102 protein-coding genes and 4 tRNA genes (2 of these 106 running past the window's edge) are annotated in these 115,106 nt (G+C 61.0%); 61 read left to right on the plus strand and 45 right to left on the minus strand.

The window, feature by feature from the left end; genetic code table 11:
* On the plus strand, positions 1–1,109 hold the 3' portion of the coding sequence (locus BFW87_RS30490) for a substrate-binding domain-containing protein (RefSeq protein WP_078743421.1). It extends 223 nt beyond the left edge of the window; only the last 1,109 of its 1,332 coding nucleotides appear in the window; its start codon lies off the left edge, out of view; the stop codon is at positions 1,107–1,109.
* 112 nt (positions 1,110–1,221) lie between these two features.
* Here BFW87_RS30490 and BFW87_RS30495 read toward each other — a convergent pair whose 3' ends face one another.
* Positions 1,222–2,451: an acyl-CoA dehydrogenase gene (locus tag BFW87_RS30495; protein ID WP_078049237.1), complete on the minus strand. Its 1,230-nt coding sequence runs from the start codon at positions 2,449–2,451 to the stop codon at positions 1,222–1,224.
* Positions 2,452–2,602: 151 nt separating this feature from the next.
* On the opposite strand from BFW87_RS30495, the gene BFW87_RS30500 reads away from it, so the two are divergent.
* From BFW87_RS30500 to BFW87_RS30510, 3 genes are all read left to right on the plus strand, one after another.
* Entirely contained in the window at positions 2,603–3,538 is a 936-nt protein-coding gene (locus BFW87_RS30500; RefSeq protein ID WP_078743422.1) for a LysR family transcriptional regulator, read from the plus strand.
* 274 nt (positions 3,539–3,812) lie between these two features.
* Positions 3,813–4,205: a MerR family transcriptional regulator gene (locus tag BFW87_RS30505; RefSeq protein ID WP_078743423.1), complete on the plus strand. Its 393-nt coding sequence runs from the start codon at positions 3,813–3,815 to the stop codon at positions 4,203–4,205.
* A gap of 17 nt (positions 4,206–4,222) precedes the next feature.
* Positions 4,223–5,137: a hydroxymethylglutaryl-CoA lyase gene (locus BFW87_RS30510; RefSeq protein WP_078743424.1), complete on the plus strand. Its 915-nt coding sequence runs from the start codon at positions 4,223–4,225 to the stop codon at positions 5,135–5,137.
* Between the two features lie 676 nt (positions 5,138–5,813).
* Here BFW87_RS30510 and BFW87_RS30515 read toward each other — a convergent pair.
* Entirely contained in the window at positions 5,814–7,451 is a 1,638-nt protein-coding gene (locus BFW87_RS30515) for an AMP-binding protein (protein ID WP_078743425.1), read from the minus strand.
* Between the two features lie 163 nt (positions 7,452–7,614).
* Between BFW87_RS30515 and BFW87_RS30520 the strand changes: the two genes are divergently transcribed.
* Genes BFW87_RS30520 through BFW87_RS30535 form a run of 4 tightly spaced genes read left to right on the plus strand, consistent with a single transcriptional unit; the run spans position 7,615 to position 13,143 of the window.
* Positions 7,615–8,778, plus strand: coding sequence for an isovaleryl-CoA dehydrogenase (locus tag BFW87_RS30520; protein ID WP_078743426.1), 1,164 nt, complete (start codon positions 7,615–7,617; stop codon positions 8,776–8,778).
* Positions 8,779–8,789: 11 nt separating this feature from the next.
* Positions 8,790–10,397, plus strand: coding sequence for a carboxyl transferase domain-containing protein (locus BFW87_RS30525; RefSeq protein ID WP_078743427.1), 1,608 nt, complete (start codon positions 8,790–8,792; stop codon positions 10,395–10,397).
* 14 nt (positions 10,398–10,411) lie between these two features.
* A complete protein-coding gene (locus BFW87_RS30530) occupies positions 10,412–11,218 on the plus strand; it encodes a gamma-carboxygeranoyl-CoA hydratase (RefSeq protein ID WP_078743428.1) in 807 nt (268 codons plus the stop codon).
* Positions 11,215–13,143: an acetyl/propionyl/methylcrotonyl-CoA carboxylase subunit alpha gene (locus BFW87_RS30535; RefSeq protein ID WP_078743429.1), complete on the plus strand. Its 1,929-nt coding sequence runs from the start codon at positions 11,215–11,217 to the stop codon at positions 13,141–13,143. Before BFW87_RS30530 ends, BFW87_RS30535 begins: the two co-directional genes overlap by 4 nt.
* Here the strand turns inward: BFW87_RS30535 and BFW87_RS30540 are convergent.
* On the minus strand, positions 13,140–13,775 hold the full coding sequence (locus BFW87_RS30540) for a LexA family protein (RefSeq protein WP_078743430.1): 636 nt from the start codon (positions 13,773–13,775) through the stop codon (positions 13,140–13,142). The genes BFW87_RS30535 and BFW87_RS30540 overlap by 4 nt on opposite strands.
* Before the next feature lie 131 nt (positions 13,776–13,906).
* On the opposite strand from BFW87_RS30540, the gene BFW87_RS30545 reads away from it, so the two are divergent.
* Positions 13,907–14,260, plus strand: a complete 354-nt coding sequence (locus BFW87_RS30545; RefSeq protein ID WP_078743431.1) for a DUF6124 family protein — start codon at positions 13,907–13,909, stop codon at positions 14,258–14,260.
* 464 nt (positions 14,261–14,724) lie between these two features.
* Complete coding sequence (locus tag BFW87_RS30550; RefSeq protein ID WP_078743432.1) at positions 14,725–15,876, plus strand: M14 family metallopeptidase; 1,152 nt, start codon at positions 14,725–14,727, stop codon at positions 15,874–15,876.
* A gap of 175 nt (positions 15,877–16,051) precedes the next feature.
* Here BFW87_RS30550 and BFW87_RS30555 read toward each other — a convergent pair whose 3' ends face one another.
* Together BFW87_RS30555 and BFW87_RS30560 are read right to left on the minus strand one after the other, a co-directional pair.
* Entirely contained in the window at positions 16,052–16,591 is a 540-nt protein-coding gene (locus BFW87_RS30555) for a cytochrome b (RefSeq protein WP_078743433.1), read from the minus strand.
* A complete protein-coding gene (locus tag BFW87_RS30560) occupies positions 16,588–17,670 on the minus strand; it encodes a catalase family peroxidase (RefSeq protein WP_078743434.1) in 1,083 nt (360 codons plus the stop codon). Before BFW87_RS30560 ends, BFW87_RS30555 begins: the two co-directional genes overlap by 4 nt.
* A gap of 169 nt (positions 17,671–17,839) precedes the next feature.
* On the opposite strand from BFW87_RS30560, the gene BFW87_RS30565 reads away from it, so the two are divergent.
* Together BFW87_RS30565 and BFW87_RS30570 are read left to right on the plus strand one after the other, a co-directional pair.
* Positions 17,840–18,346, plus strand: a complete 507-nt coding sequence (locus BFW87_RS30565; protein WP_078743518.1) for a sigma-70 family RNA polymerase sigma factor — start codon at positions 17,840–17,842, stop codon at positions 18,344–18,346.
* The gene (locus BFW87_RS30570; protein WP_078743435.1) at positions 18,343–19,080 is read left to right on the plus strand and encodes an anti-sigma factor family protein; all 738 of its coding nucleotides are present in this window, start codon (positions 18,343–18,345) and stop codon (positions 19,078–19,080) included. Before BFW87_RS30565 ends, BFW87_RS30570 begins: the two co-directional genes overlap by 4 nt.
* Here the strand turns inward: BFW87_RS30570 and BFW87_RS30575 are convergent.
* The 7 genes from BFW87_RS30575 to BFW87_RS30605 form a co-directional block, all read right to left on the minus strand.
* A complete protein-coding gene (locus tag BFW87_RS30575) occupies positions 19,077–20,000 on the minus strand; it encodes a Csu type fimbrial protein (RefSeq protein WP_078743519.1) in 924 nt (307 codons plus the stop codon). The two genes, BFW87_RS30570 and BFW87_RS30575, sit on opposite strands and share 4 nt — an antisense overlap.
* Before the next feature lie 77 nt (positions 20,001–20,077).
* On the minus strand, positions 20,078–22,354 hold the full coding sequence (locus BFW87_RS30580; RefSeq protein ID WP_254865979.1) for a fimbria/pilus outer membrane usher protein: 2,277 nt from the start codon (positions 22,352–22,354) through the stop codon (positions 20,078–20,080).
* Positions 22,355–22,511: 157 nt separating this feature from the next.
* On the minus strand, positions 22,512–23,300 hold the full coding sequence (locus BFW87_RS30585) for a fimbrial biogenesis chaperone (RefSeq protein WP_078743437.1): 789 nt from the start codon (positions 23,298–23,300) through the stop codon (positions 22,512–22,514).
* A gap of 26 nt (positions 23,301–23,326) precedes the next feature.
* Positions 23,327–23,824: a Csu type fimbrial protein gene (locus BFW87_RS30590; RefSeq protein WP_078743438.1), complete on the minus strand. Its 498-nt coding sequence runs from the start codon at positions 23,822–23,824 to the stop codon at positions 23,327–23,329.
* 4 nt (positions 23,825–23,828) lie between these two features.
* Complete coding sequence (locus BFW87_RS30595; RefSeq protein ID WP_078743439.1) at positions 23,829–24,371, minus strand: Csu type fimbrial protein; 543 nt, start codon at positions 24,369–24,371, stop codon at positions 23,829–23,831.
* An 18-nt stretch (positions 24,372–24,389) separates the two neighbouring features.
* Positions 24,390–24,932 (minus strand): Csu type fimbrial protein, encoded by a 543-nt coding sequence (locus tag BFW87_RS30600; RefSeq protein ID WP_078743440.1) that lies wholly within the window; start codon positions 24,930–24,932, stop codon positions 24,390–24,392.
* Positions 24,926–25,426: a Csu type fimbrial protein gene (locus BFW87_RS30605; RefSeq protein WP_439848408.1), complete on the minus strand. Its 501-nt coding sequence runs from the start codon at positions 25,424–25,426 to the stop codon at positions 24,926–24,928. The genes BFW87_RS30600 and BFW87_RS30605 overlap by 7 nt, the downstream gene beginning before the upstream one ends.
* A 215-nt stretch (positions 25,427–25,641) precedes the next feature.
* Between BFW87_RS30605 and zapE the strand changes: the two genes are divergently transcribed.
* Complete coding sequence (gene zapE / locus BFW87_RS30610) at positions 25,642–26,736, plus strand: cell division protein ZapE (RefSeq protein WP_078743442.1); 1,095 nt, start codon at positions 25,642–25,644, stop codon at positions 26,734–26,736.
* 39 nt (positions 26,737–26,775) lie between these two features.
* A complete protein-coding gene (locus BFW87_RS30615; RefSeq protein WP_078743520.1) occupies positions 26,776–28,077 on the plus strand; it encodes a protein kinase in 1,302 nt (433 codons plus the stop codon).
* A 121-nt stretch (positions 28,078–28,198) separates the two neighbouring features.
* Here BFW87_RS30615 and BFW87_RS30620 read toward each other — a convergent pair whose 3' ends face one another.
* Entirely contained in the window at positions 28,199–28,906 is a 708-nt protein-coding gene (locus tag BFW87_RS30620) for a YebC/PmpR family DNA-binding transcriptional regulator (RefSeq protein ID WP_078743443.1), read from the minus strand.
* A 100-nt stretch (positions 28,907–29,006) separates the two neighbouring features.
* A complete protein-coding gene (locus BFW87_RS30625) occupies positions 29,007–29,864 on the minus strand; it encodes a LysR substrate-binding domain-containing protein (protein WP_078743444.1) in 858 nt (285 codons plus the stop codon).
* Between the two features lie 110 nt (positions 29,865–29,974).
* On the opposite strand from BFW87_RS30625, the gene BFW87_RS30630 reads away from it, so the two are divergent.
* From BFW87_RS30630 to BFW87_RS30640, 3 genes are all read left to right on the plus strand, one after another.
* Positions 29,975–31,108, plus strand: a complete 1,134-nt coding sequence (locus BFW87_RS30630; RefSeq protein WP_078743445.1) for a 2-aminoethylphosphonate--pyruvate transaminase — start codon at positions 29,975–29,977, stop codon at positions 31,106–31,108.
* The gene (gene phnX / locus BFW87_RS30635) at positions 31,098–31,925 is read left to right on the plus strand and encodes a phosphonoacetaldehyde hydrolase (protein ID WP_078743446.1); all 828 of its coding nucleotides are present in this window, start codon (positions 31,098–31,100) and stop codon (positions 31,923–31,925) included. The genes BFW87_RS30630 and phnX overlap by 11 nt, the downstream gene beginning before the upstream one ends.
* Before the next feature lie 112 nt (positions 31,926–32,037).
* Positions 32,038–32,631, plus strand: a complete 594-nt coding sequence (locus BFW87_RS30640; protein ID WP_078743447.1) for a cytochrome b — start codon at positions 32,038–32,040, stop codon at positions 32,629–32,631.
* Positions 32,632–32,676: 45 nt separating this feature from the next.
* On the opposite strand, the gene BFW87_RS30645 is transcribed toward BFW87_RS30640, so the two are convergent.
* Positions 32,677–33,561, minus strand: coding sequence for a 1-aminocyclopropane-1-carboxylate deaminase/D-cysteine desulfhydrase (locus tag BFW87_RS30645; RefSeq protein ID WP_078743448.1), 885 nt, complete (start codon positions 33,559–33,561; stop codon positions 32,677–32,679).
* Between the two features lie 57 nt (positions 33,562–33,618).
* On the minus strand, positions 33,619–35,658 hold the full coding sequence (locus BFW87_RS30650; RefSeq protein WP_078743449.1) for an NADPH-dependent 2,4-dienoyl-CoA reductase: 2,040 nt from the start codon (positions 35,656–35,658) through the stop codon (positions 33,619–33,621).
* A 212-nt stretch (positions 35,659–35,870) separates the two neighbouring features.
* On the opposite strand from BFW87_RS30650, the gene BFW87_RS30655 reads away from it, so the two are divergent.
* Together BFW87_RS30655 and BFW87_RS30660 are read left to right on the plus strand one after the other, a co-directional pair.
* Positions 35,871–37,001 carry a carbon-nitrogen hydrolase family protein gene (locus tag BFW87_RS30655; protein ID WP_078743450.1) on the plus strand — a complete coding sequence of 377 codons (1,131 nt, stop codon included), beginning with the start codon at positions 35,871–35,873 and terminating at the stop codon, positions 36,999–37,001.
* Between the two features lie 4 nt (positions 37,002–37,005).
* Positions 37,006–38,040, plus strand: coding sequence for an AraC family transcriptional regulator (locus BFW87_RS30660; protein ID WP_078743451.1), 1,035 nt, complete (start codon positions 37,006–37,008; stop codon positions 38,038–38,040).
* A 253-nt stretch (positions 38,041–38,293) separates the two neighbouring features.
* On the opposite strand, the gene BFW87_RS30665 is transcribed toward BFW87_RS30660, so the two are convergent.
* Positions 38,294–39,115, minus strand: coding sequence for a DUF2242 domain-containing protein (locus BFW87_RS30665; RefSeq protein WP_078743452.1), 822 nt, complete (start codon positions 39,113–39,115; stop codon positions 38,294–38,296).
* 292 nt (positions 39,116–39,407) lie between these two features.
* On the opposite strand from BFW87_RS30665, the gene BFW87_RS30670 reads away from it, so the two are divergent.
* The gene (locus BFW87_RS30670; protein WP_078743453.1) at positions 39,408–40,448 is read left to right on the plus strand and encodes a methyltransferase; all 1,041 of its coding nucleotides are present in this window, start codon (positions 39,408–39,410) and stop codon (positions 40,446–40,448) included.
* Between the two features lie 50 nt (positions 40,449–40,498).
* Here BFW87_RS30670 and BFW87_RS30675 read toward each other — a convergent pair whose 3' ends face one another.
* The 4 genes from BFW87_RS30675 to lon form a co-directional block, all read right to left on the minus strand.
* Positions 40,499–41,011, minus strand: coding sequence for a GNAT family N-acetyltransferase (locus BFW87_RS30675; RefSeq protein ID WP_078743454.1), 513 nt, complete (start codon positions 41,009–41,011; stop codon positions 40,499–40,501).
* Positions 41,012–41,123: 112 nt separating this feature from the next.
* On the minus strand, positions 41,124–42,998 hold the full coding sequence (locus BFW87_RS30680; RefSeq protein ID WP_078743455.1) for a SurA N-terminal domain-containing protein: 1,875 nt from the start codon (positions 42,996–42,998) through the stop codon (positions 41,124–41,126).
* A gap of 231 nt (positions 42,999–43,229) precedes the next feature.
* Entirely contained in the window at positions 43,230–43,502 is a 273-nt protein-coding gene (locus BFW87_RS30685; protein ID WP_003174819.1) for an HU family DNA-binding protein, read from the minus strand.
* 148 nt (positions 43,503–43,650) lie between these two features.
* Positions 43,651–46,047: an endopeptidase La gene (gene lon / locus BFW87_RS30690; RefSeq protein WP_078743456.1), complete on the minus strand. Its 2,397-nt coding sequence runs from the start codon at positions 46,045–46,047 to the stop codon at positions 43,651–43,653.
* A gap of 536 nt (positions 46,048–46,583) precedes the next feature.
* Here lon and BFW87_RS30695 point away from each other — a divergent pair.
* Together BFW87_RS30695 and BFW87_RS30700 are read left to right on the plus strand one after the other, a co-directional pair.
* On the plus strand, positions 46,584–47,087 hold the full coding sequence (locus tag BFW87_RS30695) for an inclusion body family protein (RefSeq protein WP_078743457.1): 504 nt from the start codon (positions 46,584–46,586) through the stop codon (positions 47,085–47,087).
* A 119-nt stretch (positions 47,088–47,206) separates the two neighbouring features.
* The gene (locus tag BFW87_RS30700) at positions 47,207–47,710 is read left to right on the plus strand and encodes an AidA/PixA family protein (protein ID WP_078743458.1); all 504 of its coding nucleotides are present in this window, start codon (positions 47,207–47,209) and stop codon (positions 47,708–47,710) included.
* A 142-nt stretch (positions 47,711–47,852) separates the two neighbouring features.
* Here the strand turns inward: BFW87_RS30700 and clpX are convergent, their stop codons facing one another.
* The 3 genes from clpX to tig all read right to left on the minus strand — a co-directional run bounded on the left by clpX (position 47,853) and on the right by tig (position 51,294).
* Positions 47,853–49,145 (minus strand): ATP-dependent Clp protease ATP-binding subunit ClpX, encoded by a 1,293-nt coding sequence (clpX, locus tag BFW87_RS30705; protein ID WP_078743459.1) that lies wholly within the window; start codon positions 49,143–49,145, stop codon positions 47,853–47,855.
* Between the two features lie 111 nt (positions 49,146–49,256).
* Entirely contained in the window at positions 49,257–49,892 is a 636-nt protein-coding gene (clpP, locus tag BFW87_RS30710) for an ATP-dependent Clp endopeptidase proteolytic subunit ClpP (protein ID WP_005789297.1), read from the minus strand.
* Positions 49,893–49,983: 91 nt separating this feature from the next.
* Positions 49,984–51,294, minus strand: coding sequence for a trigger factor (gene tig / locus BFW87_RS30715; protein WP_078743460.1), 1,311 nt, complete (start codon positions 51,292–51,294; stop codon positions 49,984–49,986).
* A 231-nt stretch (positions 51,295–51,525) separates the two neighbouring features.
* On the opposite strand from tig, the gene BFW87_RS31905 reads away from it, so the two are divergent.
* A complete protein-coding gene (locus BFW87_RS31905) occupies positions 51,526–51,786 on the plus strand; it encodes a hypothetical protein (RefSeq protein WP_139372535.1) in 261 nt (86 codons plus the stop codon).
* Here BFW87_RS31905 and BFW87_RS30720 read toward each other — a convergent pair.
* The 5 genes from BFW87_RS30720 to BFW87_RS30740 all read right to left on the minus strand — a co-directional run bounded on the left by BFW87_RS30720 (position 51,780) and on the right by BFW87_RS30740 (position 53,020).
* On the minus strand, positions 51,780–52,406 hold the full coding sequence (locus tag BFW87_RS30720; protein WP_254865978.1) for an RNA polymerase sigma factor: 627 nt from the start codon (positions 52,404–52,406) through the stop codon (positions 51,780–51,782). The two genes, BFW87_RS31905 and BFW87_RS30720, sit on opposite strands and share 7 nt — an antisense overlap.
* 135 nt (positions 52,407–52,541) lie before the next feature.
* Positions 52,542–52,617, minus strand: a tRNA-His gene (locus tag BFW87_RS30725).
* 76 nt (positions 52,618–52,693) lie between these two features.
* Positions 52,694–52,778 (minus strand) — tRNA-Leu (locus BFW87_RS30730).
* Positions 52,779–52,835: 57 nt separating this feature from the next.
* Positions 52,836–52,911, minus strand: a tRNA-His gene (locus BFW87_RS30735).
* 32 nt (positions 52,912–52,943) lie between these two features.
* Positions 52,944–53,020, minus strand: a tRNA-Arg gene (locus BFW87_RS30740).
* Between the two features lie 276 nt (positions 53,021–53,296).
* Between BFW87_RS30740 and folD the strand changes: the two genes are divergently transcribed.
* Both folD and pbpG read left to right on the plus strand, forming a co-directional pair.
* Entirely contained in the window at positions 53,297–54,151 is an 855-nt protein-coding gene (gene folD / locus BFW87_RS30745; RefSeq protein WP_078743462.1) for a bifunctional methylenetetrahydrofolate dehydrogenase/methenyltetrahydrofolate cyclohydrolase FolD, read from the plus strand.
* Between the two features lie 210 nt (positions 54,152–54,361).
* Entirely contained in the window at positions 54,362–55,285 is a 924-nt protein-coding gene (gene pbpG / locus BFW87_RS30750; protein WP_078743463.1) for a D-alanyl-D-alanine endopeptidase, read from the plus strand.
* A gap of 154 nt (positions 55,286–55,439) precedes the next feature.
* Here pbpG and BFW87_RS30755 read toward each other — a convergent pair whose 3' ends face one another.
* Positions 55,440–56,102: a peptidase C39 family protein gene (locus BFW87_RS30755; protein ID WP_078743464.1), complete on the minus strand. Its 663-nt coding sequence runs from the start codon at positions 56,100–56,102 to the stop codon at positions 55,440–55,442.
* A gap of 211 nt (positions 56,103–56,313) precedes the next feature.
* On the opposite strand from BFW87_RS30755, the gene BFW87_RS32125 reads away from it, so the two are divergent.
* Positions 56,314–56,472 (plus strand): hypothetical protein, encoded by a 159-nt coding sequence (locus BFW87_RS32125; RefSeq protein WP_176159851.1) that lies wholly within the window; start codon positions 56,314–56,316, stop codon positions 56,470–56,472.
* Here the strand turns inward: BFW87_RS32125 and BFW87_RS30760 are convergent.
* Positions 56,469–56,879, minus strand: a complete 411-nt coding sequence (locus BFW87_RS30760) for a PA0061/PA0062 family lipoprotein (protein WP_078743521.1) — start codon at positions 56,877–56,879, stop codon at positions 56,469–56,471. The genes BFW87_RS32125 and BFW87_RS30760 overlap by 4 nt on opposite strands.
* A 240-nt stretch (positions 56,880–57,119) precedes the next feature.
* Between BFW87_RS30760 and BFW87_RS30765 the strand changes: the two genes are divergently transcribed.
* From BFW87_RS30765 to BFW87_RS30775, 3 genes are read left to right on the plus strand one after another with little or no spacing between them, the layout of a single operon-like run.
* Complete coding sequence (locus tag BFW87_RS30765) at positions 57,120–60,341, plus strand: efflux RND transporter permease subunit (protein ID WP_078743465.1); 3,222 nt, start codon at positions 57,120–57,122, stop codon at positions 60,339–60,341.
* Complete coding sequence (locus BFW87_RS30770; protein ID WP_078743466.1) at positions 60,331–61,497, plus strand: efflux RND transporter periplasmic adaptor subunit; 1,167 nt, start codon at positions 60,331–60,333, stop codon at positions 61,495–61,497. The genes BFW87_RS30765 and BFW87_RS30770 overlap by 11 nt, the downstream gene beginning before the upstream one ends.
* Entirely contained in the window at positions 61,481–62,899 is a 1,419-nt protein-coding gene (locus BFW87_RS30775; protein WP_078743467.1) for an efflux transporter outer membrane subunit, read from the plus strand. Before BFW87_RS30770 ends, BFW87_RS30775 begins: the two co-directional genes overlap by 17 nt.
* Positions 62,900–62,990: 91 nt before the next feature.
* Here BFW87_RS30775 and BFW87_RS30780 read toward each other — a convergent pair whose 3' ends face one another.
* Together BFW87_RS30780 and BFW87_RS30785 are read right to left on the minus strand one after the other, a co-directional pair.
* The gene (locus BFW87_RS30780; protein ID WP_078743468.1) at positions 62,991–64,274 is read right to left on the minus strand and encodes a Zn-dependent hydrolase; all 1,284 of its coding nucleotides are present in this window, start codon (positions 64,272–64,274) and stop codon (positions 62,991–62,993) included.
* Positions 64,275–64,432: 158 nt separating this feature from the next.
* Positions 64,433–65,914, minus strand: a complete 1,482-nt coding sequence (locus tag BFW87_RS30785; RefSeq protein WP_078743469.1) for an NCS1 family nucleobase:cation symporter-1 — start codon at positions 65,912–65,914, stop codon at positions 64,433–64,435.
* Between the two features lie 591 nt (positions 65,915–66,505).
* On the opposite strand from BFW87_RS30785, the gene hydA reads away from it, so the two are divergent.
* From hydA to preA, 3 genes are all read left to right on the plus strand, one after another.
* On the plus strand, positions 66,506–67,945 hold the full coding sequence (gene hydA, locus BFW87_RS30790) for a dihydropyrimidinase (RefSeq protein ID WP_078743470.1): 1,440 nt from the start codon (positions 66,506–66,508) through the stop codon (positions 67,943–67,945).
* A gap of 148 nt (positions 67,946–68,093) precedes the next feature.
* Positions 68,094–69,461 (plus strand): NAD(P)-dependent oxidoreductase, encoded by a 1,368-nt coding sequence (locus BFW87_RS30795; RefSeq protein ID WP_078743522.1) that lies wholly within the window; start codon positions 68,094–68,096, stop codon positions 69,459–69,461.
* Positions 69,461–70,735: an NAD-dependent dihydropyrimidine dehydrogenase subunit PreA gene (gene preA, locus BFW87_RS30800; protein ID WP_078743471.1), complete on the plus strand. Its 1,275-nt coding sequence runs from the start codon at positions 69,461–69,463 to the stop codon at positions 70,733–70,735. The genes BFW87_RS30795 and preA overlap by 1 nt, the downstream gene beginning before the upstream one ends.
* Before the next feature lie 109 nt (positions 70,736–70,844).
* On the opposite strand, the gene BFW87_RS30805 is transcribed toward preA, so the two are convergent.
* On the minus strand, positions 70,845–71,465 hold the full coding sequence (locus tag BFW87_RS30805; protein ID WP_078743472.1) for a TetR/AcrR family transcriptional regulator: 621 nt from the start codon (positions 71,463–71,465) through the stop codon (positions 70,845–70,847).
* Positions 71,466–71,648: 183 nt separating this feature from the next.
* On the opposite strand from BFW87_RS30805, the gene BFW87_RS30810 reads away from it, so the two are divergent.
* The 10 genes from BFW87_RS30810 (at position 71,649) to BFW87_RS30855 (ending at position 81,324) form a co-directional block, all read left to right on the plus strand.
* A complete protein-coding gene (locus BFW87_RS30810) occupies positions 71,649–72,512 on the plus strand; it encodes a sensor domain-containing diguanylate cyclase (protein ID WP_078743473.1) in 864 nt (287 codons plus the stop codon).
* A 128-nt stretch (positions 72,513–72,640) separates the two neighbouring features.
* Positions 72,641–73,006 carry a copper homeostasis periplasmic binding protein CopC gene (gene copC, locus BFW87_RS30815; RefSeq protein ID WP_078743474.1) on the plus strand — a complete coding sequence of 122 codons (366 nt, stop codon included), beginning with the start codon at positions 72,641–72,643 and terminating at the stop codon, positions 73,004–73,006.
* Positions 73,007–73,009: 3 nt separating this feature from the next.
* Positions 73,010–73,867: a copper homeostasis membrane protein CopD gene (copD, locus tag BFW87_RS30820; RefSeq protein ID WP_078743475.1), complete on the plus strand. Its 858-nt coding sequence runs from the start codon at positions 73,010–73,012 to the stop codon at positions 73,865–73,867.
* Positions 73,868–74,127: 260 nt separating this feature from the next.
* Complete coding sequence (locus tag BFW87_RS30825; protein ID WP_078743476.1) at positions 74,128–75,390, plus strand: OprD family porin; 1,263 nt, start codon at positions 74,128–74,130, stop codon at positions 75,388–75,390.
* A gap of 233 nt (positions 75,391–75,623) precedes the next feature.
* Positions 75,624–76,448: an NAD-dependent epimerase/dehydratase family protein gene (locus BFW87_RS30830; RefSeq protein WP_078743477.1), complete on the plus strand. Its 825-nt coding sequence runs from the start codon at positions 75,624–75,626 to the stop codon at positions 76,446–76,448.
* Between the two features lie 44 nt (positions 76,449–76,492).
* Positions 76,493–77,368, plus strand: a complete 876-nt coding sequence (locus tag BFW87_RS30835) for an SMP-30/gluconolactonase/LRE family protein (RefSeq protein ID WP_078743478.1) — start codon at positions 76,493–76,495, stop codon at positions 77,366–77,368.
* A gap of 53 nt (positions 77,369–77,421) precedes the next feature.
* Positions 77,422–78,384, plus strand: a complete 963-nt coding sequence (locus BFW87_RS30840; RefSeq protein WP_078743479.1) for a TRAP transporter substrate-binding protein — start codon at positions 77,422–77,424, stop codon at positions 78,382–78,384.
* A 64-nt stretch (positions 78,385–78,448) separates the two neighbouring features.
* Positions 78,449–78,976, plus strand: a complete 528-nt coding sequence (locus BFW87_RS30845; protein WP_078743480.1) for a TRAP transporter small permease — start codon at positions 78,449–78,451, stop codon at positions 78,974–78,976.
* A 1-nt stretch (position 78,977) separates the two neighbouring features.
* Entirely contained in the window at positions 78,978–80,258 is a 1,281-nt protein-coding gene (locus BFW87_RS30850) for a TRAP transporter large permease (RefSeq protein WP_078743481.1), read from the plus strand.
* A gap of 160 nt (positions 80,259–80,418) precedes the next feature.
* Positions 80,419–81,324, plus strand: a complete 906-nt coding sequence (locus BFW87_RS30855) for an aldose 1-epimerase (RefSeq protein WP_078743482.1) — start codon at positions 80,419–80,421, stop codon at positions 81,322–81,324.
* A gap of 64 nt (positions 81,325–81,388) precedes the next feature.
* On the opposite strand, the gene BFW87_RS30860 is transcribed toward BFW87_RS30855, so the two are convergent.
* The 5 genes from BFW87_RS30860 to BFW87_RS30880 all read right to left on the minus strand — a co-directional run bounded on the left by BFW87_RS30860 (position 81,389) and on the right by BFW87_RS30880 (position 86,816).
* Positions 81,389–82,531 (minus strand): HlyD family secretion protein, encoded by a 1,143-nt coding sequence (locus tag BFW87_RS30860; RefSeq protein ID WP_078743483.1) that lies wholly within the window; start codon positions 82,529–82,531, stop codon positions 81,389–81,391.
* Positions 82,528–84,174 (minus strand): MFS transporter, encoded by a 1,647-nt coding sequence (locus tag BFW87_RS30865; RefSeq protein ID WP_078743484.1) that lies wholly within the window; start codon positions 84,172–84,174, stop codon positions 82,528–82,530. The genes BFW87_RS30860 and BFW87_RS30865 overlap by 4 nt, the downstream gene beginning before the upstream one ends.
* Before the next feature lie 205 nt (positions 84,175–84,379).
* Complete coding sequence (locus tag BFW87_RS30870) at positions 84,380–85,186, minus strand: sulfite exporter TauE/SafE family protein (RefSeq protein WP_078743485.1); 807 nt, start codon at positions 85,184–85,186, stop codon at positions 84,380–84,382.
* Complete coding sequence (locus tag BFW87_RS30875) at positions 85,187–86,431, minus strand: FAD/NAD(P)-binding oxidoreductase (protein WP_078743486.1); 1,245 nt, start codon at positions 86,429–86,431, stop codon at positions 85,187–85,189. It abuts the gene before it with no gap.
* Between the two features lie 49 nt (positions 86,432–86,480).
* Positions 86,481–86,816: an ArsR/SmtB family transcription factor gene (locus BFW87_RS30880; protein ID WP_017136253.1), complete on the minus strand. Its 336-nt coding sequence runs from the start codon at positions 86,814–86,816 to the stop codon at positions 86,481–86,483.
* 94 nt (positions 86,817–86,910) lie between these two features.
* Between BFW87_RS30880 and BFW87_RS30885 the strand changes: the two genes are divergently transcribed.
* Positions 86,911–87,774: an MBL fold metallo-hydrolase gene (locus BFW87_RS30885; RefSeq protein WP_078743487.1), complete on the plus strand. Its 864-nt coding sequence runs from the start codon at positions 86,911–86,913 to the stop codon at positions 87,772–87,774.
* A gap of 147 nt (positions 87,775–87,921) precedes the next feature.
* On the opposite strand, the gene bkdR is transcribed toward BFW87_RS30885, so the two are convergent.
* Entirely contained in the window at positions 87,922–88,410 is a 489-nt protein-coding gene (bkdR, locus tag BFW87_RS30890; protein ID WP_078743488.1) for a Bkd operon transcriptional regulator BkdR, read from the minus strand.
* A 195-nt stretch (positions 88,411–88,605) separates the two neighbouring features.
* On the opposite strand from bkdR, the gene BFW87_RS30895 reads away from it, so the two are divergent.
* The 5 genes from BFW87_RS30895 to BFW87_RS30915 all read left to right on the plus strand — a co-directional run bounded on the left by BFW87_RS30895 (position 88,606) and on the right by BFW87_RS30915 (position 94,800).
* Positions 88,606–89,841 (plus strand): 3-methyl-2-oxobutanoate dehydrogenase (2-methylpropanoyl-transferring) subunit alpha, encoded by a 1,236-nt coding sequence (locus tag BFW87_RS30895; RefSeq protein WP_078743489.1) that lies wholly within the window; start codon positions 88,606–88,608, stop codon positions 89,839–89,841.
* Between the two features lies 1 nt (position 89,842).
* On the plus strand, positions 89,843–90,901 hold the full coding sequence (locus BFW87_RS30900) for an alpha-ketoacid dehydrogenase subunit beta (protein ID WP_078743490.1): 1,059 nt from the start codon (positions 89,843–89,845) through the stop codon (positions 90,899–90,901).
* A complete protein-coding gene (locus BFW87_RS30905; RefSeq protein WP_078743491.1) occupies positions 90,902–92,161 on the plus strand; it encodes a dihydrolipoamide acetyltransferase family protein in 1,260 nt (419 codons plus the stop codon).
* A gap of 3 nt (positions 92,162–92,164) precedes the next feature.
* Complete coding sequence (lpdA, locus tag BFW87_RS30910; RefSeq protein ID WP_078743492.1) at positions 92,165–93,541, plus strand: dihydrolipoyl dehydrogenase; 1,377 nt, start codon at positions 92,165–92,167, stop codon at positions 93,539–93,541.
* 239 nt (positions 93,542–93,780) lie between these two features.
* Positions 93,781–94,800: a branched-chain amino acid aminotransferase gene (locus BFW87_RS30915; protein WP_078743493.1), complete on the plus strand. Its 1,020-nt coding sequence runs from the start codon at positions 93,781–93,783 to the stop codon at positions 94,798–94,800.
* Positions 94,801–94,941: 141 nt separating this feature from the next.
* Here the strand turns inward: BFW87_RS30915 and BFW87_RS30920 are convergent, their stop codons facing one another.
* The 5 genes from BFW87_RS30920 to BFW87_RS30940 form a co-directional block, all read right to left on the minus strand.
* Positions 94,942–95,835, minus strand: a complete 894-nt coding sequence (locus BFW87_RS30920; protein ID WP_078743494.1) for a GNAT family acetyltransferase — start codon at positions 95,833–95,835, stop codon at positions 94,942–94,944.
* A gap of 89 nt (positions 95,836–95,924) precedes the next feature.
* Entirely contained in the window at positions 95,925–96,800 is an 876-nt protein-coding gene (locus tag BFW87_RS30925; protein ID WP_078743495.1) for a TIGR03915 family putative DNA repair protein, read from the minus strand.
* The gene (locus tag BFW87_RS30930; protein ID WP_078743496.1) at positions 96,797–98,017 is read right to left on the minus strand and encodes a putative DNA modification/repair radical SAM protein; all 1,221 of its coding nucleotides are present in this window, start codon (positions 98,015–98,017) and stop codon (positions 96,797–96,799) included. Before BFW87_RS30930 ends, BFW87_RS30925 begins: the two co-directional genes overlap by 4 nt.
* 253 nt (positions 98,018–98,270) lie before the next feature.
* Complete coding sequence (locus tag BFW87_RS30935; protein WP_078743497.1) at positions 98,271–99,608, minus strand: lysine N(6)-hydroxylase/L-ornithine N(5)-oxygenase family protein; 1,338 nt, start codon at positions 99,606–99,608, stop codon at positions 98,271–98,273.
* Positions 99,609–99,734: 126 nt separating this feature from the next.
* Complete coding sequence (locus BFW87_RS30940; protein ID WP_078743498.1) at positions 99,735–100,217, minus strand: sigma-70 family RNA polymerase sigma factor; 483 nt, start codon at positions 100,215–100,217, stop codon at positions 99,735–99,737.
* Positions 100,218–100,473: 256 nt separating this feature from the next.
* Here BFW87_RS30940 and BFW87_RS30945 point away from each other — a divergent pair, with 256 nt between their 5' ends.
* From BFW87_RS30945 to BFW87_RS31005, 13 genes are all read left to right on the plus strand, one after another.
* Positions 100,474–101,646 carry an efflux RND transporter periplasmic adaptor subunit gene (locus tag BFW87_RS30945; protein WP_078743499.1) on the plus strand — a complete coding sequence of 391 codons (1,173 nt, stop codon included), beginning with the start codon at positions 100,474–100,476 and terminating at the stop codon, positions 101,644–101,646.
* Positions 101,630–103,621 carry a MacB family efflux pump subunit gene (locus BFW87_RS30950; RefSeq protein ID WP_176159852.1) on the plus strand — a complete coding sequence of 664 codons (1,992 nt, stop codon included), beginning with the start codon at positions 101,630–101,632 and terminating at the stop codon, positions 103,619–103,621. The genes BFW87_RS30945 and BFW87_RS30950 overlap by 17 nt, the downstream gene beginning before the upstream one ends.
* Positions 103,614–105,011, plus strand: a complete 1,398-nt coding sequence (locus BFW87_RS30955) for an efflux transporter outer membrane subunit (protein WP_078743500.1) — start codon at positions 103,614–103,616, stop codon at positions 105,009–105,011. The genes BFW87_RS30950 and BFW87_RS30955 overlap by 8 nt, the downstream gene beginning before the upstream one ends.
* Positions 105,012–105,116: 105 nt before the next feature.
* Positions 105,117–105,878: an alpha/beta fold hydrolase gene (locus BFW87_RS30960; RefSeq protein WP_078743501.1), complete on the plus strand. Its 762-nt coding sequence runs from the start codon at positions 105,117–105,119 to the stop codon at positions 105,876–105,878.
* 109 nt (positions 105,879–105,987) lie between these two features.
* The gene (locus BFW87_RS30965; RefSeq protein ID WP_078743502.1) at positions 105,988–106,758 is read left to right on the plus strand and encodes a FadR/GntR family transcriptional regulator; all 771 of its coding nucleotides are present in this window, start codon (positions 105,988–105,990) and stop codon (positions 106,756–106,758) included.
* Positions 106,759–106,980: 222 nt separating this feature from the next.
* Positions 106,981–108,183, plus strand: coding sequence for an ABC transporter substrate-binding protein (locus tag BFW87_RS30970; protein ID WP_078743503.1), 1,203 nt, complete (start codon positions 106,981–106,983; stop codon positions 108,181–108,183).
* A 58-nt stretch (positions 108,184–108,241) separates the two neighbouring features.
* The gene (locus tag BFW87_RS30975) at positions 108,242–109,102 is read left to right on the plus strand and encodes a branched-chain amino acid ABC transporter permease (protein ID WP_078743504.1); all 861 of its coding nucleotides are present in this window, start codon (positions 108,242–108,244) and stop codon (positions 109,100–109,102) included.
* Position 109,103: 1 nt separating this feature from the next.
* Positions 109,104–110,114: a branched-chain amino acid ABC transporter permease gene (locus BFW87_RS30980; RefSeq protein WP_078743505.1), complete on the plus strand. Its 1,011-nt coding sequence runs from the start codon at positions 109,104–109,106 to the stop codon at positions 110,112–110,114.
* Positions 110,111–110,860 (plus strand): ABC transporter ATP-binding protein, encoded by a 750-nt coding sequence (locus tag BFW87_RS30985; RefSeq protein ID WP_078743506.1) that lies wholly within the window; start codon positions 110,111–110,113, stop codon positions 110,858–110,860. Before BFW87_RS30980 ends, BFW87_RS30985 begins: the two co-directional genes overlap by 4 nt.
* Positions 110,860–111,555 (plus strand): ABC transporter ATP-binding protein, encoded by a 696-nt coding sequence (locus BFW87_RS30990; RefSeq protein ID WP_078743507.1) that lies wholly within the window; start codon positions 110,860–110,862, stop codon positions 111,553–111,555. Before BFW87_RS30985 ends, BFW87_RS30990 begins: the two co-directional genes overlap by 1 nt.
* Positions 111,556–111,568: 13 nt before the next feature.
* Positions 111,569–112,837: a Zn-dependent hydrolase gene (locus BFW87_RS30995; protein ID WP_078743508.1), complete on the plus strand. Its 1,269-nt coding sequence runs from the start codon at positions 111,569–111,571 to the stop codon at positions 112,835–112,837.
* Positions 112,834–114,237 carry an amidase gene (locus BFW87_RS31000; protein WP_078743509.1) on the plus strand — a complete coding sequence of 468 codons (1,404 nt, stop codon included), beginning with the start codon at positions 112,834–112,836 and terminating at the stop codon, positions 114,235–114,237. The genes BFW87_RS30995 and BFW87_RS31000 overlap by 4 nt, the downstream gene beginning before the upstream one ends.
* Positions 114,238–114,434: 197 nt before the next feature.
* Positions 114,435–115,106, plus strand: partial view of a LysR family transcriptional regulator gene (locus BFW87_RS31005; RefSeq protein ID WP_078743510.1) — the 5' portion only. It continues 192 nt past the right edge of the window; the window shows 672 of its 864 coding nt (coding positions 1–672); it begins with the start codon at positions 114,435–114,437; its stop codon lies off the right edge, out of view.

Below are 115,106 nucleotides of genomic sequence, written 5' to 3' on the forward strand. Positions count from 1 at the left end.
AGACCCGACAGGGCAAGGTGGTGACTATAGAGGTCGCGGCCCACGGTTCCAGCACCGGGTTTGCCGCGCTGAAAAAAGCCAGTGCCGACCTTGCCGCGTCCTCGCGCCCGATCAAGGACAGCGAACTGGTTGACCTTGAACCTTTGGGCGACCTGAAAAGCCCTGGCGCCGAACAGGTAATCGCCATCGACGGCCTCGCGATTATCCTCAACCCGCGAAACCCGCTGAATACACTGACCACCGAACAGCTGGCGCAGATTTTCAACGGTGAGATCAGCACGTGGGAAGCACTGGGCGGCACCGGCGGCGCGATTCATCTGTATGCGCGCGATGATCAATCCGGCACCTACGACACCTTCAAGGAACTGGTGCTGCGCCTGCGCGGCAAGCCGCTGGCCGCGGGCGCCAAGCGTTTCGAGTCCAGCGAGGAATTGTCCGACGCGGTGAGCCACGATCCTCAGGGCATCGGCTTTATCGGGCTGCCCTATGTGCGCCAGGCCAAGGCGGTGGCGATCGTGGACGGCGAGTCGCAACCGATGTTGCCGTTGACCAGCCTGATTGCCACCGAGGACTACCCACTGTCACGCCGGCTGTTCTTTTACCTGCCGCCATCGGGGCGCAACCCGTGGGCCAAGGCGCTGGTGGATTTTGCCCAGAGCAGCAAGGGCCAGGCGATCGTGGCGGCCAACGGTTTTATCGCGCAGCAAGTGCAGGCGATCGCCGTGGAAGCGCGCGCCTCCATGCCCGAGGACTACCAGGCCATCGCGCGTGACGCCCAGCGCTTGACCGTGAATTTTCGTTTCGAGGAAGGCAGCGCCAGCCTGGACAACAAGGCGCGCCAGGACCTGCAGCGGGTGGTGGCCTACCTGAGAAGCCATAACAAGCTGGACAAACAGGTGACACTGGTGGGGTTCGGCGATGCCAAAAATGATCCGCAGAGAGCGGCGCTGCTGTCGAAACTGAGGGCGATGGCCGTGCGTCGTGAGCTGGTCAAAAGCGGCGTGGTGCTGCGCGATATTCGCGGGTTCGGCGCGCAGATGCCGGTGGCGGCGAATACGGCGGATGAGGGGCGGATCAAGAATCGGCGGGTGGAGGTTTGGGTGTACTGAACCTGGGCCTTGTGTTGTAAACACTGGCCTCATCGCGGGCAAGCCCGCTCCCACATTTGGAATGCATTCCCCTGTGGGAGTCGGGCTTGCCCGCGATGCATGCGACGCGGTCTTACTGCCCGCTGCGCATCAGTTCTTTAGGCACATATTTGCCGATCTCGAACTTGCCGATCGCCGCACGATGCACTTCGTCCGGGCCGTCGGCCAGGCGTAGGGTGCGTTGCATGGCGTACATGTAGGCCAACGGGAAATCGTTGGAAACACCCGCACCGCCATGGATCTGGATCGCGCGGTCGATGACCTTCAGTGCCACGTTCGGCGCCACCACCTTGATCTGGGCGATTTCGCTTTTGGCAACTTTGTTACCCACGGTGTCCATCATATACGCCGCTTTGAGGGTCAGCAGACGCGCCATGTCGATTTCCATGCGCGAGTCGGCGATCTTGTCGATATTGCCGCCCAAACGCGCCAATGGCTTGCCGAACGCGGTACGGCTGACGGAGCGTTTGCACATCAACTCCAATGCACGTTCCGCCATGCCGACGGAGCGCATGCAGTGGTGGATGCGGCCCGGGCCAAGGCGACCCTGAGCGATTTCAAAGCCACGGCCTTCACCCAACAGTACGTTTTCGTACGGCACGCGCACATTGTCGAACAGCACTTCGGCGTGGCCGTGGGGCGCGTCGTCGTAGCCGAATACCGGCAGCGGGCGCACGATTTTCACGCCGGGGGTGTCCACTGGCACCAGGATCATCGAGTGCTGCTGGTGGCGCGGCGCGTCCGGGTTGCTCAGGCCCATGAAGATCAGGATCTTGCAGCGCGGGTCGCAGGCGCCGGAGGTCCACCACTTCTTGCCATTGATCACCCACTCGTCACCCTGACGCTCGGCGCGGGCGGCCATGTTGGTGGCGTCCGAGGAGGCTACGTCGGGTTCAGTCATGGCGAACGCCGAGCGGATTTCGCCACGCAGCAGCGGTTCGAGCCAGCGCTGTTTCTGCTCTTCATTGGCGTAGCGCACCAGCACTTCCATGTTGCCGGTGTCGGGGGCGGAGCAGTTGAACGGCTCCGGACCCAGCAGCGAGCGGCCCATGATTTCGGCCAGCGGCGCGTATTCAAGGTTGGTCAAGCCCGCGCCCAGTTCGGACTCCGGAAGAAACAGGTTCCACAAGCCCTCGGCTTTAGCCTTGGCCTTCAACTCTTCCATGATGGCGGTGGGCTGCCAGCGATCGCCTTCGCTGACCTGGCGTTCAAACACCGGCTCGGCCGGGTAAACGTAAGCGTCCATGAACGCGGTGACGCGTTCACGCAGTTCCTGAACCTTGGGCGAATAGGCGAAATCCATGAGCAGCTCCCTTCTCTGAGAGGTTGTTTAGGTCATGCAATCGATGCTAGAACAGCGCTGATAATTTACCTAGCCTATTCTCGGCGTGTATTAACATTCATCACCGATATATGATCGACGTATGGCCACCTAACAATAAGAGCGCAACGAAATGAATCTGAGCAAGGTCGACCTCAACCTCTTTATCGTCTTTGACGCGATCTACACCGAAGCCAACCTGACCCGCGCCGGGCAGATTGTCGGCATCACCCAGCCGGCGGTGTCCAACGCCTTGGCGCGTCTGCGCGAGACCTTCAACGACCCGCTGTTCGTGCGTACCGCCCAAGGCATGGTGCCCACGCCGATGGCTCAGAACATTATCGGCCCGGTGCGCAACGCGTTGTCGTTGCTGCGGGTGTCGGTGCAGGAAAGCCGGATTTTCAACCCGCAGCAGGCCGCCAAGACCTACCGCATCAGCATGACCGACCTCACCGAGGCGGTGATTTTGCCGTTGCTGTTTCAGCGCCTGCGCCGCCTGGCGCCGACGGTGGTGATCGAGAGTTTCCTGTCCAAACGCCGCGAAACCACCAAGGAACTCGCCGCCGGGCGCCTGGATTTTGCCGTGGATGCGCCACTCAACACCGACCCGCAGGTGCGCCACGTCAAGCTGATGGAAGACCGCTACGTGTGCGCCATGCGCAAAGGCCACCCGATGGCGGGCAAGGACAAGTTCACCCTGGATGATTACCTGTCACTGACGCATATCCATATTTCCAGCCGCCGCAACGGCTTGGGCCATGTCGACCTGGCATTGGGCAAGATGGGCATTCAGCGCAAGATCGCCCTGCGTTCGCAGCATTACCTGATGGCCTCGCAGGTGTTGCAGCAGACCGACATGGTGATGACCGTGCCGGAACGTTTTGCCCGCCGTCATGAACTGCACTGGTTCAATTTGCCGATAAGCGACGTGCCGCCGGTGGAAACCCATTTGTACTGGCATGAAAGCACCGATCAGGACCCGGCAAACCGCTGGATGCGTGAGCAGATGATCGAGTTGTGCCAGCAGGTAACGGCCCATGAGAAGAAGCTGGATGGCAAGCAAGCCTGACCTGTGGCTGCCGCGAGCAGATTTCCTGTGGCGAGCAGGCTTGCCCTGCGTTGGGCTGCGAAGCAGCCCCAAAACCAGGCGCCGCGTTCCTGCCTGGAGAAATGCTTTGGCTTTATTGGGGCCGCTTCGCAGCCCAACGCAGGGCAAGCCTGCTCGCCACAACAAGCCTGCTCGCCACGGAACGTCAGTTGCCTACACGTCAAACCGGGGTACAAGCTTGACGTTTACGTCAACCTGCCATTAGTTTAGCGTCAAGACCTACTTGAGCGCCGCCATGAGCACCACCTACAGCATCTCCGACCTCGCCCGCGAGCTCGACATCACCACCCGCGCTATTCGCTTTTATGAAGAACAAGGCTTGCTGGCCCCGGAACGCCGGGGCCAGGAGCGCATTTATTCGGCGCGGGACAAGGTCAGCCTCAAGCTGATTCTGCGCGGCAAACGCATCGGTTTTTCGCTGGCCGAGTGCCGCGAGCTGATCGAACTCTACGACCCTACCAGCGGTAACCACATTCAGCTCAACAGCATGCTGGCAAAAATCACCGAGCGCCGTGAGCAGCTTGAGCAGCAGTTGCTGGATATCGAGCAGATGAAACTCGAGCTCGATACCGCCGAAGAGCGTTGCACCCAAGCCCTCGCGCACACCATGGGCCAGGCTGGCCATTGATCAGAAGGTAAATTGCGATGCTCCTCTCCCCACAGCCCCTTCCTACACACGTACGCCTGGTCGAAGTCGGCCCGCGCGACGGTTTGCAGAACGAAGCCCAGCCCATCAGCGTGGCCGACAAGGTCCAACTGGTGGACGCCTTGAGCGCTGCAGGCTTGAGCTATATCGAAGTCGGCAGTTTTGTCTCGCCCAAATGGGTGCCGCAAATGGCCGGTTCCGCCGAAGTGTTTGCACAGATCCAGCGCAAGCCTGGCGTGACCTATGGCGCTCTGGCGCCCAACCTGCGCGGTTTTGAGGATGCGCTGGCCGCCGGGGTGAAGGAAGTGGCGGTGTTTGCGGCGGCCTCCGAAGCGTTTTCGCAGCGCAATATCAATTGCTCGATCAGCGAAAGCCTGGAGCGCTTTGCCCCCATCATGGCGGCGGCCAAACAAAACGGCATCAGCGTGCGCGGCTATGTGTCGTGCGTGTTGGGCTGCCCTTACGAAGGCGAGATCGCACCGGCACAAGTGGCCGCCGTCGCGCGGGAATTGTATGCCATGGGCTGCTACGAGGTGTCGCTGGGCGACACCATCGGCACGGGCACCGCGGGCGCCACTCGGCATTTGTTTGAAGTGGTCGGTGCGCAGGTGCCGCGGGCCAAGCTGGCCGGGCACTTCCATGACACCTACGGGCAGGCCATCGCCAATATCTACGCCAGCCTGCTCGAAGGTATCAACGTGTTCGACAGCTCTATCGCGGGCCTCGGCGGCTGCCCATACGCCAAGGGCGCCAGCGGTAACGTCGCCACTGAAGACGTGCTGTACCTGCTCAATGGCCTGGGTATCGAAACGGGTATCGACCTGGACGCCTTGATTCGCGCGGGCCAGCAAATCAGCCAGGTGCTGAGGCGCGCGACCGGATCGCGCGTCGCCAAAGCGCATAACGCGGTTTGAGTAGAGCGGCTGTGACAATGTGTTACCGCGCGCTTACGTTTCGAGTAACACGGGAACATATTTTGTCGCATTTGCTGAAGGCCATGTCTTACACAAAAATCAAACCATTGATTTTAAAGGATTTTTAAAAGTTGGCACGGCTTCTGCTATCTCTATGGCATAACAAGAATAAAAAGCACCAAACCTAATAAAAATAAGACGAAACGACTCTGACATAACAAAAACAACACGGCAGAGACGCAGCTAACAGATTTTTTTGAAGAAGACAGGCTTCGCAGGGTACGGCATGCCGAAACCCGCAACCGGTAAGAGAAAAATAAAACTACCTCAGGTAGCTACCACTGGTTGGATCGATTACGAAGAAGCAGGTCAGCGTTCAAAAAAATACGTTTGCTCTTGACCCCGGATGGGGGTCGCCAAAAACAGCGGTAAAGGGTAACGGTTGCCAAAAACAACAATAGACCGCCCCTCAATAATAAAAAAAGAGCACGCAACGACAAATTAAAGGGGACCTTCGGGTCCCCTTTGTGCTTTCTGCCGTTTGATAGATTCAAAGCTGGCACCGATCAAAATGTGGGAGCGGGCTTGCTCGCGAACGCGTTAGATCAGTCAATACATCTAGAGACTGTTACACCGCATTCGCGAGCAAGCCCGCTCCCACATTGGATATGCAGGGTTAGTCACACCGGGTTCGCAACTCCTCAATCGAAATCTCGCGCATGCGGAATTTCTGGATCTTGCCCGTCACCGTCATCGGAAATTCCTCCACAAACTTGAAATGTCTGGGCGTCTTGAAGTGCGCAATGCGGCCCTTGCACCAGGTCTGCAATTCCAGCTCGTTGGCCACGTGACCCGGGTGGAACTTGACCCAGGCGACGATCTCTTCGCCATAACGCTCGTCCGGAATGCCGATGACCTGCACATCCGCCACCGCAGGGTGAGTGAAGAAAAACTCCTCCAGCTCGCGCGGGTACACGTTCTCGCCACCGCGAATGATCATGTCCTTGTTGCGCCCGGCAATGCACACGTAGCCGTGCGCGTCCATGGTCGCCAGGTCGCCGGTGTGCATCCAGCCGGCGTCGTCGATGGCTTCGCGAGTGCCTTGCGGGTTATTCCAGTAACCGAGCATCACGCTGTAGCCACGGGTGCACAACTCGCCGACTTCACCGCGCGCCACGGTGTTGCCATCGGTATCGATGATCTTGTTTTCCAGCTGCGGCTGGGTACGCCCGACGGTGGTCACGCGGCGTTCCAGGTCGTCATTTGCGCCGGTCTGCAGTGAGACAGGGCTGGTTTCGGTCATGCCATAGGCAATCTGCACTTCGCCCATGTGCAACTCGCTGATCACGCGACGCATCACTTCGATGGGGCACGTAGCACCCGCCATGATGCCCGTGCGCAAGGTGGCCAGGTCGAACTCGCCACGTCGCGGGTGATCGAGCAGCGCGATGAACATCGTGGGCACGCCGTAGAGGCCGGTGGCGCGCTCCTCGGCGACGGCGCTCAAGGTGAGCAGCGGATCAAAGCCGTCATTCGGGTAAATCATGGTGGTGCCGTGGGTGATGCAGCCCAGGTTGCCCATCACCATGCCAAAGCAGTGATACAGCGGTACCGGAATCACTAGCCGGTCCTGCGCGCTGAGGCCCAGGCTTTCGCCGACCATGTAGCCGTTGTTGAGAATGTTGTGATGGCTGAGGGTCGCGCCCTTGGGGAAGCCGGTGGTGCCGGAGGTGTACTGGATGTTGACGGCCTGATCGAAGTGCAGGCTGGCCTGGCGGGCGTGCAGTTGCTCGGGAGGAACGCCGGCGCCGAGGGCCGCCAACTGCGACCAGGGCATGAAACCCGGTGGCGGGCTGGGGTCGAGGCTGATGATCGCACTCAGGTCGGGCTTCAACTCCTGCAACATCGCGTGGTAATCCGAGGTTTTGAACGACCCGGCGCACACCAGCCATTGGCAACCGGACTGCTCGAGCACGTACTCCAGTTCGCTGCTGCGATAGGCCGGGTTGATGTTCACCAGAATCACCCCGAGCTTGGCGCTGGCAATCTGGCTGATGCACCACTCGGCGCAGTTCGGCGCCCAGATACCCAGGCGGTCGCCGGTTTGCATGCCCAGTGCCAGAAACGCGCGGGCGTGCAGGTCAACCGCTTCGGCCAGTTGCCGCCAGGTGTAGCGAAGGTGTTGATGGCGCACCACCAGGGCCTCGCCATCCGGCACTTGCGCGACGGTGTTATCGAAGGATTGGCCAATGGTCATGGCCAGCAAGGTCTTGTCCTGAGAGCCACGGCTGTAGCTCTGGTTCGGTTGATCCATAACGACCCCTTTTGTCTTTTTTGTAAGGTGGACGGCAGCTGCTTGACGTAAACGTAAACTACGATTGACAGCCTCGCAACGCAAGCTTACGTTAACGTAAAGGTGAGCGCCCTCCTCCGGCGCCGTCCACACAAAAACAATGCTTACATTAAGGTGCCTGTCCATGAGTTACCCGTCCCTGAACTTCGCCCTCGGTGAAACCATCGACATGCTGCGCGACCAGGTGCAGCACTTCGTGGCCAAGGAAATCGCTCCTCGCGCGGCACAAATCGATATCGACAACCTGTTCCCCGCCGACCTGTGGCGCAAATTCGGCGACATGGGCCTGCTCGGCATCACTGTGCCGGAGGAGTACGGCGGCGCGGGCCTGGGTTACCTGGCCCACGTGGTGGCAATGGAAGAAATCAGCCGCGGTTCAGCGTCGGTGGCGCTGTCCTACGGCGCTCATTCCAACCTGTGTGTGAACCAGATCAACCGCAACGGCAACCACGAGCAGAAACTCAAGTACCTGCCAAAACTGATCACCGGTGAACACGTCGGCGCCCTGGCCATGAGCGAGCCGAATGCCGGTTCCGACGTGGTGTCGATGAAATTGCGCGCCGACAAACGCGGCGACAGCTATGTACTCAACGGCAGCAAGACCTGGATCACCAACGGCCCCGACGCCAACACCTACGTGATCTACGCCAAGACCGACCTGGAAAAAGGCGCTCACGGCATCACCGCGTTTATCGTCGAGCGCGACTGGAAAGGCTTCAGCCGCAGCAACAAGTTCGACAAGCTGGGCATGCGCGGCTCCAACACCTGCGAGCTGTTCTTCGATGACGTTGAGGTGCCCGAAGAAAACATCCTCGGCCTGCTCAACGGTGGCGTCAAAGTGCTGATGAGCGGCCTCGATTACGAGCGCGTGGTGCTCTCCGGCGGTCCCACCGGGATCATGCAAGCCTGCATGGACCTGATCGTGCCCTATATCCACGACCGCAAGCAGTTCGGCCAGAGCATCGGCGAATTCCAGCTGATCCAGGGCAAGGTCGCCGACATGTACACCCAACTCAACGCCAGCCGCGCCTACCTCTACGCGGTAGCCCAAGCCTGCGAGCGCGGCGAAACCACGCGCAAGGACGCGGCCGGAGTCATCCTTTACAGCGCCGAGCGCGCCACACAAATGGCCCTCGATGCGATCCAGATTCTTGGCGGCAATGGTTACATCAATGAATTCCCCGCCGGGCGCCTGTTACGCGACGCCAAGCTGTACGAAATCGGTGCCGGTACCAGTGAGATTCGCCGGATGCTGATCGGTCGCGAACTCTTCAACGAAACCCGCTGAAGGAGCGCGTCATGGCCACTTTGCACACTCAGCTCAACCCGCGCTCAGCGGAGTTTGCCGCCAACAGCGCGGCAATGCGCCAACAGGTCGACGCGTTGCACACCTTGCTCGCCCAGGTGCAGCAAGGCGGCGGCGCAAAAGCTCAGGAGCGGCACACTTCACGCGGCAAACTGCTGCCTCGCGAGCGCATCAATCGCCTGCTCGACCCGGGCTCGCCGTTCCTTGAGCTCAGCCAGCTGGCCGCCCATCAGGTATACGGCGAAGACGTGCCCGCTGCCGGAATAATCGCCGGGATCGGCCGTGTGGAAGGCGTCGAATGCATGATCGTCGCCAACGATGCCACGGTGAAAGGCGGTTCCTATTACCCGCTCACAGTCAAAAAACACCTGCGCGCCCAGACCATCGCCGAGCAGAATCGCCTGCCGTGCATCTACCTGGTGGACTCCGGTGGCGCCAACCTGCCGCGTCAGGATGAAGTGTTTCCGGACCGCGAGCACTTCGGGCGGATCTTCTTTAACCAGGCCAACATGAGCGCTCGAGGCATCCCGCAAATTGCCGTGGTGATGGGCTCGTGCACCGCCGGTGGCGCCTATGTGCCGGCGATGGCGGACGAAGCGATCATGGTGCGCCAGCAAGCCACCATCTTTCTCGCCGGGCCGCCGCTGGTGAAAGCTGCGACCGGCGAAGTGGTCAGCGCCGAAGACCTCGGCGGTGCCGATGTGCACTGCAAGATCTCTGGCGTGGCTGACCACTACGCCGACAGCGATGAACACGCCCTGGCCCTGGCCCGGCGCAGTGTGGCCAACCTGAACTGGCGCAAACAAGGCGAATTGCTGCAACGCACGCCCGTGGCGCCGCTGTACAGCAGTGAAGAGCTTTACGGCGTGATTCCGGCCGACGCCAAGCAGCCATTTGACGTGCGTGAAGTGATCGCTCGGTTGGTCGACGGTTCGGTGTTCGATGAGTTCAAGGCGCTGTTTGGTACCACGCTGGTCTGCGGTTTTGCGCACCTGCATGGCTACCCGATTGCGATTCTGGGCAACAACGGCATTTTGTTCGCCGAGGCCGCACAAAAAGGCGCGCACTTTATCGAGCTGGCGTGCCAGCGCGGGATCCCCCTCGTGTTCCTGCAAAACATCACGGGCTTTATGGTCGGCCAGAAGTACGAAGCCGGGGGCATAGCCAAGCACGGCGCCAAGCTGGTGACTGCGGTGGCCTGCGCCAAGGTGCCGAAGTTCACGGTGATCATCGGCGGCAGCTTTGGCGCCGGAAACTACGGCATGTGCGGGCGTGCCTATGACCCGCGTTTTTTGTGGATGTGGCCCAACGCGCGCATCGGCGTGATGGGGGCCGAACAGGCGGCGGGCGTGCTGGTGCAGGTCAAGCGCGAGCAGGCTGAACGCGCGGGCGCCGGGTTCAGCGCCGAGGAAGAAACGGCGATCAAGCAACCGATCCTCGACCAGTATGAAACCCAGGGCCACCCCTACTACTCCAGCGCACGCTTGTGGGATGACGGCGTGATTGATCCGCTGCAGACCCGCGACGTGCTGGCCCTGGCCTTGTGCGCTTCGCTGAACGCCCCCATCGAGCCGAGCCGCTTCGGCGTGTTCCGCATGTAAACGGAGCTGTACTCATGAGCGATTTCAACACCCTTGAACTGGTCACCGACAGCCGTGGTTTTGCCACGCTATGGCTCAGCCGTGAAGCCAAGAACAACGCGTTCAATGCCGAGATGATCCGCGAACTGATCATCGCCCTTGACCATGTGCAGGGCGATGCCTCACTGCGTTTTCTGGTGCTGCGCGGGCGCGGCAAGCATTTCAGCGCCGGTGCCGACCTGGCCTGGATGCAACAGTCAGCTGAACTCGACTACCACACCAACCTGGACGACGCCCGCGAGCTGGCCGAGCTGATGTACAACCTGGCCAAGCTGAAAATCCCGACCCTGGCGGTGGTGCAAGGCGCGGCGTACGGTGGTGCATTGGGTTTGATCAGTTGCTGCGACATGGCCATCGGCGCCGATGACGCGCAATTCTGTCTGTCGGAAGTGCGCATCGGCTTGGCCCCGGCGGTGATCAGCCCGTTCGTGGTCAAGGCCATCGGCGAACGTGCGGCGCGACGCTACGCACTGACCGCCGAACGTTTTGGCGGCCAGCGTGCACGTGAAATCGGCTTGCTGGCAGAAAGTTACCCGGCCGCAGAGTTGGAGCAACAGGTCGAACAATGGGTCGCCAACCTGCTGCAAAACAGCCCGGCGGCGATGCGTTCCAGCAAAGACCTGTTGCGTGAGGTCGGCAATGGCGCCCTCACCCCGGCCTTGCGCCGCTATTGCGAAAATGCCATCGCGCGGATTCGCGTCAGCCCTGAAGGCCAGGAAGGCTTGCGCGCCTTTCTGCAGAAACGCCCGCCCAGCTGGCAAGCCCAGGAGCCACGTTTATGAACAAACCATTGACCACCGTGCTGGTGGCCAACCGGGGCGAGATTGCCTGCCGGGTAATGCGCACCGCCAAGGCCATGGGCCTGACCACGGTGGCCGTCCACAGCGCCATCGACCGCGATGCACGGCATAGCCGTGAGGCGGATATCCGGGTGGATTTGGGCGGCAGCAAGGCCACCGAGAGCTACCTGCAGATCGACAAAATCATTGCCGCCGCCCACGCCAGCGGTGCCCAGGCGATTCATCCGGGGTACGGCTTCCTCTCGGAAAACGCAGGCTTTGCCCGCGCGATTGAAGCCGCCGGGTTGATCTTTCTCGGCCCGCCCGCCTCGGCGATCGACGCCATGGGCAGCAAATCTGCGGCCAAGGCGCTCATGGAAACTGCCGGAGTGCCGTTGGTGCCGGGTTACCACGGTGAAGCCCAGGACCTGGAGACCTTCCGCGCCGCCTGCGAGCGCATCGGCTATCCGGTATTGCTCAAAGCCACGGCCGGTGGCGGCGGCAAGGGTATGAAGGTGGTTGAAGAGGTCAGCCAACTGGCTGAAGCCCTGGCGTCTGCACAGCGTGAGGCGCTGTCGTCTTTTGGCAACGGGCAGATGCTGGTGGAGAAGTACCTGCTCAAACCGCGCCATGTGGAGATTCAGGTATTTGCCGATAGCCATGGCCACTGCCTGTATCTGAATGAGCGCGACTGCTCGATTCAGCGTCGGCATCAAAAGGTTGTAGAAGAAGCGCCTGCGCCAGGCTTGAGTATTGAACAACGCAAAGCCATGGGCGAGGCCGCCGTGCGTGCGGCCCAGGCCATTGGCTATGTAGGCGCCGGCACGGTGGAGTTTTTGCTGGACGCCCGTGGCGAGTTTTTCTTCATGGAGATGAACACGCGGCTGCAGGTGGAGCATCCGGTCACCGAGGCGATTACCGGCCTCGACCTGGTGGCCTGGCAGATTCGCGTCGCTCAGGGTGAGGCGCTGCCGATCACCCAGGAGCAGGTGCCGCTGATCGGGCATGCCATTGAAGTTCGGCTGTACGCCGAAGACCCCGCCAATGATTTCCTGCCGGCCACCGGGCACCTGGCGCTTTACCGCGAATCGGCGGCCGGCCCGGGCCGTCGTGTGGACAGCGGTGTCGAGAGAGGTGACAGCGTTTCGCCGTTCTATGACCCGATGCTCGGCAAACTGATTGCGTGGGGCGAAAACCGGGAACAGGCGCGGTTGCGCTTGCTGAGCATGCTGGACGAGTTCGCTGTCGGCGGGCTCAAGACCAACCTGGGCTTTTTACGGCGGATCATCGGGCACCCGGCGTTTGCGGCGGCTGAGCTGGATACCGGGTTTATTCCGCGCTATCAGAATGAGCTGCTGCCGGTGCCTGGGGAGTTAAGCGATGAATTCTGGCAAGTGGCGGGCGCAGCCTTTATGCAGAGCTTGCCGGTGGGTGAAGGGCCTTGGGCGGATACGCGAGGGTTTCGTGCCGGGTTGCCGGCCGACGTCTCACTGCACCTGAGCAGCGGTGGGCAGGATCGTTTGGTGACGTTGGAGAGCAGCGCTGCGCACTGGCAGGACGAACAGCTGGTGATTGAAAAACTGGGCATCCGTCGCTCACATTTCGCTGTGCGCAGCGAAGGCACGGTGCACCTGCGCTGGGACGGCGAGATGCACGCCGTCAGGCTGTTTGATCCGATTGCGGCGGTCGAGGCCAGCGCATCCCATCAAGGCGGCCTCACAGCGCCAATGAACGGCAGCATCGTGCGGGTGCTGGTCGAGGTGGGCCAAACCGTCGAAGCCGGTGCGCAACTGGTGGTGCTGGAGGCGATGAAGATGGAGCACAGCATCCGCGCGCCACAGGCCGGGGTGGTCAAGGCGCTGTTTTGCCAGGAAGGCGAAATGGTCGCTGAAGGCAGCGCCCTGGTGGAGCTAGAAAGCGCGGATTAAAACTTCGCCGTGGCTTGCACTACCACACCCAACATTCGGCAATCGTCGGTGAACAGCAATTTGGGATAGGTGGGGTTGAGCGGCACCAGATAGAGCTGGCCGCTCTCTTCCATCAGCTGGCGGAACGTTGCCTGGGTGCTGTCGGCCCACTGGGCGACCACCAACTTGCCGGGCTCGGCATCAATGGCCGGGTCCACCAGAATCATCATCCCGGCGCCGATGCTAAGGCCGCTGGGGGCAGTCATGGCGTCTCCGGTCACGGGCAGCCAGAAGGCTTCGCCGCGGGCGTGGTAGTCCGTCAATTCGAAACGCGCCGCGCCGTAGTGAGGGCGTTCTTCGCGGATTTCGCAGACACCTTTCCAGTCACTCACCGGATAGCGGAAATACGGGTTGTAGTGTTTTTCCGGGGCGGGTTCTTCGTCGGCCCGTTCGCGGATTTGCAGCGTGACTTCCAGGTAACCCAGCCCCAATTCCGCAAGCACCCGATTCATATCCGCCAGGCTCGGCACACGGCGCTTGTTGAGCCAATGGCCAACGCCGCCCTGGGACATGCCCAAGCGCTCAGCGAGTTTATCCTGCGTGACCTTGCGGTCTTTCATGTTGGCTCTGACCAACGCAATCCATTTATCCATGGGGCCTGACAATACGTTGCGTATTTTTCAGGGCAATAAACAGTTTGTAGTAATCCATAAAAGGACATAAATACGATACGTACTATCATCGGTTCTATGGTTTTCAACACCCCACCAGAGTACCGACCCTCATGACGACACCCCCGATTCTCATACCCGAAACTCCCGACAACGATGAACTGCACGGCATGCGCAACAGCGGCGCAGCCCAGCGTGCGCTGGACTATTACTTGAAAGAAGATATGTCGGCATCAGTCCCGGACGGGACGTTGTTCGCCATCAAACCCGGCATCAGCCAGGAAGAAGCGCTGGTGCACGCTTCGGACCTGTTGCGCAGCGCTGCTGCCACGGCCTATGAATCGGCGAGCAGCCATCAGGGCAATCATCGCGACCTGGCGTTTTCAGTGGTGTATTTGATTGATATGGCGAAGGCGATGGTCGAGCGATCATTGCAGGCGCCCGCCTCTGCTCAGGCAAACGCATAACGGACGCGAAGAAAAATATTTCTATCTCATGGATAAAAACATTTGACTTGCAAATGATAATGATTATTATTGGACCCAGCTGATCGCGAGATCAGTCGATAGACCAAGGGACCTTAGGTCGGACTCTTGGAATATCTCCTCATCAGGCTAATCACGGTTTTTGACCCGGCTCTTTGGCCGGGTCTTTTTTTTGCCAGTTTCCCTGGCTTGGCTTCAGGCTAATGAAGACTGTGTGTTGCTTGATGGCGCGCATGGTAGCAAAAGCGCATCGCCAAAAGAAAGCCAAACGAGCGCTCTAGCCCGGATCTTTGCGAAATAGCGCTTGAGAATCAATCTCATAGATTCTAAGCTGCCATCGCGTCAAGGATGACGCCCCCTCCCCCCTGCAACAATTTTGCATCAAGATTTTGCCTGACTCCTGTGTAATATATCCGCCACAACACTCATATTCAGGCAACCAGACTATGACCGTGGCCTTGACCTCCATCAAGATCAGCACCGACTTCGACAGCGGCAACATCCAGGTCCTGGATGCCAGCGACGCGTACCAATTGCTGCTGGCAATCAAACCCGATACTCGCAGCCCTCATTTTCAATGGTTCCACTTCAAGGCCGAAGGCATGCACGTGGGCCACACCCACAGCTTCCGCCTGAGTAATGCGAGCCAGTCCTCCTATAAAAATGCCTGGAGCGGCTACAACGCGGTGGCGTCCTACGACCATATCAACTGGTTCCGAGTGCCCACGCGCTTCGACGGCGAGACGCTGCATATCACACTCGAAACCCGTGAAAAACACGCCTGGTTCGCCTACTTCGAACCCTACAGCCGTGAACGCCACGACTGGCTGATCGAGCAAGCCTTGAACCGCGCCGGCACCCAATTGCTCGCCACCGGCAAAAGCGCTGAAGGCCGTGACATCCAGTTGCTGCGTCGCGGCAAAGGTGGCGAGGGCCAACGTAAAGTCTGGATCATTGCCCAGCAGCATCCAGGCGAGCACATGGCCGAGTGGTTTATGGAGGGCATCATCGAACGCCTGCAACAGGACGGTGACGATGAGCTGAAAAAACTCCTGTCCATCGCCGACCTGTACCTGATCCCCAACATGAACCCGGACGGTACTTTCCACGGCCACCTGCGCACCAACGCCATGGGCCAGGACCTCAATCGTGCCTGGCAGAACGCCAGCCAGGAAATCAGCCCCGAAGTGCTGTTCGCCCAGGAGCAAATGGAGAAATACGGCGTCGACCTGTTCCTCGATATCCATGGCGACGAAGAGATCCCTTACGTATTCACCGCTGGCTGCGAGGGCAACCCGGGCTACACGCCGCGTCTCGAAGCGCTGGAAAAACACTTCCGCAGTCACTTGAGCGCCTTGACCCGCGACTTCCAGACCACCCACGGCTATACGCGCGACCTGCCGGGTGAAGCCAACATGACCCTGGCCTGCAATGCCGTCGGTGAGAAATACGACTGCCTGTCGTTGACCCTCGAGATGCCCTTCAAGGACAACGACGACGCGCCCAACCCGAAAACCGGTTGGTCCGGTGAGCGCTCCAGACAGTTGGGCAAGGACGTGTTGAGCAGTGTGGCGGATATCGTCAGCGCCTTGCGCTAACCCAACGGCCCCTGTGGCGAGCGAGCTTGCTCGCGCTGGGGCGCAAAGCGGCCCCTCGTAAGGCACCGCTTTTTCACCTGACACACCGAGCTGTCAGGTATTGGGGCTGCTACGCAGCCCAGCGCGAGCAAGCTCGCTCGCCACAAAAGCTGGCTCACCACTCACGCTAACCAGGTCAGTCCTCTGTGCCGGTCATGCTTTGCAGCACATCATCACGCCGAATAAGCCCGTGGAACAACGCCGCCGCCAGGTGCAACAGCACCGTCAGGAACAACAGGTAGGCGAGGTAACCATGGGCTTTGCGCAATAGCGCAAACAACGGCGCATTCGCCCCCACCAGCGCCGGCAATTGCACCGAACTGCTGAGCATTACCGGGTCACCCGCCGCCGAAATCATCGCCCAACCCAACACTGGCAACACCAGCATCAACGCATAAAGCAGCACATGCGAGGCCTTGGCCGCCAACGCTTGCCAGAGCGGCAGGTCGGCAGGCAATGGCGGTTGGCGAGTGGAAAACCGCACGATCAGCCGTACAATCACCAACGCCAGAATCGCAATACCCAGCGGCTTGTGCAGGTTAATCAGCCACTCATGGCGTTCCGACACCGATGCCGCCATGCCCGCGCCGATAAACAGCATGGCGATGATCATCAGCGCCATCAGCCAATGCAGCAGGCGCGCCAGGGGGGCGAAAAACCGTGGTTGAGCATTCATGGCTTCGACTCCTGAGGGGCACTGTGCAGCGGGCTGACTTCACCTGCGCGACGCACGTACGAACTGGCATAAGCGGCCGAGCGCGCGGCCAGCAATGGGTCGTTGGACGCTTCAATGCCGCTGGGCAGAATCAGCGGGTCAAAGTTGATATCGCGGCAGTCGCCATCCGCTTGCGGCTGGCTGCTTTGCAGCACCAGAGTGCCGGCATTCAGCACCTTGTGCTCACCGGTCCACTGCTTGCTGGCATCGTCAAGCGGGTCCCCGGGGTTGGCCAGGGTCAGGTTCAATTGCCAGCGCAGCGGTCCTGCCGACAGGCGCTGCACCAGGTCTTTTTCGAGGTAGTCGCTGCCGGACGGCGCCATGTCACCCGCCGCGTCCTTGCTCTGCGGGACGACACCCCAGCGCACGGCCTGACGCTTGCCATCGGCACCCATCAGAAAAAACGCGTTGATGCTGTTATAGGTCTCCGTCGCGTAACTGGCCGAAGGTTTGGCCGTCTTGACCCACGCCAGAAACTGGGCCGTTTCCGGATGGGAAGCAAAAAACGCCGGCATATTGGCCGGGTTCGGTTTGCCGGTGGCCGGGTCTGGTGCGCCAGCCTGAAGCAATTGGTAGAACGCCTCAGGCGTGCCCACCGGGAACACGGGCATGCTGTTCATGCCTGTGCGCCACTGCTGGCCGTTGGCCTGACTGAATTGCAGGGCTAAACTGCGGATCGGCACACTGCTGTCCGGCGCATAAGGGTTGCCGCTGGGCAGGGCAAAACGACCAATGACCGGAGTTTTCGCCTCGCTGAATACCTGCGCGCTGGAGTACGCGCGCGCCTCAGGGCTGCTCTCGAAATAACCCGCCACACATACGCCCTTGCCATGGTTACGTCGGAAGCCCGGGTGGATGCCATTGTTGGTTTCCAGGGCATTGACCAGGGTTTTGGGGCGCAAGCGCTGTGGGTCAAGCGTGCCGTTGACGTAGGCAAATGCCCCGGCAACAACCGCAACCACGGCACCGATCCCGGCGAGTCGCGCGATCAGGCTCGCAGTACTCAACCGAGGACGGGGCGGTGATGAGTGATCTACCATGAAGTGACTCCAGGGCCAGAGGCCTTTGGGGGTGAAACATAAGGTCGGAACATTAAGACGAACGCCGATCCGCTCTATTCCAGGCCCTTGAGTTTATTTTTCAGGAAAAGGAATAACCTTCAGCGCCGGACGTCTCTCTAGTCCCAGCGTAGTGACCAGCCAGCCAACCATGCATGAACTCGACGAACAGTTACGTGAACTCATCCCCAGGTTGCGGCGTTTTGCCGTGTCCCTGACCCGTAACGCCAGCAGCGCCGACGACCTGGTGCAGTCGACCCTGGAACGGGCGATCATCAGTTGGGCCGACAAACGCATCGAAGGCGACCTGCGCGCCTGGCTGTTCTCGATCCTCTACCGGCAGTTTCTCGATGCCCACCGTCGCAACCGGCGCTACGCACGCATGCTCGAATTCTTTACTGGCCGTGACGACGCGCAACCCTCGGTGGAGCGCACGGTGATGGCCCAATCGGCCCTGCAAGCCTTTGACCAGCTCAATACCGAACAGCGCGCCCTGCTGCTCTGGGTCTCGGTCGAGGGCTTGAGCTACAAAGAAGTCGCGGAGATTCTCGACGTGCCTATCGGTACGGTGATGTCACGCCTGTCCCGCGCGCGCCAAGCCTTGCGTCAACTCAGCGATGGCGAAATTGCCAGCCCTTCCTTGCGGATACTCAAATGATCAGCCTGCCCCCCAGCGAACGCGATTTGCATGCCTACGTCGACCACCAACTGCTGGAGAGTGATCGGCGCGTGCTTGAAACCTGGCTGGCCGCCCACCCTGATGTCGCAGCCCAGGTACACGCCTGGCAACAGGATGCACACCTGCTGCGGGCATCGTTGAGCGGAGCCTTGCAACACCCGGCCAACCCTGACCTTGACCCGGCGCTGATTCGTCAGCGCATAAAACATCAATCGCGCCGCCACTTCGCCACGGCGGCCGTACTGCTGCTCGCCGTGAGCCTCGGCGGTTTGGGCGGCTGGCACGCCCGTGAAGCCACCCAGCCGTCGACGCCGCCCATGGCCGATGCGATGCAAGCGTTCCGCCTGTTTGCCCAGGACGGCATCATGCCTGCCGACTACAACACGCAAGACGGCGGGACCATGCAGGCCTGGCTGGACCGCTATTTCAACCAGGCCCATCGTCTGCCGGACCTGAGCCAGTCGGGTTTCAAACCGGTCAGCGGGCGCCTGCTCACCACTGAGCAAGGCGCTGCCGCCATGGTGTTATACGAGGACCCGCAAGGTCGGCGCATCAGCTTCTACATTCGCCCGCCGGGCCCGGAAAACGGCTTTCTGCCCCGTGGCCGTCGCAGCGCTGACGGGCTACAGGCCGAATACTGGTCGGGCGCGGGCTACAACTATGCGGTGGTCAGCCCGGTGGACCAGCCGACCACGCAGATGCTGAAGTTCTAGAACCCCACGTCCAGCACCACGTTGTCCAGGTAGGTGCCGCCGGGCGGCGTGGTCTGGTCGGTGTAAACCTTGGCGTTGTAGTTGAACACCTGGCTGCCGGTGCCGAGGCCATTGCCGGGGTTGACCTCGGCAGTGGAGCTGTCACGCCGCGCTGCACCAACGCTGCCCCAACGTGTGGTACCGGCGCTTTTGAAGATGTCATAGGCCAGATAATTGGTGCCCGAGATCATGCGCCGACGCCCGCCCACGCTCAGTGGGTTCTGGCCGTCGCTCAGCCCCACGCTGTAGGCGCTGCCTTTGGTGCAACTGATATTGATGGTCTGGCCGGTGACCGGGGTAAAACCGCTCACCACCGGCGCGCTGCCAAAGCTGATATTCGGCGCGGTGATCTGACAGTCGTTGGTGACGGTCATGCTGACCGTCAGCGACGACGTGCCGGAACCGATATCGCGCCCCGCGCAGATGCCGCCGATGCCAATCCCCGAGCAGTAGTTCCAGTTCCAGGCAATGCTCAACGTTTCCGTGTACAAACCCGCCGCCACGTTACTGCCGGTGATACTGCTCAAATACAGCGGCAAGGTTTTCGCCCCGGGCCCTGACACCAACCCAAAGCTTTGGGCAATGCCGGTGGCGGAGCCGAAATCAAACTGCGTACCGCGCGTAATCGGGTAACTGGTGGTGTTGTTGCCATACAGCGTGTAGCTGATCACATCTCCTGTCGGCCCCACCATTCCGCCTTGGGCCAAGCCTGTCACGGTGGCGTAAAAGTGGTCGCTGGACACCAGCAGCGAAATCAGTGTGGAGGTGCAGCGCAACCCCGAGTTAGTGGTCGAACTGGCCTGCGCCGCAGTGCGCACCGTCATCGAACTGATCGAGCCGAAACTGGCCGGCGACGTCGTGACCACCGAGCACACCGCCATCGCCTGGCCCGAAAACAGCAGCCCCACAAGATACAGCCATCCCTTGCCCCTCACCCGCACACTCCTTTTTCAGCCTTTCATTGGCACACCAATGGCCCGATCAGCGGCACGTCCTGCTGCTGCTCATCAATATCAAACGTCGCCTGGCAAGTACGCCCCTCGCCCAACGTGACCTGCAGCGTGTTGTGCGCACTGAGGTTTTCCAGATACACCAGGCCATCCCAGCCGACCACGGCCTGGGTGTTGCTCTGCTCGTGGACCACCAGGCTGCCCAGCGGTAATTCCTGATGCCCGCTATCCACCAGCGTGATGCTCGCGGCGAGCACCCGGCGCAGCGGAAATTCCAGCAGATAGCCACTGCCACGGCGCACCGACACGCGCTGTTCCACGTTCGGGCTCTGCACATTCGGCGGCAGGTTCAACGGATCGATTTCATACTTGGCGCGGTAATACGCACTGCTCCACGGCACCAGCAATTTGCCGTTACGGTCGGTCTGGCCTACCAACTGGTTTTCATAGCGCACCGGAATGCCGGCGAAGCCCTGAGTACTCACCACCACAAACGCGTCATTGATGCGGTTGGCGGCAAAGGTGTCGCCCCCCATCCACACCAACGAGCCACTGGCATCCGCCCATCGGGTCTCAGCGCCGCTGCTGCCGTACACGCCAGCCTGCAATTGCACCGATTGCAGGCGCCAGGTCAGGTCGGCCTGGCGATAGGTCGGGCCGTCGCCCTGGGCATAACCGAGGTTGTAGCCCACCCCGCCGTCACTGGGCACCGCGCTGCTGTAGTTGACGCGCTGGCGACTGGCGCCGTCCTTGCTGCGCTCGGTGCTCAAGGCCAGGCTACCGTTGATATCGAAGGGGATGACCAACTGCGCCTGCATGGCCCAGTTGCTGTCGCCGATCTCGCGGTTGGCCGACAGGTAGAAACTGGTGTTGTGCCACAACGGTTTGCTCCAGCTCAGATTGAGCAGGCGCGTACGCGAATCGTCAGCCGCCTGCACGTCGAAATAGCCGAAGCCCAGGCTGCCGAAGCGCTCAAGGTTGAGGCTCAGCGTCACCTGTTCGCTGCGCTTGCTGAGGCTGGCGTAAGGCGTATCGACCAGGGTCAGGTCGGCGTATTCGTCGCGCCGCTGCACCCGCTGGTACGACAGGCTGTAACGCGAGCTGTTGTACTGATAGCCCAGGCTCAGTTGCTGGCCGGTGCGGCCTTCGAACTGGCTTTGACTCACCGCCGTGTTGAGCACACCGAAGTTACCCAGGCGCAGGTTACCGCCCAGACCGCCCAGGGTCAGGTCACTGGACGCCTCGGCGTGGCTTTCCAGAGTCAGGCTGTCGGAATAACCATAACGGAACGTGCCACTGGCCACGCCTGGCCCGTAACCAAAGTCGCGCACGGTGTAATCGCGGCGCAAGGTCCCGGCCGCCACCGAGAAATCGCTCAAGCCTTGTTGCAGCAGCGTGCTGGTGACGTAAAACGGTACCGTTGTCGACACTTGCCGACCCAGCGCGTCAGTGGTCACCACCACCGCTTCACCCGCGCCGTTGATAAACGGGATGTTGGTCAGGGTGTACGGCCCCGGTTGCAACAGCGCGCTTTCGGATTTGTAACCGTTGATAAACAGGTCCACCGAGGACGGCACTGCCGCCTCACCGGCAAATTGCGGCAAGGGGTAAGTGACCAGGTCCGGGCGCACCGCAAAGTCCCGTGACAACTGCACACCCCCCAGGCGCACCGAGCTGCTCCAGGGCAATGAGCCGCTGATGACGTCGCCCGCCTCGTAGGTCAGCAACCGCTCATCATCAGAGAAACGCCAGGTGGTGTCATAACGCCGATAGCCGTTATTGAGCGTGCTGTCGCTGACACCACCGGCCAGGGTCTGGCGGTATTGCCCGGTGTTGGACAAGGTGCCCCAGTTATCGAAAAGCCGCACTTCGTTCCAGGCGGCTAGGTAGCGGCCGCCGTCATCGGTGTCGTTGAAATACACGTCATAGTTGAGCAAGGCGCCGAAGCTGCTCATCGCCTGGGTACGCGGGTAGCTGTTGCGGTTGCCGATGAACTGCTCCTGCAACCACGACGGCGGCACATCCAGCAGTAAGCGCTGACCGTTGCTGTCGTAATCGCTATGCAGGCCGGGCACCTTGTCGAGGTCGACGCTGCCGCTCAAGTCGCCGGGCAGTTTCATGCCCACGTCCTGCAACGCGCTGGCCGGCACGTAAAGTTGCCCGGCACGCTGATCGACCGCGATGACCCGGCCCGTGTCCATCCTGTTGACCACCAGCTCCAGAAACAGCTGTGCATCGGCGACAGCCTCCATACTGCCCGGGGGCGGCGGCAGGTCGCCAGCCATACCCGGAAGCGCAATCATTGCGCCCCACAGCCCGCTCACCACTGCCACCGACGGCCACCTGCAACAAGCCCGACCACGACTCCATGGCGTTGTGTCCTTCAATGGACATCTCCATCCTGTTAAACCCGGGTATCACCCCGTCCCGCTGCACACACTGTTATCGCTTCGGCGCCAGGCTCTCCAGCTGCGGGGCGCCGTTGATGCGTACCTGCAACGGTTGATCGGCGGACACCGCGTCCGGCACCGGCCAGCGCATGGTCGCGCCCGGCAGCACATAACCCAGCAAACCGTCCACCAGCGGGCGGGTCTGCCCGCCCTGCTTGAACGAAGCATCCGTGAGGCGCGCATGCACGGCGCCTTGATTGCGTACTTCGATGTAAGTGCGTCCGGCCACGCTGACTTTTTGCCAGCTCAGGTCCGGCTTGCCGGCACCTTTCGGGTCGCGCTGACGAGTGGCGTCTTCCTTGCTCCACAGCCCCGCACCGTAGGCAAACAACGGCACCGAATAACGCATCTGAAAGCGAATGGCGGCGGCGGTGTTCTTGCCCTCCGGCGGCGGCGGAACCTGCAGCGCCGAGGGTATTTCGTCGATGATGATGCGATAAGCCAGCTCCTGCCCCGGCGGCACTTCACGGGTGCGCGTCAGGCGTACCAACTGCTTTTGGCCCGGCTCGATCTTCGCCACCGGCGGGCTGCCGATCACATCGCGCTGGTTCTGGTATTGCTCGTCAAAACCGCTCTGGCTCCAGGCAAACACCCGGATCTGCAGGCTGGCGGTCTCGGTGCCGCGGTTTTCCAGCCACAGCGCACTGGCCTGTTGATCGGCCTCCAGCACCGGGTCGATCGGCCAGATCAGCACCGAACTGGCCGCCTGCACAAGCCCTGCGCTGCACAACGCACTCAGAGCAATACCCGCAGCCCACAGCCGCCGGGAAGTTGAACGCATAAACCCTCTCCTTATACCGATAGCCCCTACCACGTCAGCTGCACCTGCAGCGTGTCGCTGTACGTCCCCCCAGGCTGATTGCCCGGTAACTGCACCCGTCCGTAAATCGGCAGGCTGATGTTGTTTGCATCGCTGTACGTCACGTTGACGCTCTGACTGATCCCCAAGGCCTGACTGAACGCCGCATCCCGAAACAATTGGTAAGCCACTCGCGCACTGCCACTGTTGAGCTGCAAATTGCGTCCGGTGCTGCTGTGCAGGCCGCCGTCGACGCTCATGCTCAACGTCACACCCGGTGTGCATTGCAAGGTCACCCCGCCGGTCAGCGCCGCGGTGACGGTGCTTGTTGCCAGGGCCGAATAGCTGCCGTAGGTCAGTGCCCCGTAGTTGGAGCTCCCGCCCACGATCAGGCAGCCCGGCGTGATGGTCGCGCTCACCTGGAAGCTCTGGCTGGTCACCGCCGACAACGGCAGTGGCACGGCCAGCGCGCACGCCAGCAAGACCCTCGCCACCAAACGGTTCATGGCCCTAGAACGTCAATTCCACGGCGACGGTGTCGGTGTAAGTGCCCGCCGGCAGGCCGGCCTTGCCCACCGCACGCCCATAGAGCGCCACGGTCTGCGCGACGCCGGTACTGGTCGCGAGCGTCACCACGCCATCAATTGCCAGGAGCGCGGAGTGCCCGCTGTCGGTGTAGAAGTCGTAAGGGACGAAATTGCCTGCCCCATCGGCCAGGGCACGCGTGCCGCCCGGAGAGGCGCCATCATGTGCACCCGCACGCACCTTGACGGCTGGCGTGGTGCCGGCCGAACACAGGATCGACAATGCGCCGCCGGTGCCAGTGCCGCCGAGCAGTTGAGCGTCGGCGTTGGTGAACAGGCTGTTGGTGGTGCCGAAGTTCAGGCTACCGAAGTTCAGGCCGGTAGCCGCCCCGGAGCCGTTGACCTGGCAACTGGCGATCAGCGTCAGCGTGGAGCTGATCTGCCCGGTCACAGTCGTCGCCGCATTAAGACTGGACGCCATCGCCAGGCCCACTGCGCAAATGCCTATCCGAGATACAAGTGCATGCATGATGTTTATCCTCTTGATTTACCAGTCCAGTGTCACCGTCAAAGTGTCGGTGTAGATCCCTGCCGGTAAGGCACTGGTATTTGCCACCACGGAGCCGAATACCGGGATCGGTAGTTGTGTACCCCTGGCCACGACAAAGTTGCGTTGTTGCCCGATGCTGTAACTGCTGCGGCCCAGCGGGTCGGCAGACAGTCGATAGGGAATGGTCTGGCGCCCATTGCTCAGGCGCCGCGTGGTGCCATCGCCATTGGCGCCGCCGTCGATGGTCACGGTGAAGCTTGAAACCGAGGGGTTGCACGACACCGCGAGCGGCGCCTTGTCACCGTCGGAAATACCTGCGCCCAAGGTCGTATTCCAGGTCGGCCCCTGGCTGCCGAAGTCCAGCAGCGCCGTGCCGCCGTTGGGGCTGACCGGGGCGCTGTCACTGCCTTTGCTCACCTCGCAACTCGCGGTGATCACCAGCCGTGCATGGATCTGCCCGCTCACGGCGGCCGCCTGCACGTCATCCGCCAGCAGCAACAAGCCGCCCATGGCCATCACGGCCAGCGCGCGGCTTACCATGTGACCGTGACCTTGAGCAGGTCGGAATAACGCCCAACGGCGGGGATGCTTTTAAGGGGTTCGATACGGCCATAGAGGGGCAAGTCGACGGAACCGGAGTCCGGCACACGGCCGCTGACCGGCACATCCACCGGCAACGGGATCAACCGTGCGGCGTCGGCGTAGATGCGATAGGGGATGGGTTTGCTGGAAGGGCTCTCGGCGCTCAGGTAGCGCACTTCGCCGACGCCGCCGTGCAGGCCGCCATCCACGCGCATTTGGTAAGGGGTGTCGGGGTTGCATTCGAGGCGCGGCTGGCGCTGGCTGATCAGGGCCGCACTCAGGGGCCCGGCCGGGTCATCCAGACGCGGGCCGCTGCCAAAATCCAATACGCCAAGTTGCTCGATGCCTGCACTGCGGGTGGTGCCCACCAGCTGGCAGCCCCGCTGCACGTCGATACGCACCTCCACCTGGAGTTGCGCAGCGTAAGCCGTGTTGCAGAGCATCGCGCCCATGACTGCCAATACCGCTCGTCCCTTCACTGCCCCAATTCCTTATACAGGGGTGACTGCTGTGTATGAGGTTAGTCATTCAGAGGGAAACTGCCAGTCCGGCAAGGATCGCGCGTATGTCATGCCATTTCGAGATAGCGGGTCGCGCCCTTCTCTATTGGTCAAATCACCGCACACGCCCTACAGTGAGCGACCACCGAAACACAGAGTGCCCCGCATTGGCCGTGCTTTCCCTGATCCAGCGCCTGCTGCGCAAAAAAACCGAAAACCCCAACAATTCGCCTATCCCGGGGTTCTTCCGCAACAAGGCCGAGCAGCAGGGCTTCACCCTGAGCAACGGCCAGGTCCGCGCGATTGACGCGCTGGCCCGTGAAACCGCACACCTGCTCGCGGGCCAGCCAACGCGCAGCCTGTACCTGCACGGCCCGGTGGGGCGAGGCAAAAGCTGGCTGCTCGACGGCTTTTTCCAGGCGCTGCCGATCGCCGAGAAACAGCGTGTGCACTTCCACGATTTTTTCGCCCAATTGCATCGCGGCATGTTTCAGCACCGCGGACATGACGATGGCCTCGCCGTGACCCTCGATGACCTGCTGAAGGGCTGCCGGGTGCTGTGTTTTGACGAGTTTCACGTCCACGATATCGGCGATGCGATGCTTATCAGCCGGCTGTTCCAGGCACTCTTCAAGCGCGGCGTGCTGGTGCTGGTGACTTCCAACTACCCGCCGGAAGGCTTGCTGCCCAACCCGCTGTACCACGAGCGCTTCAAGCCGGTGATCGACCTGATCGCCACGCGCATGGAGGTGCTGGAAGTCAGTTCGCCTCAGGACTTTCGCAGCCTGCCTCAGGCCCAGAGTTCGCAACGCTTTACCCGCGGGCAGTATGTCTGGCCGGGCACGGCGCAACAGCGCGAGGCACTCGGCCTGCCTGCCGCCGATTCCCCACCACTACGGTTGACCGTCGGCACCCGACAGTTGACCTGCCGCCGCCATCAAGCGCGCACCATCGCCTTCACCTTCAACGACCTCTGTGAACAGCTCACCGCCGTCATGGATTACCTGCTGCTGTGTCAGGACTACGACCACTGGGTCATCGACGGCCTGCCACCGTTGGCCGACTGCCCCATCGCCGTGCAACAGCGCTTTATCAACCTGGTAGACGTGCTCTACGACCGCGACAAGCAGTTGACCCTGATCGGCGAACAGCCCCTTGAAAGCGCCTTGAGCGGCCAGGCGATCGACCTCGCACGCACCGCCAGCCGTCTGGGCCAGTTGCAAACAACCCGCCCGCAACACACGCCCGACCCGGTATCATGAGCGCCATTTACGCCCTCTAGCCGAGTGATCGTGCCGTTCATGAATACCCTCGCCCAACTCAAAGCCGGCCAATTGGTCGGTGCCACGCGCCTGGACCTGTCTTGCGGGCTGACCGAATTTCCCCGGGAAATCTTCGAACTGGCCGACACCCTGGAAATCCTCAACCTCACGGGCAACGCCCTGAGCAGCCTGCCCGACGACCTGCACCGCCTGACCCATTTGCGCGTGCTGTTCTGCTCGGACAACGCCTTTACCGAGCTGCCGCCAAGCCTGGGCCACTGCGCCAAGCTGAGCATGATCGGCTTCAAGGCCAATAAAATCAGCCACGTACCTGCCGCTGCCTTGCCGCCGTTGCTGCGCTGGCTGATCCTTACCGATAACCACATCAGCCAACTGCCGGATGAGTTGGGCGAGCGGCCGTTGCTGCAAAAGCTGATGCTGGCCGGCAACAGGCTGACACACCTGCCGCAAAGCCTGGCCCAGTGCAGCAACCTCGAACTGCTGCGCATCGCGTCCAACCGCCTGACGCAGTTGCCGCAGTGGCTGCTGACGATGCCAGGCCTGACCTGGCTGGCCTACGCCGGCAACCCGGTGGAAATGGCGGTGGACGTGGCGACTGATGACGCGACGCCGGATATTCCCTGGTCTGAACTGGAACTGGGCGAGGTGCTGGGCGAAGGCGCTTCGGGGATTATTCGCAAGGCGCTGTGGACGCCTGCTGCCAAGCCTGTCGCGGTCAAACTGTACAAAGGCACCATCACCAGCGACGGCTCGCCGCTGCACGAAATGCAGGCCTGCATCGCCGCCGGGCTGCACCCGAACCTGATCAAGGTGGAAGGCCGCATCGTCGGGCACCCCGATGGCCAGGCCGCGCTGGTGATGGACCTGATTGACCCGAGCTACCGCAACCTGGCGGCGCTGCCGAGCCTGGCGTCGTGCACCCGGGATATCTACGAGCCGTCTGTTCGTTTGAGCCCGGACGTGGCGTTGCGCATGGCGCGGGGCGTGGCGTCGGTGGCCGCGCATTTGCACCGGCACGGCATTACCCACGGCGACCTGTACGGCCACAATATTCTGTGGAATGCGGCGGGTGATCTCTTGCTGGGCGACTTTGGCGCGGCGTCGTTCCATGCCACGGCGGATACCCTGGAAACACGGGCGTTACAGCGCATTGAAGTGCGCGCGTTCGGGGTGCTGCTGGGGGAATTGCTGGAGCGGGTTGAAGGGGTGAAGGATGAGGCGCTCAACGCGCTGCAGGCGCGTTGCTGTCAACCGGATGTGCTGGCGCGGCCTGGGTTTGAGGAAATCGAAGCGCTGCTCAATTCTTTCCAACACCCATAAACCCGTGTGGGAGCGGGCTTGCTCGCGAATACGGTGTATCAGTCAATTAATCGGTCGACTGACACTGCGCATTCGCGAGCAAGCCCGCTCCCACATTTGGACCGAGTTTTTCAGCCAGGGATTAGCCAGCCAGGCCGACGAACATGTCCTGCACGTCGTCATGGTTGTCCAGGCCTTCCAGGAAGGCTTCAACTTCGGCCATCTGCTCGTCGGTCAGACCGCTGACCGGGTTCTTCGCGATGTAACCCAGCTTGGCCGACAGCACGGTGAAACCCTGCTCCGGCAACGCTTTCTGTACGGCGTCGAGGTCGGTGGTCTCGGTGATGAACAGGGTCGTGCCCTCTTCTTCGCCGTCTTCAAAATCCTGCGCACCGGCTTCAATGGCGGCCATTTCCGGGTCGGCGTCCGGGGTTTCCGGCGAGGCCTCAATCAGACCCACATGGTTGAAGTCCCAGGCCACGGAGCCCGAAGCGCCCAGTTGGCCCTTACGGAACGCCACGCGGATTTCCGCCACGGTGCGGTTGATGTTGTCGGTCACACACTCGACGATCAGCGGCACCTGGTGCGGCGCAAAACCTTCGTAGGTCACGCGGTGGTACTGCACGGTTTCACCCAGCAGGCCGGCGCCTTTCTTGATGGCGCGGTCCAGTGTTTCCTTGGGCATCGAGGCCTTTTTGGCCTGTTCCACCACCAGACGCAGGTGGGCGTTGGTCGCAATGTCGGCGCCGTTGCGGGCGGCGATGGTGATTTCTTTTACCAGCTTGCCGAAGATCTTGCCCTTGGCATTGGATGCCGCTTCTTTATGTTTGACTTTCCACTGTGCGCCCATGACTCACTCTCTTCTCGTCCATCGCGCCGAAACGTCTACTGGCCGGCGCTTTGGGGGCAGAGTTTATAGGGCAAAAAAAAATCGTTCCAGCAAAAAACCGTCAAGACGCCAACTCGAAAAACGCCTGGATCAAGCGCAGTGCGCGGCGTCGCTCCATGCAGCCAAGCATGTGCCGGTTCACCAACCCCTCGCCCTGCAAGGGAATGGCATGCACCCGTGGGTCGCGACTGACTTCCATGGATGACACCACGCCCACCCCCAACTCAGCGGCGACGGCCTCCGTCACCGCCTCGCGGCTGTCGAGCTCCAACAACACTTTGGGCTTTACGCCCGCAGCGGCGCAGGCGTCATCAAACGTACGACGGGTGATCGAGTTTGGCTCACGCAGCACCATGATCACCTCGTGCAGTTGCTTGAGATGAATGCCCTTCGGGTCAGCCAACCAGGGATGGCCCGCCGGCACCAATGCGCAGATGTTTGATTCACTCAGCGGTTCCAGATGCAAGCCATTACGCGGCTCGACCTCCGTCAACACCGCCACGTCCGCGTGTTCAGACAACAGCGCCGCCAGGGTTTCCTGGGCATTGCCCAACCGCAGGTTCACGGTAATGCCCGGGTAGCGTGCACGCAGCCGCGCAATCATCGGCATCACCAGGTGCGGGCCATCCGCCGCCACTTCGAGGCGCCCGGTGAGCAATTGACGATTGGCCTCAAGCAAGGTCTGCGCCTCGTCCACCAAGCCGAAAATCGCCCGGGTGATCGCCGCCAGGCGCGTGCCTTCCTCGGTCAGTTCCACGCGCCGCGCGGTTCGGCGCAGCAGCGGGATCTGGTAGTGCTCCTCCAGCGCCTTGATATGCCCGGTTACTGCCGGCTGGCTGATAAACAGCCGAGCCGCCGCACGGGTAAAACTGCCCTCACGGGCCACGGCATCGAATGCACGCAGTTGAAACAAATTCATAGCTATCGGCCTCGCTGATAGCTCGCATAACAACAAACAATTTGATTGATGACAAGCCAAACTGCAATTTAGGCACCGTAGATTCAGCCCCGGCTTTATAAGGATTCGAGATGAACACCGCCGCGCCCATCCTGCTCACTCCCGGCCCCTTGACCACGTCGGCCCGCACCCGCCAGGCGATGATGGAAGATTGGGGCTCATGGGATGACCGTTTCAATCAACTCACCGCCAGCGTCTGCGAGCAATTGCTGGCGATCATCAATGGCGCCGACAGCCACCACTGCGTGCCGTTGCAAGGCAGCGGCACCTTCGCCGTCGAAGCTGCCATCGGTACGCTGGTGCCACGCGACGGCAACGTGCTGGTGTTGATCAACGGCGCCTACGGCAAACGCCTGGCGAAGATCTGTGAAGTGATCGGCCGTGACTTCAGCACCTTCGAAACCGCCGAAGACAGACCCACCACCGCTGCCGATGTGGACCGCCTGCTGCACGCCGACAAGGCGATCACCCACGTGGCACTGATTCACTGCGAAACCAGCACCGGCATTCTCAACCCGTTGCCGGAAATCGCTCAGGTGGTGAAAAACCATGGTAAGCGTCTGATCATCGACGCGATGAGTTCCTTCGGCGCATTGCCGATTGATGCCCGCGAAATACCCTTCGACGCGCTGATCGCCGCCTCCGGCAAGTGCCTGGAGGGCGTGCCCGGCATGGGCTTTGTCTTCGCCGATAAAAAAGCGTTGGCCGCAGCCCAAGGAAACTGCCACTCCCTGGCAATGGACCTGTTCGACCAGCACAGCTACATGGCCAAGACCGGCCAATGGCGTTTTACCCCGCCCACTCATGTGGTCGCGGCGCTGCACGAGGCGCTGCTGCAATACGCCGAAGAAGGTGGGCTGCCAGCCCGTCACCAGCGTTATGCACGCAATTGCCAGGCATTGCTCGACGGTATGGCCGAACTGGGCCTGCGCAGCTTTTTGCCGGCGGCGATTCAGGCGCCGATCATCGTTACCTTCCACGCGCCGCAAGATCCGCGCTATCAATTCAAAGACTTCTACGAAGGGGTCAAGGCCAAGGGTTTCATTCTCTACCCCGGCAAGCTGACCCAGGTAGACACGTTCCGCGTGGGCTGTATCGGCCATGTCGATGCGGCGCACATGCATGCCGCCGTGACCGCCATTGCCGAAGTCCTTCACACACTGCACATCAACCTTCCTCGTCGGGACCGCAACCATGAACTATGAAAACCCCAACACCCTGCAGGCTGTGATCCTTGACTGGGCCGGCACTGTGGTTGACTTTGGCTCCTTCGCCCCCACGCAGATCTTCGTCGAGGCGTTTGCCGAGTTCGATGTGCAAGTCTCTATCGAAGAGGCCCGTGGCCCGATGGGCATGGGCAAGTGGGACCATATCCGCACCCTGTGCGACCAGCCGCAGGTGGCCGAGCGCTACCGCAAGGCCTTCGGCCGCACACCGACGGACGACGACGTAACCGCGATCTACCAGCGCTTCATGCCGCTGCAGATCGAGAAAATCGCCGAGCATTCAGCGTTGATCCCCGGCGCCCTGGACACCATCGCCCGCCTGCGCGTGCAAGGCATCAAGGTCGGTTCCTGCTCCGGCTACCCCAAACAAGTGATGGACAAAGTCGTCGCCCTGGCCGCCACCAATGGCTACATCGCCGACCACGTGGTCGCCACCGACGAAGTACCAAATGGCCGCCCATGGCCGGCGCAGGCCCTGGCCAATGTGATCGCGCTGGGCATCGATGACGTGGCGGCTTGCGTCAAGGTCGACGACACCGTCCCGGGCATCCTCGAAGGCCGCCGCGCCGGGATGTGGACGGTGGCCCTGACCTGCTCCGGCAATGCGCTGGGCCTGACTTACGAGCAGTTTCGCGCCCTCGACGCCGCCACACTGGCCAGCGAGCGCAAGCGCATCGAAGCGATGTTCGAAGGCTCACGCCCGCACTACCTGATCGACACGATCAACGACCTGCCTGCGGTCATCAGCGACATCAATAAACGCCTGGCGCGCGGTGAAATGCCGCAAAGCCACTGATCGAGGTCAAAACAACGGCACTTGCGCCAGGCGGACCGCTCAAAACCGGCATACAGTTAAAGCACTCCATCACAAGAATGGAGGTATGCCCTGATGAGTGAGGAACCCAGCGATGCCGTGGAAAAACTCCGATACACGCTACAGCACCATGTCGATCGCGCTTCACTGGTTGATGGTGGTGCTGCTGGCGGTGGTTTACGCCTGCATTGAGCTACGCGGCCAGTTCCCCAAAGGCAGTGGCGGGCGCACATTGATCGTCGAAATGCACTTCATGTTTGGCCTCACCGTGTTTGTGTTGGTGTGGCTGCGTTTGTTTGCGCGCAGCCTGGGGGTGGCGCCGAAGATCGTGCCCGCGCCGCCACAATGGCAAAGCCTGTTGGCCACGCTGATGCACTTTGCGTTGTACGCCTTGATGATCGGCATGCCGATTGCGGGCTGGCTGATTGTCAGCGCCGAGGGGCATTCGGTGATGTTCTACGGCATAGAACTGCCGCCGCTGATTGCGGAAAACAAGGCTTTGGCCAAGCAGATTGAAGGCTGGCATGTGCTGTTCGGCAAGGTCGGTTACTGGCTGATCGGGCTGCATGCGTTGGCGGCGCTGGCACATCACTATGTGCTGCGCGATAACACGGCGATGCGGATGATGCCAGGTGGGAGCGGGCTTGCCCGCGATAGCGGTGGGTCAGTCGGAAAATCCATTGACTGACATACCGCAATCGCAGGCAAGCCAGCTCCCACATAGGGTTTTGTGCTAGACGGTAAAGCCTCGGCGGCCTTGCAAGCCGCCGGTGTGGACGAAGATCAGGCGGGTGCCTGGGGCGAAGCGCCCGGCGTCGATCTGTTGTTTAAGCGCCAGCAACGCCTTGCCGGTGTACAGAGGCTCCAGCGGTAAATCGCAGGCTTGTTCCGTGGTTTGGATAAAGTCCAACAGCTGCGGATCAACCTTGGCAAACCCGCCCCGGCTGGCATCGAGCAATTCATACCCGCCCTGCACGATGGCCCCTACGTTTTGCGCCACACCATGATCGTCCGGCACCGCCATGGCGCCGTAGACCGGGTGCGCACCCGCCTCGGCCAGCGCCAGGCCAGCCAACGTGGTTCCGGTGCCAGCCGCCAGCCACCATCCGTCGTAATCGGTCCAGCCCAGTGCGCTTAACTGCGCACGGGCCTGCTCGACCAACACTCCACAGCCCGTCGCCCCTTCGATGCCACCACCGCCTTCAGGCACCGGGTGCAGTTCGGGGTATCGCTCACGCCATGGCTGCCAGAAACCCGGCTCATGACGCGCGCGGTAGCCGCCATAGCCCAGCCAATGCAGCTGCATGCCGAACGCTTTCAGGTCGAGAACAGTGGGTGTGTCTTGAGGATGGCCGCGCAGCAGGCCGACGGTAGGGAAATCAAAACGTTTCCCCGCCGCCGCCAGCGCGTGCAGATGGTTGGAGTAAGCGCCGCCCAGGCTGATGATGCCTTTGGCCATTTGCGCCTGCGCCAGGTGCCCGGTGAGCTTGAACCACTTGTTGCCGCTGATCAGCGGGTCGATGCGGTCCAGGCGCAACACGGCCAGCTCGACGCCTTGCAGCCAATCCAGCTGCAAGGGTTCAAGGGGCGCGTGGGGAAGCCAGTCAAATGGACCCATCGGGGGTGGTCTGAATGAAAAAAGGGGCGGTAGTCTAACACCGCCCCTTCTCTCGTCTTACAGCTCGGCAGCGAGGCGCGAGCCCTGGTTGATCGCGCGTTTGGCGTCCAGTTCGGCCGCCACGTCGGCGCCACCGATCAGGTGCACGTTCTGGCCGGCGGCGACCAGGCCGTCCTGCAGTTCGCGCAACGGATCTTGCCCGGCGCAGATGACGATGTTGTCCACTGCCAGCACTTGAGGCTCACCCTCGGCGCCGATGCGGATGTGCAGGCCTTCATCATCAATCTTCAGGTATTCGACGCTGTTGAGCATCTGCACCTGTTTGTTCTTCAATCCGGTACGGTGGATCCAGCCGGTGGTCTTGCCCAGACCGTCGCCGACCTTGGAAGCTTTGCGCTGCAGCAGGAACACGTCACGCGCCGGCGCATGGGGCTGCGGCTTGATACCGGCCACACCGCCACGGGCTTGCAGCTGGGTGTCGATGCCCCACTCTTTCCAGAACGCGTCGCGGTCCAGGCTGGTGGACACGCCCTGATGCACGAGGAATTCCGAGACGTCGAAGCCGATACCGCCGGCGCCAATCACGGCCACGCGCTTGCCCACAGGCTTGCGCTCGAGGATCACGTCCAGGTAGCTCAACACCTTGGCGTTCTCGACGCCCGGAATCGCTGGAGTGCGCGGCGCGATGCCGGTGGCAAGGATGATCTCGTCATAAGCGCCGGCCTTGAGTTGCTCCACATCCACGCGGGTGTTGAGGCACACCTCGACGTGGGTGGTCTGCAATTTACGTTTGAAGTAGCGCAGGGTTTCGAAAAACTCTTCCTTGCCCGGCACACGCTTGGCGATATTGAACTGGCCGCCGATCTCGCTGGCCGAATCGAACAAGGTCACTTGATGGCCGCGCTCAGCCGCCACGGTGGCCGCCGCCAAGCCCGCAGGGCCAGCGCCGACCACGGCGATTTTCTTGATCTGCTTGACCGGCAAGTAGTTGAGTTCGGTTTCGTAGCACGCCCGCGGGTTGACCAGGCAGGTGGTCAACTTGCCGCCAAAGGTATGGTCCAGGCAGGCTTGGTTACAGCCGATGCAGGTGTTGATTTCATCGGCACGCCCGGCGGCGGCTTTGTTGACGAAGTCCGGGTCGGCGAGAAATGGCCGCGCCATTGAGACCATGTCGGCGTCGCCTTCGGCAAGAATCTGCTCGGCGATTTCCGGGGTGTTGATGCGGTTGGTGGTGATCAGCGGGATGTTCACCGCGCCGCGCAACTTGGCGGTGACTTTGCTGAACGCACCACGCGGCACTTTGGTGGCGATGGTCGGAATGCGTGCTTCGTGCCAGCCGATGCCGGTGTTGATGATGGTCGCGCCGGCCTGTTCGATGGCCTTGGCCAGTTGCACGATCTCTTCCCAGGTGCTGCCGCCCTCCACCAGGTCGAGCATCGACAGGCGGAAGATAATGATGAAATTCGGGCCAACGGCTTCACGTACGCGGCTGACGATTTCTACGGCCAGGCGCATGCGGTTTTCGTAACTGCCACCCCAGCGGTCGGTGCGATGGTTGGTGTGCGCCGCGAGGAACTGGTTAATGAAATAACCTTCCGACCCCATGATTTCCACGCCGTCGTACTCAGCGACCTGGGCCAGCAGCGAGCAGGTCACAAAATCCTGGATCTGCTTCTCGATGCCCTCCTCGTCCAGCTCTTTGGGCTTGAACGGGTTGATCGGCGCCTGAATCGCGCTCGGTGCGACTTGTTTCGGGCTGTAGGCATAACGGCCGGCATGGAGGATCTGCATGCAAATCTTGCCGCCCGCGGCGTGCACCGCCTGGGTGACGATTTTGTGCTTTTGCGCCTCTTCGTCGGTGGTCAGCTTGGCTGCACCGGCGTACACGCCGCCCTCATCGTTCGGGCCGATACCCCCGGTGACCATCAGGCCGACGCCGCCACGGGCGCGTTCGGCAAAGTAGGCCGCCATGCGCTCGAAACCGCCGGGCTTTTCTTCAAGGCCGGTGTGCATCGAGCCCATCAGGGTGCGGTTGCGCAAGGTGGTAAAACCCAGGTCCAACGGGGCCAGCAGGTGCGGGTAGGCAGCAGCGGTCATGGTACAGCTCCACAACGGATCATCACGGGACGTGGAAGGCTCGAATGGCCTGCCATCGGTTTATGTCCCACAGACTAAAAGCCGATTGCCTACCGCTCAATGACTGAAACTCACAACTTATTGATCCAAATGCACAGCGCCCCTTGGCAAGCCAGGCCATGGGCCCTACCCTAGTCGGCGAACCCCATTCCCGGTCTGTTGTCTGTTGCCCCATGCGTAAACTTCTAGCGTTCACCGTCACCATGGCCCTGGTTGCCGCCGTCGCCGCGTATCTGGTCTGGACCCAGGAGCGCCCCGTGGCGCATTACCTGTCGGACCTGCGTATTACCCTGGCCGTCAATGAAGGCGTACCGGCCGATCGCGGCAACTTGTTGGGCATCCAGCCGGAGCTGTTCCCGGCTGACTATCAGAGTGTGGAACGCCTGCACCTGAAGCTTGCGGCTTACCTGCAAAAGGCGCGCGACCAAGGGCTGATTAATGCAAAAACGATCGTCGTGCTGCCGGAACATATCGGCACCTTGCTGATGCTCAGCGGCGAAAAAAACGAGCTGTACCAGTCCATTCACCTTAAGGATGCAATGAACTGGCTGTCGGCCAGTAACCCGTTTTTGTTTGCGCGGGCATGGCTCAGCGCCACGGGTGATAACCGCACGGACGACGCTTACCTGCGCATGAAAGCCCCCGCGATGGCGCGTGACTATCAGACGCTGTTCGGCGGCCTGGCCAAGGAATTTGGGGTCACGCTGGTGGCTGGCTCCATTGCCCTGCCCGACCCCAGCGTAAGCGACGGGCATTTGCAGGTCGGCCATGGCGCGCTGTACAACGCCAGCATTGTATTTGGCGCCGACGGTTTGCCGTTGGGCCAGCCGCAACGCCAGTTCTACCCGATCTACGATGAGCGCGGTTTTATTGAGCCGGGTGATGAAAACATCGTGAGCGTGGTCGACACCCCGGCCGGGCGCTTGGGCATTCTGATCGGCAGCGACAGCTGGTACCCGGACAACTATCGCAAACTCAATGAACAAGGCGCGCAACTGGTCGCAGTGCCGGCGTTCGTGACCGGTCGTGACACGTGGGACCGCCCATGGCGCGGCTTTAAAAGCGTGTCCACGCCCACTGAAATCAGCCTCAAACCCGAAGAACTCAGCGAGGGCGAAGCCTGGCGCCGCCTCACCCTGATCAGCCAACAGCCGATCAGCCACGCCAGTGCCGGCATGAGCGTGTTTCTGCGTGGCCAGTTCTGGGACCTGGGCACCGCCGGTCACAGCTTTCTGAGCAATAACGGGCAGGTCACCGCCGACAGCGACGCGCGTGGCGCGCGCCTGCTGAATATCTGGTTGTAACGCCGTGAAGCCGGTGCGCCTGGGGGATTTGTCGGTAGGCTTCGTGCAAGCCCTGGCCGACGCCATTCACAGTCACGGCCTGGACCCGCAGCCCTTGCTGCTGCAATACGGCCTGGACCCGGCGCGCCTCGCCGAAGCGGGCGCACGCTTGTCGATCCCGCGCTATATGCGCCTTGGCCATGCCGCCATCCAGTTGACCGGCGACCCGAGCCTGGGTTTGCGCATGGGCCAATTGAGCCGTTTGAGCCAAGCGGGGCTGGCCGGAGTGACCGCAGCGCAAGCGCCCAACGTGCGCGAAGCCGCACGCACGCTGACGCGCTTTGAAGCGCTGTACGGCTCCAACTACCGTGGGCAATCGAGTTTCCATGAGGACGCCGAAGGCGCCTGGCTGCGCTTCTACTCCATCAGCCCGTACAACGCCTACAACCGTTTCGTGGTGGACTCGATCATCGCCGGCTGGCTGCACCAATTGTCGAGCCTGGCCCAGCAACCGCTGCAGGCCCAGCGCATCGAAATCGAATTTGAAGCGCCGGAGTACAGCGAACACTACAGCGTATTGGGCGACAGCCCTGTGCACTTCGGCGCTGCCGCCAACCAACTGCGCCTCAACCAGGCGACGCTGGCCCTGCGTAACCCGCAGCACTGCCCAAGCACCTGGCACTTGTTGTTGCAGCTATGTGAAAGGGAGCTGGAGCAGTTAACCCGCACTCGCAGCCTGCGCGAGCGCATTACCCGGTTGCTCGGGCCGATGCTCAATGGCGGCCGGGAACCCGACCTGGAAGAAGTGGCGGCACGCTTGAAGCTGCCAACCTGGACGCTGCGCCGCAAACTGGCCGACGAAGGCACTCAGTTTCGCGCAATTCTCAACGATACCCGCCGCGATTTGGCCATGACCTACATTCGCGACACTGAACTGGCGTTCGGCGAGATCGCCTACTTGCTCGGTTTTGCGTCAGCTCAAGCCTTTCAACGCGCGTTCAGACGGTGGAACAACCAGACCCCAGGGGAATTTCGCCGCAGTCAGCGGCATTCCGCCTGAAGTCGGTCTTACAGCTCGGTGGCGTCATCGGCCGGATCCAGCGGATCCAATTCAAACGCCTGGTACTCCAGCAGTTCTTCCTGGTAATCGTCCATGGTGGACTCCTTATCTGTTAAAAGCAGTTGCAAGTAAATGACCTGCAAACTCAGCCTAAAGTGCCGTGATGACGAAAAAATGTCGGCGTCATGACGTTCTTGCACTCACAGATAAAACGTAGCAGGGCTGCGGAGATTTATACCGCAGCCCCCAATACTTAATTCGCCGGAGTCGGCAGGGGCGGGATTGCTTCGGTCGGCGCGGGTAACGCAGGGTCAGTGGGCGCCGGGGCCGTCACGGGCGCTTGCGTCGGGGCGATCGGAGCGGGCTCAGGCGGCAGCGCAACCGGTTGCGAAACCGCAGGCGCAGGCGCTTCTTCTTTCGGCGCTTCGACCTTCTCAGCAGGCGCAACCGGTGCAGCGACCGGTGCAACAGCAGGTTCGGCCTTGGGTTCCGGCACCCCCAATTCAGCCTTGGGCTTCTCGGGAATATGCTCGGCCTTTTTCACTTCCTGCGGCAGGAACACATCCACCAGCGCGAAGTAACGGTCGTAGAACTTCGGTGCCGAGACGGTCTCGCTCGCCACTTTCACCATCGAGTCATCGGTGGAGCCAATCGGCATCGACACCGAACCCAGCACGCCCACACCCAGGCTCGCGGAGTTGTTGACCTTTTTCAGCGCGTAGCGATCCTGCAAGGCGTTGGCGAACATCGTCGAATGGTTCGAACCTTTACTGCCGTCAGCGGCACACACCACGTTGAAGCTGATCTGCAGGTGAGTTTCGCCGGTCTGCTGGAAGCTTTTGTTACCCACGACCAGTTTCGGGTCGCTGCTGGTGATGATGTAACCCTGGCTCAGCAGCGCACGCCGCGCGGCTTCGCACGCAGCGACGTCGCTGACGGGGTAATCACGGGAAAACGTGCCGGAATCGTCGAAATTTTCATGTTCATAAATAGCGGTCTTGGGTGACGAGCAGCCCGCGGCGCCCGCCAGCACCAGCGCCAACCCGAGGCTACGCAAGTGAAATGATGTCGACATTGAAAATCCTGAGGAAAACGGTCCGGGGCGTATTGTGCAACAGAACGAGGCCTTGGCGCGCGCATTCCTGTCGGTAAAACGTCACGGCCGTATCAGACGGGGGCTGCAGGAAAAAGCCTCGCGCTCACAGGCTCGATAAACACCCGCAGTTTGGCTGCTGCATGGCGGTTTGATGGCCATCGCCACCGCCCTGAGGGCTCGCCACCAGTGCTGAAATGTCATGGAATAAATAACCGCAACGGGACGTTGAAAGTGAACAGAGCAAACAACCGCACCTTCAACGAGCGAACTCATGACTGCATCTACCGAAAATCCGAGCTTGTATGGCTCGCAACAAGACTACACAACCATGTTCCAGATGATTTTCGGGGGGTATGTGTCCCAGGTCGTGTACACCGTCGCCCGACTCTCGTTTGCCGAGCACTTTGCCCGTGGCGTGCGCACGCCAGAAGGCATCGCCGAGGCAGAGTCACTGGATGTACAAGCCACGTTCCGGTTGATGCGCGCCTGTGTCAGCAGCGGTTTGCTCCGCTATGACGCCAAGACGGGTTTCAGCTCAACACCGCTGCTTGACGTCCTGCATGCCGACGCTCCCAACTCCATGCGTGGTGTCGCCTTGATCATTCCCGCCCAAGGCCATTGGCTGCCCTGGGGCCGCCTTGAACACGCCGTGCGCAGCGGCGAGCCGCAGGCCGTGGCCGCATTGGGCAAAAGTGCGTGGCAACACCTGGCGGACACCCCGGATGAAGCCGCAGCGTTTGCCCTGACCATGAAAAGTGTTTCCCAAGTGTTCAATGGCGAAGCGGTGAAACATATTGCGACCGGCCAATCGACCCTTGCTGTCGACATCGGCGGCGCCAATGGCACGTTGGTTCACGCGTTGATGATGGCCAACAGCGACCTGCAAGGCAGGGTGTTCGACCTGCCTCACGTGGTGCCCACCGCCATTGACGCCGCCCGGGAACACGGCCTGGAGGCGCGTTTCTCGGTAACCGGTGGCGACTTCCTGACCGACGCCCTGCCCGCCGGCGACCTGTATTTGCTCAAGTTGATCCTGCACGACTGGGATGATCAAACCTGTGCGTCCTTGCTGGCTAACTGCCGTAACAGCATTCGCGCGAAGGGGCGCCTGATCATCGTCGAGCAACTGCTGGGCGACATCAACGAACCCGGCTTCAACCCGTTGATGGACCTCGACATGCTGGTGATGCTCGGCGGCAAGGAGCGAACGTTGCCGGAGTACACCACGCTGCTCGCAGCCCACGGCTTCAAGGTGACAGGCGTGACCCCGACGGCTTCGCCCTTTGCCATTATCGAAGCCGTAGCGGTTTAACAAACATCACGTCAAAACGCCCCGGCTTCTTCCTGGCCAGGGCATTTTATTCACACCAGGCGGCGACCCAGCAATTGCCCGGGCCAGCCCTGCAGGTCAAACGTCGAGAGTCGTTCATAGCCGCAGGACTCATAAAAACGCACCAGCGCCCCTGTGCCGCCGCCGTAGCAGTCCACTCGCAGGCGCTTCACCCCTGCAGCCCGGGCGCGATCGTCTGCAAAGGCCATCAGGCGCCGGCCAACGCCACGTGCACGTTCATCCCGGGCGGCGATCAGCAGCCGTACATACACTTCCGGCTCGGTTGCTGAGGGCACATAGGCCATGGGGTCGCCGAGTACGAGCGCGCCGCGGATACGCCCACCCGGCGCCTGCACAACCCACGCACCCGGCATCGCGCAGGCTTCAGACACCTGCGCGACCCGCTTGGGCAACGTGGACCAGGGTTCAATGCCCCATTGTCCGTCGTTACCCATCTCCACAAACCAGGAGATAACCTCGTCGAACACCTGCAGCACAGCGGGGGCATCCGTCACATTGGCGCGGCGAATAACCCAGTCATCCATTCCTTGAACCTGCACGCCTGAAACTCCTTTTTTGAAAGTGCCGATCACTTTAGCGCACACAAAAAAAAGCCCCCGGTCTTTTCAGGCCGAGGGCTTTCTATTCAGGCGTGCATCAGAACTTCTTGATGTCAGCCTTGGCTTCCAGCTGCTTGCGGAACGCAGCAAAGTCTTGCTGGCCAATACGGGAGGCGAGGAAACGGCGGTATTGCGCCTTTTCTTCGTCCGTAGGGGCAGCTGCTTCATTGACGCCATTCAAGCGCACGATCACCAGGCTACCGTCAGCCAGGGTCACGGTGGTGAAGGTCGGCTTGTCCTTGGCCGCAGGCTTTGGCATGCGGAACAGGGCTTGCAGCACCGCCGGGTCAATCGCTTCCTGGCTACGGGTAGCCGCTTCGGTGACTTTCCAGGCTTGACCATCAATCGGCTGGGTCAGCGGGGTCTTGCCATCACGCAGGCTGGCGATCAACTCGTCAGCGTGAGTCTTGGCCGCCGCACTGGCGCGTTCCTTGGTCATCTGGGTGCGGATCGCTGCCGACACGCTTTCCAGCGGCAGTTGCGATGGCTTCAGATGCTCTTTGGCACGCAGCACAATGATGGTTTCCGGGTCGAGTTCGATGGCACTGCTGTTGGCACCCTCATCCAACACTTCCGGGCTGAACGCAGCAGTGACCACGGCACGGTTGGCCGCAACACCTTCGCCACCTTCACGGCCGAACGGCGCAGAGGTGTGCACGGTCAGCTTCAGGTCGGACGCCGGTTGAGCCAGGTCAGAGGCTTCGAATGCCGCATCTTCCAATTGCTTGGTGGCTTCGACAAAACGCTGCTCGACCTGTTGCGTCTTGAGCTCACGGGTCAGCTTGTCTTTCAGGCTGGCAAACGTTGGCACTTGGGGTGCTTCAACGCCCAGCAGCTTGATCAGGTGCCAACCGAACGTGGTACGCACCGGTGCCGACACCTGGTCCTTGTTCAACGCATACAAGGCTGTTTCGAAGTCCGGGTCGTAGACGCCAGGGCCTGCAAAACCAAGGTCACCGCCATTGTTGGCCGAACCCGGATCCTGCGAGAACTCCTTGGCCAGGGCTTCGAACTTCTCGCCCTTGGCCAGGCGCGCCTGGATGTCTTCGATTTTGGCCTTGGCTTGCGCGTCGGTTGTCTTGTCGTTGACTTCAATCAGGATGTGCGCGGCACGACGCTGTTCAGCGAGGTTGGCGGTTTCTTTCTGATAAGCGGCCTGCAGCTCTTCGTCCTTGACGGTGACCTGGTCGAAGAAAGACGACTTCTTCAGTTCCAGATAGTCGATGACCACCTGGTCCGGGGTCATGAACTCTTTGGCGTGCTGGTCGTAGTAAGCCTTGACCTCGTCGTCGGTGAGTTTCACCGCCGCAGGGTCAGCCTTGATGTTTACGGTGGCGAAATCGCGGGTCTGTTTTTCCAGACGGGCGAATGCCAGCACCTCGGCGTCGGTCACAAAACCGCTGCCGGCGATGCCTGCGCGAACCTGGCCGATCAGCATTTCCTGGGTCATCATCTGACGGAACTGCATGCGGCTGTAGCCCAGTTGACGGATCACCTGGTCAAAGCGTTCGGCGTTGAATTTGCCGTCCACCTGGAATTCCGGCGTCTGCAGGATCACTTGGTCCAGCGCAGCTTCAGAGAAGCCGAACTTGGAATCCGCAGCCCCTTGCAGCAACAGTTTGCGATCGATCAGGCCCTTGAGGGCCGCATCGCGCAGCAGTTTTTCGTCCAGCAGAGCAGGATCGAAATCCTTGCCCAGCTGTTGCATCAACTGGCGACGTTGCATGTCGACGGCCTGGCTCAGTTCGGTTTGGGTGATTTCTTCACCGTTGACCTTGGCCACGTCCTGCTTGTTGTTGGTCGAAGCCTGAAAAATGGCCTCGATACCGGTGAACGCCATCAATGCGACGATGATCCCGATAATGGTCTTGGCAATCCAGCCTTGTGAATTGTCCCTGATATTTTGCAGCATGCGTCCCCCAGAAACGGTTGAACTTCAAAAATTGGCAACCGTGGAGCGTGGGTAGAGTCCGGATAGAAGAAAGGCGCATCCGAGGATGCGCCTTCTCGTAACTGGCGGAGCGGACGGGGGTTTGAACCCAACACCCCCGGCGTGGCGACCCGATGGATACAAGGGTCAGCTGCCGCTCCGCTGCCAGGCCAGACCTGCGTCTGACCCGGGTAGGCAAGGCTTGAACGAAGCTTAGTTAACGGCTTCTTTCAGGGCTTTACCGGCTTTGAAACCTGGTTTCTTGGCAGCAGCGATTTGCAGTGCTTTGCCAGTCTGTGGGTTACGGCCAGTGCGAGCTGGGCGGTCGGTCACAGAGAACGTACCGAAGCCTACCAGTACTACAGAGTCGCCGGCCTTCAGAGCGCCAGTGACGGATTCGATTACTGCGTCCAGCGCACGGCCAGCAGCAGCTTTCGGGATATCAGCGGATGCGGCGATAGCATCAATCAGTTCCGACTTGTTCACTCTAAGTCCCCTTATATATCTATTGAGTATGATTCTAAGTTTTTTGGTGAAAGCAAAAACCAGTGCTGAATGGCCTACAGACACTTAAGAGCCGCTTTATAACAAGGGCTCTAAAAAGCTGTCAAGGAAGCCCCCAGGCTTAATCGCATTAATGCGTGCTAATTCTTTCCTTGGAATCAGACTCGCGTTTTTCGTCCTTCGCGACAATCTCCGGAGCCACATCCGGCAAGGGCTCCGGCGCGTATTGCAGCGCAATTTGCAGGACCTCGTCAATCCATTTAACCGGTTTAATCTGAAGATCCTGTTTGATGTTGTCCGGAATTTCCTTCAAGTCGCGAACATTCTCTTCAGGAATGATCACGGTCTTGATACCACCCCGGTGTGCAGCAAGCAATTTCTCTTTCAGACCACCGATGGCCAATACCTGACCACGCAGGGTAATTTCCCCGGTCATGGCGACATCGGCGCGTACAGGAATGCCGGTCAATGCCGACACCAGGGCCGTGCACATGCCTACACCGGCGCTAGGGCCGTCTTTCGGGGTCGCCCCTTCCGGCATGTGGATGTGGGTGTCGTGCTTCTCGTGGAAGTCCAGGGGGATCCCCAGGCTCTTGGCGCGGCTGCGCACCACGGTCTGCGCGGCGGTGATCGATTCGACCATCACGTCACCCAGGGAACCGGTCTTGATCAACTGGCCTTTGCCAGGGATCACAGCGGCTTCGATGGTCAGCAATTCACCGCCCACTTGAGTCCACGCCAGGCCCGTCACCTGCCCTACCTGATCCTGCTGCTCGGCCAGGCCGTAGCTGAATTTACGCACGCCCAGGAAGTGTTCCAGTGAGTCGGCCGTGACCTTCACCGAGAAGCGTTTTTCCAGCGCATGCTCTTTGACTGCCTTACGGCAGATCTTCGCGATCTGGCGCTCAAGGCCCCGTACACCGGCCTCGCGGGTGTAGTAACGCACGATGTCGCGGATCGTCTCGACCTCAAATTCGATCTCGCCCTTCTTCAGGCCGTTGGCCGAAATTTGCTTGGGCGCGAGGTATTTGACGGCGATGTTGATCTTCTCGTCTTCGGTGTAACCCGGCAGACGAATCACTTCCATCCGATCGAGCAACGCCGGCGGGATGTTCATGGAGTTGGAGGTGCACAGGAACATTACGTCGGACAGGTCGTAGTCGACTTCCAGGTAATGGTCGTTGAAATTGTGGTTCTGCTCGGGGTCGAGCACTTCGAGCAATGCCGAGGCAGGATCGCCACGCATGTCGCTGCCCATTTTGTCGATTTCATCAAGCAGGAACAGCGGGTTGCGCACGCCCACTTTTGTCATCTTTTGAATCAATCTTCCTGGCATCGAACCGATGTAAGTACGGCGATGACCACGAATTTCCGCTTCATCACGCACGCCGCCAAGGGCCATACGTACGAATTTACGGTTGGTCGCATTGGCAATCGACTCTGCGAGGGAGGTTTTACCCACACCCGGAGGGCCGACCAGGCACAACACCGGACCACGAATTTTCTTCACGCGCTTTTGTACGGCGAGGTATTCGAGGATGCGTTCTTTGACTTCTTCAAGGCCGTAGTGGTCGGCATCGAGAATATCTTCAGCACGCGCGAGGTCCAGACGCACCTTGGTCTGGGCCTTCCACGGCACTTGCACCAGCCAGTCGATATAGGAACGAACCACAGTGGCTTCGGCCGACATCGGCGACATTTGCTTGAGCTTGTTCAGCTCGGCGGTCGCTTTGGTCAGCGCGTCTTTTGGCAGGCCGGCAGCATCGATGCGCTTTTTCAGCTCCTCGATTTCGTTGTGGCCTTCATCACCGTCGCCGAGTTCTTTCTGAATAGCCTTCATCTGCTCATTCAGGTAGTACTCGCGCTGGCTGCGCTCCATTTGTTTCTTCACGCGACCACGGATGCGCTTCTCAACCTGCAGCAGGTCAATTTCGCCATCCAGCAAAGCCAGCACGTGCTCGACACGGGCGGACAGGTCGATGATTTCGAGGATGTCCTGCTTCTGCTCGATCTTCAGCGCCATGTGCGCGGCCATGGTGTCGACCAGGCGGCTTGGCTCATCAATGCTGTTGAGGGAGGACAGGACTTCAGCCGGGACTTTCTTGCCCAACTGCACATACTGCTCGAATTGCGAGAGCAGGCTGCGTACAAATACTTCGGACTCGCGCTCAGGGGCTTCGACTTCGTCGATCAGCGCCACTTCGGCGCGCAGGTGGCCGTCCACCTCCATGAAACGCTCAACCGCACCGCGCTGCTCACCTTCCACCAGCACCTTGACGGTGCCATCCGGCAGTTTGAGCAATTGCAGAACGGTGGCAATCGTGCCGACTCGATACAGAGCGTCTTCGCCTGGATCATCATCAGCAGGGTTCTTCTGGGCCAACAGCAGGATTTGCTTGTCGCCCGTCATCGCGGCCTCGAGGGCTTCGATAGACTTCTCGCGCCCCACGAACAGCGGGATAACCATGTGCGGATAGACGACGACATCACGCAACGGCAGGAGAGGCAATTCAATGGTTGTCTTCATGATTTCGCCTCTATGACAGTTGAAAAATTAGCTTGAAACCAAGATGGGGGCTGCATGCAAAAAAAACAAGCTCAATGCCAGCAGTTAAACGCATGAATAAACGCAATATTAAAGACCGCCCCCAAAAAACGCTTCAAAAAACAAGCCTCTTCACGGCGAATGACGATCGGTCAGGCCGTCGCGCCTGAACATTGGCCAACTGAAAACACAGTCCGATAACTGCCTGCTGGCGCAAGCTTTTTCAACACCGTGCGTGCCTCTTGGCGAAAACTTCAAACCTTGGCGACACCCAGTCGAACCTTGCTGATCAGGTCAGCATTGCTCCACGTATTTTTGACAGGTCAACTTCACCATCTATAGTCCATCTGCGACCTGCGGGAAGGAACCCGAGCCGTCAGATAAGAATGGAGCTAGGTCAGCTCGTATCCTTGACACGTGGATTCCTCCAATAGTGAGCACGTAGGTCGCATAGCGGCAAGACGTTGTTATTGCCTGGCAAATGTCAGGGAATTCACTATGAAAAAAGGAGATTCATAATGTCTAGAGTCACGGATGTACTAGTTTCAATCGACACTGAAACCATCTTGAAAAAATACCCGAACATCAGCAAGGACCCCAACAACCCAACGTTCATTGACGTCAACCACGTCTACATGATTACCAACCAGGACAACGTGATCCAGGGTCAGGCCGGTGGCGAACTCGACCTGAAGGCGCAGGTGGGTGATTTGATCCGCTGGCGCGAAACCAGCCTGTCGCAAAGCTTCGAAACGGCGGTGATCTTCTACAAGTTCGTCGGCAATGCCGGCGCGGAACTCATCTCCACGCCTTCACCGCGCAAAGCGGTTGCGTGCGTTGCCGTACCCAACACCAGTAACCCATCTGTGCCCAGTTGCCAGAAAGTCGACAATCATTACTGGTCCTCGGAAACCCTGGAGTGTGGTCGCGTGACCTACCACTTCCAATTCCTGATCGTCGACCGCAATTGCAAAATTGTCGGCTGCTGTACGTGGGACCCGTTCATTTCCATCCACAACTGATGCAATCGGCCCCTTATTGACGAGGGGCCAACTGACCTTGCGCCGCTGCGACTGAACAGGATGCATCACTCTCGCAGGGGTGGTGGCGGCCAAGGTCAACATCATGAAAGGAGGCCGTGATGTCCAGCGAAACAGCGACTGCTCATGCTTTACTCATTGTCGACGCCGAGACGCTGCTCTCGCGTTATCCGCAGCCCAGCCAGGACCCCGACAAGCCTACGCGCATCGATAAAGGCCTGGCCTTTATTTTGGATGGTGCCCATTTTCCCGCTGCGAAGACCGATAACCATGTTCTCCAGGTGAGCCTTGGGCAACCTCTTTGCTTGCGCACCCGCACCATCGCCCTTCGGGCTGAACACAGCATTGTGGTGTATTCGTTCACGAGCAGCGATACCGGTGTGCTGCCTGCGCCTGAGCTGACGGTGAAATCCGACCAGCCCGTGCCCGCCATCGATACTGAAAACCTGACCCAGCCCATCCTCCTGCAGGCTCCCGACCATTTCTGGTTATTCCAGCCGACCGGTCAGGGCAAAGAGCAATGCGAGCTAAGTTTTATGTTGGTGAACACTCAGTGCGAGGCGGTGGGGTATTTCAGTTGGGGAATTGAGGTTCGAACTGAATGATTCAGGTGCCTTCACTGGCGCATCCTCGGACCATCCGATTGAAACTCCGGATGTATCCCACCACAAATAAAAATGCCAGTCAGATTAACTGACTGGCATTAGCCCCTGAAGGCTCGTCGCTAGTACTACAACTGCAAAACGCTTACGCGTCTGGCGCAGCCTTCGCTGCTTTGGCAGCCGGCTCACTGTTTTCATAGATATACAGTGGCTTGGACTTGCCTTCGATCACGCTTTCGTCGATCACCACTTTACTCACCTCGGACTGCGAGGGGATTTCGTACATGGTGTCGAGCAACACGCCTTCGAGGATCGAGCGCAGACCACGCGCACCGGTTTTGCGCTCCAGTGCCCGTTTGGCCACCGATTTGAGTGCGTCGGTACGGAATTCCAGGTCAACACCTTCCATCTCGAACAGCTTGGCGTATTGCTTGGTCAGGGCGTTTTTCGGCTCGGTGAGGATCTGAATCAGAGCAGCCTCATCCAGCTCGTCCAACGTAGCCAGGACCGGCAGACGACCAACGAATTCCGGGATCAGACCGAACTTGACCAGATCGTCAGGCTCGACTTCACGCAGGGACTCGCCCACCTTCTTGCCTTCTTCCTTGCTGCGTACTTCTGCACCGAAACCGATGCCGCCGCGGGTGGAACGCTGCTGAATAACTTTTTCCAGGCCGGAGAACGCACCGCCACAGATGAACAGGATGTTGCGCGTATCAACCTGAAGGAATTCCTGCTGCGGGTGCTTGCGGCCACCTTGAGGCGGTACGGAAGCAACCGTGCCTTCGATCAGTTTCAACAGGGCTTGCTGCACGCCTTCACCGGAAACGTCCCGGGTGATCGACGGGTTGTCGGACTTGCGCGAAATCTTGTCGATTTCGTCGATGTAGACGATACCCATCTGGGCCTTCTCTACGTCGTAGTCGCATTTTTGCAGCAGCTTCTGAATGATGTTCTCGACGTCTTCACCCACGTAACCCGCCTCAGTGAGGGTGGTAGCGTCGGCGATAGTGAACGGAACGTTCAGCAGGCGAGCGAGGGTTTCTGCCAGCAAGGTTTTACCCGAGCCAGTAGGGCCGATCAGCAAGATGTTGCTCTTGCCGAGTTCGACTTCGTCGCCTTTCTTGTCACGCTGGTTCAGACGCTTGTAGTGGTTGTACACCGCTACGGCCAGAACCTTCTTTGCACGCTCTTGACCAATCACATACTGATCAAGGATGCCGCTGATTTCTTTAGGCGAAGGCAATTTATGCGCGCTGCTCTCGGCCTGGGCTTCCTGCACCTCCTCGCGGATGATGTCATTGCACAGGTCGACGCACTCGTCGCAGATAAACACCGAGGGACCGGCAATCAATTTGCGTACTTCATGCTGGCTTTTGCCGCAGAAGGAGCAATAGAGCAGCTTGCCGTTGTCCTCGCCGTTGCGGGTGTCAGTCATTCGTTCGATCCAAATCCGATAGGCTTGCAACACAAGATGAAGGCTTATGCGGGCTTTTTCAAGCCCGCCGGTGGTCGGACACGCCGACCAGCCTTATTTTGAGCAGCTTAATTAAGCGGGGCGCTTTTCGATCACAGCGTCGATCAACCCGTATTCACGTGCCGCTTCTGCGCTCATGAAGTTGTCACGGTTGGTGTCGCGCTCGATTTCTTCCAGGGTGTGCCCGCTGTGCTTGGCCATCAAGGTATTGAGGCGTTCGCGAATAAACAGGATTTCCTTGGCGTGAATCTCGATGTCTGACGCCTGCCCCTGGAAACCGCCCAGTGGCTGGTGAATCATCACGCGCGAGTTAGGCAGGCAGAAACGCTTGCCCTCAGCACCGGCCGTCAACAGGAAAGCGCCCATGCTGCACGCCTGACCGATGCACGTGGTCGATACGTTCGGCTTGATGAACTGCATGGTGTCGTAAATCGACATGCCAGCCGTTACCGAACCGCCCGGGGAGTTAATGTAAAGATGGATGTCCTTGTCCGGGTTTTCCGCTTCAAGGAACAGCAGCTGCGCGCAGATCAGGTTGGCCATGTAGTCCTCTACCGGGCCAACCAGAAAGATGACTCGTTCCTTGAGCAGGCGCGAGTAGATGTCATAGGCGCGTTCGCCACGAGCAGATTGCTCGACAACCATCGGGACCAGGCCGCCAGCGGCCTGGATATCAGAGTTCTGCTGAATATAGGAATTACGGAACATGCTCTGCAGTTACTCCCAAATAGTCATGTCTTGAAAACGCATAAGCCAGCGCGAGGCTGGCTTATGGTTGAATTTCCAACGAGTTGGACAATCAGTCGGCTTGTGCTGCTTCCGCCGGCTTGACTGCTTCTTCGTAAGAGACCGCTTTGTCGGTCACCTTAGCCTTCTGCAGAACAGTATCCACAACTTGTTCTTCCAGCACAACCGAACGTACTTCGTTCAGCTGTTGGTCGTTCTTGTAGTACCAAGACACAACCTGCTCAGGCTCCTGGTAGGCCGAAGCCATTTCCTGGATCATTTCACGAACGCGATCTTCGTCCGGCTTGAGGCTGAACTGCTCAACCACTTCAGCCACGACCAGACCCAGCACAACGCGGCGCTTGGCTTGTTCTTCGAACAGCTCGGCCGGCAGTTGGTCAGGCTTGATGTTGCCACCGAACTGCTGAACCGCTTGAACGCGCAGACGATCCACTTCGTTGGACAGCAGAGCCTTAGGCACTTCGATCGGGTTGGCGGCCAGCAGACCGTCCATAACCTGGTTCTTGACCTTGGATTTGATGGCCTGGCGCAGCTCACGCTCCATGTTCTTGCGAACTTCGGTGCGGAAGCCTTCAATGCCGGTTTCCTTGATGCCGAACTGATTGAAGAACTCTTCGTTCAGCTCTGGCAGTTTAGGCTCGGAAACGCTGTTGACGGTCACGGTGAACTCGGCGGCTTTGCCAGCCAAGTCCAGGTTCTGGTAGTCAGCAGGGAACGTCAGGCTCAGCACGCGCTCTTCGCCGGCTTTGGCGCCAACCAGGCCGTCTTCGAAACCCGGGATCATGCGGTTGGAACCCAGCACCAGCTGAGTGCCCTTGGCGGAGCCGCCAGCGAAGACTTCGCCGTCAACCTTGCCAACGAAATCGATGTTCAGCTGGTCTTCGTTCTGGGCAGCGCGATCGGCCACTTCAAAACGGGTGTTCTGCTTGCGCAGGATTTCCAGCATGTTGTCCAGGTCGCTATCCGCCACGTCGGCACTCAGGCGCTCAACGGCGATGGACTCGAAACCGGCAACGGTGAACTCAGGGAACACTTCGAAAGTAGCGACGTATTCCAGGTCCTTGCCAGCTTCCAGGGACTTCGGCTCGATCGAAGGCTGACCGGCAGGCTTCAGGTTTTGTGCTTCAACAGCTTCGTAGAAGGAAGCCTGGATCACGTCACCCACAGCGTCCTGACGCGCGTCAGCGCCAAAACGACGCTTGATTTCGCTCATCGGCACTTTGCCTGGACGGAAACCAGCGATCTTGGCCTTTTGGGCAGTCTGCTGCAGACGCTTGTTGACCGCAGTCTCAATACGCTCTGCCGGCACGGTGATGCTCAGGCGGCGCTCGATAGCAGTAGTATTTTCAACAGAAACTTGCATGAATATTCCTCGTTGCACAGACGTTAGCCGGCCGTTTCCGACCCCAGAATCAAGGGCATGCATTCTAGTGGGTCAAACTCAAGAAGTCACCCTACTGAAAACGGTAGAAAAACAGCAGGCCATTTATAGGTTCAAGTGCACGCATGCACCTCATCCCGTTAGCAAATACAGCTCATCACGCCAAGGCTCTGCATCAACCCTTCTATATATAGAAGAGCCTGATACACGCGCTTGGCTACCGACCTTGCGAACAAGGTCGGAGGTCACGGCGGCAGCATCGAGAAACACAAATACGATGAAACGCCCTGCCCTGAAATCTCAAAACGCTTAAACAAAAACGGCACAGCCCTTGTTCAGGTACTGCGCCGTAATTCGCTATTAAATAGCTGCACCGACCCGGATATCGCTTCGGATCAGTTCCACACGCTCAAAACCGGCAACGATTCTAACGCCAAGGCATTGAGAATGCTTGTTTTTTCTTGGCGTCAATAACTGCCGCACGCTTGATACTTGTCTATGGCGGCAAATACCCGAATTCGCGCCCTGTGCACCAGCACGCGCGCATTGCACAGGCTAACGCCGAGCAACTGGGCGACCTCCTCCAACTCCAGCCCCACGCGCTCGTGCAGCACCAGCGCGCCACTTTGCAGTTCCGAGAGTTCTTCCAGCGCGCGCTCAATGCATTCGCGCAACTCATGCTCATTCAGCAGCGCTTCCGGCGTGTCTTCGTGCCAGCCCGAGGGCGGCGATACCCACTGCCCTGTGACCGCACAAAAGCAATCATCAACTAACCCACCTTCAAACATCAGGTCGCGACGACTGCGCCCATAGCGGCCTTTCGCCTTATTAGCGGTAATCGTCAACACCCACGTCTTGAGACTGGACCGACCCTGAAAACCGTTCAGCCCCCGCACGACGGCCAACCAGGCATCCTGCACCACGTCATCGACATGCCGATGACCCGCTATCGCCGACGCCACCGCCCGCATCGCACCCTGATACCCGTTGACCATCTCGCTGTAGGCAGCCTGATCCCCTTTCATGAGCCGACCCAACAAATGCGCGTCAGCGCCGATCAACTCCCGACTTTCACCCTGTTGTCGTGCCAACATTTCACTGCCCTCGACGGAAACGCCCGATGAGGATCCAGGTCCGTCCGAGGCCATCCTCGTCAGTACATACGCGGCAGTGTATTTTTCGGATGCAAAAAAAAGCGCCAGATCATTGATCTGGCGCTTTTCTGAATATGGGGTGGACGAAGGGGATCGAACCCTCGACAACGGGAGTCACAATCCCGTGCTCTACCAACTGAGCTACGCCCACCATCTTGCGTCAACAAGGAACTCGAACATCTTCCTTGTCTGGCCTCACCCTGCCCGAGGGCCGAGTGACGCTTGATTGGTGCGGATGAAGAGACTCGAACTCTTACGCCTCGCGGCGCTGGAACCTAAATCCAGTGTGTCTACCAATTCCACCACATCCGCGCTTGAAGCTCTTAAAGCAAAGGCGCCAGACAATTAATCTGGCGCCTTTTCAAAATATGGGGTGGACGAAGGGGATCGAACCCTCGACAACGGGAGTCACAATCCCGTGCTCTACCAACTGAGCTACGCCCACCATCTAACGCTACTTGTGCCAAAGCTGCCTAATGGCGCACCCGGCAGGACTCGAACCTGCGACCATCCGCTTAGAAGGCGGATGCTCTATCCAGCTGAGCTACGGGCGCCTTATTAATCTGTACTCTTGGAGGATTACAAACTAAGTGCTTTCCAGCCTTGCACGACAACAATTGTGCTTGACCTTCTTAACCAGTGCTAGGCTGTGCCCGACAAGTGCGACGAATAGTATAGATGCCCCCGAAACCCGTCAAATCTTTTTTGAAAAAAATTCATTTTATTTAAGGGGTTAGGGCAATTTGCAGACCAAGCGCCTTTGCCCTCACGCCTTGGCATGCGAGAATGCGCGCACTTTTCTTCCCCCTCTCGATGGTTAATCACGCGTAATGACTGCACAACTTATCGACGGCAAATCAATCGCCGCCAGCCTGCGCCAGCAGATCGCCAAACGAGTCACCGAGCGCCGCCTGCAAGGCCTGCGCACGCCTGGCCTCGCGGTGATCCTGGTCGGCAGCGATCCTGCCTCTCAGGTTTATGTCTCGCACAAGCGTAAAGACTGTGAAGAGGTCGGCTTTATCTCCAAAGCCTACGACTTGCCTTCCGAGACCACCCAGCAGGCCCTTACCGACCTGATCGACGGCCTCAACGATGACCCGAACATCGACGGCATTCTGCTGCAACTGCCGCTGCCGGAGCACCTGGACGCCTCCAAACTGCTGGAGCGCATCCGCCCGGACAAAGACGTCGACGGTTTCCACCCTTATAACGTCGGCCGCCTGGCCCAGCGTATCCCGCTGCTGCGCCCGTGCACGCCGAAAGGCATCATGACCCTGCTGGAAAGCACTGGCGTCGATCTGTACGGCCTCGACGCCGTGGTCGTGGGCGCCTCCAACATCGTCGGCCGGCCAATGGCCATGGAACTGCTGCTGGCCGGCTGCACCGTGACCGTCACCCACCGCTTCACCAAAGACCTCGCCGGTCACGTCGGCCGCGCTGATCTGGTGGTGGTTGCCGCCGGCAAGCCTGGCCTGGTCAAAGGTGAGTGGATCAAGGAAGGTGCCATCGTTATCGACGTGGGCATCAACCGCCAGGAAGACGGCAAACTGGTCGGCGACGTAGTGTACGAAACCGCCCTGCCCCGCGCCGGCTGGATCACGCCGGTACCAGGCGGCGTTGGCCCGATGACTCGCGCCTGCCTATTGGAAAATACGCTGTATGCAGCAGAGACCCTGCACAGCTAATAACCAGCCGTAATGAAAAAGCCCTGCCTTATCGCAGGGCTTTTTATTGCCCGAAGAAAAACCTGTTTTTTCTTAGTTTTTAAGTACTTTCATCGGGTTCTAGAAGAACATTCGACAGTTTCTGATCCATACTTCTAGAATGTAACGTAATTTTTCAAAACACCCGTTTCCTGAACGGTATTTCCTTACCTTTTTAGCGAGTTCACCCGCGTGAAAATTCGTCTCTCTATCGTCAGCCTATTTTTTGCACTTACAGGCACCCTCGCGCACGCTGCCGAAACCACCCAGGCCCCGCGTGACACTTCCAAACTGCAAATCGCCTCCGGCAGCGCCATCCTGGTAGACCTGCAGACCAACAAAGTCATCTATTCCAGTAACCCAGACGTGGTGGTACCCATCGCGTCGGTGAGCAAGTTGATGACCGGTTTGATCGTGCTCGAAGCCAAGCAGAACATGGACGAGTACATCGACATCAACATCAAGGACACGCCGGAAATGAAAGGCGTGTTTTCCCGCGTGAAGATCGGCAGCGAAATGCCGCGTAAAGAAATGCTGCTGATTGCGCTGATGTCTTCAGAGAACCGCGCGGCCGCCAGCCTGGCCCACCACTACCCGGGCGGCTACCCGGCCTTTATCGCAGCGATGAACGCCAAGGCCAAGGCGCTGGGCATGACCAGCACGCATTATGTAGAGCCTACCGGCCTGTCGATTCACAACGTGTCGACGGCTCGCGACCTGAGCAAGTTGCTGGCTGCGGCGCGCAAATACCCGATGCTGAGTCAACTGAGCACCACCAAGGAAAAGACTGTGGCATTTCGCAAGCCCAACTACACCTTGGGCTTTTCGAACACCGACCATCTGATCAACCGCGCCAACTGGGATATCAAGCTGACCAAGACCGGCTTTACCAACCAGGCCGGCCACTGCCTGGTGCTGGTAACGAGCATGGGCAATCGCCCTGTATCGCTGGTGATTCTGGATGCTTTCGGCAAGTTCACCCACTTTGCCGATGCCACGCGTATTCGTAACTGGGTCGAGACAGGCAAGAGCGGTTCGGTGCCGGATGTGGCGTTGCGCTACAAGGCCGACAAAAACCTGAAAAACCGCCCGAACGCTGCAGAAGTACGTCGCTAAACACAACAGCTTCAATGTGGAGGCAGGCTTGTGTGGGAGCTGGCTTGCCTGCGATAGCATCAACTCGGTCCAGCTGAAAAATCGAGTTGCCTGCATCGCGGGCAAGCCCGGTTCCCACACAAGCTCGCTGCCACATTTATGAACGTCAGTGCGGTTACTTCTTCTCCGCCAACACTTTAAGCGCCTGCGCCGCCGCTTGCTCCTGCCCCGCCCGCGCAGTGGCATTCGCCGCATCACGCCAGCGCTGCGCATCCACCTGCGCCGGCAACTGACTCGGGCGCTGAGTCAGGATCGCCCAGTGACCGGCGCTCTTCCAGGCCGATTCAAAGTCACTGAAACTCATCAGTAATCGACGCTCCAGCCCCGAACGCAGCAGTACCGTGCTCTTCTGCTGGTTGAACCCCACCACCACGACGTACCGCGTGCCGGACCACAGGCTCGGGTTGATCCGCGCCATCACCGGGTAACCCGCCGCAACCTGCGCCAGCACTGCCGTCAGCTCGGTATCCAGCGGATACACCATCAGCCCGTACTCACGCGCCAGCACCTGCATGTTGCGCTCAAGGTCCGCCTCGCCACCCGGCAAGTGCAGCGGCTTATCGAGCAAGCCCGGTGTCATGACAATGCCTTGTTGCGACAGCATGCTGGCTAAAGCACTGGGGCCGCTCAGATAGGCCTCGCTGCGAAAGGTCGGCACGCCATTGAGTTCGACACGCTCCGGCAAGCCGGCAAGCCTCGACGGATGCCCGGAACAAGCCGCAAGCCCCAGGGCGCAGGCCAGCAACAAGGAAGTTTTAACGTTCGACCGTAACCGCAATGTTCTGCTCTCTTGATCAACTGCCGGTAAGGGCCCTGATCATAGGGCGCCCGGCCACGCGGGTATAGCCTTGAACGTTAGTAAAACGCCCGGCATAGAGCAAACGAGTTGGACGGACACGACCATTGGTCAATAGCAGGCAACCGGCAGGTAGCTAGACTGTCCATTGAGAAGACTGTGTGTGCCCCGAGCGGGGCGAAAGGAGGCCCAGATGAGCCTTGCGACAACGATTTTCATGTTGATCTGCGGTTGGCTGGCGGTAGCCGCCGCGATGTTGTGGGGGGTCATGCGCGTAACGCGTCGGCACCACCCCCACGTTAAACCCGTGGCACCCGCCAAGCCCCGCAGGGCGGCGGTGCATCACGCTTAGCCAGGCATGCAGCTGAAGTCCTGAGTCGCTGCGACTTCCTTGCCGTGCTCATCCTTGAGGGATGCGCGCACGGTGGTGCCCAGGCTCGATTCCACCAGCGTGTAATGCTCACCCGCCTTGAAATCCTTGTACTCGACCCGGCCCTGGCAGTCTTGCTGGTTGTCATCGCCTGGCTCTTCTTCGAACAGCGTCACATCCAGGCGATGGTCACCGGGGGTCACTTCAAAGAAGCGCCCGTCATCCACGCGCTTGCCATCCACGCGCTCGGCCATCAAGTCATTCGGCGCTTCTTCCTTCAAGCCGATCCACGCTTCGCTCGGGTCGGCTTTCGGAATCGGCCCGGCACAGGCCGACAACAGCAGCACAGCGCCAAGGGCCGGGATCAGCAAAAGTGGTTTAAGTGACAGGTTTTTAAGTGACATGGCAGGGCTCCAAAGGACATCAGTAAACACAGTGGACGCAACGAAAATGTGTCGTGTCCGATGGGCTACAAGCTTGGAGAGCCACCCAATGTAGAACAAATGAATACATATGAAAGGATCTTCAGCCGTTAACTAAATGTTCCTTCACCTGACTGAAAGGTGCGTGTTAGGTGGGTCGGGCAAAACTGCCGGGGTTTGCAATTTTGCTCCCTCGGAGGTTCACGCATGCTCGGGCTGGTAAAGACCGCACTGCAAAAGCCGTACACGTTTATCGTGTTGGCCATATTCATCTGCATCATCGGGCCGATGGCGGCCCTGCGAACCCCCACGGATGTTTTTCCCGATATTGGCATCCCCGTCGTCGCCGTGGTGTGGCAGTACAACGGCCTGTCGCCGGACGCCATGGCCGGTCGAGTGATCTACACCTACGAACGCTCCCTGAGCACCACCGTCAACGACATCGAACACATTGAATCGCAATCGCTGCCCGGCATGGGCATCGTGAAGATCTTCTTCCAGCCCGGCGTCGACATCCGTACCGCCAACGCCCAAGTGACAGCCGTTTCACAAACCGTGCTCAAGCAGATGCCACCGGGCATCACGCCGCCGCTGATCCTCAACTACAGCGCCTCCACGGTGCCAATCCTGCAACTGGCGTTTTCCAGCCCGAGCCTCTCGGAAGCGAAAATCCGCGACCTGGTGCAGAACAATATCCGCCTGCCCCTGAGCGCCCTGCCCGGCCTGGCCATGCCTACGCCCATGGGCGGCAAGCAACGCCAGATCACCCTCGACCTCGACCCGCAGGCGCTGGCCGCCAAAGGCCTGTCAGCGCAAGACGTCGGCAACGCCCTGGCCCTGCAGAACCAGATCATCCCGGTGGGCACCGCCAAACTCGGCCCCAACGAATACACGATCCTGCTCAACAACAGCCCCAAGGCGATTGATGAGCTGAACGACCTGCCGATCAAGACGGTCGATGGCGCGATCATTACCATCGGCCAGGTGGCCCACGTGCGCGACGGTTCGCCGCCGCAGACCAACATCGTGCGCGTGGATGGCCATCGCGCCGTACTGATGCCGGCGTTGAAAAACGGCAGCATTTCCACCCTCTCGATCATCGACGGCATCCGCCAGATGCTGCCGCGCATCAACGAAACCCTGCCGCCGTCGCTGAAAACCTCGCTACTGGGTGACGCGTCGGTGTTCGTTAAACAATCGGTGGGCAGCGTGGCCCAGGAAGGCATCATCGCCGCGCTGCTGACCAGTGCGATGATCCTGCTGTTCCTCGGCAGCTGGCGTTCGACCCTGATCATTGCCGCCTCGATTCCGCTGGCCGTGCTGTCGGCCATCGCGCTGCTGGCAGCCACTGGGCAAACCCTCAACGTCATGACCCTCGGCGGGCTGGCGTTGGCGGTGGGGATTCTGGTGGACGACGCCACGGTGACCATCGAAAACATCAACTGGCACCTTGAGCAAGGCAAGGCGGTGAAGACCGCGATACTCGACGGCGCCGCGCAAATTGTCGGCCCGGCGTTCGTCTCCTTGCTGTGTATCTGCATCGTGTTCGTGCCGATGTTCCTGCTGCAAGGCATCGCCGGTTACCTGTTCCGCCCGATGGCCCTGGCGGTGATCTTTGCCATGGCCAGCTCGTTCATTCTCTCGCGCACCCTGGTGCCAACCCTGGCGATGTTCCTGCTCAAACCGCACACGCCGGAGCAAGGCGCGGGGCATCACCCGGAAGATGAATTCATCAACCATCACGAAGGTGAACAGCACAAAAAACCACGCAATCGCGTACTGCAATCGGTGCTGAACTTTCAACAGGGTTTCGAGCGCCACTTCTCGAATATCCGCGACACCTACCACGGCCTGCTGATCCTCGCGCTAGGCGCGCGCAAGCGCTTTATAGTCGGTTTCCTGGCCTGCGTACTCGCCTCGTTCCTGCTGTTGCCAAGCCTGGGCCAGGACTTCTTCCCGGCCACCGATGCCGGCGCCCTCGCCCTTCACGTGCGGTTGCCGCTGGGCACGCGTATTGAAGAAAGCGCCGCCGCCTTCGACCGTATTGAAGCGCGGATTCGCGAAGTGATCCCGGCGCAAGAACTGGACACCATCGTCGACAACATCGGCATCCCGCTCAGCGGCATCGACATGGCCTACAGCAGCAGCGGCACCATTGGCCCACAGGATGGCGACATTCAGGTCACCCTGAAAAAGGACCACGCGCCCACCGCCGACTACGTGAAAAAACTGCGTGAAGCCCTGCCGGAAAGCTTTCCCGGCAGCCACTTCGCCTTCCTGCCCGCCGATATCAGCAGCCAGATCCTCAACTTCGGCGCCCCGGCCCCGCTGGACGTGAAAATCTCCGGGCGCAGTGACGCCGAAAACCGCGCCTACGCCGTGGAACTGGAGCGTCGCCTGCAACACGTACCGGGCATCGCCGACCTGCGTATCCAGCAGTCCACCGGCTACCCGTCGTTGCAGGTCAACGTGGACCGCATGCGCGCCAATGGCCTGGGTATTACCGAACGTGACGTGACCAACAGCATGGTTGCGTCCCTCGCCGGCAGCTCCCAGGTGGCGCCGACCTTCTGGCTCAACCCGGCCAACGGCGTGTCGTACTCGATCGTTGCGGCCACCCCGCAATACCGTCTGGACAGCCTGCCTTCGCTGGAAGCCCTACCCGTCACCGGCGCCGACGGCCAGTCGCAAATCCTCGGCGGCGTAGCGAGCATTTCCCGTGTGCAGAGCCCGGCGGTGGTAACCCACTACAACATCGAACCGACCCTGGACCTGTACGCCAACGTGCAAGGCCGCGACCTCGGCGGCGTGGCGCGTGACGTGCAAAAAGTGCTGGATGACACCGCGTCCATGCGCCCCAAAGGCGCGGTGATCAGCCTGCACGGGCAGATCGATGCGCTGCATGAAGCCTTCAGCGGTTTGAGCTTCGGCTTGCTCGGCGCGGTGGTGCTGATCTACCTGCTGATCGTGGTCAACTTCCAGTCCTGGGCCGACCCGTTCGTGATCATCACCGCATTGCCGGCGGCGCTTGCGGGCATCGTGTGGATGCTGTTCCTCAGCGGCACCTCGCTGTCGGTGCCCGCACTCACTGGCGCGATCCTGTGCATGGGCGTGGCCACCGCCAACTCGATCCTAGTGGTGAGTTTCTGCCGAGAGCGTCTGGCCGAACATGGCGACGCGTTGAAGGCTGCGATGGAAGCGGGCTACACGCGCTTTCGCCCTGTGTGCATGACCGCCTTGGCGATGATCATCGGCATGCTGCCGCTGGCACTTTCCGAGGAGCAAAACTCCCCGCTCGGCCGGGCCGTCATCGGCGGTTTGATCTTCGCCACCGTCGCTACTTTGTTGTTTGTTCCCGTGGTCTTCAGCCTGGTCCACGGTCGTCACCCTACTCGCGCAACTGCTGGAGAAACGCCACATGTCGTCTGATCACAAACCCTCGCGCAAGCGTCTGATGCTCATGGGTGCCGGCGGCCTGACACTGGCCGCCCTGTTGGTCGCCAATGGCCTGCACGCCCGCACGCTGCACGAACAGTCAGTCACCGCCTGGACGGAAACCGCTGCCATCCCGCAAGTGATGGTGTTCCAGCCCAAACAAAACGCCGCCGGTGACACCCTGCGCCTGCCTGCGCACCTGGAAGCCTGGAGCAAGGCACCGATTCACGCGCGGGTCAGCGGCTACTTGAAGGACTGGAAAGTCGACATCGGCAGCCAGGTCAAAGCCGGGCAAATCCTCGCGGAAATCGACAGCCCGGACCTCGACCAGCAACTGGCGCAAACACACGCCCGGCTGATTCAGGAACAGGCCAACGCACGCCTGGCCGAAACCACCGCCACACGTTGGCAGAACCTGCTGGCGAGCCATTCGGTGTCGCGCCAGGAGGCGGATGAGAAAACCTCCAACGCCGCCGCTGCCAAGGCCAATGCCGAAGCGGCCGCTGCCGATTACGCGCGCCTCTCAGCCCTGGAAAGCTACAAGACCATTCGCGCGCCGTTCGCCGGCACCATCACCGCGCGCAACACCGATATCGGCCAGTTGATCAAGGCCGATACCGACAGCGATCCGGAACTGTTCAACATTGCCGACACCCACCAGCTACGCCTCTACGTGCCGGTGCCGCAGAACTACGCAGCGGTCATCCACCCGGGCCTGGAAGCCGAGCTGACCGTGCCCGAGCACCCCGGCGAACACTTCAAGGCGCACCTGATCGGCGACTCCACCGCCATCGACCGCCGCTCCGGCACCCTGCTCGCGCAGTTCGTCGCCGACAACCCCAACGGCGAATTGCTGCCCGGCGATTATGCCGAAGCCACGCTGCCGATTCCGGCGGACACCCACGGCGTGAGCATCCCGGCCAGCGCGCTGATTTTCCGCGCCCAGGGCACCCAGGTTGCAGTGCTGGATGCGCAAAATCACGTGCACTTGCAAGACATCCACATCGGCCTCGACCTCGGCGCCCGCCTGGTGATCGATCAGGGCCTGAACCCCGCCGACCGCGTGGTCGATAACCCGCCCGACGCCCTGCGCGAAGGCGATGCCGTGCAGTTGGCCGAAGCCGGAGGTGCGCATGCGCCCAAGGCTTAAACCCCTGGCGGCGTTGATGCTGCTGGCGCTGCAAGGTTGTTCGATGGCGCCCACTTACAAAGTGCCGACGGTCAACCTGCCGACAGGCTATCGCGAACAGACCAGCGACGGTCCCTGGCACAGTGCGCAACCGTCCGACCAACTGGCGCCGGATTGGTGGAAGCTCTACAACGACTCGCGCCTGAACGACCTGCAACAGCAACTGCTCAAGGCCAACCCGGACCTGGCAGCGGCGCTGGCGCATTTCGACGCGTCCCAGGCCTATGCCAGCCAACTGCACGCCGGGTTGTTCCCGCAGATCACCGCCAGTGCGCAGCCGCTGCGCCAGCGCCAATCGGACTCGCGGCCGTTGCGCGGGGATACGCAGCCCGCCGTGTACAACAGCAATACCGCGGCGTTTTCGTTGAGTTATGACCTGGACCTGTGGGGCAAAATCCGCAACCAGGTGGCGGCCGGAGACGCCCAGGCGCAGGCGTCCGGCGATGACCTGGCAGTGGCTCGTCTGAGCCTGCAACACCAGTTGGCGACCCTGTATGTGCAGCTCAACGGCCTGGATGCGCAGAGCCGCATTCTCAACAGCTCGCTGGATGATTTCAGCCAGGCGCTGCAACTCACGCGCAGCCGTTATGAGGGCCAGATTGCTTCGGAACTGGACCTGACCCGCGCGCAAAACCAACTGGCTGAGGCCAAAGCGCAACTGGATGAAGTGCGCGGGCAACGCAACCTGACCGAGCACGCCATTGGCGAGTTGGTTGGCGTCGCGGCGAGTGATTTCTCGCTGCCGGCGAGCCAACAGTTGATCGCGCTGCCGGGGATTCCGTCGCAGTTGCCAAGCCATCTGCTGCAACGTCGCCCAGACATTGCGGCGGCAGAACGGCGGGTGTTCGCGGCCAACGCGAATATCGGCGTAGCCAAAGCAGCGTGGTACCCGGATTTCACTCTGACCGGGTTGATTGGCGGGCAAACGCAAGGCGTTGGCAACCTGCTGTCAGCGGGCAATCGCTATTGGGCACTGGGGCCTTTAGTCAATCTGCCGATCTTCGATGGCGGCCGCTTGAGCGCCAACGAACGCCAGGCCAAAGCCGAGTTTGAAGAAGCTTCGGCGCAGTACCGCAGCCATGTGCTCAAGGCCATCCGCGAGGTGGAAGACAACCTGGCGCAACTGCGCGACTTGCAGCAGGAAGCCCAGGATGAGCAAGCGGCGGCGGATGCGGCGGAACATACGCAGTCGCTGGCGATGAACAGTTATCAGGCGGGGGCTGTGAGTTACCTGGATGTGGTCACCGCGCAGACGGCGGCGTTGCAGGCGCAGAGGACGTTGCAAGCGGTGCAGACGCGGCAGTTGCAGGCGAGTGTGGGGTTGGTGACTGCGTTGGGGGGTGGTTGGCAACCTGGGGCCTGACCTGACGCTATCGCAGGCAAGCCAGCTCCCACATTTGAAAGGTGTGAACCCGATTAAATGTGGGAGCTGGCTTGCCCGCGATGAGGCCCCATCAGGCAGCTAATTTCCCACTGGCAATCGCCACCGAAGCTGCCACCATTGCCCGCAATAACACCGCACACCCGGCCGCCAGATCATCCGGCGCGGCATTTTCGATTTCGTTATGGCTGATGCCACCTTCACACGGCACAAAGATCATCCCCGCCGGGCCCAGCTCGGCGACGAAGATTGCGTCGTGCCCTGCCCCGCTCACAATGTCCATGTTCGACAAGCCCAACCCGTTCGCCGCATCGCGCACGGCGTCGACGCAGCCTTTGTCGAAGTACAGCGGCGGGAAATCCGCGGTGGGCTCCATCTCGAAACTCAAGCCATGTTTGGCACAGGTGTCGTCGATCACCTGGCGCACCTGGGCAATCATCGAATCTAGCCGGGCCGGTTCCAGATGACGGAAATCCAGGGTCATGCGCACTTCACCCGGAATGACGTTGCGTGAACCCGGATAGGCCTGCAAGCAGCCCACGGTGCCGCACGCATGAGGCTGATGACCGAGCGCCGCAGCATTTACGGCAGCAACGACCGCCGCTGCACCGACCAAGGCATCTTTACGCAGGTGCATCGGCGTCGGCCCCGCATGGGCTTCAACACCGCGCAGTTTCAGGTCGAACCACTTTTGCCCCAGCGCGCCCAAGACCACGCCGATGGTTTTTTTCTCGTCCTCAAGAATCGGACCTTGTTCGATGTGCGCTTCGAAGTAGGCGCCCACTTTATGGCCGCTCTCCGCGCGCGTCCCCGCGTAGCCAATGGCATTCAACGCATCGCCCACCGAGACGCCATCGGCATCCACCTTGGCCAGTGTTTCCGCCAGGGTAAATTTTTCGGCAAATACCCCAGAACCCATCATGCACGGCGGAAAACGCGAGCCCTCTTCGTTGGTCCACACCACCACTTCCAGCGGTGCTTCGGTTTCGACCTTCAGGTCGTTCAGGGTGCGCAACACTTCCACACCCGCCAGCACACCGAAGCAGCCGTCGAATTTGCCGCCAGTGGGCTGGGTGTCGATATGGCTACCGGTCATCACCGGTGGCAGGTCTGGATTACGCCCGGGACGGCGGGCGAAGATATTACCGATGCCGTCGACGGTGACGGTGCAACCGGCCTCCTCGCACCACTTCACAAACAGGTCACGGGCTTTGCGGTCGAGGTCGGTGAGGGCCAGGCGACACACCCCGCCCTTGGGCGTGGCGCCTAGTTTGGCCAGGTCCATGAGGGACTGCCACAGGCGGTCGCGGTTAATGTGCTGATGGGTGGATTGCAGAACGTCAAGGGCAGCGTTCATGGGGATCTCCTCAGGCTGGATTTCTTATAGTTAAACTGGCGCAACTCGGTCCAAATGTGGGAGCGGGCTTGCTCGCGAAGGCTGTGTGTCAGTCACCGAAACTGGTGCCTGCAAGACCGCATTCGCGAGCAAGCCCGCTCCCACAGTTGACTTGCATTTCAACTTTTCACCGCGACGGGCTTGGCTGCACGCTTGGCATTCAGCCCGTAATACAACACCCCACCCAACGCCGAGCCGGTAAACCAGCCATAGCTGTAGAACCAGCTGAACGCATCACTACCCAGCGACAGCAGCGTCAACACCACCGGCACGCCAAAGGCAATAAACCCGCTCCAGTTCCACGCCGGGTACACGTCATCGCGATACAAACCAGCCAGGTCAAGTTGCTGTTTGCGGGTGATGAAATAGTCCACCACCATGATCCCGGCAATCGGCCCCAACAGGCTTGAGTAGCCCAGCAGCCAGTTGGAATAAACGGTTTCCAGGCTCACGTCCGAGACGATCAGCCCAAGCTTTTTCAGCAGTTCATGGCCCATCAACACCAACCCCACCAGCCCGGTGAGGATCACTGCCGTGGTGCGGTTGATCAGCTTGGGGGCGATGTTCTGAAAGTCATTGGTCGGCGACACAATGTTCGCCGCTGTGTTGGTGGACAAGGTCGCGATGATGATCAGCGCCATGGCGATGGCCACCCACACCGGGCTCTGGATATGCCCGATCAGGGTCACCGGGTCGGACACGCTGACGCCCACCAGTTTCACCGACGCGGCGGTCATGATCACGCCGAGCGCGGCGAACAGGAACATGGTCAGCGGCAGCCCGAAAATCTGCCCGAGAATCTGGTCTTTCTGGCTTTTGGCGTAGCGGCTGAAGTCCGGAATATTCAGCGACAAGGTGGCCCAGAAGCCCACCATCGCGGTCAGCCCGGCCATGAAGTAACCGGTCAGGCTCGCACCTTCAGGGCGTTTGGGCGGGATCGCCATCAACTCGCTGATCGACACATTGGGCATCGCCCACACCAGCAGGCCAATCCCGACGGCTACCAGCAACGGTGCGGACAGGGTTTCCAGGCGCTTGATCGACTCGGCGCCGCGCAGCACCACCCACAAATTCAGGCACCAGAAAATCATGAAGCCGATCACTTCACCGGTGCCGCCGAGGGACTTCCAGCCGTCGAAAATCGAGCCGAGGAACAGGTGAATCGCCAGCCCTCCAAACATCGTCTGGATCCCGAACCAGCCGCACGCCACCAGCGCCCGAATGAGGCACGGCACGTTGGAACCGAGGATGCCGAACGACGAGCGCAGCAACACCGGAAACGGTATGCCGTACTTGGTGCCGGGGAAGGCGTTAAGGGTCAGTGGAATCAGCACCACGATGTTCGCCAGCAGGATCGCCATCAGCGCCTCGCCCACCGACAGCCCGAAGTACGCGGTGAGCACGCCGCCCAGGGTGTAGGTGGGCACGCAGATCGACATGCCGATCCACAGCGCGGTGATGTGCCATTTGTTCCAGGTTCGTTCGTGCACCTTGGTCGGTGCCATGTCGTGGTTGTAGCGAGGGCTGTCGAGGACGTCGGGGCCGGCGTCGAGTTCGTACAGGCCGTTGCGCTCAATGACTTGCGATCTGTTCTGTTGCATGGCCGCTCCACGGTTTTTTCGAATTATTTTTGCTCATCCAACGCGTTGCGCTGAATGGCCGGAGTACCTCGTAAACAACATGACATCACGGGCCCGGCCAGCCGCCACTGCACTCAATAACCGTGCCGACAACCTGACCCGAACCCATACCGCATAACTAACTTGCTGATGTTAATCAGCTTTCCCATTAAGCCTGCGGTACTTCTCACACGGCTCAGGCTAAACCTTGTGGAAGTTGCCCGAACTGTCAGGACTCAATCTGGTGCAACACAATTATTTTTATTTCCTGCCCCCGTCAAGAGGCACGTCTCAAGCGTCTGATTTGCAATAAGAAATGTTGCTCATCTTGAGAACCTGTCAAGTGCGTCAAAATGGTGAGCGACCGCTACATTTTGGTGATTATTAATTTTTATCTTTATTTATCAGTAATTTAAACACGATATAAGCTTATAAAAAATCTTCTTGCTCAATCCAAAAACTCGGGCTAGTTTCTATTCCTGTCACCGATGACAGGTTTTAACCCATCACCGGTTAGCAGCATTACAACACTTAGAACTGGCACAAGCCGGTCAAGCCTGTGAGGAACTCGACATGTCGCTGTTGATCCGTGGCGCCACCGTAATTACCCATGATGAAAGTTACCGCGCCGACGTTTTATGCGCAGGCGGTCTAATTCGCGCTATTGGCACGGATCTGGATGTTCCCGCCGGCACAGAAGTACTCGATGGCAGCGGCCAATACTTGATGCCCGGCGGCATCGACCCTCATACCCACATGCAACTGCCCTTCATGGGCACCGTGGCCAGCGAAGACTTTTTCAGCGGCACGGCAGCAGGTCTGGCGGGGGGCACCACGTCGATCATCGACTTCGTGATTCCCAACCCGCAACAATCCTTGATGGAAGCCTTTCACCAGTGGCGCGGCTGGGCGGAAAAATCCGCATCCGACTACGGTTTTCACGTGGCGATCACCTGGTGGAGCGAGCAGGTGCGTGAGGAAATGGCCGAGCTGGTCAGCCATCACGGCATCAACAGCTTCAAGCATTTCATGGCCTACAAGAACGCAATCATGGCCGCCGACGACACGTTGGTTGCCAGTTTCGAACGCTGCCTGGAACTGGGCGCGGTGCCCACGGTGCACGCGGAGAACGGCGAGCTGGTGTATCACCTGCAACGCAAGCTGATGGCCCAAGGCATCACCGGGCCGGAAGCGCACCCACTGTCGCGGCCGTCCCAAGTGGAAGGCGAAGCCGCCAGCCGCGCGATTCGGATCGCCGAGACCATTGGCACGCCGCTGTACCTGGTCCACGTTTCGACCAAGGAAGCCCTCGACGAAATCACCTATGCTCGGGCCAAAGGCCAACCGGTGTACGGCGAAGTGCTTGCCGGCCACCTGCTGCTGGATGACAGCGTGTACCGACACCCCGACTGGCAGACCGCCGCCGGCTACGTGATGAGCCCACCGTTTCGCCCGCGCGGGCATCAAGAGGCGCTGTGGCACGGCCTGCAATCGGGCAACCTGCACACCACCGCCACCGACCATTGCTGCTTCTGCGCCGAGCAAAAAGCGGCCGGGCGTGACGACTTCAGCAAGATCCCCAACGGCACCGCCGGGATCGAAGACCGCATGGCGCTGCTGTGGGATGAGGGCGTCAACACCGGGCGCCTGTCGATGCAGGAATTCGTCGCGCTGACCTCCACCAACACCGCAAAAATCTTCAACCTTTACCCACGCAAAGGCGCGATTCGTGTGGGTGCGGATGCCGACCTGGTGCTGTGGGACCCCGAGGGTACGCGAACCATTTCCGCCAAGACCCACCATCAGAAAGTCGACTTCAACATCTTCGAAGGCAAGACCGTGCGCGGTGTGCCGAGCCACACCATCAGCCAGGGCAAGCTGGTCTGGGCCGATGGCGACCTGCGCGCCGAACGCGGTGCAGGGCGGTATGTGGAGCGGCCGGCGTATCCGGCGGTGTTCGAACAGTTGGGCAAGCGGGCGGAGCATTCCAGGCCCACGGCTGTGAAACGCTGATACCGCCATCGCGGGCAAGCCCGGCTCCCACACTTGATCGGATACACACAGCTCAACTGTGGGAGCTGGCTTGCCTGCGATGAGGCCAGCACAGGCAACAAAAAATGCCCAGTTAGAGGCAACCCAAAAAAACCGTGAGGCCAACACCGTGATCCAGACCCTGACCCACCTCCCCCATCCCACCGAGGACGGGCCGACGCTCGCCAGCCATTTCACCGACCTGGCACCGCCGCTCAATGCCCGGCAGGCGCAACTGGAAGCCTCGCGCTGCCTGTATTGCTATGACGCGCCGTGCGTAAACGCGTGCCCCAGCGAAATCGACATCCCGTCGTTCATCCGCAATATCCACACCGAAAACGTACAAGGCGCTGCGCAGAAAATCCTTTCGGCCAACATCCTCGGCGGCAGCTGCGCCCGAGTCTGCCCTACCGAGATCCTCTGCCAGCAAGCCTGCGTGCGCAACAACGCCGAAGAATGCGCCCCGGTGCTGATCGGCCTGTTGCAACGCTACGCCATCGACAATGCGCACTTCAGTGAACACCCCTTCCAACGCGCCGCGCCCACCGGCAAGCGCATCGCCGTGGTCGGCGCCGGGCCGGCGGGTTTGTCCTGCGCGCACCGCAGCGCCTTGCACGGCCATGACGTGGTGATCTTCGAAGCCCGGGAAAAAGCCGGCGGCCTGAATGAATACGGGATCGCCAAGTACAAACTGGTGGATGATTTTGCCCAGAAGGAACTGGATTTCCTTCTGCAAATCGGCGGCATCGAAATTCGTCACGGCCAGCGTTTGGGCGACAACCTGACCCTGAGCGAACTGCACCAGCAATTCGATGCCGTGTTCCTCGGCCTGGGCCTCGCGGCCAGCAAACAGCTCGGCCTGCCCCACGAAGACGCACCCGGCTTGCTTGCCGCCACCGACTACATCCGCGAACTGCGCCAGGCCGATGACCTGAGCCAACTGCCCCTCGCCGACCGCTGCATCGTGCTCGGCGCGGGCAACACCGCCATCGACATGGCCGTGCAAATGGCCCGCCTCGGCGCGCGCGACGTGAACCTGGTCTATCGCCGTGGCTTGGCGGACATGGGCGCCACTCACCACGAACAAGACATAGCCAAGGCCAATCAGGTCCGCCTGCTGACCTGGGCCCAGCCCGAAGAAGTCTTGCTCGACGAACATGGCAACGTGCGCGGTATGCGTTTCCTGCGCACACGCATGGAAAACGGTCGCCTGCACCCCACCGGCGAAACCTTCGAACTGGCCGCCGACGCCATCTTCAAAGCCATCGGGCAAGGCTTCGACAACGAGGCCCTGCACGACCCGCTGGCCCAACAGCTGCACCGCGTAGGCGAGCGGATCTTCGTCGATGAACAGCTGCGCACCAGCATTCCCGGTGTGTATGCCGGCGGCGATTGCGTCAGCCTCGGCCAGGACCTCACCGTGCAAGCGGTGCAACACGGCAAGCTGGCCGCTGAAGCCATGCACGCCCAACTCATGCTGAACGTGGAGGCTGCGTAATGGCCGATCTCTCGATTGTATTTGCCGGTATCAAAGCCCCCAACCCGTTCTGGCTGGCCTCCGCGCCGCCGACCGACAAGGCCTACAACGTGGTCCGCGCCTTTGAAGCCGGCTGGGGCGGCGTGGTCTGGAAAACCCTCGGCGAAGACCCGGCAGCGGTCAACGTATCGTCGCGCTACTCGGCGCACTACGGCGCCAACCGTGACGTGCTGGGCATCAACAATATCGAGCTGATCACCGACCGCTCGCTGGAGATCAACCTGCGGGAAATCACTCAGGTGAAAAAGGATTGGCCGGACCGCGCGCTGATCGTGTCGCTGATGGTGCCGTGCGTTGAAGAATCCTGGAAAAACATCCTGCCGCTGGTGGAAGCCACCGGCTGCGATGGCATCGAGTTGAATTTCGGTTGCCCCCACGGCATGCCTGAGCGCGGCATGGGCGCGGCGGTCGGCCAAGTGCCGGAGTATGTGGAACAGGTGACGCGCTGGTGCAAGACCTACTGCTCGCTGCCGGTGATCGTCAAACTCACGCCGAACATCACCGACATCCGCGTGGCTGCGCGGGCCGCCTATCGCGGTGGCGCGGACGCGGTGTCGCTGATCAACACCATCAATTCCATCACCAGTGTGGACCTGGAGCGCATGGTCGCCCTGCCGATGGTGGGCACCCAAAGCACTCACGGTGGCTATTGCGGCTCGGCGGTCAAGCCGATTGCGCTGAACATGGTCGCCGAAATCGCCCGCGACCCACAGACCCAAGGCCTGCCGATCTGCGGCATTGGCGGCATCGGCAACTGGCGCGACGCAGCGGAATTCGTCGCGTTGGGCTGCGGCGCGGTGCAGGTGTGCACGGCGGCGATGCTGCATGGGTTTCGGATTGTGGAAGAGATGAAGGACGGGCTGTCGCGCTGGATGGACAGCCAAGGCTACAAAAGCTTGCAGGAATTTTCCGGCCGAGCCGTGGGCAATACCACGGACTGGAAGTACCTGGACATCAACTATCAGATAATTGCGAAGATTGATCAGGAGGCGTGCATTGGCTGTGGGCGTTGCCATATTGCGTGTGAGGACACGTCGCACCAGGCCATTGCCAGTTTGAAACAGGCAGACGGGACGCATGTGTACGAGGTGATCGATGATGAGTGCGTGGGATGCAATTTGTGCCAGATCACCTGCCCGGTGGCCGATTGTATCGAGATGGTGCCGATAGACACGGGCAAGCCGTTTTTGAACTGGACGCAGGACCCGAGGAATCCTTACCGGGAGGCGGTGTAGTTCTGTAGACCGCTATCGCAGGCAAGCCAGCTCCCACAGTTGATTTGTGAACACATTCAAATGTGGGAGCTGGCTTGCCTGCGATGAGGCCCTAAGCCTCACCCAAAAATCAGGGCTCCAACCCAATCCCGCGAAGAATCACCCCCGTCACCGTCTGAATCGCCTTCTCGAACTGCATGTCCGACAACGGCTGATGGTCATTCAAAATCTTCACCTGATGATCAAAGTCCGCATAGTGCTGGGTCGACGCCCAAATCATGTACAGCAGGCTCGACGGCTCCACCGGCAGGATGCGTTTGTCCTCCACCCACTGGCGAATTTTCGCTTCCTTCATCTTGGCCCAGTCGTACAGGCTTTCGTCCAGCGCCTCACCGAGGGTCGGCGCGCCGTGGATGATTTCATTCGCCCAGACTTTGGATCCATACGGCCGCGTGCGCGAGCGCTGCATCTTGGCGCGGATGTAGCTGCTGAGCACTACCCGCGGGTCATCGAAGGTTTCAAAGCTCAGGGCATCCTGCTTCCACACGTCCAGCAGGTCGAACAGTACCGCGCTGTACAGCTCGCTTTTGGTGGTGAAGTAGTAATGCAGGTTGGAACGCGGCAGCTGCACTTCTTGCGCGATGTCGGCCATGGCGGTGCTGCCGTAGCCCTTCTCGGCGAAGATTTTTTCCGCCGCCAGCAGGATTTTGTCGACGTTGGCCTGACGAATTCCGATCTTGTGATTGCCCATGGATACTGCAAGCTCACTCACTGTTTTGGATGCGCCATCACATCACGAACCGCCGCATTAGGCCACACGCCTTCACTTTTACCTTCAGCGTACCCGGCAGGTCGTCCGGACGCGCCGCAGCGATGCGCCGTTGATCGATGGATCGGGCTATGATCGGCGAATCTGAACCGGACCCCCTGACCTATGGCCGTTGACCTGCAAGCCCTCTACCCCAAACTGATCCACCTGATGCTGGACACGGTCTTCGTGGTCGACAGTGACAACCAGATCGTCTTTGTGAGCGATGCCTGTGAAGCGTTGCTCGGTTACCGCGCCGACGAGCTGACCGGCACCCTCATCACCGGCTACATGCACCCTGAGGACCTGGCGCGCACCCGGGCCTCGATAGTGCGGGTCATGAACGGCAAGCCCCACGTCGATTTTCGCAACCGTTATATCCGCAAGGATGGCGGCGTCGTACACATCCTGTGGGCGGCGTTCTGGTCCGAGGAGGTGGGGGCGCGGATCGGCGTGGCGAGGGACGTGACGGCCCTCACACAGGCCGAGGAAGAGTTACGCTTCCTCGCCCATCACGACCCGCTGACGGCGCTCACCAACCGTTCACTGTTCAATGAGGGCCTGGACGCGGCCCTGCAGGCAGCGCAGCGTCAGAACAGCACCTTTGCCCTGCTGTTTCTGGACGCCAATGACTTCAAGGGCATCAACGACGTGCATGGCCATGCGGTGGGTGATCGAGTGCTCTGCGTGATTGCCCGGCGGCTGGAGCGCTGTGTGCGTGAGGGTGACCTGGTGGCGCGGATGGGTGGCGATGAGTTCACGGTGCTGCTGACCGACATCCAGTCGCAGGAGGCCGTTGGCGCAAAAGTGGCGCAGATACTCGCGGTCATGGCAGAACCGCTGGGTGCCGGGTTTGACGGGGTCAAGATGCCGTCCTGCAGCATCGGCGTGGCGTTTTACCCGGCAGACGGTGAAGACGCCGACACGCTGCTCAGCCATGCAGACGGGGCGATGTACCAGACCAAACGGCGCAGGTTTGCCGTTGAGTGATCAACCGCAAACGGGGCCAAGTGAAACTTCTTGCGCGAGCCTTCCCCATGGAAAATGGATTGGTTAGGATCGCCGTCACCTTGCTGCACATGGCTCTACCGCCCCCCTTAACCTTGAGGTATTGAACAATGCTGATCAAGAAAACCCTGACCACCGTCGCCCTGCTCGCTTCCCTGCTCGGCGCCTCGGCGGCGTTTGCCCACGCCCACCTGAAAAGCTCGACCCCTGCGGCCGACAGCACCGTCGCCGCCCCCGCCGACTTGCGCCTGACCTTCAGCGAAGGCGTCGAGGCCACCTTCACCAAAGTGTCACTGAGCAAAGACGGCACCGAAATCGCAATCAAAGGCCTTGAAACCCCGGACGCCGACAAAAAAGTGCTGGTAGTCACCCCCGCTGCGCCACTGGCCGCCGGTAACTACAAGGTGGTGTGGAACGCCGTGTCGGTCGACACCCACAAGAGCAATGGCGAATACACCTTCAAGGTCGGCCAATAACCCATGGCGACCCTGCTGGTGCTGTGCCGCTTCCTGCATTTCATCGTCGTGCTGCTGATGTTCGGGGCCTGCGTGTTCAGGCCTCTGTTGCTCGGCACTGAACTGCAACCGGCGCTGGACCGGCACCTGCTGCGCATCACCCGTGGCCTGGCCTGGGTCGGGCTCGGCTCCGGCGTGGCGTGGCTGCTGTTGATCACCGCCAGCATGGCGGGCAGTTGGGACGCGGCGCTGCAACCGGCGACCGTGCAGTTGGTACTGGGCAAAACCTTCTTTGGCCAAGTGTGGGTCTGGCATCTGGTGCTGAACCTGTTGCTGGTCATCGTACTGATCAAACCCTGGCCGGCCCTGCGCTTGCCGTTGGCTGCATTGCTACTGGCCACACTCGCGCCGGTGGGGCATGGCGCGATGCTCAACGGGTTGAGCGGGCAACTGTTGATTCTCAACCAAGTGGTGCATCTGGTGTGCGTCGGCGCCTGGCTGGGCGGGCTGTTGTTGCTGGTGTTGATCCTGCGCGAACCGGCGCGGTATGCGCTGGAGCCAATTCTGCGGCGTTTCAGCGGCGTCGGTTATGGCCTGGTGGTTGGGTTATTGGTGACCGGGTTGATCAACGTGCGTGTGCTCACCGGGCAGCTGTGGCCCACGCCGCTGTTTGATGGTTTTGCGTTGATTCTGTTGATCAAGGTGCTGCTGGTGCTCGGCATGTTGGCGTTGGCGCTGTTGAACCGGTTGCGCATTGATCACTGCGAAGAGCGCCGGGGCAGTTTGAAGGCCAGCGTGATGCTGGAATGGTTACTGGGTGTGTCCGCAGTGGCGGCTGTTTCGCTGCTTGGCACCCTGCCGCGGATGGTCATGGCCAACTAAAATTCCCCGGTTTAAACACGCTCAACTGTGGGAGCTGGCTTGCCTGCGATGGCATCGCCTCGGTCTATCTGCAGGACCGAGTTGCCAGCATCGCAGGCAAGCCAGCTCCCACATTGACCGTGCGCGCTTTTGACTAATGACGAACGAGTCATCGTATAACTTCTGCTTGACACCCCGCCAAAACCCCGCAAATATCCGCGCAATGTTGTACGACGACGTACGACAAATAATAAAAACAACAAACGAAAGGGAGCTTCACTGTGAGTCAATTCGCCCGCAATTCGTCCTCGCGTCTCGGTCTTATCGGCCTCGGCAGCCTGGCGTTCACCCTTCCCCTCAGCGCTCAGGCCGACGGGTTTCTCGAAGACGCCACCGCCACGCTCAACCTGCGCAACGCCTACTTCAACCGCAACTTCACCGACCCGACCTACCCCCAGGCCAAGGCTGAAGAGTGGACGCAGAACTTCATTCTCGACGCCAAGTCCGGCTTCACCCGGGGCACCGTGGGTTTCGGGCTGGATGTGTTGGGGCTGTATTCGCAAAAGCTGGATGGCGGCAAGGGCACCGGCGGCACGCAATTGTTACCGATCCACAGCGACGGCCGCCCTGCCGACAACTTTGGACGCCTGGGCGTGGCACTCAAAACAAAGCTGTCGCAGACCGAATTGAAGGTCGGCGAGTGGATGCCCGTGCTGCCGATCCTGCGCTCCGACGATGGTCGCTCGCTGCCGCAGACCTTCCGTGGCGGCCAGGTAACCTCGAAGGAAATCGACGGTTTGACGCTGTACGGCGGCCAGTTCCGGGGCAACAGCCCGCGCAACGACGCGAGCATGGAAGACATGTTCATGAACGGCAAAGCTGCGTTCACCTCCGACCGTTTCAACTTCGGCGGCGGCGAATACACCTTCAACGACAAGCGCACCCAGGTCGGCGTGTGGTACGCCGAGTTGAGCGACATCTACCAGCAAAAGTATTTCAACCTGACCCACAGCCAACCGGTCGGCGACTGGACCCTGGGCGCCAACCTCGGTTACTTCATCGGCAAGGAAGACGGCAGCGCACTGGCCGGCGACCTCGACAACAAGACCGCCTTCGCCCTGCTCTCGGCCAAATACAAGGGCAACGCCTTCTACGTGGGCCTGCAAAAGCTTACCGGCGACAGCGTGTGGATGAAGGTCAACGGCACCAGTGGCGGCACCCTGGCCAACGACAGCTACAACGCCAGCTACGACAACGCCAAGGAAAAATCCTGGCAAGTGCGCCATGACTTCAACTTTGTGGTGCTGGGGATTCCGGGGCTGACCATGATGAACCGCTATATCAGCGGCAATAACGTGCACACCGGGGCGATCACCGACGGCAAGGAATGGGGCCGCGAGTCGGAACTGGCCTACACCGTGCAGAGCGGCACGCTGAAGGATTTGAATGTGCGCTGGCGCAACGCGACCATGCGTCGGGACTTCAGCAATAACCAATTTGATGAGAACCGGATTTTTATCAGCTACCCGATTTCGTTGTTGTAACTCGATCAATGTGGGAGCTGTCCGGGATTTAGCTTGTGTGGGAGCTGGCTTGCCTGCGATGCAAGCACCTCGGTATGCCAGTCACACTGCGGTGATGCCATCGCAGGCAAGCCAGCTCCCACACAAGCCCCACATTTGACCCCATTAGTCAGGACGGGCGTTGACAACCTGGGGAATCACTAACGATACTTCCACCAAGTCATACGACAACCTACAACAACAATGGAACCCCCATGACCACGACCACCTCCACGCCTGTTCCATTCAACCGCCTGCTGCTCACCGGTGCCGCCGGCGGCCTCGGCAAAGTCCTGCGCGAACGGCTGCGCCCTTATGCCCAGGTGCTGCGCCTGTCGGACATTGCCGATATGGCACCGGCTGCTGATGAATCCGAAGAAGTGCAAGCGTGCGACCTCGCCGACAAACAAGCCGTGCACCACCTGGTGGAAGGCGTCGACGCCATCCTGCATTTCGGCGGCGTGTCCGTTGAGCGCTCTTTCGAAGAAGTCCTTGGCGCCAACATCAGCGGCATTTTCCATATCTACGAAGCCGCGCGCCGCCATGGCGTAAAACGCGTGATCTTTGCCAGTTCCAACCACGTGATCGGCTTCTACAAGCAGGGCGAAACCATCGACGCCCACTCCCCTCGCCGCCCGGACAGCTACTACGGCCTGTCCAAGTCCTACGGCGAAGACATGGCCAGCTTCTACTTCGACCGTTACGGCATCGAGACCGTGAGCATCCGCATCGGCTCTTCGTTTCCGGAACCGCAAAACCGCCGAATGATGCACACCTGGCTGAGCTTCGATGACCTGACCCAACTGCTCGAACGCGCGCTGTACACCCCGAACGTCGGCCACACCGTGGTCTACGGCATGTCGGATAACCTCGACACCTGGTGGGACAACCGCTACGCCGCGCACTTGGGCTTTGCCCCCAAAGACAACTCCGAAGTGTTCCGCGCCCAGGTCGAAACCCAGCCGCCGGTGGCCGCTGATGACCCGGCCAAGGTCTATCAGGGTGGCGCATTTTGCGCAGCCGGTCCGTTCGGTGACTAAGCGCACACCAACCCCCGCCCATCAACCCAAAGGAATGAGTGGTCATGACGGCAGAATTGATCGTTGACGCCCGCAATGCCGTGGGCGAATGCCCGGTGTGGGTGCCCGAGGAAAACGCGCTGTACTGGGTGGACATTCCCAACGGCGGCCTGCAACGCTGGAGCGCCGCCACCGGGCATATCGCCGCCTGGAAAGCTCCGCAGATGCTCGCCTGCATTGCCCGCACCGACGCGGGCAACTGGGTCGCGGGCATGGAAACGGGGTTTTTCCAGCTTACCCCGCACAATGACGGCAGCCTCGACACCACGCCGTTGGCCGGCGTCGAGCACCCCCGTACGGACATGCGCTTGAACGATGGTCGCTGCGATCGCCAGGGCCGTTTCTGGGCCGGCAGCATGGTTTTGAACATGGGCCTGAACGCGGCCGAGGGCACGCTTTACCGCTACGCCTCAGGGTCGGCGCCCCACGCGGCACTCGGCGGGTTTATCACCCTCAACGGCCTGGCCTTCAGCCCCGACGGGCGCACGATGTATGCCTCGGATTCGCACCCTTTGGTGCAGCAGATCTGGGCCTTCGACTACGACATCGACACCGGCACGCCGACCAATCGCCGCGTATTTGTAGACATGCACCACTTCCTCGGCCGCCCCGACGGCGCGGCGGTGGACGCCGACGGCTGCTACTGGATCTGCGCCAACGACGCTGGCTTGATTCACCGCTTTACCCCCGACGGACGCCTCGACCGCTCCCTCACCGTCCCGGTGAAAAAACCCACCATGTGCGCCTTCGGCGGCAGCCGCCTGGACACGCTGTTCGTCACCTCGATTCGCGACGACAACAGTGAACAGTCGCTGTCCGGCGGCGTATTCGCCCTCAACCCCGGCGTACAAGGACTGGCCGAACCCCGCTTCACGCTCTAAAGCTGCATCGCTGTGCCTTGAATACAACAATAAAAAGACAGGAGAGACCCCCCATGGACTTCAAACGCACCTTGCTGGCCGCTGCATTTTTCACCCTCTGCGGCGCCGCTCACGCGCTGGAAATCAAATTCGCCGACATCCACCCCGCCGGCTACCCCACCGTCGTCGCTGAAGAAAACATGGGCAAAGCCCTGACCAAGGAAAGCAATGGCGAGCTGACCTTCAAGTACTTTCCGGGCGGTGTGCTCGGGTCGGAAAAAGAAGTAGTCGAACAAGCCCAGGTCGGCGCGATCCAGATGACCCGCGTCAGCCTCGGCATCGTCGGGCCCGTGGTGCCGGATGTGAACGTGTTCAACTTGCCCTTCGTGTTCCGTGACCAGGCGCACATGCGCAAAGTCATCGACGGCGAAATCGGCGACGAGATCCTCGCGAAAATCACCGACTCCGAGTTCGGCCTGGTAGCGCTGGGCTGGATGGATGGCGGCACGCGCAACCTCTACACCAAAAAACCGGTGCGCAAGATCGAAGACCTCAAGGGCATGAAGATTCGCGTGCAAGGCAACCCGCTGTTCATTGAAGCCTTCAATGAAATGGGCGCCAACGGCATCGCGATGGACACCGGCGAGATCTTCAGCGCCCTGCAGACCGGTGTGATCGACGGCGCGGAAAACAACCCGCCGACCCTGCTCGAACACAACCACTTCCAGAACGCCAAGTTCTACACCCTCACCGAACACCTGATTCTGCCCGAGCCCATCGTGATGTCGAAAATCACCTGGAACAAGCTCACCCCTGCGCAGCAAGTCATGGTGAAAAACGCCGCCAAGGCCGCCCAGGCGGACGAGCGCGTGCTGTGGGACGCCAAGTCGGCAAGCAGTGAAACCAAGCTCAAGGCCGCCGGCGTCGAGTTCATCACCGTCGACAAAAAACCCTTCTATGACGCGACGGCGCCCGTTCGCGCGAAATACGGTGCGGCCTACGCCGACATCATCAAGCGCATCGACGCCGTCGAGTAATCACCCTCTCTTTTAGCTAGGCCCGGCGCGGTCGGCATCGACGCGCCCGGTTACGGTGAACGCCATGAAGAATTTAGTGCTGCGCATCAACGACCGCATTTACATGACCTGCATCTGGGTCGCCGGCCTCTCGGTTTTGGGAGTCGCGCTGATCATCCCCTGGGGCATCTTCGCCCGCTACATCCTCGGCACCGGCTCAAGCTGGCCGGAGCCCACCGCCATTCTGTTGATGCTGGTGTTTACCTTTATCGGCGCAGCGGCCAGTTACCGCGCCGGGGCGCACATGTCGGTGGCGATGATCACCGACCGCCTGCCCGCCCAACAGCGGCGTCTAGTCGGCATTTTTTCCCAACTGCTGATGGCGACCATTTGCCTGTTCATGACGATCTGGGGCAGCAAGCTGTGCCTGTCCACCTGGAACCAGTTCATGAGCGCCATCCCCACCCTGCGCGTGGGCATCACCTATATGCCGATCCCGATTGGCGGGCTGCTGACGCTGATCTTTGTGCTGGAAAAACTCCTGCTGGGTGACCAGAGCAACCGGCGCGTGGTGCGCTTCGACCTGGTAGAAGAAAGCGAAGGGGCTGCCTGATATGGACGCATTGATTCTGTTGGGCAGCTTTATCGCCCTGATCCTGATCGGCATGCCGGTGGCCTACGCCCTCGGGTTGTCGGCGCTGATTGGCGCGTGGTGGATCGACATTCCGTTTCAGGCCCTGATGATTCAGGTAGCAGGCGGCGTGAACAAGTTTTCGCTGATGGCGATTCCGTTCTTCGTGCTGGCTGGCGCGATCATGGCCGAGGGCGGCATGTCGCGGCGGCTGGTGGCGTTTGCCGGGGTGCTGGTGGGCTTTGTGCGCGGCGGCTTGTCGTTGGTCAACATCATGGCCTCGACGTTTTTCGGCGCAATTTCCGGCTCGTCGGTTGCGGACACCGCTTCGGTCGGCTCGGTGCTGATCCCGGAAATGGAACGCCGCGGCTATCCCCGTGAATTCGCCACGGCGGTGACCATCAGCGGCTCGGTGCAGGCATTGTTGACGCCCCCCAGCCATAACTCGGTGCTCTACTCGCTGGCGGCCGGCGGCACGGTGTCCATCGCCTCGCTGTTCATGGCCGGCGTGGTCCCGGGCTTGCTGATGAGCGCGTGCCTGATGGTGCTGTGCCTGATCTTCGCGAAGAAACGCGACTACCCCAAGGGCGAAGTCATCCCGCTCAAGCAAGCGCTGAAAATCTGCGCCGACGCATTGTGGGGCCTGATGGCCATGGTGATCATCCTGGGCGGCATTCTCTCGGGCATCTTCACCGCCACCGAGTCCGCCGCGATTGCCGTGCTGTGGGCGTTCTTCGTGACCATGTTCATCTACCGCGACTACAAATGGAGCGAGCTGCCCAAGCTGATGCACCGCACGGTGCGCACCATTTCCATCGTAATGATCCTGATCGCCTTCGCTGCCAGCTTCGGCTACATCATGACGCTGATGCAGATCCCGGCGAAGATCACCACGATGTTCCTCACCCTCTCGGACAACCGTTACGTGATTCTGATGTGCATCAACGCCATGCTGTTGTTGCTCGGCACGGTGATGGACATGGCGCCGCTGATTTTGATCCTCACGCCGATTCTATTGCCGGTGGTGCTGGGCATCGGTGTAGACCCGGTGCACTTCGGCATGATCATGCTGGTGAACCTGGGGATTGGCCTGATCACCCCGCCGGTGGGCGCGGTGCTGTTTGTGGGCGCGGCGGTGGGCAAGGTCAGCATCGAGAAAACCGTGAAGGCGCTGCTGCCGTTTTATGGGGTGTTGTTTCTGGTGCTGATGGCGGTGACCTACATTCCTGCGCTGTCGCTGTGGCTGCCGGGTGTGGTGTTGTAATCACCATTATCAAGAACAAATGAGATCAACTGTGGGAGCTGGCTTGCCTGCGATAGCGGTGTATCAGCCACTGGTGCATCAACTGATAGATTGCTATCGCAGGCAAGCCAGCTCCCACATTGAACCTCTGTGTTTGTTCTATTGCATACGGCAGGACACCATGCCTTCTGACTTCATCGAACTCAATGATCAACTCACCCGCCTCACCCTGGCGCCAGCCACGGGCGGCAGCATCGTCAACTGGACGGTCATCGCCACCGGCCAGCCGCTGTTACGCCATAGCGATGAACAGGCCGTGAACACCGGTTTGCCGGGCAAGCTCGGCTGTTATCCGCTGGCGCCGTGGTCCAACCGGGTTGCCGAAGGCGGGTTTGACAACCCTGACGGTTGGCTACCATTGACACCCAATAGCCTTACGGACCCGCTGCCCATTCATGGTTCGGCGTGGCAGCAGGTATGGCAGGTGGTCAGCCATTCAGCCGATGAAGTGCTGCTGGCGGTTGAGTGTGATACGCCGTTCGCCTATCGCGCCGAGCAGCGCTTCAAGTTGAGTGACGGGGCGTTGAGCATCACCCTGCGCGTGACACATCTGGCAGAAAAAGCTGCATGGCACGGGTTAGGGTTACACCCGTATTTGCCGCGCCGGCCGGGTACCCGATTGCAGGCGAAGGCCTCGCAGGTGTGGCTGAGTGATGCCTCGAAGCTGCCCACCGGCCTGGCGCCGATACCGGCGGACTGGGACTTCCAACAGCTCAAAAGCCTGCCGGACAGGCTGGTGGACAATGGCTTTTGCGCGTGGGACGGGCATTGCCGGATTGAACAGCCGGAGCTGGGGTATGCGCTGGAATGCCAGGCCAGCGGCGCGGATTACTTCCTGCTGTTCTGCCCGCCCGAGTTCGAGTTCTTTTGCATCGAGCCGGTGAGTCATCCGGTGAATGCCCACCATTTGCCAGGGCGCCCAGGGCTGAAGCTGTTAGAACAAGGCCAGTCGACCCAGCTGGAATTCAGCCTGAAATACAGTCCAACTGTGGGAGCTGGCTTGCCTGCGATGGCGATGCACCATTAAAAGATGCATCAACTGACCGGCCGCTATCGCAGGCAAGCCAGCTCCCACAATTGACCGAGTCTATTCAGGGCGGGCTGTTTTTAAGGCGCCCCGCCGTGTCGATACTCACCACCACCGACAACCCCGGCCGCAGGCGATCGCTCTCGGCCTGATCCGGGTCCACCGTGATCCTCACCGGCACACGCTGGGCGATCTTCACGAAGTTGCCGGTGGCATTGTCCGCCTGCAACAGGCTGAACTCCGACCCGGTCGCCGGGGAGATATGCTGCACCGTGCCGTGAAACTTGCGGTGGTTTAGCGCATCCACGGTGAAGGTCACCGGCTGGCCGACCTGCACATTGTCCATCTGGGTTTCTTTCATGTTCGCGATCACCCATAGCTGGTGCGGCACCAGCGCCATCAACTGCGCGCCGGAATTGACGTAGGCGCCCAGGCGCACGCCAATCTGCCCCAGCTGGCCGTCACGCGGCGCGGTGATGCGGGTGTTGGACAGGTCAATCCGCGCCAGCTCAACGGCCGCATCGGCGCTTGCGACGGAGGCTTCCAGCGAACCGCGATTGACGATCACCGTCTGCAAGTCCTGCCGCGCAATTTCCAGGCTGGCCTGGGCCTGCGCCACTGCCGCGATGGTCTGCGCATTCGCGGCGCGGGTCACGTCCAGCTCGCGTTTGGACACTGAGCCGTCGCTGATCAGTTCTTCGTTGCGGCGCAAGTCGGCGGTGCTCTTGCGTGCCTGAGCCTCGCTGTCCGCCAACGCCGCCTGGCGCAATTTGATCGTGGCCTCGGCACTGTTGCGTTGCTGCACCACATTGGCCAACCCGGCCTTCTGCACGGCCAGTTGCGCCAGCGCCTGGTCGAGGCGCTGCTTGTAAATGCGGTCGTCCAGGCGCACCAGCAAATCGCCGGCCTTTACGTACTGGAAGTCCTGCACCGGCACTTCAAACACATAACCGCTGAGCTGCGGGCCGATAATCGTCACCTGCCCGCGTACCAAGGCGTTTTCGGTGGTTTCCACCGCACTGCTGAACGGTGGCAATTGCCAGGCATACAACACGATCAGCACGCCGACGATGGCAATCGCGGCAAAGCCCAGCGAGGAGATAATGCGCACCCGCAACGAGCGTGGCTCAGTCACGGTTGACCCTGCGGGTGTTGTGCCTTCAGGGGTGGAGGCAACGGCATTGGTGGTGGTGGTCGTTTCAGTCATTGAGTTACGCCGCTGGGTTGAACGGGAGGGGCTGCTGCTTTGGTGGTGCTCATCAGCCACAGGCTGCGGATAAAGATCCAGATCATGGTCAGGATCGCGATGATCGCGATCAGCATGAAGACATCGTTGTAAGCCATCACGTTCGCCTCACGGGTCGCCGCCGTGGCCAGGCTGCGGATGCCCATCAGGTTGCGCAACTCCGGGTCGGCAATGATGCCGCCGTAGGCCGAGCCGCCGCTCTGCACGCGCGCGGCCACACGCGGGTCGAGCAGGGTCAGGTGCTCGACGATCATGCTCGAATGGTATTTCTCGCGCACGATCTGAAAAGTGCCGAGCAAGGCCGCGCCGATCAGCCCGCCAAGGTTCTGGCAAATCCCGAACATCACCGAGAAACTCACCAGGTTGCGCGGGTTGGTCAGCACGTTTTTGGTGCCCAGCACCATGGTCGGCCCGAGGAAGAAAGTGCCGCCAAAGCCTAGCAGGAACTGGCTGATATACAGGTTTTGCGGGCGGGTCAGGTTGCTCGAAAAACTGTCCATCACCGAACCGGTCGCCATCAGTGCCAGAGAGATGATCAACGGCATCAGCAAATGCGCCGGGTTGATCGTCAGCGCACTGACCGCAAGCCCGGCAATCGCCCCGGCCAGCATCACCACGTACAGGGTGTGCATCTGCTGGTAACTCATGTTCAGCATCTGCATGAACCCCACGGCGCCGGTGGATTGCTCCGACAGCACCATGCGAATCAACACCACCGCCAGCGCCAGCCGAATCATCACTCCGCTGCCGAGCCAGCGTGTCATCAGCATCGGGTTGGCGCGGTTATGTTCGATGGCCAGGCCGGCCATGATCAGCATCAGAGAACAGGCTGACGCCACACCGATCCACGGCGCTTCCAGCCACCAATCGATGCGCCCCAGGGACAGCACCGCGCACAGCAATGCGACACCGGTGGCGAGAATGGCGAAGGTGAGAAAGTCGAGTTTTTCAAAGGTTTTGAAACGATCGCCCGGCGGCAGCTTGAGCATGAACACGCAGCCCAGACAGATCAGCGCCATGCCCAGTTCGAACAAGTACAGCCCGCGCCACTCGGCGATTTGCAGCAAGTCTTCGGAGAACAGCCGGGCCAAGGGTAAAGCAAGCTGCGCCGTGCCCAACCCCAGCACCAGCGCCTTCAAGCGCCACTTGGCGGGGAATGCCTGGATCATGTAATACAGGCCCAGCGAACTCAGCGCTGCACCGACCATGCCGTGGGCCGCGCGTACCGCAATCGCTGAGCTGAGGTCGTTGACGAATAAATGGCCGAAGGTCACCAGTGCATACAGCACCAGAAACACCTCGGTAAACGCCCGCAGGCCGAACTGCTGGCGAAACTTCACCAGCAGCAGGTTCATGCAGACGTTGGTCATCACATAGGCGGCGGGCAGCCAGGCCATTTCGGCGGTGGTCGCACCGAGTGCACCTTGCAAGTATTGCAGGTTGGCGATAACCAGCGCGTTGCCCAGGCCCCCGGTGATCGCCACCAGTACACCCACCAGCGCAAACAGCCAGCGCTTGGGCGTGGAATGCAGCGGCGTCGACGGCGAGCCGGGCAGGCTCGGTCGCTCGTGGGGCTGCCAGGTGTGGGGGGTGTATTTATCCATTGCATGACCTTGGTGAGCCGACGTGCAAGGTCGGTGGAGCGCTTTCTACTGGGAGTAGTAAACCTGAGCGGCGTTCATATTGCCAAGTCTAAGGCGGCCACGGTGAAAAGTGTGGGAGCTGGCTTGCCTGCGATGGCGGTGGGTCAGTCACACCGCCATCGCAGGCAAGCCAGCTCCCACAGTTGAACTGTATTTCAAGTCAGGATCAGAGCGCGGCCTTGATCAGCATGCCGGCAGCCACCACCACACACAGGCTGGCAAAGCCCACTTGCAGGGTTCGCGCCTTGATCACCGAACACAGCCTGCGCCCAACCAACATGCCGACAATGCTTGCGCCAATAAACACCCAGCCCATGGGCTCGATGCTGACGCCGGCATGAAACGCGCCGGCCACGCCGATCAGCGAGATCAGGCTGATCACCATCAACGAGGTGGCGACGATGCCGCGCATCTGCACGTCGGTGAGCTGTTTGAACGCCGGCACGATCAGAAAGCCGCCACCCACACCCAGCAAGCCCGACACTGCACCCGTAATCGCGCCCAACGCAGCCAGGGTCGCGCTGCATTTGGCCGTCCAGGCCAGACGCCCGGTTTGCTGGTTGAGCATGCAATTTTTCTGGCCCCAGGACGCAGTGCCGTGATCACTCGGCCCGGCCTCCACCTTTTCGCGCTGCAACATGCGCCAAGCCACCAGCACCATCAAGGCGCTGAACAGGCCCATCAGCAGTTTCTCCTGCAATTGGTGGGCGAAATACACCCCCAGCGGCGAGAACAAGGCGCCGAGCAAGGCGATCAGCAACGCCGCGCGATATCGCACCAGGCCATGGCGCAAACCGTCGATTGCCCCCACCGCCGCCGCCGCGCCCACCGCGAGCAAAGACACCGGCGCGGCCTGGGTCATGCTCAACCCCAGCCCCAGCACCAGCGCCGGCACCCCGAGGATGCCGCCGCCCGCGCCGGTCAGGCCCATGACCAGGCCCATCAATAATCCCAACAGACTTGCCAGCAGCATTTAATCCACCTTGCTCAGGCGGGTCAGCCACTCGCGGCCCTTGAGCATGCCGTTCCAGTAGAACCACGGCAGCAGCGTGGCCTTGAGGAACCACATCGAACGTCGCGCTTTGGTCGGGTCAAGGGGAAAGGTTGGCAGCAACTTCCCACCGTAGCCGAACTCGGCCAGCACCACCTTGCCCTTCTCCACCGTCAGCGGGCAGGAGCCGTAGCCGTCGTATTTGAGCGGCAGCGGCGCCTGTTTGCGCAGGGCCAGCAGGTTTTCGGCGACCACCACGATTTGCTTGCGCACCGCCGCAGCGGTCTTCGCATTGGTGGTGCCGCACACATCGCCCAGCCCAAAAATGTGCGGGTAACGCAGGTGTTGCAGGCTCTGCGGATTCACTTCGCACCAGCCAGCGGCGTCGGCCAGCGGGCTTTGGCGGATGAAATCCGGGGCGACTTGCGGCGGGACCACGTGCAGCAGGTCGAACGTTTTTTCTTCTACTGCGACGTTGCCCTGGGCGTCCTTCACCTCAAACCACGCCTTGCGCGCCGGGCCGTCGACCTTGACCAGGTTGGAATTGAACGCCAGGTGCGCGTTGTACTTCTCGACGTATTTCATCAACGGCGGCACAAAGGTCGGCACGCCGAACAGTGCGGCGCCAGCCAGGTTGAACTCAACATTGATGTTTTTCAGATCACCCTGCTTGAGCCAGTGATCGCAGGACAGGTACATCGCCTTTTGCGGCGCGCCCGCGCATTTGATCGGCATGGCGGGCTGGGTAAAGATCGCCTTGCCGCCCTTGAGTTGCTGCACCAGTTGCCAGGTGTAGGCCGCGTGCTGATAGCTGTAGTTGGAGGTGACGCCGTGCTGGCCGAGGGTGTCTTGCAGGCCTTCGACCTTCTCCCAGGCCAGGCGCAGTCCGGGGCACACGATGAGGTTTTGCCAGCTGACACGCTGGCCGCTGTCGAGCACCAGCGTCTGTTCGTCGGGCAGCAACTCGCTGACGGCGGCTTGCACCCAGGTCACGCCATTGGGCAGCACATCGGCCAGCGGGCGGCGGGTCTTTTTCAGGTCGTAGGCACCGCCTCCGACCAGGGTCCAGGCTGGCTGGTAATAATGAAATTCGTTGGGTTCGATCAGGATGATGTTGAGGTGGGCGTCGCGCTTGAGCAGGCTGGCCAGCAGGCCAATGCCTGCCGAGCCGCCGCCGATGACTACGATATCGCCACTGATGGTCGGTCCACAGTGTTGCTCATTCATGGTCAGTCGCCTTTCTTATCGTGCACACAAGGGTCGCTGCCGGATGGCGTCACGCCCAGCTTTTAATGACCGCGCCGCAGTACAGCCCGGACAGTGTTTTCATCACTTGAATCACTTCGTGGCTGGCCAGCCCGTAGAAAATGTATTTGCCTTCCCGACGGGTGGCGACCAACCCTTCGTCACGCAGGATGCCCAACTGTTGAGACAGGGTGGGCTGGCGTACGCCGGTCATGGTTTCGAGCTCGCCGACGTTGCGCTCGCCCTGGGTCAGCTGGCACAGAATCAACAAACGGTCTTCATTGGCCAGCGCCTTGAGCAAGGAACAGGCCTTGGACGCCGATGCGCGCAACTGGGCAACTTCGCCTTCACTCAGAGTAGATTCCATTTGCCTCGGGTCCTTTATGTCACTTAAGCTCAAAACATTATGTGTAAACGTAAACTGATTGTAACCACTTTTTTCTTCATCGGGGACAGCCGCCATGCCAGCGTTGATTCAAGCTTTTCTGGACGAGGCATCGTCGACCTACACCTACGTCATCTATGAACACGATGGCGGGCCGTGCGCCATTGTCGATTCGGTGCTCAATTACGACCCGGCTTCCGGGCGTACCGATACGGCCGGCGCGGATAACGTCATCGCGTTTGTGCACGAGCGCGGTTTGCAGGTGCAGTGGCTGCTGGAAACCCACGCCCACGCGGATCACCTGTCTGCGGCGCCCTATTTGCGCCGTGCGTTGGGCGGCAAGATTGCGATTGGTCAGTCGATCAGCAAGGTGCAGGGGGTGTTCAAGAAACTGTTTAACCTGGAGCCGGAGTTTTGCGTGGATGGCTCGCAGTTTGATCACCTGTTTGCGCCGGATGAGGTCTTTCATATTGGCAACTTGAAGGCCCAGGCGCTGCATGTGCCTGGCCACACCCCTGCCGACATGGCCTACCTGATCGATGGCCGGTTGATTCTGGTGGGTGACACGTTGTTCATGCCTGACGTGGGCACTGCCCGTTGCGATTTCCCCGGCGGCGATGCGCGGCAATTGTATGCGTCGATGCGCAAACTGTTGGCGTTCCCGTTGGAAACCGAGCTGTATGTGTGCCACGACTACCCACCCGAAGGCCGCGAGGCCAAATGCCTGACCACCGTGGCGGAGCAACGGGCGGGGAATATTCATGTGCATGACGGGGTGGATGAGGCGGCGTTCGTCGAGATGCGCACGACGCGGGATGCGGGGCTGGGAATGCCGACGTTGCTGCTGCCGGCGATTCAGGTGAATGTGCGGGCGGGGCATATGCCACCGGCGGAAGAGAATGGTGTTGTCTACCTCAAGATCCCACTAAACCAACTTTGAAATGCCCAGACCAACTCTGAATGCTGGACTCTGTGGGAGCTGGCTTGCCTGCGATAGCTGTGCATCAGTAACAAATGTGCCAGCTGACCCACCGCCATCGCAGGCAAGCCAGCTCCCACATTTGAATAGGGTTGATTCAGGTGGATATCAGGTGCCGAGGTTGATGCCGTTGGCCGGCAGAGGCAGCGCGGTTTTGTAGCGCACTTGCTTGAGCGCAAAGCTCGACCGGATGTTGGCCACCCCCGGCACCTTGGTCAAAAAGTCCATCATGAAGCGCTCCAGCGACTGGATCGTCGGCACCAACACTCGAATCAAATAATCCGGGTCCCCCGCCATCAGGTAGCACTCCATCACTTCCGGCCGATCCGAGATCGCGCCTTCGAACTGCTGCAGCGCCAGCTCGTTCTGCTTTTCCAGGCTCACGTGGATGAACACGTTGACGTGCAGCCCCAGCAAATCGGCGTCGAGCAGCGTGACCTGGTCGCGAATCAAGCCCAGTTCTTCCATCGCCTTCACCCGGTTGAAACACGGCGTGGGCGACAGGTTGACCGAGCGGGCGAGGTCGGCGTTGGTGATGCGGGCGTTCTCCTGCAAGGCGTTGAGAATGCCAATATCGGTACGGTCCAGTTTGCGCATGAGACAAAATCACCTGTTTATTATGTTTATGCAGTTTTTTTATCCGCAAATGATCCGCAGCGCAATGAAACAGAGATAAATATTCTTCTACGCCCCGCCTATGATTGTTGTAGGACAAGATTTCTCCTATCCGGAGACTGACTGTCAGCTAGCGCGCCCACTACAAGAAATTCACAAGATAGAGCGTAGAAAGCCATGACCCAGCAGTACGAACCACTGCGCCTGCACGTGCCTGAACCCTCAGGCCGCCCCGGCTGCAAAACCGACTTTACCTACCTGCGCCTGACTGACGCAGGTTTGGTGCGCAAACCCGCCATCGACGTAGAACCCGCCGACACCGCCGACCTGGCCAAGGGCCTGATCCGCGTGCTCGACGACAAGGGCCAGGCCCTCGGCCCGTGGGCTGAAGGCGTAACCGTCGAGATCATGCGCAAAGGCATGCGCGCCATGCTCAAGACGCGCATCTTCGACAACCGCATGGTGGTCGCCCAGCGTCAGAAGAAAATGTCGTTCTACATGCAAAGCCTCGGCGAAGAAGCCATCGGCAGCGCCCAGGCCCTGGCCTTGAACATCGACGACATGTGCTTCCCCACCTACCGCCAGCAAAGCATCCTGATGGCCCGCGACGTGCCATTGGTGGACCTGATCTGCCAACTACTGTCCAACGAGCGCGACCCGCTCAAGGGCCGCCAGTTGCCGATCATGTATTCGGTCAAGGACGCCGGCTTCTTCACCATTTCCGGCAACCTTGCCACCCAATTCGTACAAGGCGTGGGCTGGGGCATGGCCTCGGCAATCAAGGGCGACACCAAGATTGCCTCGGCCTGGATCGGCGACGGCGCCACCGCCGAATCCGACTTCCACACCGCCCTCACCTTCGCCCACGTCTACCGCGCGCCAGTGATCCTCAACGTGGTGAATAACCAGTGGGCGATTTCGACGTTCCAGGCCATCGCCGGTGGTGAAGCCACCACCTTCGCCGGACGCGGTGTAGGTTGCGGCATTGCCTCCCTGCGCGTGGACGGCAATGACTTTATCGCCGTGTACGCCGCTTCCGCCTGGGCTGCCGAGCGTGCGCGCCGCAACCTGGGGCCGACCCTGATTGAGTGGGTGACCTACCGCGCCGGCCCGCACTCCACCTCGGATGATCCTTCCAAGTACCGCCCTGCCGATGACTGGAGCCACTTCCCCCTCGGCGACCCGATTGCCCGCCTCAAACAGCACCTGATCCAGATTGGCCAGTGGTCCGAAGAGGAACACGCGGCGGTCAGTGCCGAACTTGAAGCCGAAGTGATCGCCGCGCAAAAAGAAGCCGAGAAGTACGGCACCCTCGCCGGCGGCCAGATTCCAAGCGCCGCCACCATGTTCGAAGACGTCTATAAAGAGATGCCGGAGCACTTGAAGCGCCAGCGTCAGGAGTTGGGGATCTGACATGAACGATCACAACAACAGCATTGAAGTGGAAACCGCCATGACCACCACCACCATGACCATGATTCAGGCCCTGCGCTCGGCCATGGACGTGATGCTCGAACGTGATGACAACGTGGTGGTGTTCGGCCAGGACGTGGGTTACTTCGGCGGCGTGTTCCGTTGCACCGAAGGCTTGCAGACCAAATACGGCAGCTCGCGGGTCTTCGACGCGCCGATCTCCGAAAGCGGCATCGTCGGTGTTGCGGTGGGCATGGGGGCCTATGGCCTGCGCCCGGTAGCCGAGATTCAGTTTGCCGACTACGTGTACCCTGCCACCGACCAGATCATCTCCGAAGCGGCGCGCCTGCGTTACCGTTCGGCCGGCCAGTTCACGGCGCCCTTGACCATGCGCATGCCCTGCGGCGGCGGCATCTACGGCGGCCAGACTCACAGCCAAAGTATTGAAGCGGTGTTCACCCAGGTCTGCGGCCTGCGCACCGTCATGCCGTCCAACCCGTACGACGCCAAGGGCCTGTTGATCGCCTCCATCGAAAACGATGACCCGGTGATCTTCCTGGAGCCAAAACGCCTGTACAACGGCCCGTTCGACGGCCATCACGACCGTCCTGTTACGTCGTGGGCGAAACATCCGCAAGCGCAAGTGCCGGACGGCTATTACACCGTGCCGCTGGACGTGGCCGCCATCGTGCGCCCGGGCTCGGCCGTGACTGTGCTGACTTACGGCACCACCGTGTATGTGTCGCAAGTCGCCGCTGAAGAAACCGGCATCGACGCCGAGGTCATCGACCTGCGCAGCCTGTGGCCGCTGGACCTGGAAACTATCGTCAAATCCGTGAAAAAGACCGGCCGTTGCGTGGTGGTGCATGAAGCCACCCGCACCTGCGGCTTTGGCGCCGAGCTGGTGGCGCTGGTGCAAGAGCATTGCTTCCATCACCTGGAAGCGCCGATCGAACGCGTCACCGGTTGGGACACCCCCTACCCGCACGCGCAGGAGTGGGCGTATTTCCCAGGGCCGACCCGAGTGGGCGCGGCGTTGAAACGGGTCATGGAGGTCTGAATGGGCACGCACGTTATCAAGATGCCGGACATTGGCGAAGGCATCGCAGAAGTTGAACTGTCGGTATGGCATGTAAAAGTCGGCGACCTGGTGGTTGAAGACCAGGTGCTCGCGGATGTGATGACCGACAAGGCGATGGTGGACATTCCCTCGCCGGTGCACGGCAAAGTGATTTCCCTCGGCGGCGAGCCGGGTGAAGTGATGGCCGTGGGCAGCATTTTGATCAGTATTGAAGTGGAAGGCGCGGGCAACGCCAAGGATGCGCCGGCGGTGGCTGAACCTGTGAAGGCAGCGCCGGCTCCCGTGGTTGAGGCCAAACCCGCTCCGGTGGTTGCGGCTCAACCCGTGGCCAAACCTGCTGCTGCTCCAGTGGCCCGTGAAGCCGACGAACGTCCACTGGCCTCGCCTGCCGTGCGTAAACACGCATTGGATGCCGGCATTCAACTGCGTCTGGTCCAGGGCTCTGGCCCGGCGGGCCGGATTTTGCACGAAGATTTGGAGGCTTTCTTGCTCCAGGGTCCGGCGAAAAATTCTGCGACTGCCAACCCCTACGCCGAACGCAACACCGAGGAACAAATCCCGGTGATCGGCATGCGCCGCAAGATCGCCCAGCGCATGCAGGACGCCACCCGCCGTGCCGCGCATTTCAGCTACGTGGAAGAAATCGACGTCACCGCCCTCGACGAACTGCGCGTGCACCTCAACGAGAAGCACGGCGCCACGCGCGGCAAGCTGACCCTGCTGCCATTTATCGTGCGCGCCATGGTTGTGGCGCTGCGTGATTTCCCGCAGATCAACGCGCGTTACGACGACGAAGCCCAAGTCATCACCCGCCTTGGCGCCGTGCATGTGGGCGTCGCCACCCAGAGCGATATTGGCCTGATGGTGCCGGTGGTACGTCACGCCGAAGCCCGCAGCCTGTGGGGCAATGCCGAGGAAATCGCACGTTTGGCTACGGCCGCGCGCAATGGCAAGGCCAGCCGTGACGAGCTGTCGGGCTCGACAATTACCCTGACCAGCCTCGGCGCCTTGGGCGGGATCGTCAGCACCCCGGTGCTGAACTTGCCGGAAGTGGCGATCGTCGGCGTCAATCGCATCGTTGAGCGGCCGATGGTGATCAAGGGGCAGATCGTGATTCGCAAGATGATGAACCTTTCCAGCTCCTTCGATCACCGTGTGGTCGATGGCATGGACGCGGCGCAATTCATCCAGGCCATTCGCGGCCTGCTCGAACAACCCGCCAGCCTGTTCCTGGAGTAAGCCATGCAAACCTTGACTACCAAACTGCTGATTATCGGCGGCGGCCCTGGCGGGTATGTGGCAGCGATTCGTGCCGGCCAGCTGGGCATTCCGACCATTCTGGTGGAAGGCCAGGCGCTCGGCGGCACCTGCCTGAATATCGGCTGCATTTCCTCAAAAGCCTTGATCCACGTGGCCGAACAGTTCCAGCAAACCATCCACCATAGCCAGGGCTCCCAACTGGGCATCGAGGTGGATGTACCGACGCTGGATATCCGCAAAAGCGTGGAATGGAAAGACGGCATCGTTGATCGCCTGACCACCGGCGTCGCGGCACTGCTGAAAAAACACAAAGTCCAGGTGATCCACGGCTGGGCCAAGGTCGTGGACGGCAAGACTGTTGACGTTGGCGACCAGCGCATTCAGTGCGAACACCTGTTGCTCGCCACCGGTTCGAAAAGCGTGAACCTGCCAATGCTGCCGATTGGCGGGGCGATCATCTCCTCCACCGAGGCCTTGGCGCCGAAAAGCGTGCCCAAGCGCCTGATTGTGGTGGGCGGCGGCTACATCGGTCTGGAGCTGGGCATCGCCTACCGCAAGCTCGGCGCCGAGGTCAGTGTGGTCGAAGCGCAGGAGCGCATCCTGCCCGCCTACGACGCCGAGCTGACCCAGCCGGTCAACGAATCCCTCAAGCACTTGGGCGTGAAGCTGTACCTCAAGCACAGCGTGACCGGCTTCGAGAACAACTGCCTGCAGGTGCGTGACCCGAATGGCGACACCCTGTCCCTGGAAACCGACCAGGTACTGGTGGCCGTGGGCCGCAAACCCAACACCCAGGGCTGGAACCTCGAAGCGCTGAACCTGGACATGAACGGCTCGGCGATCAAGGTCGACAGCCGCTGCCAGACCAGCATGCGCAACGTGTACGCGATTGGTGACCTGAGCGGCGAGCCGATGCTGGCGCACCGCGCCATGGCCCAAGGCGAAATGGTTGCCGAATTGATCAGCGGTGAGTCCCGTGAGTTCAACCCGGCAGCCATCCCGGCGGTGTGCTTCACCGACCCGGAACTGGTGGTAGTCGGCAAGACGCCGGACGACGCCAAGGCGGCAGGCCTGGATTGCATCGTCTCGAGTTTTCCATTTGCAGCGAATGGCCGGGCGATGACGCTGGAATCGAAAACCGGCTTCGTGCGTGTCGTCGCGCGGCGTGACAACCACCTGATCGTCGGCTGGCAAGCCGTGGGCGCAGGCGTCTCGGAACTCTCCACTGCGTTCGGCCTGAGCCTGGAAATGGGCGCACGCCTGGAAGACGTGGCGGGCACCATCCATGCCCACCCGACGCTCGGCGAAGCCGTGCAAGAGGCCGCCCTCAGGGCTTTGGGCCACGCGTTACATATGTAAGACCGTGGCGCGGCCATCGCAGCGATGCGGCGACCCGACAAGCCAGCTCCCACAGGGAAATGCATTGCAAATGTGGGAGCTGGCTTGCCTGCGATAGCGGTGGATCAGCCAATACAGATGCTGAACGGCCGCCCCACCCGCTCCCGCACCGGCCAAGAATGAAGTATTGTTGCGCTCATCCAGTAAAAAACCGACAAGCCTGCCTTCGACCAGGCGGTTGACCAGAGATAGAGGGTGTCATGGGTAACGAAAGCATCAATTGGGACAAGCTGGGTTTTGACTACATCAAGACCGACAAGCGGTTTCTCCAGGTCTGGAAAAACGGCGAGTGGCAAGAAGGCACCCTGACCGAAGAAAACGTGCTGCACATCAGCGAGGGCTCTACCGCCCTGCACTATGGCCAGCAGTGCTTTGAAGGTCTGAAGGCCTACCGCTGCAAGGACGGTTCGATCAACCTGTTCCGCCCGGACCAGAATGCCGCCCGCATGCAGCGCAGCTGCGCACGCCTGCTGATGCCGCATGTACCGACCGACGTGTTCATCGACGCCTGCAAACAAGTGGTTGCGGCCAACGAGCGGTTCATCCCGCCGTACGGCAGTGGCGGCTCGCTGTACCTGCGCCCGTTCGTGATCGGCACCGGAGACAACATCGGCGTGCGCCCCGCACCGGAGTTCATCTTCTCGGTGTTCTGCATCCCGGTCGGCGCCTACTTCAAGGGCGGCCTGGTGCCCCACAACTTCCAGATCTCCCGCTTCGACCGCGCCGCGCCAGAAGGCACCGGTGCCGCCAAGGTCGGGGGCAACTACGCCGCCAGCCTGATGCCAGGTTCGGAAGCGAAAAAAGCCGGTTTCGCCGACGCGATCTACCTGGACCCGATGACCCATTCGAAAATCGAAGAAGTCGGCTCGGCCAACTTCTTCGGGATCACCCACGACAACCAGTTCATCACGCCGAAGTCGCCTTCGGTGCTGCCAGGCATCACCCGCCTGTCCCTGATCGAACTGGCGCAGACCCGCCTGGGCCTGACAGTGGTCGAGGGCGAAGTGTTCATCGACAAGCTGGACCAGTTCAAGGAAGCCGGCGCCTGCGGTACCGCTGCGGTGATCTCGCCAATCGGCGGCATCCAGTACAACGGCAAGCTGCACGTGTTCCACAGCGAAACCGAAGTCGGCCCGATCACCCAGCGGCTCTACAAAGAGCTGACCGGCGTGCAGACCGGTGAAGTTGAAGCGCCAGAAGGCTGGATCGTGAAGGTCTAAACAACAGCGCCACACCAGCAACACCACAAAACCCCTGTGGGAGCTGGCTCGCCTGCGATGGCGGTGTATCAGTCACTGAATCAGTTGACTGAGATACCGCCATCGCAGGCAAGCCAGCTCCCACAGTTATGTGCGGTGTTCTCAGGATTGAGTCGGGATATTCACCACAACCTTCTTCCCCATACTGATCCTCGGCTCCACCCCATACCCCAGCGCCTCGTAAAACCCCACCACCGCATCATTGCCGCCAGTGATCTGCAGATTGATCTTCATGCAGCCCAGCGCACTTAACGCTTGTTCCGCATGCCGCACCAACGAAGCGCCCAGCCCGTGACGGCGGTAATCGACCTGCACCGCCACCGAATACAGCCAGCCGCGATGGCCGTCATAGCCGGCGAGAATGGTGCCGATGACGGCTTTTTTATCAGTCGCGACGAAAAACAACCCATCGTTAACGGCAAGCTTCTTATCGATCGCCAATGTCGGCAGGTTATGCGCCGTGTCATAACCAAACGCTTGCTGCCACAGCGCAACCACCTGGGCCCGATGCTGACGGTCGCGGTACGGGCCGATGGGATGCCGGGATGACAAGGGTTTCTCCATCACCAGCGTGCGCTCGTTACCGTGATAGACATCGCGCACCGTGTTAAACCCCAGCTTGGTATAAAACGGCTCAGCCGTCAGCGACGACGGCACACTCAATACCGTGACGCCCGCCTCTCGGGCGCGCAGCTCGATTTCGATCATCAACAGCCGCCCAATCCCCTGCCCTTGCAGCGCCGGGTTGACGAATACCGAGCGCACCACATTGGCGTCGAGCGCCGCCGTGGCAACCACCACCTGATCTTGAACCGCCACCAGCACCACGCGGCGCGCGAGCAACGCCAGCACCGCTTCCGGCGTGAAATTGCTTGCCACCCGGGCAATCACATCCGCCGGGTAATCCCGTGAATTGCTGCTGTGCAAAGCGGCCAGGATGACCCGGCTGATCCCCTCGGCATCAGCGGTTTGGGCGAGACGAACGGCGGTAGACATGATTCCTCCTGGGCTGAAAACAGCTATCAAAACCACCCCATACTAATGTGGGAGCTGGCTTGCCTGCGATAGCGGTGTATCAGTCAGTTCTATTCAGCCTGACCCACCGCCATCGCAGGCAAGCCAGCTCCCACAGTGACAGGGTTTGCAATTTTCTTCCCGGGCCGGCCCCCAACCCATTTCGCTTGCCCATCCTTCTGCTTCCCCGTCCGCGCTTCGCTGATCAACCCAGGGATCAACTTGCCCTCGGGCAAATTCTTCCAGAACCGGCTGGGCAAGTGCCCTTCCATCACCTTGGGGTTCAACCGCGCCGGGTTGAAAATGTGGCTGTAGTAGGTCAACCACATGGCACTGTGCGGGTCGTCAACATTCTGTGCCAGTTGCCGCCAAGCCTCGGGGCACTCACGCTGGTGAATCAGCTGTTCGCCGTCGTAATACACGCCATCAAGCGGCGTCGCGATCATCCAGCGATGACGCCCCATGCGTCCGACAAAATGCTGGCTGGCCGATTTCAGGATGTCATGCGCCGGCTCGTGCCACGCCACGTATTCAGGCAACTCAGGCCCGGCCTCGGCCGGTAATGCAATAAATCGCACAAACGCATGCAAGTGGTGGGCTTCACGGCTCACCTGCTTGATTCGCCTTTGCAACTCGCTGCCCAGCTTGTCCCCGGCCAGCATCGCGGTGCGGTCGCCATGGCTGACACGCCACGACACTTCATACAACAGGCTCCAACGCTGGTCGCCGTGGTAACACGCGGCGGACTCCAGCAACTCCAGCAGCGCCTTGGGGATGCGCGCCTGGAACGGGCCAAGCCCTTCAGGAATCGGCTCGTCGGTGGCAAACAGGTCCGCCACTTCAGCTTCGCCCCAACTGACCTGGCTGGGGTCGACCTGATGGCTGAGCAACCAGCGTGCCTGCTCGCGCCAGGTGCTGAACAGGTTGTCGCATTCAAGGCTGATCATCCCCAAAGTCCCATTTGCTGAGGTGCCGGGCGGTCGCGCAGCTGTTCACGCAGCAACACGCTGTTGCTCTCCGCCTGCTGCGGGTGATAGTCGCTGGTGATGAAAAACGGTTTGGCCTTGGCCAGCACGCACCGCATGCGCGCGAGATCCTCGAAGCGAATCTTGCGTTCACGGCGCAGGTCCACCAGACGCTGGGTGGTGCGCAGGCCGATGCCGGGGATCCGCGCGATCAACGTCGGTTCGGCGCGGTTCAAATCCAGCGGAAACACCTCGCGATGCTCCAGCGCCCAGGCCAGTTTGGGGTCGATATCCAACGCCAGGTGACCGGGCCCTTTAAACAGCTCGTTGGCACTGAAGCCGTAACTGCGCAGCAGGAAGTCGGCCTGGTACAAACGGTGCTCGCGCATCAGCGGCGGAGCGGCAAGGGGCACGCTTTTCGGGCTGTTGGGAATGGGGCTGAACGCCGAGTAATAGACCCGACGCAGCTTGAAATTGCCATACAACGCCTCGGCCCCGTGGAGGATGGTGCTGTCATCGGTGTCGTCGGCGCCCACGATCAGTTGGGTGCTCTGCCCGGCCGGGGCAAAACGCGGCGCGCGCGGTTCATTGAGTACCGTCTGCTCGCCGGTGTAGATGGTTTGCATGGCCTGCTTGATGGACACGATGGTTTTTTCCGGCGCCAGGGTTTGCAGGCTGGCCTCGGTGGGCAGTTCGATGTTCACGCTCAACCGGTCGGCATAGCGCCCGGCCTCGGCGATCAGCGCCGGGTCGGCATCGGGAATGGTCTTGAGGTGGATATAGCCGCGAAAGTCATGCTCTTCGCGCAGCAGCTTGGCCACACGAACCAACTGCTCCATGGTGTAGTCGGACGAACGGATGATGCCCGAGCTGAGGAACAGCCCGCTGACGCAGTTGCGCCGGTAGAAATCCAGCGTGAGGGTGACCACCTCCTCCGGGCTGAAACGCGCGCGGGGCACGTCGCTGGAGCGGCGGTTGACGCAGTATTGGCAGTCGTACAGACAGAAGTTGGTCAGCAACACCTTGAGCAACGACACGCAGCGTCCATCGGGTGTGTAGCTGTGGCAGATGCCCATGCCATCGGTTGAACCCAGCCCCGCCTTGCCCTCCGAGCTGCGCTTGGGCGCGCCACTGCTGGCGCAGGAGGCGTCGTACTTGGCGGCGTCGGCAAGGATGCTGAGTTTTTCGATCAACTGCATGGGGTTTTACCGATACTGGTTTTTTGTACAGTATCAACAGCCCGACCCTGGCGCCAGTGCCGTCTGTAGGAACGCGCCTCTCTCAATGCCCTTCAAACGGGCTGTTGTGGTGAGCGGGCTTGCCCCGCGCTGGGGTGCGAAGCGGCCCCAAAACCAGCCTTCGCGGAGTATCTGATCCACCGCAGTCGTTTTTATTGGGGGCGCTTCGCACCCCAACGCGGGGCAAGCCCGCTCGCCACAACAATCGCGCGCGTCAGCTGGCGGTGGCCAGCAGCAGGTCTTGAACGGAGCGACCCAGGCCACGGTGGCGATCGTGCTCATACAGCGACGCGGCAATCTCATCGGCGCGAATCGGCAGGATCGACAGCAAGGTATCGCTCAAGCCATGGCTGGCCTGGCTGAAACCCTGAATGTAGATCCCGGCCTTGCAGCGTTCGTCGGTGACGATGCGGTAGTCACGGCTGACCTCGAAGTCGCCCATGTAGGCGTCCAGCGGCGCCAGCAATTCGCGGTGCATCTGGCGCTCGTAGCCGGTGGCCAGCACCACGGCGTCGTAATGGCCCAGTGTGGTTTCGCCGGTCGCATTGTTGCGCAGGCTCAGTTCGATGCCCAGCGGGCCGGCGGCGGCTTTCTCGACCACGGTCATGGTGCGGAACGCATGGCGGGCGATGCCGGAGACTTTCTGGCGATAAAAAATGCCGTAAATGCGCTCGATCAAGTCCAGGTCCACCACTGAATAGTTGGTGTTCTGGTATTCGGCCACCAGCCGCTCACGCTCGGCGCCGACTTGCTGGAACACCAGGTCGGTAAAGGCTGGCGAGAACACTTCGTTGACGAACGGGCTGTCATCGGCGGGCTTCAAGGCCGAACCGCGCAGGATCATGTCGACCTGCACCGACGGGAAGCTGTCGTTCAGGTCGATAAAGGCTTCGGCCGCACTCTGGCCGCCGCCGATGATCGCAATGCGCATCGGCTTGCCTTCCACGCACGGCTGCTGTGCCATGCGCGCCAGGTATTGGGAATGATGGAACACCCGGGCGTCATCCTTGAGGCCCTTGAACGCTGCCGGCACACGCGGCGTACCGCCAGCGCTGACCACCACCGAACGGGTGGTGCGTACATGCTGCTCGCCCTGTGCATCACGGGAAATCACGCGCAGCGCCTCGACCTGTTGCTGGTGCAGGATCGGCTCGATGGCCAGCACTTCCTCGCCATAGCGGCCTTGGGCCTGGAACTGGCTGGCGACCCAGCGCAGGTAGTCGTTGTACTCCATGCGGCACGGGTAAAAAGTGCCCAGGTTGATGAAGTCCACCAGGCGGTCGTGGGCTTTCAGGTAGTTGACGAAGGAGTAAGGGCTGGTGGGGTTGCGCAGGGTCACCAGGTCCTTGAGGAAGGAAATCTGCAGTTCGCTCTGGGTAACAAGGGTATTGCCGTGCCAGCGGTAGTCGGCCTGCTTGTCGAGAAACAGCGCGTCCAGTTTGCCCTGGGTTTTCTCGCGTTCTTGCAGCGCGATGGCCAGCGCCAGGTTCGACGGGCCGAAACCGATACCGATCAGGTCATGAACCGCGGGCGAAGCAATTGCCTGTGTCATTCCAGTGTCCTCTGGATAAGCCCCGTGGCGGTGGGGCGGGAATACCTTCGAGACCTGAAGGCTGATCAACAGGTCGTGTGTTGATAGGAAACGAGGACAATGAAATAAAATTTAGCTAATGCGCTGTCAGTGCGCATCCCACTCGCGCATACGCACCCGGCAATGCTTCATGGCGTTGACAATGTGTTTTTCCACCAGGCTGCGGGAAATGCTCAGGCGCTCGGCAATTTGCAGGTGACTCATACCCTCGAGTTTGCGCAGCAGAAAGCTGTCGCGACAGGCTGCCGGCAGTTCGGCCAACGCGCGTTCGAGCATTTCAAGGCGCTGCCCTTGATCATGGCTGGTGTGGGGTGAGTTGGGGGCAAAACGCCCTTCGCTGTCCAGCACGTCCAGGGTCTCGACCTGGCGCAGGGCGTTGCGCCGATGGCCGTCGATCACCAGGTTCAGCGCGGTGCGGTACAAAAAGGCGCGGGGCTGTTCGATCGGCGTGTCGCTGGAGCGCTCCAGTACCCGCACATAAGCGTCATGCACCACATCCTCGGCCACCTGACGGTTGCCCAGCTTGGCGTTAAGGAAACACACCAGCTCGCGATAGTAGTTTTCCAACATGACTCCCGACCGTCCGGGTGGACGGCATCCGACCTTTGCGTGCTTAAAAGACCGCCCATCGATGATGGCAGTTTGAGTGCGTGCAATTTATAGTAATTCTCATCTACTTTTAAAGAAGTCTTGCATTCAGCGTCGACTTTTTTATTCCGCGCACCTGTTACCGATTGTGTAACGGCCTAAATCCCCACGCAATTTCCTCGTTTAACTGTCAGCTCTGCGCAACTGCGCTCCGATCTTTCCTGGCTGGAACCAACGCATGAAACGCCCCCGACCTGCCCGACGCGCCCTGCTTGTGGTGGCGTGCCTGATTCCCGTGATCGCCGTTGCTGCCTGGCAAGTACTGCCAGCGGGGCGCGACACCCTGGCCACTGTCACCGTGACCCGCGCCAACATCGAAAGCAGCGTCACGGCCCTGGGCACCTTGCAACCGCGCCGCTATGTCGACGTGGGCGCGCAGGCGTCCGGGCAGATCCAGAAGATTCACGTCGGGGCGGGCGACCAGGTCAAGGAAGGCCAACTGCTGGTGGAGATCGACCCATCCACCCAAAAAGCCAAGCTCGACGCCAGCCGTTATGCGATCGAGAACCTCCAGGCCCAGTTGCAAGAGCAGAAGGCCAATCACGCACTGGCGCGCCAGAAGTACCAACGCCAGCAGCGCCTGGCGGCCGGTAACGCGACCCGTGAAGAAGACGTGCAAACCGCCGGGGCCGAGCTGAAGGCGACCCAGGCGCGCGTCGACATGTTCCAGGCGCAGATCCGTCAGGCCCAGGCGAGCCTGCGCAGTGACGAAGCCGAGCTGGGCTACACGCGCATCTTCGCGCCGATGGACGGCACCGTGGTCGCGGTGGACGCGCGCGTCGGCCAGACCCTCAACGCCCAGCAACAAACGCCACTGATCCTGCGCATTGCCAAGTTGTCACCGATGACCGTGTGGGCTGAGGTGTCCGAAGCCGACATCGGCCACGTCAAACCCGGCATGACCGCTTATTTCACCACCCTCAGTGGTGGCAACCGGCGCTGGACCAGCACCGTGCGGCAGATTTTACCCATCCCGCCCAAGCCGCTGAACGAAACAGCCCAAGGCGGTGGCAGCCCCAGCAGCACGAGCAAAAGCGGCAGTGGCCGCGTGGTGCTGTACACCGTGTTGCTGGACGTGGACAACGCCGACCACGCGCTGATGGCCGAAATGACCACCCAGGTATTTTTCGTGGCCAGCCAGGTCAAGGACGTCCTTACCGCACCGGTCGCGGCGTTGTTGAACAACCACGGCGCGGGCAAGCCGATCGCCCGCGTGGTGGCAAAAAACGGTATGGTCGAGGAACGCGAGGTACGCCTGGGCATCAGCGATCGCCTGCGCGTCGAAGTGCTCAGCGGCCTCAACGAAGGCGATCACTTGTTGATCGGCCCGGTCGATGGCAGTGGGGGTTGAGTTGACCACGCCGCTGATCGAACTCAAGAACATCCGCAAGTCTTACGGCGGCGGCGACAGCCCGCAGGTCGATGTATTGCGCGGGATCGACCTGTCGATCCATGCCGGGGAATTCGTCGCGATTGTCGGCGCCTCCGGCTCCGGCAAGTCCACGCTGATGAACATCCTCGGCTGCCTGGATCGCCCCACCGTTGGCGACTACCTCTTCGCCGGGGAAAACGTCGCGCACCTGGACAGCGACGAGCTGGCGTGGCTGCGCCGTGAAGCGTTTGGGTTTGTGTTTCAGGGCTACCACCTGATTCCTTCGGGTTCGGCGCTGGAAAACGTCGAAATGCCGGCGATCTACGCCGGCATCAGCGCAGCCGAGCGCCATGCCCGCGCGAATGCCCTGCTCACTCGCCTGGGCCTGGCCGAGCGCACCGGCAACCGGCCGCATCAGCTCTCCGGCGGCCAGCAACAACGCGTCTCCATTGCCCGCGCGCTGATGAACGGCGGCCATATCATCCTGGCCGATGAACCGACCGGCGCCCTCGACAGCAGCAGCGGCGCCGAGGTCATGACACTGCTGGACGAATTGGCGAGCCAGGGCCATGTGGTGATCCTGATCACCCACGACCGCGACGTCGCCGCGCGCGCCAACCGCATCATCGAGATTCGCGATGGGCTGATCATCAGCGATTCGGCCGACGGTGCAACCCATGTGCCCGCCGTCGCCAGCGGCGATGCCTTGCAAGCCGTGGACCTGCGCCAGCGTCTGGCCGATGGCGCCGAGCACAACGGTGCCTGGAAGGCCGAGCTGGTGGACGCCGTACACGCGGCCTGGCGGGTGATGTGGATCAACCGCTTTCGCACCGCACTGACCTTGCTGGGCATCATCATTGGCGTGGCGTCGGTGGTGGTGATGCTGGCGGTGGGCGAAGGCAGCAAGCGCCAGGTGATGGCGCAAATGGGCGCGTTCGGCTCCAACATCATCTACCTCAGCGGCTCCTCGCCCAACCCGCGCACGCCGTTGGGTATCGTGACCCTCAATGATGTCGCGGCCCTGGCGGCACTGCCTCAGGTCAAACGCATCATGCCGGTGAATGGCAACGACGCCGGGGTGCGCTTCGGCAACCTGGACTACCTGGCGTATGTGGGGGGCAACGACGTCAACTTCCCGGAGATTTTCAACTGGCCGGTGGTCGAGGGCAGTTACTTCACCGAGGCCGATGAGCGCGCAGGAGCGACCGTGGCGGTGATCGGCCATCGCATCCGCGAAAAGCTGTTCAAGGACGTCGCCAGCCCGATCGGCCAATACATCCTGATCGAAAACGTGCCCTTCCAGGTCATCGGCGTACTTGCGGAAAAAGGCTCCAGCTCCGGCAATAAAGACAGCGACGACCGCGTCGCCATCCCCTACACCGCCGCCAGCGTGCGCCTGTTCGGCACCTACAACCCCGAATACGTGGCGATTGCCGCTGCCGATGCGCGCAACGTCCATGAGGCCGAGCAGGCCATTGACCAGTTGATGCTCAACCTGCACAACGGCAAGCGCGACTATCAGTTGACCAATAACGCGGCGATGATCCAGGCCGAGGCGCGCACGCAAAACACGCTGTCGTTGATGCTCGGTTCGATTGCTGCGATTTCCCTGCTGGTGGGCGGCATCGGCGTGATGAATATCATGCTGATGACGGTGCGCGAACGCACCCGTGAAATTGGTATCCGCATGGCCACCGGTGCGCGTCAGCGCGACATCCTGCGCCAGTTTCTCACGGAAGCGGTGATGCTCTCGGTGGTCGGCGGGCTGTGTGGCATCGCCCTCGCGTTGCTGGTGGGCGGCGTGCTGGTGCTGGCCAAAGTCGCCGTGCAGTTTTCCCTGGTGGCGGTGCTTGGCGCGTTTGGATGTGCGCTGGTCACCGGCGTCGTATTCGGCTTTATGCCGGCCCGTAAAGCTGCCCGGCTTGATCCGGTTAAGGCGTTGACCAGTGAATAAACACCCCTCTTTGCTCCTGCTGTGCCTGCTGCTCAACGCCTGCACGGGCACCCCGCCGGTGGTCGACAGCGGCATCGCGCCGCCCGCCGCGTGGCAATACGCCGAGCGCGATGCCAGCGTCGCGACCAACAGGCACTGGTGGACCCAATTTGGCAGTGCGCAATTGAACCGCCTGGTCGATCAGGCACGCCGGGACAGCCATGACGTGGCGGCCGCCATGGCGCGGGTGCGTCAGGCGCAGGCCAGTGCCGAGGTGGCCGGCGCGCCGTTGTTGCCTGAAGTGAACTTCAACCTCACCGCCAGCCGTGAAAAACTGCTGCGCGGCACCGGCAATTCGGACCTGGATGCTACCGACAGCAACAACACCGTCGACAGTTTCGGCGCCAACCTCACCGCCAGCTACGAGCTGGACTTCTGGGGCGGCCGCGGTGCAGCGCGCGACAGTGCCCTGCAAACCTTGCGCGCCAGCGAGTTCGACCAGGCCACGGTGGAGCTGACCCTGCTCAGCAACGTGGCGGACCGCTACGCACAAACCCTCGCGGCCCGCCAGCGCGGACAGATCGCCGAGCTCAATCTGGCCAACGCGCGCAATGTGCTCGGTCTTGTGCAGACCCGCTACGACGCAGGTTCCGCCACGGCGCTGGAACTGGCGCAACAAAAAAGCCTGGTCGCCAGCCAACAACGCCAACTGCCACTGATCCAGCAGTTGGCCGAAGAATCCCTGATCACCCTCGCCGCCCTGCTCGGCCAACCAGTGCAGGCATTGGACTTGAGCGACGAACCCTTCCAGGCGCTGACCTGGCCCACCATCGGCCCGGGTGTACCCAGCCAACTGCTGAGCCGTCGTCCCGACCTCGCCCGGGCCGAAGCGCAGTTGGCTGCAGCCAGCGCCGACGTCACCGTGGCCCGCGCGGCAATGTTGCCCACCGTCACCCTGGGCGCGACGCTGGGTTCAGGCGCGTACAAAGCCGCAGATATTTTACGCAGCCCCTTTTACACCCTCACCTCCGGCCTTGTGGCGCCCATCTTCAACAATGGCCGTTTAAGCGCCGAGCGGGACAAGGCGCGCGCGCGCCAGGACGAACTGCTGCACACCTATCGCGGCGCAATCATCAACGGTTTCGCCGACGTGGAAAAATCCCTGAGCAGCATCACGCGCCTGGACCAGCAGCGCGAATGGCAAACCGAGGAATTGCAACAAGCCCAGACCGCCTTTCAGATCGCCGAAAGCCGCTACCAGGCTGGCGCCGAAGACCTGTTGAGCGTGCTGGAAACGCAACGCACGCTGTACGCCGCCCAGGACCTGAATGTGCAACTGCGCCTGTCCCGGCTGCAAGCCAGCATCGCGCTGTACAAGGCCTTGGGTGGCGGCTGGAAAGTGGATATCTGATAGCAAAACTCCGATTCCTTACACAAAGCGTTTATTCGTCCTACATTCTTCGGGCCCGGGTTCTTGGTAAAAAGCCGTCCTCATACGGCTGCCCGGACACTCCTGATGAAACCCCGCGCGCTTCTAAAATGCCTGGCAGGAAGCTGTCTCTGGCTAACGGCAAACCTGGGCGTTGCCGAGCCCCTGATCCCGCCCACCGCCATTGACTGGCTGCTGGACTGCCCCTTCCCCGCCGTTGCACACCCAGACCCCGAGGTGCTTGACCGCACCCAATGCGGCACGGTGAACGTACCCCGCGACCATGCAGCCCCCGCGCGCGGCAGTGTGCGTCTGGCGATTACACGTGTGGGCGCACGCCAGCCCCTCGATCGCGAGGGGTTGGTGTTCATTCAGGCCGGTGACACACAAACAGGCCACGCCGCAACGTTCGCTCTTCACCTGGCCAGTCGCTGGGAGTCTTTCGCCACCCCGGCCTATCGCGCACTGGCCAATCGTTATGACGTCATCGAACTGAGTGCCCGCGACCTGACTCAAGACAATGCAATCGAGCAGGCAGCGCTGGACATGGAGTTTGTGCGCGGCCAACTGGGGGATGCGCAGCTCAACTTCCTCGGTATTGCGCAAGCCACCCGCCTCGGCGGCCGGTATGCCGCCTTGTTTCCGCAGCGTGTCGCGCGTATGGCGCTGGTGAATGCCGAGCACGGCGAGCCGGCGGCTTCGGGCGTCGACCTGCTGCGGCTCAAGGAAACGGCAAAACCCGGCAATGTGGCCAGCGGCTGTATCAACCAATGGGTCGGGGACTTTCTGGTCTACGGCAAACAACCGCCGGTCTCCACCCGCTGCCTCGACCGCGGCAGTTGGGAGTAATCACTGCGTTTACGACCTCTTCGCGCCGAAAACGACCCCCTGCGTTGACGCTGCCGTTCAATCGTTATTAAGTGCTATTAATCCGCATTAATAGGATCAATAGAACGACATGCTCAGCCGCCCGTTGCGCCGCAAACGCCAGAAGCTCTCCGATGTGATTGTCGAATCAGTCAAGCGCTCGATCGTCACCGATGCCCTCAAGCCTGGCGACCGCCTGCCCACCGAGCGCGAGCTGATGGAAAGTTTCCAGTGTTCCAAGGGGTCGGCCCGCGAAGCGCTCAAGGCGCTGGAAGTGGAAGGCCTGGTGAGCACACGCACCGGCCCCAGTGGCGGCGCCTACCTGAACCAGGCCGGTACCGAGCCGGCCAGCCGCGCGTTGCGCAACTACCTGCACTTTCAGCACCTGGATGGCGAGCAGGTGTACCAGCTGCGCAAAGTCATCGAGGTGGAACTCGCCGTGTCCGTGCTCGGACGCTTGAGCGAAGACGACTATCGGGCCCTGCAAGACAACGTGGATTTTTGCAGCGCGCCGGAAGACAGCGAAGCCGGCCAACGCGAACAGCGCCTGGCGGAACTGGAGTTTCACAACCTGCTGGCCAAGGCCTGCCCCAACCCGTTGCTGAGTTTTATGGCGCAGTTCCTCAACGACCTGTTGCGCGACCTGGTGGTGCTGAAAAAAGCCTACAAGCCCAAGCGCAAGCAGTTCGACGCGGCCAATCTGGATTATCACAAGCAACTGCTGATCGCCTTTCGCGCCGGAGATGAAAACGCCGTGCGCGGTTTGATGCATGAACACATGTGTGATGCCGAGCACCATATGACGGCGCTGGAAGGTGAAGTCAGCCCGCACTTTTTGCTGGAGTTCGATCACAACCACTGAGATCCATGTGCAAACCCCGGTCAATGTGGGAGCTGGCTTGCCTGCGATGCAGACACCTCGGTGTATCAGATACATCCAGATGATGCCATCGCAGGCAAGCCAGCTCCCACAGGTGACCGGGACCCAACCGTTAGACCCTCAATAACAGGCCTGCCCACAGGCCATTGCTCCACCGTATCGCCCTTGCCGCTCCTGCCAATAACTAAACCAGGGAGTCACCCCATGCAGCGTCGTACGTTGTTGAAAGCTAGCCTCACCGCCGCAGCCGCCCTCAGCCTTCCACTGAGCGTGCGCTCGGCGTTCGCCGCCGAGCCCTTTACCTTTTACGGCCTCAAGTCCATGTCTGGCGCCTTTGCCAGCTACGGCAAGTTTGCCGACATGGGGTCACGCCTGGCGGTGGAACAACACCCTGAAATCCTCGGCCGCCCGCTGAATTACAAAGTCATCGACACCGAAGGCAACGCCGGCAAGGCCGTGCGCAAGGTCCAGGAAGCTATCCAGCAGGACGGCGCGCGCTTCTTCCAGGGTTGCACGTTGTCGTCGTCCGCATTGGCGGTGGCCAAAGAAGTCAGCAAGGTCGGCGGCGTGTTCATGACCCCGGTCGGCGCCGATGAAGTCACCGGCAAAGACTGCAACAGCGCGACCTTCCGCTGGTCGGTGCCCACCTACGGCGCCATCCGCGAAACCATGCTGCCGCTGATCAAGCTGCTGCCGGACGCCAAGCGCTGGTACACCATCACCCCGCAATATGTGTTCGGCGAAGCCCTGCTCGAAGGCGCCAAAAGCGTGCTCAAGGACAGCGGCCTGGAACACGTCGGCAACAGCTATCACTCGTTGCAGGAACAGGAATTTTCCGGCTACTTGACCAACGCCATCGCCGCCAAGCCTGACGTGCTGGTGCTGCTCAACTTCGGCAGTCAGTCGTCGAACACCCTGCGCCAGGCGGTGAACTTCGGCATCAAGGAGCGCATGAAAGTACTGCTGGTGTGGTCCGCCGGCCTCGACCAGTTCCAGGAACTGGGCAGCGACATCCTCGACGGCGTGTACCTCGGTGCGCAGTACTGGCATCAGGTCGACAGCCCGCTCAACCGTGAACTGGTCAAACTGACCCAGGCCAAATACGGCATCAACCCCACCTACCCGCTGGCCGCTGACTACATCAGCACCAAAGTCATGCTCGACACCATCGTCTCCACCGGCAGCTTCGACGGCCCCACCGTGGCCAAAGCCATGCAAGGCCTGAGCTTCGAGGGCCCGACCGGCAAGGAATCGATCCGCGCCGGCGACCATCAAGTCATCAAGGATTACTACCTGATGATCGGCAAGGCCAGCGGCGACATGGCCGACAAGGACGACCTGGCCAAGGTGCTCAGCGCCGGCCAGTCGTTCCCGCCGGTCGAGGCCACGGGCTGCACGCTCGCCTGATCCCCTGAAACAGTGCACCGCAGGGCTGCGCGAGCAGCCTCCTGCCGAGGGCTCCTGCATGCTTAATCTTTACCTGTTCCAGATACTCAACGGCCTTGGGTTGGGGATGATCTACTTCCTGATCGCGGTCGGCCTGACGATCATTTTCGGCCTGCTGAACTTCGTCAACTTCGCCCACGGCGCGTTCTTCCTGCTGGGCGCCTACATCTGCTACACCGCCGTGAGCCTTACCGGCAACTTCTGGCTGGCGCTGCTGATTGCACCGCTGGTGGTGGCCGCGCTGGCATGGGTGATCGAGCGATTACTGATCCAGCGGATTTATCACCTGCCGCACATGTTCCAGATTCTGGTGACGCTGGGCATCGCCCTGATCATCCAGGAAGCCAGCGTGATGATCTGGGGCCCGGTGGGCAAAAGCGTTGCCGTACCGGAACTGCTGCGCGGCGTGCTGGTGGTGGGTGATTTCGTCTACCCCTGGTATCGCCTGTTCCTCATCGTATTTTCCGGGCTGGTGGGCCTCGGCCTGTGGCTGTTGCTGGAGCGCACGCGCTTCGGCGCCCTGGTGCGCGCCGGCAGTGAAAGCACTGAAACCGTGTCGCTGCTGGGCACCAACATCTTCCGTCTGTTTTCCATGACCTTCGCCCTCGGTGTCGGCCTGGCGGGCATGGCCGGCGTGCTGTTCGCGCCGTTGCGCGGCGCCCAGCCTTTTGTCGGCCCGGAAATTCTCGGTGTCGCCTTTGTGGTTGTGGTGATCGGCGGCATGGGCTCCTTCAGCGGCGCGCTGGTCGGCGGTTTGCTGGTGGGCGTGGTGCAAAGCCTGATGACCACACTCTGGCCCCAGGGCGCGAGCCTGATGATCTACGGCGCCATGGCCGTGGTGATTCTGGTGCGCCCTTACGGCCTGTTCGGGAGAGCCTGACATGAGCGAGAAAAACCCCCTGCCGTTTGCCAAGACCCAGTCGCGCTCCATGCTGCTGTGGGTGCTTGCGGTACTGATCGGCCTGCCGTTGATTCTGCCCTCGGCCACCCTGGCCACCGAGATCCTGATCTTCGCCATGGCGGCGCTGGCCTGCAACCTGCTGCTGGGTTACACCGGGCTGTTGTCGTTTGGCCAAGGCATCTTCTTTGGCGCCGGTGCCTACTGCGCGGCGTTGCTGATGATTCACCTGCAACTCGGCCTGTTCACGGCCTTGATTGGCGCGGCGCTAGCCGGTGGTTTCCTGGCCTTGCTGGTCGGCGCCCTGGCGATCCGTCGCACCGGCATTTACTTTGTGATGCTGACCCTGGCGTTCAGCCAAATGGCCTACTTCGTCGCCTACACCCTCAGCGACTGGACCGGCGGCGACAACGGCCTGCTCAGCGTACCGCGTCCGGAAATCCGCATCGGCGACACCGTGCTGCTGTCGCTGGCCGACGCCCGTGCGTTCTACGGCTTCGTCGCGGTGCTGTTCCTGCTGATCTTTATCGGCGCGCGCCGGGTGATCGCCTCGCCGTTCGGCAGCACGCTGATGGCGATTCGTGAAAACGAAACCCGCGCCTCGGCCATCGGCTACGACACGCGCCACTTCAAGATCCTGGTGTTTGTGCTGTCCGGCGCCGTCACCGGGATTGCCGGGGCGCTGTACGCGATGCTGCTGCACTTTGTGCCGCTGTCGAACATCGACCTGGCGATGTCCGAGAACATCCTGATCATGACCATCGTCGGCGGCACCGGCTCGTTGTTCGGTTCCTTGCTGGGTGCCGGCTCCATCGTGCTGCTGGGGGATTTCCTCTCCGACCTGTGGCCGCGCTGGCTGATGCTGCTCGGCGTGATTCTGATCTTCGTGGTGATCTTCATGCGCGGCGGCTTGTGGGGCGGTCTGTCGTCACTGTTCGAAAAGCTGCGCGGCAGCCGCAAGGCCGGCGTCGTGACAAAGGAGGAGCCACTATGAGCATCCTGCTGCAAACCGAAAACCTGGAACTGGCCTACGGCGCGTTCCACGCGGTGAATGGCGTGAACCTCAAGGTCGAAGCCGGCACCATTCACACCATCATCGGCCCCAACGGCGCGGGCAAAACCAGCCTGTTTCACTGCCTCACCGGCGAACGCCAGGCCACCGCCGGGGCGATTCATTTCGACGGCAAGAACCTTATCCGTAAACCGGCCCACGGCCGTGTCGGGCTGGGCATGGCGCGCTCGTTCCAGCTCACCAGCCTGTTCCAGAACCTCAGCGTGCGTGAGAACCTGCGCCTCGCCGCCCAAGGCCGTGACGGTGCCCGCGCGCTGAATTTCTGGCGCCGCGTCGACAGCAAGCGCGAACACCTGGAAATGGCCGACCAGGTACTGGAACGCCTGCAACTCACCGCCCGCGCCGACACCCTGGCGGGCGAGTTGTCCCACGGCCAGCAACGGGTATTGGAGGTGGGCATGTCGATCTGCTCCAAACCCAAACTGCTGATGCTCGACGAACCTACCTCGGGCATGGGCATCGATGACATCCCGATCATGACCCAACTGATCAGCGACCTCGGCCGCGACCACACGGTGCTGTTGATCGAACACAACATGAGCATCGTCATGTCCATCAGTCAACGCATCACGGTGATGAGCCACGGGCAGATTCTGGTCGAAGGCACGCCGGAATTCGTGCGCGCCGATGAACGCGTGCGCACGGCTTATCTTGGGGAGGCTGCCTGATGCTGATCGTCGAAAACATTCACTCTTACTACGACAAAAGCCACGTGCTGGGAGGCGTGTCGCTGACCGTCAACCCGGGCGAACTGGTGACGCTGCTCGGCCGCAACGGCGCCGGCAAGACCACGACCCTGCGCAGCATCCTCGGGATTATCTGCCCGCGTCAGGGCCAGATTCACTTCAACGGCCAGGCGCTGGTGGGCCAGAAGATCTTTGAGATTGCGCGTCAGGGCTTGGCGCTGGTGCCGGAGAATCGCGGGATTTTCCGCCTGCTCACGGTCGAAGAAAACCTGCGCATCGCCGTGCGCAAGACCAGTCGCTGGCAGATGGAGGATGTGTACGGCATGTTCCCGCGCCTCAAGGAACGCCGTAAAAACGCCGGCCACGCGTTGTCGGGCGGCGAGCAACAGATGCTCGCCATCGCCCGCGCGCTGCTCAACGACCCCAAGCTGCTGATCCTCGATGAACCCACCGAAGGCCTCGCGCCGGTGATCGTCGATGAGCTGGTAAAGATCCTGCGCAAGGTCAAGGAGGACGGCCTGCCCGTGTTGCTGGTGGAACAGAACCTGATGGTCTGCGACAAGCTCGCCGACCGCCATTACGTCCTCGAACAGGGCCGTGTGGTGTACGAAGGCAGCGCCGCCGCCTTCCGCGCCGACCCGACGATCAAGAACCGCTACCTGGCCCTGAGTGCCTGACCGGAGTTTGCCCATGAATAGTTTTGCGCAACCGCTCAAGAGCAACGCCCCGCTGATCAACCGCGACCGCCTGTGGCAATCGCTGATGGACCTGGCGCAACTCGGCGCCACGGTCAAAGGCGGCGTGTGCCGCCTGGCCCTGACGGATCTGGACCGCCAGGCCCGCGACCTGTTTGTGCAGTGGTGCGAAGCGGCCGGGTGCAGCGTCAGCGTCGATGCCATCGGCAACATCTTTGCCCGCCGCGCCGGGCGCAACCCTGCCCTGCCCCCGGTGATGACCGGCAGCCATATCGACACCCAACCCACCGGCGGCAAATTCGACGGCTGCTACGGGGTGATGGCCGGGCTGGAAGTGATCCGCACCCTGAATGACTTGAACATCGAAACCGAAGCGCCGATTGAAGTGGTGGTATGGACCAACGAAGAAGGCTCGCGCTTCCCGCCGTGCATGATGGGCTCCGGGGTGTTTGCCGGGAAGTTCGACTTGCAGGACACCCTCGCCAAACTCGATGAGCAGGGCTTGTCGGTGGGCGCCGAGTTGCAGCGCATCGGCTACGCCGGTTCGCGTGCGGTGCTGGGCCACCCGGTGGGCGCGTATTTCGAAGCGCATATCGAGCAAGGCCCGGTGCTGGAAGACCAGGCCATCACCATTGGCGTGGTGATGGGTTGCCTGGGCCAGAAGTGGTTCGACCTGACCCTCACCGGCGTCGAGGCCCACGCCGGGCCAACGCCTATGCACCTGCGCAAGGACGCGCTGGTCGGCGCCGCCGAGGTGGTCAGCGCGGTCAACCGCATCGCCCACCAGAATCAGCCCCACGCCTGCGGCACCGTCGGCTGCCTAAGCCTGCACCCCGGTTCGCGGAATGTGATTCCCGGCCAGGTGCACATGACCCTCGACCTGCGCCATCTGCATGCCGACACACTGCAAGCCATGGTCGATGAGGTGCGCGGCGTGATTGAAGCCACCTCGCAGCGCCACGGTTTGAGCTTTGAACTGACCCCCACCGCCGACTTTCCACCGCTGGACTTCAACCCGCTCTGCGTCAATGCCGTGCGTGACGGCGCAAGCGCCCTGGGGCTGAGCCATATGGACATCGTCAGCGGCGCCGGGCACGACGCGATTTTCGTCGCCGAACTGGGCCCGGCCGGGATGATCTTTGTGCCGTGCGAAGGCGGTATCAGCCACAACGAAATCGAAAACGCCGCGCCGGACGATCTGGCGGCGGGCTGCGCGGTGTTGCTGCGCGCCATGGTCAATGCGGCGCAGGGGGAACTGGCATGAGTGAAATAGGGCAACTGACCGCCGTGCAGCTGTTGCAGCACTTTCGCGACAAGACCTTGTCACCCGTCGAAGTGACCGAAGACGCACTGCTGCGTATCGAACGCTACAACCCGGTGGTGAACGCCTATTGCCACGTGGACCCGGAAGGCGCATTGAATGCCGCGCGGGCATCCGAGCAACGCTGGCTCAAGGGCACCCCCTGTGGCGCGCTGGACGGTGTACCGGCGTCGATCAAGGACCTGACGCTGACCCTCGGCATGCCCACGCGCAAGGGTTCACGCACCTCATCCGCTGAAGGCCCGTGGGACGTCGACGCACCCTTTTCAGCCTTTATGCGCAACGCTGGCGCGGTGCTACTGGGCAAAACCACCACCCCGGAATTCGGCTGGAAAGGCGTCACCGACAACCCGCTGTATGGCATCACCCGCAACCCGTGGGACACGCGCACCACCGCGGGCGGTTCATCGGGTGGCGCGGGCGCGGCGGCGGCGTTGAACCTGGGCGTGCTGCATCAGGGCAGCGATGCCGGTGGTTCGATCCGAATTCCCTGTGCGTTTACCGGCACCTTCGGCATCAAGCCGACCTTCGGTTATGTGCCGCAATGGCCGGCCAGCTCCATGACCATTCTGTCGCATCTGGGGCCGATGACCCGCACGGTGGAAGACACCGTGCTGATGCTCAAAACCATCGCCCAGCCGGATGCGCGCGACGGTTTGATCGGCGCGCCACGGACCACGCCATGGCTGACGCCGGGTACGGACTTGAAAGGCTTGCGCGTGGCCTACAGCCCGACCTTTGGCTACGTGGACGTCGACCCGCAAGTCGCCAGCGTCGTCGCCGAAGCCGTGCAGGGCTTGGTGGCGTTGGGCGCGCATGTCGAGGAAATCGACCCCGGCTTCAGCGACCCGCTGGAGGTCTTCAGTACCCTGTGGGCCGCCGGCGCCGCCCGCCTGACCGGCCCCATGAGCGACGCGCAAAAACACCTGCTCGACCCCGGCCTGCTGCGCATTGCCAGACGCGGTGAACAACTCAGCCTCAGCGACTACAGCGCCGCCCTCGAAGCCCGCGCCGCACTGGTCGCAAAAATGGCGGCGTTTCACGAGCATTACGATGTGCTGGTGTCACCGATGATGCCGATCACCGCGTTCGAGGCCGGGCACGACGTGCCACCCGGTTCAGGCTTGCAGGAGTGGACGCAATGGACGCCGTTTACCTACCCGTTCAACCTCACCCAACAACCGGCAGCCTCGGTGCCCTGCGGGCTGGCGGCGAACGGGTTGCCGGTGGGGTTGCATGTGGTGGGTGCGCGGTTTGCTGATGAGCAGGTGTTGCGGGTGTGCCAGGCGTATGCCAATGCCTTCCCCACCGAGCACTTGCAAGCGCCGCAAACCCCGACCTGAAATGCAGTCAACTGTGGGAGCGGGCTTGTGTGGGAGCGGGCTTGTGTGGGAGCTGGCTTGCCTGCGATGCAGGCAACTCAGTTAACCAGGCACACCGGGGTGATGCCATCGCAGGCAAGCCAGCTCCCACACAAGCCAGCTCCCACAGTTTTGAGCGCATTCCTCTACAATGCCCGCATTCCTTCTCGGGGCACCCCATGGACATCGAACTGGCACGCACCTTCCTCGAAATCACCCGCTGCGGCAGCCTTGCCGCCGCCGCCGAGAAATTGCACGTCACCCAGACCGCCATCACTGCACGGGTCAAGAACCTCGAGAGCCAGCTGGGTAGCACGCTGTTCATCCGCAACCGCGCCGGTGCCCGGCTGACCGCCGATGGCGAAGCCTTTGTGGTGTACGCCAACCAGTTGCTGCAAACCTGGGAAGCGGCCAAGCGCGACCTGCCGCTGCCCGATGGCTACCGCAACGTGCTGCACATCGGCGGCGAGGTCAGCCTGTGCAATCCGTTGATGCTCGGCTGGGCGCAGGCGCTGCGTGAACATATCCCCGGGCATGCGCTGCGTACCGAAGTGCGCGAGGGCGACTACCTGCTGCGCCAGCTGGAACTGGGTGTGCTGGATGCTGCGCTGGTGTTCCAACCGCAGTATTGGCCCGGCTTGCAGGTTGAACAGGTGCTGGAAGAAAAGCTGATTCTGGTGCAGTTGGTGAGCAAACCGGATCCCTACGTCTACATCGATTGGGGCCCGGGCTTTCGCCAACAGCACGACGCCGCCCTGCCCGACAAGGCCCGCGCGGCCTTGAGTTTCAACCTCGGCCCGCTGGCCTTGCAGTACATACTGGAAAACGGCGGCGCCGGTTACTTCCGTACG

The sequence above is a fragment of the Pseudomonas fluorescens genome, assembly GCF_002022275.1.
GTDB lineage: Bacteria > Pseudomonadota > Gammaproteobacteria > Pseudomonadales > Pseudomonadaceae > Aquipseudomonas > Aquipseudomonas fluorescens_AJ.

Bases quoted from the DNA above. Each gene is read 5' to 3' on its own strand.
- BFW87_RS30495 (WP_078049237.1), bottom strand. From the start codon at position 2,451: ATGGATTTCGCCTATTCGCCCAAGGTTCAGGAACTGCGTGAACGCGTC.
- BFW87_RS30500 (WP_078743422.1), top strand. From the start codon at position 2,603: ATGAATCTGAGCAAGGTCGACCTCAACCTCTTTATCGTCTTTGACGCG.
- BFW87_RS30505 (WP_078743423.1), top strand. From the start codon at position 3,813: ATGAGCACCACCTACAGCATCTCCGACCTCGCCCGCGAGCTCGACATC.
- BFW87_RS30510 (WP_078743424.1), top strand. From the start codon at position 4,223: ATGCTCCTCTCCCCACAGCCCCTTCCTACACACGTACGCCTGGTCGAA.
- BFW87_RS30515 (WP_078743425.1), bottom strand. From the start codon at position 7,451: ATGGATCAACCGAACCAGAGCTACAGCCGTGGCTCTCAGGACAAGACC.
- BFW87_RS30520 (WP_078743426.1), top strand. From the start codon at position 7,615: ATGAGTTACCCGTCCCTGAACTTCGCCCTCGGTGAAACCATCGACATG.
- BFW87_RS30525 (WP_078743427.1), top strand. From the start codon at position 8,790: ATGGCCACTTTGCACACTCAGCTCAACCCGCGCTCAGCGGAGTTTGCC.
- BFW87_RS30530 (WP_078743428.1), top strand. From the start codon at position 10,412: ATGAGCGATTTCAACACCCTTGAACTGGTCACCGACAGCCGTGGTTTT.
- BFW87_RS30535 (WP_078743429.1), top strand. From the start codon at position 11,215: ATGAACAAACCATTGACCACCGTGCTGGTGGCCAACCGGGGCGAGATT.
- BFW87_RS30540 (WP_078743430.1), bottom strand. From the start codon at position 13,775: ATGGATAAATGGATTGCGTTGGTCAGAGCCAACATGAAAGACCGCAAG.
- BFW87_RS30545 (WP_078743431.1), top strand. From the start codon at position 13,907: ATGACGACACCCCCGATTCTCATACCCGAAACTCCCGACAACGATGAA.
- BFW87_RS30550 (WP_078743432.1), top strand. From the start codon at position 14,725: ATGACCGTGGCCTTGACCTCCATCAAGATCAGCACCGACTTCGACAGC.
- BFW87_RS30555 (WP_078743433.1), bottom strand. From the start codon at position 16,591: ATGAATGCTCAACCACGGTTTTTCGCCCCCCTGGCGCGCCTGCTGCAT.
- BFW87_RS30560 (WP_078743434.1), bottom strand. From the start codon at position 17,670: ATGGTAGATCACTCATCACCGCCCCGTCCTCGGTTGAGTACTGCGAGC.
- BFW87_RS30565 (WP_078743518.1), top strand. From the start codon at position 17,840: ATGCATGAACTCGACGAACAGTTACGTGAACTCATCCCCAGGTTGCGG.
- BFW87_RS30570 (WP_078743435.1), top strand. From the start codon at position 18,343: ATGATCAGCCTGCCCCCCAGCGAACGCGATTTGCATGCCTACGTCGAC.
- BFW87_RS30575 (WP_078743519.1), bottom strand. From the start codon at position 20,000: ATGGCGGTGTGCTCGGTGGTCACGACGTCGCCGGCCAGTTTCGGCTCG.
- BFW87_RS30580 (WP_254865979.1), bottom strand. From the start codon at position 22,354: ATGGCTGGCGACCTGCCGCCGCCCCCGGGCAGTATGGAGGCTGTCGCC.
- BFW87_RS30585 (WP_078743437.1), bottom strand. From the start codon at position 23,300: ATGCGTTCAACTTCCCGGCGGCTGTGGGCTGCGGGTATTGCTCTGAGT.
- BFW87_RS30590 (WP_078743438.1), bottom strand. From the start codon at position 23,824: ATGAACCGTTTGGTGGCGAGGGTCTTGCTGGCGTGCGCGCTGGCCGTG.
- BFW87_RS30595 (WP_078743439.1), bottom strand. From the start codon at position 24,371: ATGCATGCACTTGTATCTCGGATAGGCATTTGCGCAGTGGGCCTGGCG.
- BFW87_RS30600 (WP_078743440.1), bottom strand. From the start codon at position 24,932: ATGGTAAGCCGCGCGCTGGCCGTGATGGCCATGGGCGGCTTGTTGCTG.
- BFW87_RS30605 (WP_439848408.1), bottom strand. From the start codon at position 25,426: ATGGGCGCGATGCTCTGCAACACGGCTTACGCTGCGCAACTCCAGGTG.
- BFW87_RS30615 (WP_078743520.1), top strand. From the start codon at position 26,776: ATGAATACCCTCGCCCAACTCAAAGCCGGCCAATTGGTCGGTGCCACG.
- BFW87_RS30620 (WP_078743443.1), bottom strand. From the start codon at position 28,906: ATGGGCGCACAGTGGAAAGTCAAACATAAAGAAGCGGCATCCAATGCC.
- BFW87_RS30625 (WP_078743444.1), bottom strand. From the start codon at position 29,864: ATGAATTTGTTTCAACTGCGTGCATTCGATGCCGTGGCCCGTGAGGGC.
- BFW87_RS30630 (WP_078743445.1), top strand. From the start codon at position 29,975: ATGAACACCGCCGCGCCCATCCTGCTCACTCCCGGCCCCTTGACCACG.
- phnX (WP_078743446.1), top strand. From the start codon at position 31,098: ATGAACTATGAAAACCCCAACACCCTGCAGGCTGTGATCCTTGACTGG.
- BFW87_RS30640 (WP_078743447.1), top strand. From the start codon at position 32,038: ATGCCGTGGAAAAACTCCGATACACGCTACAGCACCATGTCGATCGCG.
- BFW87_RS30645 (WP_078743448.1), bottom strand. From the start codon at position 33,561: ATGGGTCCATTTGACTGGCTTCCCCACGCGCCCCTTGAACCCTTGCAG.
- BFW87_RS30650 (WP_078743449.1), bottom strand. From the start codon at position 35,658: ATGACCGCTGCTGCCTACCCGCACCTGCTGGCCCCGTTGGACCTGGGT.
- BFW87_RS30655 (WP_078743450.1), top strand. From the start codon at position 35,871: ATGCGTAAACTTCTAGCGTTCACCGTCACCATGGCCCTGGTTGCCGCC.
- BFW87_RS30665 (WP_078743452.1), bottom strand. From the start codon at position 39,115: ATGTCGACATCATTTCACTTGCGTAGCCTCGGGTTGGCGCTGGTGCTG.
- BFW87_RS30670 (WP_078743453.1), top strand. From the start codon at position 39,408: ATGACTGCATCTACCGAAAATCCGAGCTTGTATGGCTCGCAACAAGAC.
- BFW87_RS30675 (WP_078743454.1), bottom strand. From the start codon at position 41,011: ATGGATGACTGGGTTATTCGCCGCGCCAATGTGACGGATGCCCCCGCT.
- BFW87_RS30680 (WP_078743455.1), bottom strand. From the start codon at position 42,998: ATGCTGCAAAATATCAGGGACAATTCACAAGGCTGGATTGCCAAGACC.
- lon (WP_078743456.1), bottom strand. From the start codon at position 46,047: ATGAAGACAACCATTGAATTGCCTCTCCTGCCGTTGCGTGATGTCGTC.
- BFW87_RS30695 (WP_078743457.1), top strand. From the start codon at position 46,584: ATGTCTAGAGTCACGGATGTACTAGTTTCAATCGACACTGAAACCATC.
- BFW87_RS30700 (WP_078743458.1), top strand. From the start codon at position 47,207: ATGTCCAGCGAAACAGCGACTGCTCATGCTTTACTCATTGTCGACGCC.
- clpX (WP_078743459.1), bottom strand. From the start codon at position 49,145: ATGACTGACACCCGCAACGGCGAGGACAACGGCAAGCTGCTCTATTGC.
- clpP (WP_005789297.1), bottom strand. From the start codon at position 49,892: ATGTTCCGTAATTCCTATATTCAGCAGAACTCTGATATCCAGGCCGCT.
- tig (WP_078743460.1), bottom strand. From the start codon at position 51,294: ATGCAAGTTTCTGTTGAAAATACTACTGCTATCGAGCGCCGCCTGAGC.
- BFW87_RS30720 (WP_254865978.1), bottom strand. From the start codon at position 52,406: ATGTTGGCACGACAACAGGGTGAAAGTCGGGAGTTGATCGGCGCTGAC.
- folD (WP_078743462.1), top strand. From the start codon at position 53,297: ATGACTGCACAACTTATCGACGGCAAATCAATCGCCGCCAGCCTGCGC.
- BFW87_RS32125 (WP_176159851.1), top strand. From the start codon at position 56,314: ATGAGCCTTGCGACAACGATTTTCATGTTGATCTGCGGTTGGCTGGCG.
- BFW87_RS30765 (WP_078743465.1), top strand. From the start codon at position 57,120: ATGCTCGGGCTGGTAAAGACCGCACTGCAAAAGCCGTACACGTTTATC.
- BFW87_RS30770 (WP_078743466.1), top strand. From the start codon at position 60,331: ATGTCGTCTGATCACAAACCCTCGCGCAAGCGTCTGATGCTCATGGGT.
- BFW87_RS30775 (WP_078743467.1), top strand. From the start codon at position 61,481: ATGCGCCCAAGGCTTAAACCCCTGGCGGCGTTGATGCTGCTGGCGCTG.
- BFW87_RS30780 (WP_078743468.1), bottom strand. From the start codon at position 64,274: ATGAACGCTGCCCTTGACGTTCTGCAATCCACCCATCAGCACATTAAC.
- BFW87_RS30785 (WP_078743469.1), bottom strand. From the start codon at position 65,914: ATGCAACAGAACAGATCGCAAGTCATTGAGCGCAACGGCCTGTACGAA.
- hydA (WP_078743470.1), top strand. From the start codon at position 66,506: ATGTCGCTGTTGATCCGTGGCGCCACCGTAATTACCCATGATGAAAGT.
- preA (WP_078743471.1), top strand. From the start codon at position 69,461: ATGGCCGATCTCTCGATTGTATTTGCCGGTATCAAAGCCCCCAACCCG.
- BFW87_RS30805 (WP_078743472.1), bottom strand. From the start codon at position 71,465: ATGGGCAATCACAAGATCGGAATTCGTCAGGCCAACGTCGACAAAATC.
- BFW87_RS30810 (WP_078743473.1), top strand. From the start codon at position 71,649: ATGGCCGTTGACCTGCAAGCCCTCTACCCCAAACTGATCCACCTGATG.
- copC (WP_078743474.1), top strand. From the start codon at position 72,641: ATGCTGATCAAGAAAACCCTGACCACCGTCGCCCTGCTCGCTTCCCTG.
- copD (WP_078743475.1), top strand. From the start codon at position 73,010: ATGGCGACCCTGCTGGTGCTGTGCCGCTTCCTGCATTTCATCGTCGTG.
- BFW87_RS30830 (WP_078743477.1), top strand. From the start codon at position 75,624: ATGACCACGACCACCTCCACGCCTGTTCCATTCAACCGCCTGCTGCTC.
- BFW87_RS30835 (WP_078743478.1), top strand. From the start codon at position 76,493: ATGACGGCAGAATTGATCGTTGACGCCCGCAATGCCGTGGGCGAATGC.
- BFW87_RS30840 (WP_078743479.1), top strand. From the start codon at position 77,422: ATGGACTTCAAACGCACCTTGCTGGCCGCTGCATTTTTCACCCTCTGC.
- BFW87_RS30845 (WP_078743480.1), top strand. From the start codon at position 78,449: ATGAAGAATTTAGTGCTGCGCATCAACGACCGCATTTACATGACCTGC.
- BFW87_RS30850 (WP_078743481.1), top strand. From the start codon at position 78,978: ATGGACGCATTGATTCTGTTGGGCAGCTTTATCGCCCTGATCCTGATC.
- BFW87_RS30855 (WP_078743482.1), top strand. From the start codon at position 80,419: ATGCCTTCTGACTTCATCGAACTCAATGATCAACTCACCCGCCTCACC.
- BFW87_RS30860 (WP_078743483.1), bottom strand. From the start codon at position 82,531: ATGACTGAAACGACCACCACCACCAATGCCGTTGCCTCCACCCCTGAA.
- BFW87_RS30865 (WP_078743484.1), bottom strand. From the start codon at position 84,174: ATGGATAAATACACCCCCCACACCTGGCAGCCCCACGAGCGACCGAGC.
- BFW87_RS30870 (WP_078743485.1), bottom strand. From the start codon at position 85,186: ATGCTGCTGGCAAGTCTGTTGGGATTATTGATGGGCCTGGTCATGGGC.
- BFW87_RS30875 (WP_078743486.1), bottom strand. From the start codon at position 86,431: ATGAATGAGCAACACTGTGGACCGACCATCAGTGGCGATATCGTAGTC.
- BFW87_RS30880 (WP_017136253.1), bottom strand. From the start codon at position 86,816: ATGGAATCTACTCTGAGTGAAGGCGAAGTTGCCCAGTTGCGCGCATCG.
- BFW87_RS30885 (WP_078743487.1), top strand. From the start codon at position 86,911: ATGCCAGCGTTGATTCAAGCTTTTCTGGACGAGGCATCGTCGACCTAC.
- bkdR (WP_078743488.1), bottom strand. From the start codon at position 88,410: ATGCGCAAACTGGACCGTACCGATATTGGCATTCTCAACGCCTTGCAG.
- BFW87_RS30895 (WP_078743489.1), top strand. From the start codon at position 88,606: ATGACCCAGCAGTACGAACCACTGCGCCTGCACGTGCCTGAACCCTCA.
- BFW87_RS30900 (WP_078743490.1), top strand. From the start codon at position 89,843: ATGAACGATCACAACAACAGCATTGAAGTGGAAACCGCCATGACCACC.
- BFW87_RS30905 (WP_078743491.1), top strand. From the start codon at position 90,902: ATGGGCACGCACGTTATCAAGATGCCGGACATTGGCGAAGGCATCGCA.
- lpdA (WP_078743492.1), top strand. From the start codon at position 92,165: ATGCAAACCTTGACTACCAAACTGCTGATTATCGGCGGCGGCCCTGGC.
- BFW87_RS30915 (WP_078743493.1), top strand. From the start codon at position 93,781: ATGGGTAACGAAAGCATCAATTGGGACAAGCTGGGTTTTGACTACATC.
- BFW87_RS30920 (WP_078743494.1), bottom strand. From the start codon at position 95,835: ATGTCTACCGCCGTTCGTCTCGCCCAAACCGCTGATGCCGAGGGGATC.
- BFW87_RS30925 (WP_078743495.1), bottom strand. From the start codon at position 96,800: ATGATCAGCCTTGAATGCGACAACCTGTTCAGCACCTGGCGCGAGCAG.
- BFW87_RS30930 (WP_078743496.1), bottom strand. From the start codon at position 98,017: ATGCAGTTGATCGAAAAACTCAGCATCCTTGCCGACGCCGCCAAGTAC.
- BFW87_RS30935 (WP_078743497.1), bottom strand. From the start codon at position 99,608: ATGACACAGGCAATTGCTTCGCCCGCGGTTCATGACCTGATCGGTATC.
- BFW87_RS30940 (WP_078743498.1), bottom strand. From the start codon at position 100,217: ATGTTGGAAAACTACTATCGCGAGCTGGTGTGTTTCCTTAACGCCAAG.
- BFW87_RS30945 (WP_078743499.1), top strand. From the start codon at position 100,474: ATGAAACGCCCCCGACCTGCCCGACGCGCCCTGCTTGTGGTGGCGTGC.
- BFW87_RS30950 (WP_176159852.1), top strand. From the start codon at position 101,630: ATGGCAGTGGGGGTTGAGTTGACCACGCCGCTGATCGAACTCAAGAAC.
- BFW87_RS30960 (WP_078743501.1), top strand. From the start codon at position 105,117: ATGAAACCCCGCGCGCTTCTAAAATGCCTGGCAGGAAGCTGTCTCTGG.
- BFW87_RS30965 (WP_078743502.1), top strand. From the start codon at position 105,988: ATGCTCAGCCGCCCGTTGCGCCGCAAACGCCAGAAGCTCTCCGATGTG.
- BFW87_RS30970 (WP_078743503.1), top strand. From the start codon at position 106,981: ATGCAGCGTCGTACGTTGTTGAAAGCTAGCCTCACCGCCGCAGCCGCC.
- BFW87_RS30975 (WP_078743504.1), top strand. From the start codon at position 108,242: ATGCTTAATCTTTACCTGTTCCAGATACTCAACGGCCTTGGGTTGGGG.
- BFW87_RS30980 (WP_078743505.1), top strand. From the start codon at position 109,104: ATGAGCGAGAAAAACCCCCTGCCGTTTGCCAAGACCCAGTCGCGCTCC.
- BFW87_RS30985 (WP_078743506.1), top strand. From the start codon at position 110,111: ATGAGCATCCTGCTGCAAACCGAAAACCTGGAACTGGCCTACGGCGCG.
- BFW87_RS30990 (WP_078743507.1), top strand. From the start codon at position 110,860: ATGCTGATCGTCGAAAACATTCACTCTTACTACGACAAAAGCCACGTG.
- BFW87_RS30995 (WP_078743508.1), top strand. From the start codon at position 111,569: ATGAATAGTTTTGCGCAACCGCTCAAGAGCAACGCCCCGCTGATCAAC.
- BFW87_RS31000 (WP_078743509.1), top strand. From the start codon at position 112,834: ATGAGTGAAATAGGGCAACTGACCGCCGTGCAGCTGTTGCAGCACTTT.